This is a genomic window from Stenotrophomonas sp. AG209 (genome assembly GCF_003550055.1).
In the GTDB taxonomy this organism is placed as follows: Bacteria; Pseudomonadota; Gammaproteobacteria; order Xanthomonadales; family Xanthomonadaceae; genus Stenotrophomonas.
In genome coordinates this window covers 2220197-2335286 of record NZ_QXDB01000001.1, presented here as the reverse complement: position 1 = coordinate 2335286, position 115090 = coordinate 2220197, and the positions used below count along the sequence as shown (strand labels likewise).

Here is a 115090-nt window from a genome sequence, read left to right as displayed (position 1 = left end):
AGCGCCGCCACCGGTGCATCCCACTGTGCCTGGCCTTCGCGGGCCAGCGCGGCGATCTGCTTCAGGCGCGCCACGCGCGCATCCCACGGCGAACGATCGAACACGGTCAGCGCGGCCAGCAGCATGCAGGTCAGGCTGCTGGTCATGGCGAAGGCGCGGTCGCAGCTGGCCGACGGCATCAGCAGGGTGCAGGTATCGGCACGGCCTGCGCCACGACGGGCCAGTTCGCCATCGGCATTGCAGGTGATGTCGAGGAAGCGCGCGTCATCCACGTCGCTGCGCACGCGGTCCACTGCCGCCACGCTCTCCGGGCTGGAGCCGCTGCGGCCGAACGAGACCAGCAGGGTCGGGCGGTCGCGCTGCAGGTACAGCGCCGGGTGGGTCAGCAGGCTGGTGGTGTGCACCACGCGCACATCGGCTGGCCACTGCGCGTTGATCGCATCGGCCACCATCTCGGCGATGAAGCCGGAGCTGCCGGCGCCGGTGAACAGCACGCGCTGGTTGGGATCGTTGAGGCTGTCGCCAAGGAAGGCCTGCAGGCGGTCGCGGGCACGCGACAGGTCCTGTGCGAGGGCGTCCCACAGCGCGGGCTGCTGGGCGATTTCGGTAGCGGTATCGGCTCCGCCAAGGCGCTGCCAGGCGGACACATCGGAAAGCAGGGTGACGTCCATTCGGAGGTTCCAGTTGGGCCAGCGCACCATCAGTGTTTTCTTTCGAAATGTCAAACATCGAAAGTAAAAGGAAAGAAAATGGGTGAGTGACTTTCCGCGTCGCGAGGTGTCCGGGAAAACGAAAGGACCGACGAAATGCCGTATCGCACAACGCTTAACAGGCACCTGCAAGCGCTTACACAAAGTATTGCGGCGCAACAACTTTCGTTTCAATGGAATATATCTTCCTTTTTCCTTTCCATTTGTTGACATCTTTCGAATCGCTGCCCTAGAGTCGGCCCAACCGCTTTCGAAACGCCCGGTGAACGGGTTGGGAGTCCGCGTGGAAAACTGCGTTCGTCGCTCGCCGCTGATGCTGGCCCTGTTGCCGGCATTGATGCTGGCGTCCATGCCGGCCCGGGCCGAGCCGGTCGGCAACCTGCGTTCGGTGGCCGCCAGCGACAGCCGCGACGGCGTGCAGGGCTGGGACCTGCAGACCGACAAGGGCGCGCGCATCCGCATCGAGCTGCCGGCCACCGACATCATCCGCGTGCAGGCCGGCCGCAACGGCAAGCTCACCGGTGCAGGCGACAAGGCCGCGCCGATCGTGCTGCCGCAGCCCAAGGCGAACGTGCAGGCGCAGCTGGAAGAAGACGCGCAGGAACTCCGCGTGCGCACCGATGCACTGGTGCTGCATGTACAACGGCAGCCGCTGCGCCTGCGCCTGGAGCGGCTGGACAACGGCCAGCCCACCGCCCTCTGGCAGGAGCTGCAACCACTGGACCTGGATGCCACGCAGAGCGTGCAGGTGCTGTCCTCGCAGGCCGACGAAGGCTATTACGGCGGTGGCCAGCAGAACGGCCGCTACCAGTTCAAGGGCCGCGAGCTGGAAGTGTCCTACTCCGGCGGCTGGGAAGAGGGCGACCGCCCCAGCCCGGCACCGATGCTGCTGAGCAGCCGCGGCTGGGGCATGTTGCGCAATACCTGGAGCGATGGCAGCTACGATCTGCGCGAGCCCGACCAGGCCACGCTGCTGCATCGCGAAGACCGCTTCGATGCCTATTACTTCGTCGGCGCCGATCTGCCGAAGCTGATCGAACGCTACACCCAGCTGACCGGTCGCCCCAACATGGTGGCGCGCTGGGCGCTGTCCTACGGCGATGCCGATTGCTACAACGACGGCGACAACCGCAAGAAGCCCGGCACCGTGCCTGAAGGCTGGAGCGACGGCCCGACCGGCACCACGCCGGATGTGATCGACAGCGTGGCCAAGCAGTACCGCGCCCACGACATGCCCGGTGGCTGGATCCTGCCCAACGATGGGTATGGCTGCGGTTACAAGCAGTTGCCGGAAACGGTGAAGGGCCTGGCCACGTACGGCTTCCGCACCGGTCTGTGGACCGAGAACGGGGTCGACAAGATTGCCTGGGAAGTGGGCAAGGCCGGCAGCCGCGTGCAGAAGCTGGACGTGGCCTGGACCGGCAAGGGCTACCAGTTCGCGATGGATGCCAACCGCCAGGCGTTCAACGGCATCCTCGACAATTCCGATTCGCGCCCGTTCCTGTGGACGGTGATGGGCTGGGCCGGCATCCAGCGTTACGCGGTGGCCTGGACCGGCGACCAGAGCAGCAGCTGGGACTACATCCGCTGGCACGTGCCGACCCTGGTCGGTTCGGGGCTGTCCGGCATGGCCTACGCCAGCGGCGACGTCGATGCGATCTTCGGCGGCAGCGCCGAGACCTTCACCCGCGACCTGCAGTGGAAGGCATTCACCCCGGTGCTGATGGGCATGAGCGGCTGGTCGTCGAATGCGCGCAAGCACCCGTGGTGGTACGACGAGCCCTACCGCAGCATCAACCGCGATTACCTGAAGTTGAAGATGCGCCTGACCCCGTACATGTATGGGCTGGTGCACGAGGCCGCGCAGACCGGTGCACCGCCGGTGCGTGGCCTGATGTGGGACAACCCGCGCGACCCGCACGCGCAGGATGAAACCTACAAGTACCAGTTCCTGCTCGGCCGCGACCTGCTGGTGGCGCCGGTGTACCGCAGCCAGGCCGCCAGCCGTGGCTGGCGCCGCGATATCCATCTGCCGGCCGGCGGCTGGATCGACTACTGGGACGGCCGCCGCGTGCAGGCCGCTGCCGATGGCCGCCAGCTGGATCGTCAGGTCGACCTAGCCACGCTGCCGGTGTTCGTGCGTGCCGGTGCGATCCTGCCGATGTACCCGTCGATGCTGTTCGATGGCGAAAAGCCACTCGATGAGGTGACGTTCGACCTGTACCCGCAGGGCGATTCGCAGTACACGCTGTACGAAGACGACGGCAACACCCGCCGCTACCAGCAGGGCGAATCGAGCACGCAGCAGATCCGCGTGCAGGCGCCGGCACAGGGCAGTGGCCCGGTGCAGGTGCAGATCGACGCCGTGCAAGGCCAGTACAACGGCCAGCTGGCGCAGCGCCGCTATGGCCTGCGCGTGCTCAGCCGCCAGGCGCCGCGCGCGGTGCAGGCCGGTGGTCGCGCGCTGCCGGCGCTGGCCGATGCCGCCGCCTTCAACAGCGCCAACGAAGGCTGGTACTTCGACGCGCAGGAGCGCCGCGGCACGCTGCATGTGCGCACGGCCACACAGGACATCCGCCAGCCGCTGCAGCTGCAGCTGGACTTCGCAGTGGCCGCCGCAGCCGCCGACGATGCCTATCCGGCCGCGCCGGTGCTGGGCCGCGAACTGCCGGCGGACAGCCTGCTGGTGGTCAACCGCCCGGCCGAAGAACCCGGCCATGCGCTGGAAAATGCCTTCGATGATGATCCCGGCACCTGGTTCCGCAGCGTGCGCAACCAGGCCGTGCGCACCGGCGCGCACGAGTGGGTGATCGGCTTCGGCGAGCGGAAGATGATCGATGGCATCGACCTCGCGCCGCGCAACGACAAGAACTGGAAGCACGGCCAGGTACGCGACTACGAGGTGTACCTGGGTGACAGCAATGGCGAGTGGGGCGAGCCGATCGCCCGCGGCCGCCTGCAGCTGAAGGAAGGCGTGCAGCGCATCGACTTCCCGGCCCACGCCGGTCGCCTGCTGCGCTTCCGCGTGCTGAGCGTGCAGAACCCCGAGGGCGACGGCGCCAGCAGCACCGATCCGATGGTGACCGCCGCACAGGGCAGCGCCCGCGCGTTCGATGCATTGCAGCCGCGCGATGTCGGCCCGATCGCACTGTCCACCTTCCACATTCTTGAACACCAGGAACCGGAGCGACCGGCCCGGCAGCGCTATCTCTCCGAGCTGCCGGTGCCGGCCGCGCTGGCCAGCCAGGTGCGCACCGACCAGTCCTTCCGTGGCGACGCCGGCATGCGCATGAACGGGCTGCAGTTCCGCCGTGGCCTGGGCGTCGGCGCCAACAGCCGCATCGACCTGCGCCTGCAGGGCGGCTGGCACCTGCTGCGCGCCGACCTCGGCATCGACGACGCCTGCCGCAACGCCGGTGGCCTGCAGTTCCAGGTCTGGGGTGACAACCGCCTGCTGTACGACAGCGGCCTGGTGAGGGCGCCCGGCGTGGTCAAGCCGGAGCTGGACATCCGAGGCCTTTCCACCCTGAGCCTGCGCACGCTGGGTGCGCAGGGCAGCCAACCCGCCCAGGTCTGCGCCAACTGGGCCAACGCCGTACTGATCGGCCAGGAGGGCGACTCCGCCAGCATCGTCGCCCCATGACTCCCTCGTAACACCGCTCCTCCCCCGCCCATTCCGACTACGGCCCTCAGGGCCGTGGCCCGGGAGCGTTTTGCCCGCCGAACGCCCACGCGCTCACTTTTTGCGCCGCACCCCTGCCAGGAGAGAACCCCGATGTTGCCCGCCCGCCACCACCGCCCCCCCTGTCGCTCGATCGCTCCGCTGTCGCTGGCCATCGCCGGCGTGCTGCTGTCGGTCGCCGTTCCTGCCTTCGCCCAGGAGAGCAAGGACAAGGCCACCGACCTGGCCCGCATCGAGGTCACCGGCTCCAACATCCGCCGCACCGACGTTGAAACCGCATCGCCGGTGCAGGTGATCAGCAAGCAGGACATCCAGAACATGGGTGCGCGCACGCTGCTGCAGGTGCTGGACAACCTGCCGGCCGCACGCCCGGCGCAGCAGGACGCGCGTTCGCTGTTCACCGGCTCCGATGGTGCCTCGCAGGCCAACCTGCGCGGCCTGGGCGCCCAGGGCACGCTGGTGCTGCTGAACGGTCGTCGCCTGTCGTACTACGGTGCGCCGGCCGGCTTCCAGACCCAGTTCGTCAACATCGATGCGATCCCGGCCGCGGCCATCGAGCGCATGGAAGTGCTGACCGACGGTGCCTCGGCGGTGTACGGCACCGACGCGGTGGCCGGCGTGATCAACGTGATCACCAAGCGCAACTTCCAGGGCGCCGAGGTCAGCTTCACCAATGACACCTCGTCGCGCATCGATTCCTACGGCGAGCGCCAGGCCAGCATCACCGCCGGCTTCGGTGACCTGACCGAGAACCGCTTCAACATCTACGGCGCGGTCAACATGTACCGCCGCGACGCGATCCCGCTCAGCGACTTCTACGACAAGCGGCCCGACCAGTACTACGTCAACAAGCCGAACTACCTCAACGACCTGCGCCTGGGCGTGGGCAGCAAGCCGGGCGAGTTCAACCCGGGCAGCTACTTCGCCTTCGATCCGGTCACCGGCCGCCGCGTGCAGGAAGCTGCGCCGGGCTGCAAGAACGTGCTGACCAGTGAAGCGGCTGGTCCGCGTTGCGTCTGGGAAACCTGGATGAACAACGAGATCGATGCAGGCGCCAAGTCCGAGCGCAACACCGCCTACCTCAACGGCACGTTCCTGGTGGGTGACAGCACCGAGATCTTCGCCGAGGCGACCTACACCGACATCGACCTGCGCGCCAACGGCGGCACGCCGCGCACCTACGGCACCACCACCGGCAACCCGACCAGCTGGTTCTCGCGCAACACCGGCAACAACGTCAACCAGTTCCTGTACCCGTTCCTGGGCCCGAACAACGAGTACAACCACGCCAGCCCGCAGATGAAGGCGATGATGGGCGGCGTGGTCGGCCTGAATTACCTGCTGCAGGATGCTGGCCCGAACTACTTCGGCCAGCGCAACACCGACAAGAGCTACCGCGTGCTGGCCGGCGCGCGTGGCAACCGGGGTGACTGGAACTGGGAGACCGCGTTCGCCAGCGCGGGTACGCACTCCACCACGTACCAGACGATCAACGTCAACATCAAGGGCTTCGAGAAGGCCTTCGGCCCGTACTCGATCGATCCGACCACGGGCCGCGTGATCATCTCCGACCACCCGGCGTACAAGTTCGGCGAGATCAGCGAAGCCAACGCTGCGCTGATCCGCGAAGCGTTCCCGACCTTCGACATCCAGTCGTGGACGCGCCTGCACACCCTGGACGGCAAGATCGAAGGCCCGCTGTTCCAGCTGCCGGCCGGCGAGATGCGCGCCGCGTTCGGCTTCAACGCCAGCCGCGAAACCTTCTACACCCCGGGCAACGCCGATGCAGCCAATGGCCTGATTTCCCAGCAGGGCGGCTCGTGGTTCGACGGCAAGCGCAATACCTACGCGCTGTTCGCCGAGACCGTGGCACCGATCACCGACAAGCTGGAACTGGATGCCGCGGTGCGCGTGGACAAGTACCCGAACTTCAGCGCCAACATTGCGCCGAAAATCGGCTTCAAGTACCAGGCGTTCGACCAGCTGATGCTGCGCGGTACCTACTCCACCGGCTTCCGCGCACCGAGCCTGGCCGAGTCCGGTAATGGCGGCGTGTTCGCTCAGCTCGGCGGCTTCCGCGACGAGCTGCGCTGCAACGAGACCAACGCCATCGCCAACCTGCTGCTGAAGTCGCAGCGGCCGGGCGATGTCGATCTCGGCAAGACCCTGCTGAACGTCGACTGCAACCGCACCGTGGCGCGCATGACCCAGCCGAACAAGGACCTGAAGCCGGAGAAGGCGAAGATCGCCACCCTCGGCTTCGTCTACGAGCCGGCGAGTTGGCTGTCGGTGTCGGCCGACTACTGGTTCATCTACCGCAACAATGAAATCGTCGCGCCGGACTATCGCCGCATGGAAGACATCATCTCGATGTCGCGCTCGCCGATCACCGACAGCGACCGTGCCAACCTGGCCCAGCTGGCGGCGATGTGCGCCGACCCCGCCAGCGGCGTGAGCTGCCCGGCGAACCTGCCGGGCTACTCGGCCGGCAACGTGGCCAGCGTGGTGGGCCAGTACAAGAACCGCGGCAAGACCCTGATCGACGGCTTCGACATCGATGCGCGCAGCCGCTTCTCGCTGGGCGACTGGGGCAACCTGAACATCGGCCTGGCCGCCACCATCGCCAACCGCAACCGCTTCTACATGGACGCCGAGAACGGCTGGTACTACGGCGATGTGGTGGGTTACTACAACAACCCGCGCCTGCGTGCCACGCTCAATGCCGACTGGACCTACAAGCAGGTGACCACCAGCATGTTCGTCAACTACGTGGGCGGCACCAAGTGGGCCACCGACCAGGTCGATGAAGTGAGCAACAACAAGGAAACCTGCACCGGCGGCTACCTGGCCCTGCAGAAGAGCAAGTGTGACGGCGCGCCGTCGTGGTGGACCGCCAACATGAGCGTCACCTGGCGCCCGGATGATGCGTGGAACCTGAGCTTCACCGTCAAGAACCTGTTCAACCGCCTGCCGTTCTACGACCCGAACAGCTTCCTGGGTGACTCCAGTGACTACGCAACCATCTTCGGCCGTGGTTACAGTGTGACCATCGGCTACCGGTTCAAGTAATTCCGTTTGCGTGACCTGGCGTGCCGGCTGCGGCCGGCACGCTGCCAAGAGGAGAGATGTTTGCCATGAAGCGTAGGGAATTCATCGCGGCCAGTGCCGCTGTCGCCGCCAGCAGCCTGCTGCCGCAGACCCCGGCCTGGGCACGCGGGCGCAAGGTGCGCCTGGCCATGATCGGCACCGGCATGCGCGGCCTGGTGCTGCTGAAGGAACTGGTGCGTCGCGACGACGTCGAAGTGGTTGCCGTCTGCGATATCGAGCCGATCATGCTCGGCCGCGCCGTGGACATGGTGGCCAAGGCCGGCAAGCCGGCGCCGAAGACCTACGGCCAGGACCGCGACACCAATGCGTGGAAGCGCCTGCTGGAGCAGAAGGGCATCGATGGCGTGATCATCGCCACGCCGTGGGAATACCACGCACCGATGGCGATTGCCGCGATGCAGGCCGGCGTGGCCGTGGGCTGCGAAGTGGTGGCCGGCATCACCCTGCAGGACCACTGGGACGTGCTGAAGACCCAGCTGAGTACCGGCACCCCGTACATGCTGCTGGAGAACGTCTGCTACCGCCGCGACGTAATGGCGGCATTGCAGATGGTGCGCCAGGGCCTGTTCGGCGAACTGGTGCACCTGCAGGCCGGCTACCAGCACGACCTGCGCGGCGTGAAGTTCAATTCCGGCGACCCGAACCAGCCGTACGACAGCGGCGTGGAATTCGGCCCCAAGGGCTGGAGCGAAGCACGCTGGCGCACCGAGCATTCGGTGGAGCGCAACGGCGAGCTGTATCCCAGCCACGGCATCGGCCCCTGCGCGATGTACACCGGCATCAACCGTGGCAACCGCTTCACCCACATCAACGCCTTCGCGACCAAGGCGCGCGGCCTGCACGAATACACCGTGGCCAAGAGTGGCGGCACCACCCATCCCAGCACCAAGGTGAAGTTCAAGCTGGGCGACATCGTCACCACCACGCTGGCCTGCGAAAACGGCGAAACCATCCTGCTGCAGCACGATACCTCGCTGCCGCGCCCGTATTCGATGGGCTTCCGCGTGCAGGGCACCAAGGGCCTGTGGATGGACGTGAACCATTCGATCCACATCGAAGGCCGCAGCCCGCCGCACCAGTGGGAAGAGTTCAAGAAGTACCAGGACGAGTACGAGCACCCGCTGTGGAAGCAGAATGCCGACACCGCCGCCAGCGCCGGCCACGGTGGCATGGACTGGTTCGTCATCCATGCCTTCGTTGAAGCACTGAAGGCCAAGGCACCGATGCCGATCGATATCTACGACGCGGTGACCTGGAGTGCGATCACCCCGCTGAGCGAGCAGTCGATCGCCAACAGTTTCCAGACGCTGGAGTTCCCGGACTTCACCGCTGGCGCGTGGAAGCAGCGCAAGCCGATCTTCGCGTTTGACGGGAAGTACTGAGGTTTACCCCTTCCATGCTGTGACGGAAACGCCGGGCCATGCCCGGCGTTGCTGTTTGTGTGGGCATTGGCCCCTGTAGAGCCGAGCCCATGCTCGGCTGCCCATCTGATCGGACCCCCTGTATCAGAAAACTCTGAAATCCGACCCATTCCACGGTTTCTGACTTGAATGTGTAAACCACATCGGAGATAACGTCCCCCGTGCGGTCAGGCCGCATTCCGGACCAGGGACGATCCGAAGCATGACGTGGTGAGGCAACCGCCCCACGTTCTCGTTCCTGCCGGTGCTGTGTTCGTCCAGGAAGGAGAACAGGGATGTTGGAACGACTGAAGACCATTTCGTGTGCCGCACTGGCGATGATCGCGCTGGGGAGCTTGGCTCCTTGGGCTGCGCAGGCGCAGGAGGTGCAGAAGAAGTGGGAGAGCTACCTGTCGATGGGCCAGCCGCGAGCCACGGAAGCGGCGGTGCAGAAGGACATCAAGTCGCTCTTTTCCCAGTACGAGAAGGACAAACCCTTCGATTGGCATGTCAAACGCCAACGCGTCCTTGGAAAGAAGGTCATCTACGATTACCGGGTGAGACCCGAGAAGATCGTTACTACTGACTGGGTCTACACCCACTCAGGGCAGGAGTACTCATCCGAAGATCAGATTCGTAGCGTGATCCTCGCTACCCGCGTCAGCGACCCGCAGTGCCCGGCGACTTCACTCACGGAGGATCCTTGGGTGGAGCTCCTTGGACTTGGCAGGGGCGACGACGGTAGCGTCACCAACGAGGAGAAAAATTTCCATTACACCTTGAACTTCTATCACCAGAGCACTCAAGAATGCTCGTCGATAGTGGGGTGGGAGCATGTGCGCCGGGCCAGAACGGCGCTTTGTCCGAATCGACCGTCCCTGACGTGGAATGAGGGCCTGCAGATGTGCTCCCTGGTCCAGCAGGACGAGCCGCACATGTCGCCCATGCTCTCCTACACAAGCGCGCCGCTGCCGCCGCAGCAGTGCCCTGTGGGCAACCCGTGTGATCCGACTACTGGCGATAAATCCCAGCCTGAGCCGGATTTCAACCTTGGATGGGTGAGCTTCCAACGCCACTATCACTCCCTGACAAGCACGGCGGGCGGTGCGTTGGGTACGGGCTGGACCCATTCCCACAATCTGCGGCTTACCGCAGGCGTGGATGATTCCACTTTCCCTCCAAGCTCCGAACTGAAGGTCGGGCTGGTCGGTGCCGATGGCGGGCAGACGGCATTCCAGAAGGTGGGAGCAGGCTACGAAGCCATGGACGGAAGCGGCGATCGTGCTGTCCAGCAGGGCGCCAGCTGGCAGCTTTCACGTGCCGGGGAGCGCATTCAGTTCGATGCCACCGGCCTGATGCAGCGCCGCGATTTCGAAGATGGAACCTCGCTGAGATATGCATATGACAGCCGTGGTCGCCTGCTCAGCATCACCCATTCAACCGGCCGGCGTGTGGATGTCCAGTACCTCGTGCCGGGCGACGATTCAGTGATCTCGGCGCTGGTGGTCGCCGGCCAGCCTGTGGTGAGCTACGCCTATTCCGCGACCGGCGAGCTGATCAGAGCGACTTATGCAGATGGCGCCAGCCGCGCCTATCACTATGAGGACACCCGCTTCCCGGGTTACCTGACCGGCGTGACCGCCGAAGACAACCAGCGCTACAGCTGGTACGGCTACGACCCCAAGGGGCGGGTCACCTGCAGCCGCCATTCAGGCGACTGCAGTCAGGCCGACGTGGGCATTGATGGCGTGCGCCTGGAGTACACCCCGGCAGGCACCACCATCGTCACCGACGCGCTGGGCAAGCAGAGTACGTACGCATTGACCGCCAGCGGTACCAGCGGCCTTCCGCGCAAGGTCAATGGCATCACTGAAAGCAACGGCAGCATCACTCGCGCCTATCTGCCCGAAGGCACCGATTTCCGGCGTCGCCTGCAGTCGGTGACCGATCGCCGAGGCGTCGTCACCCAGTATGCCTATGCGGAGGCCAGCGATGCCGCCGCGGGCGCCGTCAGCGTGACCACCACGACGGAAGCGGCGGGTACCCCGGATCAGCGCGTCAGCGAAACGCGCGTGGCCATGGACAGCAATCGGCTGGTGCAGCAGACCGTCGGTAACCGTGAGATCCGCATCGCGCGCAATGCACGCCTCCAGCCGACCACCATCACCGTGCGCGACATGGTGACCGGTGACACCCGCGTCACCACGCAGACCTACTGTGAGGCCGAAGGGCCGGAGTGCCCGCTGGTGGGATCGCTGCGCAGTGTGGATGGCCCGCGAAGCGATGTGGCGGATGTCTCCACCTATGCCTACTACACAGCGGACGACGCGGGATGCGCGGCCAATGGTGCCTGCAGTTATCGCAAGGGCGACCTGCGCAGTGTGACCAATGCGCTGGGCCAGACGGTCGAGACTTTGGCCTACGACGCGTTCGGGCGGCCGTTGTCGGCGAAGGATGCCAACGGCGTGGTCACCGATTACACCTACCATGCGCGCGGCTGGCCGACCTCGATCACCGTGCGCGGTGCCACCACTGCCGAGGATCGGGTCACCCAGATCAGCTACTGGCCGACTGGCCAGGTGCAACAGATCACCGAGCCTGACGGCAGCAGCGTCACCTATGTCTACGACGCTGCCCAGCGGTTGACGGACATCGCGGACAGTGCGGGCAACACCATTCACTATGCGCTGGACAACGCCGGCAACCGCCTCAAGGAGGACACGCTGGATGCTGCTGGCACCCTTCGTCGCACCTTGGCACGGACCTTCAATACGCTTGGTCAGCTGACCGCATTGAAGGACGCAGGCAATCACGCCACCGGCTTTGCCTACGATGCCAATGGCAACCCGCAGACGGTGACCGACGCCCTGCAGCGCGTGACCAGCCAGCAGTACGACCCCCTGAATCGTCTGGCGCAGACCCTGCAGGACGTGGGTGGCGTGGCGGCGGAGATCCGCAGGCAGTACAACGCGCTGGATCAGGTCACCCAGGTCACCGACCCGAAGGGCCTGCACACCACTTATGCCTATAACGGCTTCGGTGACCTGACCGGGCAGGTGAGCCCAGACAGCGGCGCCAGCAGCTTCACCGTGGACGTGGCGGGCAACCGCAAGACGGCCACCGATGCGCGCGGCGTCACCGCCACCTATCACTACGATGCGCTCAATCGCCTGATCGGCATCGCCTACCCGGACCCCAATCTGGACGTGGGCTATAGCTACGACGTGGCGCCAGCGGCCTGTGCCGCCGACGAGCGCTTTGCCAAGGGGCGTCTGGGGCAGGTGCTGCATGCCAATGGCAGCACCCAGTACTGCCATGACCGCTTCGGCCAGGTCACCCGCAAGGTGCAGACGATCAATGGTGTCGCCAGCACGCTGCGCTACGCCTACAGCAAGTCGGGTCGTCTGACGGCGCTGACCTACCCCGACGGGAGCCTGGCCGACTACGTGCGCGATACCCAGGGGCGCATCAGCCAGATCGGTCTGACCCGGCCCGGCCAGGCCCGCCAGATCGTGGTGAACAACGTGACCTATGCGGCCTTCGGCCCGGCCACTGGCTGGACCTATGGCAATGGTCGCCAGCTGCAGCATTCGCTGGACCTGGACTATCGCCCGCAAGCGGTGCACGACCCGGCCGCGGGCGGCCTGTCGCTGGGCTACGGCTATGACCCGGTCGGTTCGATCACCGAACTGAAGAACGGCGCGGGCTCGGCGGTGCTCGCCAAGTACGCCTACGACGCGCTGGGCCGCCTGACCCAGACCCAGGACGGCGCGACCGGCACGCCGATTGAAACCTATGCCTACGACGCCACCGGCAATCGCACCGCGCTGACCACCTCGGCGGGCACTGCCAGCTACACCTATCCCGCAACCAGCCACCGGCTGACCGCCGTGGACGGCGAAGCGCGCAACCATGACGCGGTGGGCAACACCACCAGCATCGGCGGCAAGACGTTCATCTACAACGATGCCAACCGCATGAACGCGGTGAAGCAGGGGGCTGCCGTGCTGGAAAGCTACGGTTACAACCATCGCGGCGAGCGCGTGCTGCGTACCCCGGCCGGTGGAGCTGCCCAGATCACGCTTTACGACGAAGCAGGGCAATGGCTGGGCAACTACTCGGCCACGGGGCAGGCGCAGCAGCAGGCGATCTGGCTGGATAACTACCCGGTGGCGCTGATCAACGTGCCAGGCGCTGGAGTGCCGGAGTTGGCCTACGTCCAGCCGGATCATCTGGGCACGCCGCGCGTGGTGATCGATCCGGTTCGGAATGTCGCGATCTGGGAATGGAGCAGCAAGAGCGAGGTGTTCGGCAACCAGATGCCGAGTGCCGACCCGGATGGGGATGGTGTGGCGTTCGAGCTGGCGCTGCGCTTCCCGGGCCAGCAGGCCACGGATGCGAGTGGGTTGTTCTACAACTACCAGCGCGAGTACGACCCGGCTGTGGGGCGGTATTCGCAGAGTGATCCGATTGGGTTGGATGGGGGTATATCCGCGTACGCTTATGTAAATGGTGCGCCAACCCTGGCCATTGATGCGCTGGGGCTGCGGAAAAGTCTGGCGATTCTGTCCGCTTCCGAGCAAGGTGGTATCCCGCTGTTTGGTGACAATCCGTTCGGTCACATTGCTCTTGCAACCGAGTCGGGCCTATATAGCTACGGAACATCGCATGCTTATGGCTCGTCGGTTGGTGAATATATCCAGTCCCAGTTGAAAAATAGAAGCGTGGAAATTGTGGAGTTCGAAACATCCGCTGCACAGGAAGCACTTATGGAAAGCGTCATGAGGTCGCACAACTCCAAGGATTACAACGTAAAATCACGCAACTGTGCGACTGCCGTGGCTGATTCGTTGATTTCCATCGACGCAATAAAAAATAGATCAATCCTTCCTGGTCGTGTTTTCCAGGATGCATATTTAATGGATGGTGCAAAGTATCACTTCATACCAAAGGGTGGTGTAATTCCATCCGCCATTCTGGGAGATGGTAATGGAAAATAATGGGCGAGAATGGGGCTCTCGTGGGCGTTATATAAGTGTCGACAGTATGCTGGTGCGATGTATTTTTCTCGCATTCGGCTGGGCATTCGCTTTCAGTGGATGCAAGGGTGGCCGTTTAGGGGAACTGCAGCTGAAGCCCATTTATGCGGATCTGAGTAGTTTGTACTACGGCGGGATGTGCGAGGGTGAAGTGGGGCCAGGCACGAGCGCCGAGAGTTTTCGTGGGATGCGCATTAGTACAGTCGCTGGTGAATGTGCAGTGCTCTACTTGGATGGAGTAGATAGGGCTGGTGAACTCGTGATTTATGGGGCGAAGACTGGAAATGCCCCTGAATGTTCCGCCTTGGTACGGAATCTCGAGGTCCGACGAGCAAGTGCGGCCGTTCTCGCTAGAGCGAGAGAAATATGTAAATAGTAATTTTCAGCTGTTTCCCGTTTTACCGTAAGTATGTGGATGCCAACCGCATGAGCGCGGTGAAGTAGGGCGCTGCTGTCTTGGAGGGTTACGTCTACAACCACCGCGGCGAGCGCGTGCCGGCCGGTGGTGCAGCGCAGATCACCCTGTATGACGAAGCAGGGCAGTGGCTGGGCAACTACTCGGCCACAGGCCAGGCGCAGCAGCAGGCCATCTGGCTGGACAACTATCCGATGGCACTGATCAACGTGCCGGGCAGCGGCGTGCCGGAGCTAGCCTACGTGCAGCCGGATCATCTGGGTACGGCGCGCGTGGAGATCGATCCCGTGGAGTAGACAGGTACTCTCGAGCGCTGCGCGATGCGTTGCGCGAGTAGGGTGCCAAGCGGGAGGCAAGGCGCACGAGTTCGGATAGGTGGGTGAATCCCCCAGGTTCCGAATGATGCCTGCCCTCGTCATGGGGAGGTGCCGCGCCCGCTTTGGGAACCTGACGATCTGCTCTTGTCTGACAGTAATACTGTTCACGACTTCCGCAGTCCTCCACAAAAGAACGCGATCAGCCTGCACGCTTTGGGGAGTTACACAATGAAAGGCAGACAGATTCTTCGGTACGGGCTGGCCTACGTTGTGTCGTGTGGAGCACTCTGGCTGTTCCTGCACTTTGCGGGCAGGGCGCTTTACGCCTTCGACTCACATCAAGTTTTCTTCTGGCTGTACGCCGTCAGCCTTCTGTTGCTGGGAATTGGCGCACGGGTTCCCGCCGCTGGCCGCCTGACGATCAGGCGGCTTGCCAAGGGGGCTGGCTTGGGGCTGCTCGCGGGCCTTCTGGCCCAGGTCGTGGTGCTTATACTGGAAGCCTATAGATTCAGCGGGTTCAGGCCATCGCTGCTCTGGCAGGTACCGGTTTCGCTGACGGTGATGAGCGTCGTGCTGCTCACGCCACTCTGGGGCGTAGTGCTGGTTGCCCTCACCGCCGCATGCCGCCGCGACAGCGACCCACATCAGGCTTCAAGCCCATGAAATGCCTGACTGCCTTTTGCCTTGTGGTTGCACTGGCATCCTGTGCGGCGCATCCGAACCGCACCACGAAGTGTCCGCCGGCCCATTTCACCTACGTCGGCACCGAGAGAGTCGACGGACTGACCTACGGGCGCTTCCAGATCACGCACAACGCTGATCAGCCACTTCAGCTGTGGGTGGATGAAAGACGCAGGTTGAACTCAAGGACCGCTCGCGCAGAGATGAGGCGTACAGGCGAGGATGCCTGGCGGCCTTACAACGTGATCCTTGAGGAAATCACGCCGGGAGCGATCGGGCTGTCGATCGGGCAGGGTGAACAGCAGGTGGTTCTGTTCGATGGTGATGGCGTGTTCCTGCCCGGCCAATCCAGCGCGGACACGGAGTACTCCATCGTGGTACGGGATGCAGCCGGTTGCGAGCATCGCTCTGCGTCGTTCATTCCCTGACGTTCCCGCCGGTGTGCGAGATTCCCGGTCACCCTCGTTCAGTGGCACCCGCCGCATGCGCAGCGGGTGCCCCACAGCGGGCAGTGCGAGCTCAATCGGCAGGCCAACGCTCATTCACCTGGTCCGCCAGCACCAGCTCGGTATCCACCTGCCGGCCATCGCGCAGATAACGGATGCCCACGCGCGTCCCAACCGGGCGCTCACGCAGCAGCGCACGCCAGTCCGCCAGTCTCCGCGTGGCAATCGGCTCGCCTGAAATCATGACGATGCGATCATCCCTTCGCAGCCCGGCGCGCGCACCAGCGCTGGTCGGCGCCACATCAGCCACACGCAGTGCACCGTCCTCGGCCTGCAGCCACAGCCCACTGCGGTCGAAGGCATCGGCCTGCGTGCTTTCAGTATTGGGTACCAGATAGAGGCGCTTGGCATCGTAGTCGATGCCCATGGAGAAGCGCCGCAGCACGCCGCCACCGAGAATCGCGCCATAGTCGGCCAGGGCCAGTGCACCCTTGTCGGTGCTGGACAGGTCACCGACCAGGCCGGTGACCTCGATGCTGCCCATGCGCAGCACACCGAGCCGGGCCGGTCGCGCGCGGCCCGGGCCACCGAGGCCCCATCCAAGCACCGCCTCCTCACTGGCGTGGTATTTCTCCAACAGATCATGGGTACGCACGAACGGGCTGCTCAGGCTCAGCGAGTTGCGTGAGCCGGTGTCCAGCCACAGCCGCAGCGGGATGCCGTCCAGTTCGCCATTCAGTACCGGTGCGCGGTCATCCTGCTCGAACGGCAGCACCACCGCGTTGGCGGGTGGCTGGTAGTGGCCTGGCCGGGTGAAGCTGAGCACACGCGCGCCATAGTCGAAGGTGGTGACGAAGCGCAGGAAGGTTTCGTAGCCGATGAAGCCATCGTGTGGCACGCCCATCGAGTTGATCTGCTGGCCGAGGTCGATGATGTGGAACACCGGGTTTGCAAGGTGCGCGCCACCGATGCGCAGGTGGCGGGCCTGCGCCAGGCCCAGGTCGCTGGCGTTGTCGCCGGCACCATGCACGCTCAGGCGGCCCGCTGTGGTCAGCCCCAGGCGTTTGGCGGCGGTCGGTGTCAGCAGGTTGATGGCGCCGGTGTCCACCAGGAAGCGCGCCGGCTGGCCGTCCACCTCGGCCTCGATGTAGACATGGTTGTTGATCAGGTCGAACGGGACGCGGGTGGTGCCGCTGGCATCCTCGATGTAGCTGTCGTCGGCCATCGCTGGTGGTGCATACAACCCATCCGGCACAGGGAGATCCACCCGGTAGCGCTGCACCTGCACGTCGCTGCGCAGCCGCGGATCGGCACGGCCCTGGGCATCGAGCGTATCGGTGATGAGGCGATGGGGCAGCAGCAGGCCATCGACCGCCCGGTAGTCTTCCAGCGTGGTGGCGGTGGGTGTGCGCGCGGAGGCGATGACCACCCGGCCGAGCAGGCCACTGCGGGTGTCGAACCAGAGTTCGATCGGGTCCGCGCCCTCCGGCGTCGTCGCCAGCACGTCATAGCGCTTCCCGTCGTGGCCCTCGGTGCGTGGGCCCGCAAAGCGCGAGGCCGGATAGGCGCTGGACCAGTAGGCGCGGGTGGCCAGCCACGCCTGCGTGCGCGCGGTGCGGCGTGGCACGCTGCCGTCCAGCAGGCCGACCTCGCCGCCATAGTCACGCCGCCAGGACAGCTGGCCGTCGAACCCCTGGGCGACGGTGAAGGCTCCCAGCTGCGCCTGTTCGGCATAGCGACCGGCGCGCAGATCCTGGTTGAGCTGCCAGCGCCCGTGCAAGCCGCCGAGCGACTGCTCGCCCTCAGCCTGGAGGCGCTGTACCGACAGCCATGGCTCGCCGCCACTGGCTGCACGGGCCCGGGCCAGCACACTCGCCGCATCCCCCACCGCAGCCTGCACGGGAACCGCCAGCATCCACAGCAGGCCGAACATCATCCGTTGCCATCGCATCGCATCACCTTCTTCGTCGGGTCGAGCGCTGATGGCAACGCAGCGGCGGGCGTCGTTCGACCGGGCGTGAAGGATTGGACGTTCAGCCGGAGGTGGCGCGGCTGCGGCGGAACTCGCTCGGTGTCTGCCCAGTGGCGCGCTTGAACGCGCTGTTGAAGGTGGACTTGCTGCCGAAGCCGGCGGCCAGGCCGATGTCCAGCACGCTGCGTGGGTCTGCGGGGTCGGAGAGGAAGGACTTCGCGGCCGTGATGCGGAAACCGGTCACGAACTCGGAGAAGCTCTGGCCCAGACCCTGGTTGAGCGCCTGCGAGACCTGGTTGGGGGACCAGCCGCTGTGCTGGCTCAAGCCCTGGAGATCGAGCCCCGGGGCCTCATGCAGGCGTTCGTGCTGCATCAATGCGGTCAGCGCGCTGGCGATGGCCGCGCACTGCGCTGCGTCGATGCCCGAGCGCTCGTAGCGTGCGACGGCGATGTCCTCGATGGGCGCAGGGATGAGATTCCCCGCGCCCGGTGCGGCGGCACTCACAGGCGCGCGCAGCTGCTGCCGCACCACGCGGCAGGCCAGCAGATACATGCCGGCGGTGGTCAGCAGGCTGAGCCCGATGCTGGCCAGCAGCGGAGCGGCGTCCGGCGGCCACCGGTTCATCGCGCTGGCAAGCCAGCAGCCTGTCATCACGATCGCCAGCCCGCGCAGCCCGCTGCGCTGGATGGCGGTTCCGCGCGGGACCGAAGACGTACGCAGCGACAGCCACAGCGTGGCCAGCAGGTAGGGCGCGCCCTGCAGCAGCCAGCCATGGAAGCTGAGCTGGAACAGCGCCTTGCCCAGCGGCGAGACGTCGAAAGGCGCAACAGCGTTCAACAGGGAAATGACGAACGCGAGCATGGCCGGCAGCAGATGCGCGAGCGGCAGCAACGAAGTGTGGCCCGGTGCGGGCAACAGCAGCGCACGCGCATGGCCATACAGCAGCGGACCGAGCAGATAGACCAGCGGCACTTCGATGACCCGCAGCCAGCGCACCGCGTCGGCCGAGAGCCAGGCCTGGCCACCCAACAGCACCAGTCCGAACAGATTGGCGGCGGCGAAACAGGCGAAGAAGGTGGTGAGCAGGTGGCTGCCACGCCGGGCGCGGCCGAAGCTCACTCCGGTGGACAAGGCGGCCAGGCCCAGAGTCGCAGCGCCTGCCGCCAGCTGCAGCAGATCCGGTGGCGTCATGCGTGCAGTGTTGATGAAGCGCGCGGCAACGTCCAGCGCGGGTTGGCGGCATGCAGGGAATCAAGGACGGGAGTTGGCCCGCTCTGCCTATATTGGCCCGCTCTGCCTGTAGATGATGAGGATAGTGAACCCTGACTACAGCGTTCTTATTGTTCGGAACGCGACGGGGTAGATTCCAGTGCTCATCACGTGTTTGGAGCCTGACAAGAGGGTGTTGCCAGGTTTAAAGTCAGGGCCTGCATTGCGGAAAGGATGCCTTCTTGGCCAGGACAAAGATCACCGAAGGCGATATTCGCGACCATATCGCCGCCAATCTCGACCTGGTCGAGCAGGGCTTGACCTTGGTCGATACCGAATTCCATTTGCCAAACCGACAGGGCGCTTCGGGCTTTCTCGACATCTTCGGGCGCGATGCGGTGGGTAAACTGGTGATCATCGAGATTAAACGGACCGACGCGGCGGCACGAGAGGCGATCCAGGAGCTGTATAAGTACGAGTCGCTTCTGCGTGAAAAATTCCTGATCAAGGCCACCGATGTTCGCTTGATTCTCTTGTCGGTGGAGTGGCACGAGCTAGCGATTCCGTATGCCGAATTTGCGGCCGCAGCACCGTTTGAAGTGACCGCCGGAGCCATCGTCCTTGATGGGAGGGGCGTTCCGGTTGCGATCAATCCCATCGTTCCGCCGACGCTTTCGGTTGAGCGCAAGATTGGAGTGCGACATTTTCTTTGGGGATTCCCGGATGAGGCGGCGGCCGCCAACGCGGTCGGTTTGATTGCGCAGCGGGTGCGGCGCTTCGGTCTCGATGACTTCGTGCTCATCCAGAGCCGTGCGACCAAGCCGATCCTGAGGGGACGCCATTTTCTCTATTTCGCACAGCGCGAATTACGCCTCGAGGAATACATGAAACTCATCGAGGTCAATTTCTCGGGCTGCCAACTCGATGAATTTCGTGAGACCATCTCCGATCTCTCCGAGCTCGAAGACCAGGTTGCAGAGGCGTCGGATGCGCTTTGGCATTTCGATGGAGGTGCGCCCTGCCGGGACCTCGGCGCCGATACAGCCGAGATTGCCCACCCCGAGAAGGGCAATGTCTGGTTTGAGAGCGGCGCGCAGGAAGACATCATCGTTCATCGCTTCGGTCGCTTCGACGACCCATGGCTTGAGGACCAGACGATCATCGATGAAATCCGGGGTGAAGGCGGCGAATCCGACTGTCGCCTGCGCTTCTCGGTGCGCACGAATTCTCCACCGCAGATGATGGCGTTGCGCAAGAGAGTCGAGAATGTATTCTTCTACAATGATGCCTGGCTCGGCATCGTCATGCAGCTGATCAGATATGCCGAGCGCAAGGGTGGGTCTGCGCGGATCGATCTCATCGTCTATAGCCCGGATGACATTCTGCGCGCTATCGCCGCATCTGCATGTGGTTTCCCCGGTTATGTCCCGGCCTTCAGTCTCGAGGTTGAATGCAATGGCACGGTCGAGCGCTTCTTTGGCTACCCCGAATGGGATGGCTCGCCGCCGGACTTCGACAGGATTTTCGTCGAGCATTTCTCGGGCGACAGCTCCGGTTACTTCCTTGCTTGCCACTTCGGCGCAAACCGGTCGTTGAACGGCGACATCATGGCCGATCTAGGCTTGAGCTACGGGGTCTTCCGCGAGGGCGCGCCCAGTCCCGAACGAGTTCGCGTCCAAGGAGCATCGATTGTTCCAGTCAAGGGCGCGATCCGTCCGATGAATCAGATGGCCTTGGAGCACCACGAGGAGGTAGGAAAGCTCGTCGAGATCTTCATGACCACCGATCAGGGTTTCGCCAAGACGATACGAACCTTCCTCAATAGCGAACACAGTATGGCCGAACGGCAGCTGGCGGAGATGATCGAGAACGAAGTCTCACCTGCGGTCGATATGTATTGGAGCGGCGATATCACCGTTTGCGATCTCTGCCATCAGCCGTTCTCGCCGATGCGCTACATGATCGATGCCATCCTTCAGGGCGGCGTCGGGGCAAATGTCTGTGCGTTGTGCTTTCTGCAAGTCGGACGAGGAATGGGTACCGGTCGCGGCCAGGTGTATGAGGCCAGCCGTAAAGGCTGGCGCCACGTCGCCGGGTGACCCCAGCGGCCTCTGGCTCCTGGAGAGAAGCGCTGCCGCCATACGCCGAGAGGGCTTTAACCCTGCATCTTCGAGAAGATGGCGCGCCCGGAGGGATTCGAACCCCCGACCAATGGCTTCGGAAGCCACTACTCTATCCGGCTGAGCTACGGGCGCGTTGTAGAACCGCCGCGCCGTCGGCCGGTGCCGGGGCGGGCATCGCAGCGCCATGAAGCGGTGCGGGACCGGCATTCTATCCAGTTTCGCCGAACAAATCTCCCCCCACGGGCAAAGCCCTGCCAGAGGGGCAGGAGTATCCTATCGCCATGGCTGATACCCCCCTCACTTCGCCGCAGTCGCCGGCGACGCCGCGTTGGCGGCATTACTGGAGTCTGATGCGCGCTGATCGCCCGATCGGCACGTTGCTGCTGCTGTGGCCCACCTGGTGGGCATTGTGGCTGGCCGCGGGCGGCCTGCCGCCGCTGTGGACGCTGTTCGTGTTCACCGCCGGCGTGTGGCTGACCCGCTCGGCCGGTTGCGTCATCAACGACTACGCCGACCGCTGGCTCGACCCGCATGTGGAACGCACCAAGGCGCGTCCGCTGGCCACCGGCGCAATCAGCGGCCGTGCCGCGCTGGCACTGTTTGCCGTGCTGATGCTGGTGGCGTTCGGCCTGGTGCTGACCCTGAACGGGCTGACCATCGGCCTCAGTTTCATCGGCGTGTTCCTGGCCGCCAGCTACCCGTACCTGAAGCGCTACACCCATCTGCCGCAGGTCTACCTGGGCATGTCGTTCGGCTGGGGCATCCCGATGGCGTTCGCCGCCGTGCAGGGCGAGGTGCCGATGCTGGGGTGGCTGCTGTATGCCGGCAACATCCTGTGGTCCACCGCCTACGACACCTGGTATGCCATGGTCGACCGCGAGGATGACCTGAAGATGGGCTCGCACTCCACCGCGATCCTGTTCGGTGATCTCGACCTGGTCATCCAGGGCGTGCTGTACGCGCTGTTCCTGGCCACGATGGCGCTGGTCGGCGTGCGCGGCGGGCTGGGCGGGTACTACCTGGCCGGCGTGGCCGTCGCCACAGCGCTGGTGGTGTACGAGTTCTGGATCTGCCGCAACCGCGAACGCGGCCCGTGCTTCAAGGCGTTCCTGCACAACAACTGGGTGGGCGCCGCGCTGTTTGCCGGTATCGCCGTGGACCTGGCGCTGCGTTGATCGCCCGGGGTCGGATCCCTTTCCCGCCGGGAAAAGGCTCTGACCCTTCTGCCGCGCCGATACCCGGCTCGGGGTCAGAGCCCTCTCCTGTGGAGAGGGATCCGACCCCGCCACCTACGACCAATAGGTGGCTGACAGCCCGCACCCCACCGCCCAGAATCGGTCCATCGAACCTGGGAGGGTAGGCGATGGCCTCGACGGCAGCAGTACAGGACGGCTGGATGGCGCGTGCAGCATTGCGCTCGGCCGCCTGGGCGGAAAAGTGGTTCCCCGACGCGTATGTGTTCGCGGTGCTGGGCGTGGTCATTGTCGCGCTGGCCGCGATGGGCTTCGGCTCGACCCCGCAGGCCACCGCCAGCGCCTTCGGTGACGGCTTCTGGAGCCTGATTCCCTTCACCATGCAGATGGCCTTCGTGGTCATCGGTGGCTACGCCGTGGCCACCGCGCCGGTGGTCGCGCGCTTCATCGACTTCCTGGCCCGGGTGCCGCGCACTGGCCGTGGTGCGGTGGTGTACGTGGGCCTGGTCAGCATGCTCGCCTCGCTGCTCAGCTGGGGTTTCTCGCTGGTGTTCGGCGGTCTGCTGGTGCGCGCGCTGGCCCGCCGTACCGAACTGCGCATGGACTACCGCGCGGCCGGTGCGTCGGCGTATCTCGGTCTGGGTGCGGTGTGGGCGATGGGGCTGAGCTCATCGGCCGCACAACTGCAGGCCAACCCGGCCAGCATGCCGCCGGGGCTGGTGGAGATCACCGGCGTGCTGCCGTTCACCGAAACCATCTTCCTGTGGCAGTCGATCGCGCTGACCTCGGTACTGATCCTGGCCTCGCTGCTGATTGCCTGGTTGACCGCACCCGCCGCCGGCAGCGCCCGCACCGCCGAGGAGTTCCCCGGCGCTGCGCAGGCCGAGCCGGAGCCGCTGCAGCGACGCACGCGCCCGGGCGAATGGCTGGAATACAGCCCGTTGCTGACCGTGCTGCTCTCGCTGCTGGCGTTCGGCTGGCTGTTCAACGAGTTCGCCAACAAGCCGGTGATCACGGCGATCGCCAACCTCAATACCTACAACTTCCTGTTCATTTCGCTGGGCCTGCTGCTGCACTGGCGCCCGCGCAGCTTCCTCAACGCGGTGGCCAAGGCGGTGCCGAGCACCACCGGCGTACTGATCCAGTTCCCGCTGTACGGCGGCATCGCGATGATCCTCACCCACGCCGCTGGCGGTGACGGTCAGACCCTGGCACACCGGCTGTCGAGCCTGTTCGTGCACGTGGCCAGCACCGATTCGTTCGCGCTGGTGATGGGCGTCTACTCAGCGGTGCTGGGCTTCTTCGTGCCGTCCGGTGGCGGCAAGTGGATCATCGAGGCGCCGTACGTGATGCAGGCCGCCAACGAACTGAAGGCGCACCTGGGCTGGGCGGTGCAGGTCTACAACGCGGCCGAAGCGCTGCCGAACCTGATCAACCCGTTCTGGATGCTGCCGCTGCTGGGCGTGCTGGGCCTGAAGGCGCGCGACATCGTGGGGTTCACCTTCATCCAGCTGCTGGTGCATATCCCGCTGGTGCTGGGCCTGCTGTGGCTACTGGGCATGACCCTGGCGTATGTGCCGCCGGTGATGCCCTGAATGCAGGGCTGGCGTCCGTGCTCGACCAGGACGCCAGCCTCGTTCAGCGCGTGTTTCCGGCGGAGGACGCCATGAATGGGCATGGCGACAAGGCGGGCATGAGCACATGCCGAACCCGCATGAATCCTTCATCTGCCTGTGCCGCAAGGGGCTCTGCGCGTTCATTCACGCGCGTACACACGAATGTAGCCCGCCCCCCACGCGTGATTAACCAATCGCTGCAGACGATGGCCCCGTCCACCGCATTCCGCGCGTGGCTTTCGGAGAACGGACATGGCACAGCAGAACCAGAACCCGAACCAGAAGCAACCGGGTCAGCAGAATCAGCAGGACCAGCAGCAGGGACGCCGTGACCAGCAGCAGCAACAGCAGCAGGATCAGCAGCGCAAAGAGCGCAACCAGCAGCAGGGCGGCCACGACGAAGAAGAATGACCGCGCCGCGCACGCGGAGTGACTGGCGAAGCCCCGCCCTGTGCGGGGCTTCGCTTATTCCAGCACGCCGATGCGCTGCAGGACCGGCGCCGCCGACATGTCGTTGGGATTGGTCCCGGGCTGGTCCTGTGGCACCTCCATGCCCATGCCGCGGTAAAGATCGACCCAGTGCTGTGCGATCTGCCCGGTCTGCGGGTTGCGGAAGTTCATCGGCTGCAGTGCGAACACGTGGTGCGCACGGAACGCGCGTTCGATGAAGTCCGAGCAGTAGTAGCTGTCTTCGTTCAACACGTATGACGTGTTGTACGGTTTGCCGAGCATCGTGCGCGCGGTGGCGACCGCATCCTTGATCGTTGCCTGCTGCGGTGCGCGCAGGCGATAGATCACGATCTGCCGCTGCTTGGCCCGGGCATCCTGGCGGAACTCGACCAGCGATTGCCGGCGCGATCCCTTCTCGTCCGCATGCAGTACCTCCCAGCCGTTTGACGCCGCGGCGACCAGGGCCACGTGATCGAAGCTGGGTGCGCCCTGCTTGCCGGTGGCATCGTCGATGGCGGCGCTGAGCCCGCTGCGGCCGGCGGTGACGAACAGCAGATCGCCCTCGTGGACATCGACGGCCATCGCCACCGCTGGCCACAGGGCGGGCAGCAGCAGGCCGATCAGAAGCAGGAGGCGACGCATGGGGTATCTCGGACAGGCGGAATGCCGGAATTGTAGGGCGCGCGGTAGCATGGGGCGACCGAACCGGATTCAGGATGAGCCCATGCGTCGAAACCGTTCCGCTGCCGTGCTGGTGCTTGCCTGTGGCGTGGCGCTGGTTGCCTGCACGCCCGAGCCCCAGGCGACGCCCGCGGAAGCCGCACCTGCACATCCCGCGCCGTCGTCCACGACGGCAGCGGTCCAGCACGCACCGGTGCCTGCCAGCGGTGAATGCCCCTATCCGCAGTTCGATGCGTTCCTGAAGCACTTCGGCAACGAGATCACGCTGCAGGAAAAGGCCACTGCCGATCCGCTGCTGGACAGCTACATCGATGCCGAGGCCGAGCCGGAACCGCGCAAGGTGGAAAGCCGACTGGCGCTGGCCGATGTCGAGTGGCCGGTGATGCCCGATCCCGCCGCGTTGGCCGGGCAGGGCCGTGAGATGCAGGTCAGCACGCTGGCCGATGGGCAACGACAGGTTCAGATCCGCACGCCGGACAGCAGCGACCAGCAGACCTACACCTTCGCACAGTCGCCCTGCTGGACGCTGGTCAAGCGTGAGGATGAGTCGATCTGACGCCTGTTCCGGCACAGGCGCGGCCGGGCAGCGCCTGCTAGGCTCGGAGCCTGATCCAGGCAGGGAGACGCCGATGCAGGCTCGCAGGATGCGTACCATCACCGCCACCATGGCCGTCGTGCTGGCGATGGCGCCCTTCACCGGCGCCCAGGCGCAGTCGCTGCGGGCCGACGATCGCGCCTACTTCGCCAGTGCCACCGCCGAACAGGCCGCGCGTGACGAACTTGGCAAGCGTGTCGAGGCCCTGCAGCAGGCATCCACCCTTGCGCCGGCGGAGCGCTTCCATCAGGCCGAAGTGCTGGAGGCGCAGTGCCTGCGCCATCACAGCTATCTGCATCTGCAGGCCGCCCGCAACGCGCGCGATCTTCGCCCGGCGCAGGCGCTGGATCAGGTGATGGGGCTGTGCAGCCGCATCGCCCGCACTGGTCGCGCGGCGCTGCGCGAAGCGCCTGCAGGCGCGGCGTGGGCAGCACCGTATGCCTTCCTGCGCGCGCGTGCGCTGAAGGAAGCTGCAGCCCCGGCCAATACCGCACTGGATGAGGCCGTGGAGGCGCTGGCCGATCCGGCGCTGGACAGTTTCGCGCGGCTGCGTGGGCAGATCCTGCGCAGTGCCGAGTACCCGCAGATCGAGCGTGATGGTCGGCACTGGGACACCGGGCACGACAAGCAGGCACTGGCCCAGCAGCAGGACCGCGCGTTGCGGGAAGCGGGCTGGAAGGGTTACTGGCAGGGCCTTCACTCGCGCCGTGAGCCGATGGCCTCGGTGCTGCTGGGCCTGGTGCAGGTGAACGATGCCGCCGCGCGCCTGCAGGGCGATGGCTCCGCACCGGCGCGGGGCTACCAGCGGATGGGCCTGGATGCATCGGCGGTGGACGCGACGCTGCAGGCGATCGAACGTCATGCAGGGGACCGTCGCGCCTACCAGGACATGCTGCTGCGCCACGCTGCGCGCTCCGGCATCGATGCGCCGCAGCTCTGGGACACCACGCTGCCCGATGCCGGCTACACGCCGCCGGTACTGACGCTGGCGCAGCTGCGCGACAATGCCGCCGATGCCATGCAGCACCTGGGCCCGGCGTATGTCGCCGAGCTGCGCGCGCTGCTCGATCCGGCCAACCAGCGTATGGATCTGGCCACCGAACGCGGTGACCGCAGTCAGGACGCGTTCTCGGTGAGCGCTCCTGGCGCGCCGGCGATGCTGTACGTCGGGGTGCGCAGGGGGGATCTGGAAAGCGATGTTGAAATCGCCCACGAAGCTGGTCATGCCATGCACGGTGAGTGGATGCAGCGCAGCCATGCGTCGCCGCTGCAGCGCAATGGCAGCCAGTGGCTGACCGAGGCGTTCGCGATCTACAACGAGCTGCGCTTCCGCGACCAGCTGTACCAGCAGGCACAGGACCCGCGCGCCAAGGCCTACTACCTGAAATCGCTGCTGGACGACATGGTGCTGCAGCTGTTCACCTCGTCCGAGGAAGCGCAGCTGGAGCAGTCGATCTATCGGGGCGTGGCCGCGGGCACCTTGGGCACCGCCGATGATCTGGACGCGCTGACCGGCCAGGTGCTGGCGCGCTTCGGTCAGGATCCGGAGCGCTATCCGCAACTGCGCAACAGCTGGATCGGCAAGCGCTTGATGTTTGAAGATCCGAACTATCTGGTGAACTACCTCTATGCAGGGCTGCTGGCAGTGCAGCTCTATGTGCAGGACCAGCGCGACCCCGAAGGGTTCCGTGAGCGCTATCTTGCCGTGCTGGGCGAAGGCTTCGACCGCGCGCCGACCGAGCAGGTGACGCAGCTGTTGGGGCACGCGCCCGACTGGCCGGCATTGGTCGATGCCGATCTGCAGGTGTTCAACCAGACGGCGGCGCAGCTGCAGGCGCTGCATGCGCAGGTTGAAGCGGGGCAGGGTGTGCGCACGCAGTAGCGCGCATCAGGTCTGGAACGGCAGGTCAGGTCGAGAAAACCCGCCAGCCCAAGGCATCGTCGCGGAGTTCGCCGGTGCCGGCGACGTCACCCACACGCAGCAACAGCCCCTGCGCATTCGGCAGGTCCTTCTGCTCGGGGAACCAGCGGCGATCGGCGGCGACCACGATCAGCAGGCCTTCGTCGTCGCCCATCGGCGCGAACTGCGGCGACGCCGGGCTGATCGGCTGCAGGCCGAAACGTTGGTTGGACTGCGCGCGCACGGCATCGACATCGTGGCTGGGCAGGCCGACTTCGCTCAGGCAGGTCAGCTCGCTGCCATGGAATACGCCTACGCGCGCGCTGGCCGGCAAACGGCGGCGGCCGATCAGTTCCAGGATCAAGCCGTCAGGGCCAGTGAAGTACACCGACTGCGACTGCCAGCTGCTTTCCAGCGCGAAGTAATCCAGTCCTGCCGGGTTGCGCTGTAGTGGCGTGCGCTCACGCAACCAGGTCATCGCCTCGCTGAAGCGGTTGTCCGGCACGTTGAAGGCCAGGTGCACGCCTCCGACCGGACGCCCAGCCGCAGGCTGCAGTTCGATCGTGCTCCAGCCGATGTGCACATGGTTGCCGACCACGCGCTGTTGCAGCACATCGTGGAAGTACGCGGCGACGGTGGCGACGTCGGATACCGGCAGGGTGAGGTGCAGCAGGCGCATGATCAATCCTCCCTGGACGTGCCCACTGTAGCGCCGGGCCACGCCCGGTCGCCACTAGCGCAGGGAGTGGGCGAAGAACTGCAGCGCTGCGTCCACCGCCAGCGCGTGGGTCTGGGTCTTCGGTACCGACGTGGTGCACAGCTCTGGCAACCGCTGCTGTCCTGCCGGAGTGCACGCGGCCAGGAAATCGTAATGGCCCACATCGGGCAGGCGTTGCAGCTCCGAGCCCGGCATCACCGCATGCATGGCTTGGCCATTGCTCTGTGGAGGCGCAACCGCGTCCGCTTCGCCCAGCATGATCGATACCGGCTGCCGCAACGAGGACAGCTGCTCGGGCGCAAATGCCTGCACGATTGCCGGCGCCAGCAGGAACACGGCGCGCACGCCAGGGATCGCGCGCGATTCGTTGGCGTGGGAGATCCACGGTGACAACGCGGATGAGTTCGCGGCGGCAATACGGGCGTCCATCGTGTGCGTGATGGCCTCCTGCTGGGGCCGGCAGACGCCGTCATCCGGATGCGCTTGGCAGAAGGCCAGAAGCCGCTGCAGGTCGGGGCGTGCACCGGCGGCCAGCAGCGCGGTGTAGCCACCCGCGGAGAACCCGGCCACACCCAGCCGTTCGGGATCGACGTGCGGACCCAGCAACGGATCGGCCTGCACCGCCCCCAGCGCGGCGCGCAGATCATCCGCACGCAGCCAGGTCAGCACGCTGCCGGGCAGTGTCATCGTGTCGGCACCGTTGTTGCCCGGATGATCGACCGCGATCACCAGGTAGCCCGCCCGTGCCAACGCGGTGCCCAGCCAGCCCATCATGCGCGCGCTGCCGCCGTTGCCGTGGGAGAACAGCAGGGTTGGCAGGCGTGCACCCGCGACCGGCGCATCCAGTGCCGCGCGGCCGACGTCGAACAGCGGTGCATCGGGCGGACCGATTGTCAGGGCGGTTTCCCTGCTGCCAGCGGGCGCCGGATACCAGACCGTGTAGCGCAGGGCGTCGCGGTGTTGCGCATCGCGCACCACGGCGCTGGCCACCGTGGTGGTGCCGTGGCGTTCGCCTGCTTTCCAAGGCTCGCCAGCGCTGGCGCCCCCCGCGGAGGCCATCAGCATCATTCCCATCACAGTGGCTTTCATGCGCATCCTCAGCTCCTTGTCAGCGTGGGCGTTCGTCCACCGGCAGCCAGATCTCCACGCCGCCGTTGCCGGTGTGCTCGTCGAAGCGGGTGTCGTAGCGTTCCAGGTCTGGTGCATCGGCCAGGCTGAGGCCGGAGCTGGGCAGGTAATGATCCAGCAGCCAGAACCAGGTCGAGCGGATGGTCGAGATATGTCCGCCGTGCCAGGCCACAAGATAGCGACGCGCCGGCACGTCCACTCGTTGCCAGTGCGCCGGCACGGTCGGCAGCGTGCTGGCGGGCAGTGCGGCGATGTAATCAAAGCCGCCATCGTCGTCGCTGTTGCAGCACACACCGAAACTGATCGGTGCCGGCGTCGGCCATTCGCGGTTGAGCTGCGCCCATTGGCCGGGAATCGCACCGCCACTGTCGCGGGTATGCCGCATACCGATGCCCGCCACCTGGAAAGCGGGCGTGTCGAGCAGTCGCGGCGCCTCACCGCAGGCAGCCGGCGCATCCTCCACGCGGATCGCCTGTACCAGCGCCAGTCCATCGGTGCCCTGTTCGCGTACGCGCTCCGGCGTCTGCCCGAACTGTTCGCTGAAGGCGCGGGTGAACGCCGCATGGGTGGTGTAGCCCGCGCCCAGCGCGACCTGCAGGATGTCACCGGCCCCGTTGGCCAACCGCTGCGCAGCAGCGGTCAGGCGCCGTCCCCGCAGATAGCGCACCACCGAGGTGCCGGTGCGGGCCTGGAACAGGCGTGACAGATGGAACGGCGACAGCCCCGCTACGGCGGCGATATCGGCCAGCGCCAATGGCTGGTCCACATGGGTTTCGATGTACCACAACGCCTTGCCTGCCGCGCTCATCCTGCCGTTCCCCGATTCCGATGCCGGGCACAGTAGCGGATCCTCAGGCAGGGCGTTTAGCAGTTCTTGCGCTGCCGGGGCTTTGCGGCTGCCTGCGTACCGGCAACAATGCGCGCTTCATGGACGTTATGAGGGGCAGGGAAATGCGATCGACGATGTGGGATGCCCGACCAGCGGAGCCAAGCCCATGATGGAACTGGTACTTGTCTACCTGGTGCTGCCCGCGGTGCTGACACTGGCCTTGCTGGTGCTGATGGTGAAGCGCGCGTCGCGCTGGAAGGGCAATCCCTGGCTTTATCGCGCCGGCTTCGCGTTCCTGGCCGGGTTGCTGTCACCCACGTTGCTGATGGGCGGTCACGGTGGGCTTCCCGGCCCGACCATCGGTGGGCTGGTGATGGTGCTGACGCGGTTGGAATGGATCGGTGACCTGCGTGCCAGCTTCATCGGGTTTGGCAGCAAAGACTTCGGGTTCCTGTCCGCTCCCTTCCTGGTGGTGTTCGCCCTCGCGATGTTTGTTCCGCTGCGAACGGCACGGCCGGCCCGCTTCGGTTTCGACGACGACAGCAACGGCTGACGCCGTGTGCGTGGCCATGAGGGACCGGGCGTGGGTCGGCGTTGCCCATCCACGCACGGCGTGGATCTACGGATGGGCTCTGGTAGCGCTCAACCCTGGTTGGCGCATCAAGTTGTCGCACTGACGTCATGGCTCCTTCACAGATCGGGCCGAGACTGCGCGCCTTGTCCAGCCCTGTTGTGTCCGAACAGGTGCTGGCCCAGTCGCGTCCTCCCGGAGCCTTGCCGTGCATCGTTCGAAGCTTTCGCGTTCCATCCTCCTTGCCCTTTCCATGGCCAGCGCAGGAGGCGCGATTGCAGCGGAGGCCGATGCGGTCGATGCCATGGCGGGCAGCCGAGCGGCGCCCACCCAGCTCGATGCGATGCTGGTCACCGGTACCCGCGCCTCCAACCGCACCCAGTTCGAAACGCTGGCGCCGGTGGACGTGTTCACCAAGGAAGACATCACGTCGGTGGAATCCACCGACCTGAAGGACGTGCTGGCGCAACTGGTGCCGTCGTTCGTGGTGCAGCGCCTGCCGATGGCGGACGGCCAGGTGTTCGTGCGCCCGGCCACGCTGCGTGGCCTGTCGCCGGACCAGACCCTGGTACTGGTCAACGGTCGTCGCTTCCATCGCAGCGCGCTGCTCGGCAACCGCGGGGCGCAGGCAGCCGATCTGGCACAGATTCCGACCAGTGCGATCAAGCGCATCGAAGTGCTGCGCGATGGTGCCTCGGCGCAGTACGGCTCGGATGCCATCGCCGGCGTCATCAACATCATTCTCGAGGATGGCCCCGGCACCGAGATCACCGCCGGCTATTCGCAGTACGCACAGGGCGATGGCGCGTCGCGTGATTTCAGCGCACGTACCGGCTGGTCGCTGGGTGACTACGGCAGCCTGGTACTGTTCGCCGAATCGTCGAATTCCGACGCCACCTCGCGCACCCGCCAGCGCCCGGATGCGATCGCCTTCCAGGCCGCGCATCCGGATCTGGACGTGCCCAATCCGGTACAGCGCTGGGGCCAGCCGGAACTGGAAAGCCGCCGCGTCGGCTTCAACGTGAAGGCCAATGCCAGTGACACGCTGGAGCTCTATGCCTTTGGCCTGTACAGCCACAGCGATGGCGTCAGCGATTTCAACTGGCGCAACCCGGACACCACCACCGGTGCCTACCGCACCACGGCGATCTTCCCCGGCTGGAACCTGCGTTCGATCTATCCGGTGGGCTTCAGCCCGCAGTACGGCAACGTCCAGAACGACCTGCAACTGGTCGGTGGCCTGCGTGGCGAGATCACTCCGAAGCTGCGCTGGGATGTCAGCGCGTCGTATGGCCGCAACGCCATCGACTACAGCTTGAAGAACTCGATCAATGCCTCGCTCGGCCCGGCCAGCCCGACCGACTTCGATCTTGGCCGCCTGACCCAGACCGAGAAGAACGCCAACGCCGACTTCAACTACGAGTGGGAGGTGGGCGCGCTGTCCAAGCCGATCAACGTCGCCTTCGGTGGCGAGTTCCGCCAGGAGACCTACCAGGTGCGTGCCGGTGATCCGGCCTCGTACGCGGTGGGCCCGGGCGCGGCCGCGGGCCTGGAGGCCAACTCCAACGGTGCACCGGGCTTCTCGGCCAGCCAGGCCGGGCAGTGGAGCCAGCGCAGCAAGGCGGCCTACGTGGATATGGAAGTGCCGCTGGGCGAGCGCTGGAGCATCGGTGCGGCCAGCCGTTACGAGGACTTCTCCAGCTTCGGCAGCACGCTGGACGGCAAGCTCTCGGCGCGCTTCGCGATCACCCCGGACGTGGCCCTGCGCGGCACCGTGTCCACCGGCTTCCGCGCGCCGACGCCGGCGCAGCTCAACACCACCAGCACCACCCAGGGGTTGGATACGCGCACGCTGCAGATCTTCACCAGTGGCCGCCTGTCGCCGAACGATCCGCTGGCGCAGCTGCTCGGTGCCCGGCCACTGAAGCCGGAAGAATCGCGTACCGCGTCGCTGGGCCTGACCTGGCGCACCGACCTGGGCCTGTCCGGCTCGGTCGATGTCTACCAGATCAAGCTCACCGACCGCTTCAGCCAGTCGGCCAGCTTTGCCATTCCGGCAGGCACGCCGAATCCGCTGGGCTATACCTCGGTGAACTACTTCACCAACGATTTCGATACCACCACCACCGGCGTGGACGTGATCGGCAACTACCTGCGCGATCTCGGCGCCGGCCGCATGACGCTGACCCTGGCCTACAACTACAACCGTACCCGCGTGGACAAGGGCAGCACCTCGGTGGCCACCAATGAGACCCAGCGCGTGCTGTTCGAAGATCGCCTGCCCGAGCACAAGGGCAGCCTCACCGGCAGCTGGGACATCGGTGCCTGGTCGCTGATGGCGCGCATGCGCTACTACGGTGCCTGGACCGACTCCAGCGGCAATGCGGTGGGCGATATCTACCAGCGTTTCGGGGCGATGAGCTTCCTCGACCTGGCCGTCGGCTATCGCATCAACGAACACCACAGCCTGCGCGTGGGCGCGGACAATGTGTTCGACCGCTATCCGGACGAAGCCACCTTCCAGGCCAGCCGCGGCCTGGTCTACTCGCGCAACGCGCCGTACGACACCGACGGTGCCAACCTGTACGCGCAGTACCGGCTGAGCTTCTGATGGACAGCCGCCGCCGTAACCTGTTGCGTGCCGGCACCTTGCTGCCGGCCGCAGCTGCACTGTCTTCACTGCCCGTCATGGCCGCCACGCGTTACGCTGCGCCCATGCAGATTCCCGCAACGACCGTAGCGCCGGACGTGCTGGCCCGCGATGAAGGCTACTGGACCGCCGTGGCCAGCCACTTCGACATCACCGATGAAGTGAACCATCTGGAGAACGGCTACTGGGGGGCGATGGGCCGTGAGACGCTGGCCAGCTATCAGCGGCACACCGCCGAGGTCAACCGTGGCAACGCGTGGTATGGCCGTCGCGAGTTTCCGGCGCAGTACATGGCGGTGCAGCGGCAGGTGGCCGAGTTGCTGGGCGTGGGCGCCGACGAGATCGCACTGACCCGTGGCGCCACCGAGGCGATGCTGGCGCTGATCGGTGGCTACAACCGCCTGCAGCCCGGCGACCAGGTGCTCTACGCCGACATCGACTACGACAGCATGATCGGCGCGATGCGCTGGCTGCAGCAGCGTCGCGGCGTGCAGGTCGAGCGCATCGCGCTGCCGGCCGTGCCCGACCACGCGCAGATCCTGCAGGCCTACGAGGCCGCATTCGAGCGGCTGCCACGCCTGAAACTGGTGCTGCTGACACAGGTCAGCCATCGCCATGGGCTGGTGCTGCCGGTAGCGGAGATCGCCGAGCGTGCGCGTGCGCGCGGCATCGATGTGATCGTTGATGCGGCCCATGGGTTTGGCCAGATCGACTACGTGGTGCCGCAGCTGAAGGCCGATTTCGTCGGCATCAACCTGCACAAGTGGATCGGTGCGCCGGTCGGTGTCGGCGCGATGTTCGTGCGCAAGGGGCGCGTGGCCGACCTGGATCCCTACATGGGCGAAACCGACGATGGCCGGGTGGGCAGCCGTGTGCATACCGGTACGGTCAACTTCGCCGCCTACCTGGCACTGCCGGACGCCATTGCCCTGCATCAGCGCATCGGCGTGGCCAACAAGCAGGCGCGCCTGCGCTACCTGCGTGAGCGCTGGACCGTGCCGGCGCGGCAGATGGCACATATCGAAGTGCTGTCCTCGCCGGACCCGGCGCTGGCCAGTGCGCTGGCCAGCTTCCGCCTGCGCGGGCGCACCAGCGTGGCTGACAACCTCGCGCTGCAGAAGCGCCTGCTGGATGAGCATCGCGTGTTCACCACCCATCGCGATGGCTTGGACTCCGGCGCCTGCGTGCGGGTGACGCCGTCGGTGTTCACCCGGCCGGAGCAGATGGATGCCCTCGTGCAGGCGCTGGCGGCATTGGGGTAGTGCCGGCCGCTGGCCGGCAACCTCATGATCCATGCATGCCGTTGCCGGCCAGCGGCCGGCACTACCTGGCCTACCGCTCGATCGCCGGCAACGCATCCGACAACAACAACCGATCAATCCGCCGCAGCGCACTTTCCAGCTGCCGGCGGTCCGCCGCCAGCCCCAACGACAACCGCACGCCGTTCTGATGCACTACCCCCGGCGGGCAGAACGCCGATGACGGTGCGATCGCCAGGCCCTGCAGCTGTGCGGTACGCACCAGCGTGGCATCGGTCCACGGCGCCGGTACCCGGCACCAGGCATGCAGGCCCTCGGCACGCTGCAGCAGCGACGGCGCCAGCAGATACCGCGCCATGCGCATGCGCTCGCGTGCCTCGGTGCGCACCTGCGCCAGCAGTGACTGTGCCGAACCATCCAGCAGCAGCTGGCTTGCCAGCGCCGCCACCAGCGGATGCCCCATCAACCGGGTGGCGCGCAGGGCCGACACCATCGCCTCGGCATGCGCGGCGCTTGGGCAGCGCACGAAGGCGGTGCGCAGGCCGGGGCTGATCACCTTCGACAGCGTCGCCACGTGGAACACATGACGCGGTGCCAGCGTTGCCAGCGGTATCGGCGTCTCTTCGGCAAGGTGCCAGTACGGATCGTCTTCGATCGCCAGCAGGCCTTCGCATTCCAGCACACGTGCCAGCGCTTCGCGCCGCTGCAACGACAGGGTCAGCGCGGTTGGGTTCTGGCAGGTGGGATTGAGATAGACCAACCGCGCGCCACTCCCGCGAGCCTGCCGCACCAGCGCCTCGGGGCACATGCCGTGCTCATCGCATTCCACCGGTACAAGCCGCCGGCCGAGGGCCCCCGCGGCCTGCAGCAGCCCCGGGTAGACCAGCGTGTCGCACAGGATCGCGTCGCCATCGCGACCCTGGCTGACCAGGATGGCGGCCAACGCCACCTGCGCGCCTTCGGTCAGCAACAGGCTGGCATCGTCCACCGCGCCCAGCATCGGCTGCAGCCAGCGCGCTGCCGCGTGGCGGTCGGTCGGGTTGCCGCCACCCAGATGGTAGGTCATCAGGTTCGGTGCGTTGCTGCGCGCAAGCACGGCGGCGGCACCGCGGCGCAGGGTCTCGGCCAGCGCATCGGCGTCGGGCACCGGCGGCACGTTCATGCTCAGGTCCACCACCTGGTCGAAGCCGGCCTTGGGCGGTGCGATGAAACTGCCCTGCGGACCACGCGCCTCGATCAGGCCGCGCTTGCGTGCTTCATCAAACGCCCGCGTCACCGTGGTCAGATCGACGCCAAGCTGCTGCGCCAACGCGCGCTGCGAGGGCAGGCGTTGCCCCGGTGCAAGACCACCGCGGCGCACCGTGCGTTCCAGCGAATTGACGATGCGCAGATAGATCGGCCCGTTGTGCGCGAGCACGTCCTGCACCCATTCGCGGGCTGCGACATCCGGTCGCGGCATGTACGGAGCATGTCGGGGCGTATCGTTGCTTCCAACGGCGGGAGCCTGTCCATAACCATCGGTCGGTTCGGACAGGTGACCGCCGTTGTTGTTTGCAGCGGCCGCACCGGCCAGCATCAGTGATGTCATTGCGCGTCCTCAGCGCTTGGCCTGCCAGGGGCAGTAGCAGCCCACGGCAAGCAGTCCTTTCGGGCGCACGGTTTCGCCGCGCACCAGTTTGTCCAGCAGTGGTTCGACGAAGCTGTTGGCTGAGTTGCAGACCATGCCGATGCTGTACGGGCCGGCGTAGGCGAGGTGGCCCTGGCGATCCCAGATGGCTACGGCGGGGCTGGCCGGGATGTGTTCGATGCCATCGATGGTCGGCAGGTTGATCACCTTGTTGCGCAGCGGCTCGGGCAGCTCGCCCTGGGTACCCGGGCGGCGGATCGCATAGAAGTCGATGCCGGCGCGGCGGTACATGCTGATCAGGTAGCTCAGGTGCGCACCGGTCTCGCGGTTGCACACGGCGCAGGCCGGGTCCCAGAAATGCACCACGCGGATGCGGCCGGTGTCACCGGCGAGATCGGCCGGCAGGCGCAGCTGCGAGTCGTCGAAGACGATGGCCTGCTCGGTGAAGGTGGACTGCGCGCTGTAGCCGAAGTACTGCCACAGCGCAGCCGCGACGCCGGCCATGAACAGGCAGGCGAGGGCGATCATCGTCCGCAGCAGCCAGCGGCGACGCGGCGCAGCTGCGCCCATCAGGAATCTTCCCGGCCGAACTTGTGCACGTACTGCTTGCGCATCTCACGGCAGGAATCGGCCTGTGCGCGGCGCTGGATCTCGCTACGCGATGGATCCTCGCTGCGCTGCACGCACTGTTCGATGGCGTGGCGCTCGGCGGCCTGCACGTCCACGGTCTGCGGCTGCAGGCAGACCCAGGCCAGCGCAGCCAGCATCAGCACCACAAAGCCGCCACAGCCGGCCATCACCAGGTGGAACTTCAGTTTCTCGGCGCGCATCGGGGCACGTCCCTTCATCCATACATTGCATACAAAATATCATTTTGTATGGATGAAGTGCCATGCACCCGGTTCAGACGATGGCGTTGTGCCGTGCCTCGGGGGCCTCGGACAGGATCTCGTTCAGCTTGGCCAGCGCCCCGGCCAGCGCGCCCTGGTCGACCGCGCCGCCCAGCGACAGGCGGATCGCGTTGCCCGGCGGTGGCTCTTCCACGCTGAAGGCATCGGAGCTGGCGATGCCCAGCCCCTGTTCCTGTGCGGCCTGGATCAGCCGGTACTGGTCCAGCCGCGGCGGCAGTGGCAGCCACACATGCAGGCCGGCCGGATGCGCCTGGGCACGGGCCGGCAGGTAACGGGCGGCAATCGCCTGGCGCTCGCGCAGCTCCTGTTGGAAGCGCCGCACCATGTCCTCGGCCTGGCCGCTGCGGATCCATTGCGAGGCCACCGCCACCATCGACTGCGTCGGCATCAGCGCGATCGCACGCAGCGCGTCCAGCACCGGTTCCATCGGTTCGCCGGCCGGCACCACCAGGTAGGCGGTGCGCAGGCCCGGTGCCAGGCACTTGGACAGGGTGGAGATGTAATAGACCGGGCAGCCCGCATCGCGGTGTGCGGCCAGCGGCGGCGCGGCGTCTCCGGCCAGCAACCAGTAGGGATCGTCTTCGATCACGGTCAGATCGTGGCGCTTCGCGACCGCCAGCAGCGCCTGCCGACGCTGTGCCGACATCGTCGCCGTGGTCGGGTTCTGGATGGTCGGCACCAGGTACAGCAGGCGCGGGCGACGCAGCTGGCAGGCCTCTTCCAGCGCTTCAGGCAGCATGCCTTCGGCGTCCATCGCCACCGGCACCACGCCCCGCTGCAGCACGCGCGCGGCGGCCAGCAGGCCCGGGTAGGTCAGCTGCTCGGCGGCGATCAGCTCGCCCGGCTGGGTGCGGGCCAGGATCAGCGCGCACAGCGCGGTCTGCGCGCCGGGGCAGATCACCACCTGGTCGGCGCCGACCGTGCCCAGCATCGGCGCCAGCCACTGCACGGCGGCGGCGCGGTCCTCGCGGGTGCCGGCACCGACGTGGTAGCTCATCAGTTCGCCCTGGCCCAGCTGCTGGCCGACGTGCTGGAGACCGGCCTCCATGCCCTGCGCGAACGGCGCGCTGCCCAGCAGCGGCGGGATGTTCATGCTCAGGTCGACCGAGGTGCTGCGGTTGCCGGCCGACAGTGCGATGAAGGTACCGCCGGCGCCCTGCGCATCGAGCAGGCCGGCCTGGCGCAGCTCGGCGAAGGCGCGGGTGACCGTGGTCAGGTCCACGCCCACCTGCTGGGCCAGGTCGCGCTGCGGCGGCAGGCGGTCGCCCGGGCGCAGCACCCCATCGTCCACCGCCTCGCGCACCTGCTGGGCAATCTGCAGGTACAGCGGGCCGGCGCCCTCGCGGAACGGGCGAACCCAAGTGCGATTGGGGTGCTTCAGGCGGCGGCCGGCGGCAGGTGGCGTCATCGGTCAGTTTTTTCCATACGTGCAGATGCACAAGTCCATACAATGATGTATCTTGTATGGGCTTGATTGGAGTGGTTCGCTTTTTTGTAGGCGACCTCGTACCCACAGTGTAGCCGCTCCACGCCCGGGCGCTGCGCGCAGGCGAGCCGGTCAAGCGCGCTTCTTCAACAGGGTTGACCTCCAATGAATATCTGCTGGAACCGCATCCGCCTGGCGCTGGTCGCCCTGGCCTGCGTCGGCCTGTCGGGCTGTGACTGGGTGCTGCTGGATTCGAAGGGCATGGTCGGGCTCGCCCAGCGCGACCTGATCCTGATCTGCATCGGCGTGATGCTGATCGTGGTGATACCGGCCATCGTGCTGACCTTCGTGTTCGCCTGGCGCTTCCGTGCCGGCAACACCAAAGCGAAATACACGCCGGACTGGTCGCACTCCACCAAGGTGGAGATCGTGGTCTGGGGCGTGCCGCTGCTGATCATCGCCGGTCTGGCGGTGATCGTGTGGAAGTCGACCCACGAGCTGGACCCGTACAAGCCGCTGGACGTGGCCGGTGAACCGCTGCACGTGGACGTGATCGCCACCGACTGGAAGTGGGTGTTCGTATACCCGGACCTGGGCATCGCCACGGTCAACCAGCTCAACTTCCCGGCCAACCGCCCGCTGGCGTTCAACATCACCTCCAACTCGACGATGAATACCTTCTTCATCCCGCAGCTGGGTGGGCAGATCTACGCGATGGCCGGCATGCGCACGCAGCTGCACCTGATCGCCAACGAGCCCGGCCAGTTCCGTGGCATGTCCGGCAACTACAGCGGGCATGGCTTCTCGAACATGAAGTTCATCGCCACCGCCAGCAGCAACGAAGAGTTCGAGCGCTGGGTGGCCGAGGTGCGCAGCGCACCACAGGCGCTGGATTTCAACCAGTTCAAGGCGCTGGCCGCACCGTCGAAGAACGCACCGGTGCAGCACTTCTCCAGCGTCGAACCGCTGCTGTTCAAGAAGGTCATCGACCAGTTCATCGGCGTCGGTGAGAACACCGCTGCTGCTACCCCGGCGGGTGCTGCCGGCGGTGCCCAGGTTTCCCAGGAGTAACGAACATGTTGGGTAAATTGACGTGGGAGGCCGTGCCGCTGCACGAGCCGATCGTCGTGGTCACACTGGCGGCCATGGTGCTGGGTGGCCTCGCGCTGCTCGGCGCGGTGACGTACTTCAAGCTGTGGGGCCCGCTGTGGCGTGACTGGTTCACCACCGTGGACCACAAGAAGATCGGCATCATGTACGTGGTGGTGGCGCTGGTCATGCTGGTGCGTGGCTTCGCCGACGCGCTGATGATGCGCGCGCAGCTCGCCGCGGCCGGGCCGGGCAGTGACGGCTTCCTGCCGCCGGAGCACTACGACCAGATCTTCACCGCGCATGGCGTGATCATGATCTTCTTCGTGGCCACCCCGTTCGTGGTCGGACTGATGAACATCATCGTGCCGCTGCAGATCGGCGCACGCGACATGGCGTTCCCGTTCCTCAACGCCTTCAGCTTCTGGATCTTCGTGGTCGGCGCCGCGCTGATGATGATCTCGCTGGGCGTTGGCGAATTCGCCATGACCGGCTGGGTGGCCTATCCGCCGCTGTCGGGCATCGAGTTCAGTCCAGGGGTCGGTGTCGATTACTACATCTGGGCGTTGCAGGCTTCGGGCATCGGCACATTGCTGACCGGCGTCAACCTGTTCATCACCATCCTGCGCATGCGTGCGCCGGGCATGACCCTGATGAAGATGCCGGTGTTCACCTGGACCGTGCTGGTCACCAGCGTGATCATCATCGCCGCCTTCCCGATCCTGACCGTGGCGCTGGGTGCGCTCACCCTGGACCGCTACCTGGACTTCAACTTCTACACCAACACATTGGGTGGCAACCCGATGATGTACGTGAACCTGGTGTGGGCCTGGGGCCATCCGGAGGTGTACATCCTGGTGCTGCCGGCGTTCGGCATCTTCTCTGAAGTCACCGCCACGTTCGCGCGCAAGAAGCTGTTCGGCTACAAGTCGATGGTCGGTGCCACGCTGGCGATCGGCATCCTGTCGTTCATCGTCTGGCTGCACCACTTCTTCACCATGGGTTCCGGTGCCAGCGTCAATGCCTTCTTCGGCATCATGACGATGATCATCGCCATTCCCACCGGCGTGAAGATCTTCACCTGGCTGTTCACCATGTACGGCGGCCGCGTCGAGTTCAGCGTGCCGATGCTGTGGACCATCGCATTCCTGGTCACCTTCACCATCGGTGGCATGACCGGCGTGCTGCTGGCCATCCCGGGCGCGGACTTCCTGCTGCACAACAGCCTGTTCCTGGTCGCGCACTTCCACAACACCATCATCGGCGGCGCGCTGTTCGGCTACCTGGCCGGTTTCGCCTACTGGTTCCCGAAGGTGTTCGGCTTCACCCTCAACGAGCGCCTGGGCAAGTGGTCGTTCGCCTGCTGGGTGATCGGCTTCTACCTGGCCTTCATGCCGCTGTACATGCTCGGCTTCATGGGCATGACCCGCCGCATGAACCAGTACGACAACCCGGCGTGGACGCCGTACCTGATCGCCGCCTTCATCGGTGCACTGTTCGTGTTCGCGGGCATCATCCTGATGCTGGTGCAGATCTACGTGAGCGTGCGCGACCGCAAGCGCAACCTGGACCTGACCGGCGACCCGTGGAATGCACGCACGCTGGAATGGGCCACGCCGTCGCCGCCGCCGTTCTACAACTTCGCCGTGGTGCCCAAGGCCGATGAGCTGGATGCCTTCCACGAAGCGAAGAAGCGTGGCCTGCCGCCGCCGCCGAAGAAGTACGCACCGATCCACATGCCGAAGAACACCGGCGTGCCGCTGATCCTCAACATCTGGATCCTGGTGCTGTGCTTCGCCCTGGTCTGGCACATCTGGTGGATGGCCGCGGCCAGCTTCATCGCGATGATCGTCACCCTGATCGTGCGGTCCTACGACGAGGACGTGGACTACTACGTCAGTTCCGAAGAGGTGGCGCGCACCGAAGCGGCCAGCCTGGCCAAGTTGAAGGAGGTACGCGCATGAACCTGTTGACCCGCCCGGAGCTGGCCAGCGACACGCAGGCGCAAGAGGACCACCACGAACACGACCATGGCCACGAACAGGGCGGCATGAAGGTGTTCGGCATGTGGGTCTACCTCATGTCCGACCTGGTGCTGTTCGGTTCGCTGTTCGCCTCGTACGCGGTGCTCAGCACCGCCTACGCCGGCGGCCCCACCGGCAAGGAGCTGTTCTCGCTGCCGTTCGTGATGGCCGAGACCTTCCTGCTGCTGGTCTCCAGCATCACCTACGGCCAGGCCGTGCTGGCGATGCATCGCCACGACACCTCGGCAGTGCTGCGCTGGCTGGGCGTGACCTTCGTGCTCGGTGCCTCGTTCATCGGCATGGAGATCTACGAGTTCTCGCACCTGATCCACGAAGGCGCGGGCCCGAGCACCAGCGCCTACCTGTCGGCGTTCTTCGCGCTGGTCGCCACCCACGGCCTGCACGTGGCCAGCGGCCTGATCTGGATGGCGGTGGTCATGCATCAGGTCTACCGCCGTGGCCTGACCCCGACCAACATCACCCGCGTGTCGTGCCTGAGCCTGTTCTGGCACTTCCTGGACCTGGTGTGGATCTGCGTCTTCACCTTCGTCTACCTGATCGGAGCCTTCTGACATGGCCCACGTCGAAACCTCGCGCGCCGGCAATGCGCACGGCTCCACCAAGTCCTACCTGATCGGCTTCGTGCTGTGCGCGCTGCTGACCGTGGTGCCGTTCGCACTGGTGATGAACCCGGTGCTGTCGCGGCCGCTCACGCTGTTCCTGCTGGTCGGCTTCGCGGTGGCGCAGATCCTGGTGCAGCTGGTCTATTTCCTGCACATGGACCGCAAATCCGAAGGCGGCTGGAACCTGGCCAGCTTCGTGTTCACCCTGGTGATCCTGTTCATCGTCGTCGCGCTGTCGGTCTGGATCATCTGGAGCATGCACTACCACATGATGATCAACTGAGCCTGCGAACCGTGAAAGGCATTGCGTTCCCCCATCGTGGCCTGCGGCTGGCCGCAGGCCTGCTGCTCGGCCTGCTGGCCGGCTGCAGCGCGCAGTCGCGCATGGACTTCTATTCCAAGGACATCGCCTGCGAAGAACTCGGCCAGCACTGGTCGATGCCCGACAGCCACGGCACCGTGCGTGGCCCGAACGACCTGCAGGGGCAGGTGACCTATCTGTTCTTCGGCTTCACCAGCTGCCCGGACGTGTGCCCGACCACGATGGTCGAGCTGAGCCAGGTGAAGCACCTGATGGGCAAGGATGCCGATCAGCTGCAGGTGGTGTTCGTCAGCGTCGACCCGGCCCGCGACACGCCGGAGGTGGCGCGTACCTATGTGGAAGCGTTCGACCCCAAGGCGATCGCGCTGGTCGGCAACGAAGCGCAGCTGGCAGCGATGGCCAGCGACTTCAAGGCGTTCTACGAGAAAGAGCCCGGCCAGGTACCGGATACGTACACCATGAGCCACATCGCCGGTGGCTACGTGTTCGACCGCCAGGGCCGCCTGCGCCTGTTCGCGCCGTACGGCATGCCGGTGGACAAGCTGTTCTCCGACGTGCAGCGCCTGCTGCTCGAGCCCGGCCACCCGGCCGCCGGCAACGGTCCGCTGGCCAGCTGCAGCTCAAGGCACAGCGACACACTCGCCGCCCGCTGACGCCACCTCTGCCGCGGTGGGTGCCGACCGTTGGTCGGCACACCCTGACATCAATCCCCCGGCCGGCCAGGAGAGCCAACCGGCCAGGGGCACCACTCAACGCCTTACTTGGTCTCTTCCCACTGCACCACGTCCGGCTCGGTGGCGCGGATACCGGCGGTGGACAGCAGCTTGGTGCTCGCATCCAGCGCCGCGTTCACCGACGGGTACTCCACGATGGCCTGGCCCGAAGCCTTCGACACCTTCACCACGGTGCCACCGGTGGCGGTGGCCGCGCGCTGGGCCGAGGCCGCATCGGTGAAGAACACCTTGACCCGCGACGTCGCCACCACCGGCGCTCCGTCACGGGAGACCGCCGCCGCGAACTTGCCGGCACCGGCATCAGCAGGCGCGGCCGCTGCGCTATCCAGCGAACGCTTGGTACGCGCGCTGGTGGTCGCCGCCGCCTGCGGGGTGATCGTGAACTGGCCGCCGCTGGCCTGCTTCACCGTGGTCGAGGGAGACAGCTGGAAGCGCGTGCCGCCCACATCGAACGAGCGGCCGGTAGCGGACGCCTTCAGTTCCTGCGCATCCACGGTCGACAGGGTCCTGGCCGGAGGAGTCTGCCCCGAGCTCTGTGCCCAGGCAGGGGAGGTCATCGCCGCGAAGGCGAGCGTGCTCAACAGAATGGTGGTCTTCATCATCAGTGCCCCAGAACGCGGATCTTGAAGAATTCGAGGTTGCCGCGCGATGCTGCGGTCGCGGCCTGCCCCATGTCGGTCACTTCCAGCGTCCAGGTGCCGCTGGCATTCTCATCCAGGAAGGCATTGCTGGACAGCAGGTCCCAGCTGGTGAAGTTGCTCTGCGCGCCACCCGTGCCCGAACCGATCGCGGTGAACGCCGGCTGCACCACGCTGCGGGTGCCGCTGGGCGACACCAGCACGAACTGCAGCTGGCGCGTGTTGCGGTGGTTGACCCGGAAGCCCAGCTGCACGCTTTCGATGTTGCGCGCGCCGTTGGCCAACTGGAAGGTCAGGCGTGCGGCGGCAGCCGAGGTGTTGCCGATGGCCACGGTACGGGTCGTGTTGCGCCAGCCGCTGTCGACCAGCGGTCCCAGCGACTGGAAGTTCTCGGCGACCTGCACTGCACGCGCAGCGTTGACCACACCGAAGCCATACCAGTTGCTGTAGGCACGGTTGGCCGCATTCACCGTCCAGCCCGGCACCAGCGTGCGCCCGTCGGCCAGCGTCACCGCCGGCTGGTTCGGGTGGTTGCGGGTGGCGGTGGTGGCCAGGATGTACTTCACATCGCGATAGGACAGGTTCGGATTGGCTTCCAGCACCAGTGCCGCCACGCCCGAGACCATCGGCGCCGACGCCGAGGTGCCGTTCATCTTGGCGGTGTAGTTGCAGGTGCTGTCGATGGCCGACAGGTTGCTGTCCAGCGTGTTCTGGCGGTTGGTGTTCTTGTTGCTGCCCTGCGCGCACCCGGTCACGTCGGTGGTGACGATGGCCGGATCGTAGGCGCGTGCCACCAGGCCGGGGGCGTACTGCGCCTGCAGGCCGTACTCGCCGCCAAAGGCCGACACCCACAGGGCCGAGCCGGTGGAGGAGTACGACGAGCGCACGCCATCGGCGCGCACCGCGCCTACGGTGATCACGTTGAACAGGTTGTTGCGCGGATCGCGGCCGGCCGGCACGCAGCCGGTGTTGCGGTTCTTGGTGTCGGTGGTGCAGACATCCTGGGTCTGGCTGATCGAGGCATTGTTGAAGTTGTTGCCGGCCGACTTCACGTAGATGCCGCCGCGGCCACCACGCGTGCCCGACAGTGCCTGCTCGTACGAACGAATCGTGTTTTCGCTGTACGCCAGCGGCAGGTTCGGATTGCCCGGGCCGGCGCCCCAGCTGTTGTTGAACACCTGCACGTCGGCCGATTCCGCGCCATCCCACCAGGCGTACTCGATGTTGCTCTGCTGGTTGCCCAGGGCTGAGCGCGAAATCGGATTGAAGCCCTTCAGCGTCGCTGCCGGGGCCACACCGCGCACGCCCAGGTTGTTGGCGCCCACCGCACCGGCGATGCCGCCGACCATGGTGCCGTGGTTGTCGACATCCGGGTTGGTGGGGGTGGGGTTGTTCGAACCGTTGGTGAAGTTCTTGCCGGCCACCGCCGCCACGTTGGCCGCCAGGTCCGGATGCGCGATCTGCAGGCCGTCATCGACGATGGCGATGGTGACGCCCTGGCCGCGGATGCCGTTGCGGAACAGGCCATCCACGTTCAGATCGTTGCCGGCCACCGGCAGCGTGTCGGCCGGTACCGTCTGCCCGGTGTTGAGCAGGTGCCACTGGATGCCCGCCAGTGGATCGGCCTGTTGGGCCTGGGCGGTGGCGGCCAGGCTGCCCAGCACCAGGGCAGTGGCAAGGGCCAGGCGCGCGGAGCGCGGTGGCGCGGAGCGTTGCGTGTGTCGCTTCATACACGAATCCTTCTGTTGTGAATCGGCATGGCAGGACGGCGGGGCGGGACTGCCCCATCGCAACGAGCCAAACGCGACACAACGAACAACCCCCTACCTCTTCACACAGGCAATCTGCAGATGTGCCAATTGCGTCACAAACACTTAGTACGTCTGGTTATGACAGTGCACACAAACATCTTCACGCCATCTTCGCGCGATTGAATTTGTTTCGTGGGAAACAGGGAGAACCACTTGCAGATGACCACACACATGAAGAACGAACGGCTGCGCGGCCGTGCGCGCGCAGATCAGGCCTCGCTCTCGGTCGCCGCCATCCGCAAGGTGGTGCTGGCCGTGCATACGCGCAGCCACGACTATGGCGACGATGCCGATATCGCCGAGTTGCTGCCCGAACTGGCAGCATTCGGCATCACCACGGTGAAACCGCTGCGCCTGTTGATGAAAAAGCACCGTCGCGCGCTGCTGCAGGAGGAGCGGATCGTCATGCGACGCGCAGAGACGCTGCATCTGCGCACCGAGTGGCGGCCCGGTGGCATCGACGTGCATGCCAACACCAGCCGCTACGCCATTGGCGGCCTGGTCCGCACCAGCATGGAACACGAATTCGGCTTCGAGACGATGCTGCCCTTCCACGAGGTGCGCGAGGACGAATCCGCGTAGCGTGGTGCCTGCCCGGTGGGTGTGGCAGCTCCGCCGGGGCGTCATCGCGCGCCCTCACATCGCGCTGTGTTACTACAGCCCGTGCACCCTTCCGCACGGAGCACGATGATGGTCAATCCGCTCGCCCAGGCCCATCGCGGCCTCGGCACCACGCTGTTCAGCCTGTTGAACCCGATACCCTTCGGCTTCTTCGTCGGCGCGCTGATCTTCGACGCGATCTATCTCAACAGCGCCGAGGTGATGTGGGGCAAGGCCGCCGCCTGGCTGATCACCTTCGGCCTGCTGATCGCCATCATTCCGCGCCTGATCAACCTGTTCGCGGTCTGGCGCCGCAACGGCACCGCCACCCGCATCGACCGCATCGACTTCTTCCTCAACCTGGTCGCGGTCGTGCTGGCCATCTGGAACGCCTTCGTGCACAGCCGCGATGCCTATGCCGTCGCGGTGCCGGGCACGATCCTGTCGGCGCTGACCGTGGCCCTGATCGCACTGGGCCTGATCCTGCTGTCCATGCAGCCGCCGGTGCTGCAGGGAGGTCGTCATGGCTAGGCACATCCTGCCCACCGTGGGCGCCCTGGCGCTGGCCGTGATGCTGTCGGCCTGTGCCGGCAAGGCCGAATACCATCCCGCTGACCAGTCCGGTGCACAACCGCCGTTGCCGGCACCGAAGAACTTCCTGATGCCGCCGATGCAGGTGCCCACGGGCGTCGGCTGGGCCGAGGGGCAGTCGCCCACGGTGGCCGAGGGCCTGAAGATCGAGCGCATCACCGCCAACCTGCTGCATCCGCGGCGCCTGCTGACCCTGCCCAATGGCGATGTGCTGGTGGTGGAAGGCAACGGCCCCGGCGAAGAACCGGTCACCACGCCCAAGCAGTGGATCGCCGGCAAAGTGAAGGCGCGCTCGGGCAAGGCCGGCAAGGGCGGCAACCGGGTCACCCTGCTGCGCCGCACACCGGGCACGAACACCTGGACCCAGCATGTCTACATCGAGGGCCTGCATTCGCCGTTCGGCATCCAGCTGATCGGCGACACGCTGTACGTGGCCAACACCGGCAACATCGTGCAGTACCACTACGTACCCGGTGAAACCCGCATGTCCGACAAGGGCCGCGAGTTCACCGACCTGCCCAGCACCATCAACCACCACTGGACCAAGGAACTGCTGGCCAGCCGTGATGGCAGCAAGCTGTATGTGGGCGTGGGTTCCAACAGCAACATCACCGAGAACGGCCTGGCCGTCGAGTACCGCCGTGCGGTGGTGCTGGAAGTGGACGTGGCCACCCGTGGCAGCCGCATCTACGCCTCGGGCATCCGCAACCCCACCGGGCTGGACTGGGAGCCGAGCACAGGCCAGCTGTGGGCAGTCGCGAACGAGCGCGACGAGATCGGTGCCGACCTGGTGCCGGACTACCTCACCTCGGTGAAGGAGGATGGTTTCTACGGCTGGCCCTACAGCTACTACGGCCAGCACGTGGACGAGCGCGTGCAGCCGCAGCGGCCGGACCTGGTGGCCAAGGCCATCACGCCCGACTACGCCATCGGCTCGCACGTGGCACCGCTGGGCCTGCTGTTCTACACCGGCCAGGCACTGCCGGCGCAGTACCACGGTGGCGCCTTCATCGGCGAGCACGGCAGCTGGGACCGCTCGCCGCTGAGCGGCTACGAAGTGGTCTACGTGCCGTTCAAGGACGGCAAGCCGACCGGGCGGCCGCAGACCGTGGTCAGCGGTTTCGCCTCAAAGGACGAGAAGACCCTGATGGGCGCACCGGTGGGCATGGCGATGGACGCCGAAGGCGCGCTGCTGGTGGCCGACGACGTGGGTGATGTGGTGTGGCGGGTGTCTGCCAAGTAGCTCCGTAGCGTCGAGCCACGCTCGACTGCTGTGGATCCGGCCTTTGTAGAGTCGAGCCATGCTCGACTGCTGTGGATCCGGCTTTTGTAGAGTCGAGCCATGCTCGACTGCTTCTGCCAGCAGCAGTCGAGCATGGCTCGACTCTACAAAAGCCGGAAGCAGCCGAGCGTGGGCCCGGCGCTACACTTCCGAAGGCGCCGCGCGCAGCCCGCTGAACACCGACTCGGCAGCAAACCCCACGCCCCCCAGCAGCACGCCGAAATACACCACCGTAGCCACCACGAAGCCGTAACCGGCCGCCACCGCCGCACCATCGCGCTGGATGAAGCCAATCGCAAACGACATCAGCGCCAGCGCCGGCAAGGTATTGCTGAACGGAATCGGCCCGGCCGGCGCCATCAGCAGCAGGGTCGCGAACACCAGCATCAGGTTGTTCAGGCGCATCATCTTCTTCGAGCGCACCATCACTGCCAGCCGCATCGGCCGCGACAACCCCTCCATGCGGTGCACCCACTTCAGCGCACGGCCGAGGTTGGCCTTCAGCTTGTCGGTGGCGATCTCGCGGCGCGCCAGCTTCTGCGGCACCCACAGCGGGCGGTTGCGCACCCGGCTCAGGCCGATCAGCAGGATAGAGGCACCAAACACCGTACTCAGCCCGGGAATCGACACGGGGATGATGAAGATGGCCGAGAGCAGGATCACGATCAGCAGCAGGCCCTCATCGCCCAGCGCGCTGAGCAGGGTGCCGACGCTCACCTGGTCGCCGGGCAGCTCGTCGATCATCTGCTCGATCTGCTGGGCCAGAGGGGCGCTGTCGTTGGTTTCGGGGGCACGGTAGGTCATGCGTCGCAAGATTCTCCAGGGAAGGGCGGTCAATGGGCCGTCCTGCGGTGGGGGACGCACAGGCTCCCGCAGTATCCCGGCCAACGTGGGCAAAGAGGTGAACCGGGCATGAGGGGGTAAACTGGCGTGCCCCGCACGAGTTGAACGCAATGGACATGGGCCGCAGGCAATCGACCATCGAACTGGTCGCCATCGACATGGATGGCACCCTGCTGGACCCCACCCACACGCTCACCGCCCGGGCCAAGCGGGCGATCGCGCAGGCGCGCGCGCTGGGCGTGCACATCGTGCTGACCAGTGGCCGCCCCGTTCCCGGTCTGGCACCGTTCCTGCACGAGCTGGGCATCACCGGCGACGATGATTACTGCATCGCCTGCAATGGCGGCCTGGTGCAGCGCATCGGCACGCGCGAAACCGTGGTCGAGTATCCGCTCAGCTTCGACGACTTCCTGTTCTGCGAGCAGGTGGCCCGCGACCTGGGCGTGCACTTCCAGGCACTGGACAGCCAGCGCATGTATACGCCCAACCAGGACATCAGCTACTACACCGTGGCCGACTCGCATCTTTCGCGGATGCCGCTGTCGTACCGCCGCGTGGCCGACATGGACCCGTCCATGTCCTTCATCAAGCTGATGATGATCGACGCGCCCGACGTGCTGGATGCCGCCATCGCGCGCCTGCCCGCCGAACTGACCGAGCGCTTCGCGGTGCTGAAGAGCGCACCGTTCTTCCTGGAAGTGTTCGATCATCGCGCCGGCAAGGGGCCAAGCCTGCAGAAGCTGGCCGAGCACCTCGGCATCGACCGCACCAACGTGATGGCCATCGGTGACCAGGAGAACGACCTGACCATGCTGCAGTACGCCGGTACCAGTGTGGCGATGGGCAATGCCATCGACGCGGTGAAGGCGGTGGCGCGGTTTGAAACCACCAGCAACGCCGACGAAGGCGTGGCGCGCGCCATTGAGCGTTTCGTCTTGCAGTAACCGCGCGCCCAGCCGCACCGGTAGGTGCCAACCTTGGTTGGCACACGCAAACGGCAAGCGCGGGCCAAGGTTAGCCTCCACCACGCCGGGGCTATACCCGCGTATAGCCCACCCATCCCCATCGCCATCGGCGCTGTACCACGGCGCAATGGCGGATGCGGCAGTGCGATGCAAGAATTTCGCACGTCGAAATCACCCCACCGAATCCCACGGCAGATGATCGCCTTCGTCTGCTGACCGGCGCGTACCGCGCCGTCACTCCTTCAACGCAATCGCATCGCCAGCCAGGGCGCCGATACCGGTGCTGCAACGCGCTGGGCGTGTGCCTGCGCCGCTCTCTCCCTGCACCTGGATCTGCCGATGAACACCCCACCCACGACGCGCCTCGCCCTGGCCATCATCACGGCCATCACCGCACCTGTGTACGCCGCCGAGACTCACGACGCAGCACATGACACCCCCACCACCTTGAATGCGCTGCAGGTCATCGCTACCCCGCGCGGCGCCGCCGTTGCGCCCACCCAGGTGGTCGGCCCCAACCGCTACATCATCAAGGCCGAAGACCTCGACGCGATGGTCACCGGCAACAATGGCCTGGCCATGCTGAAGCAGGTGCCGGGCGCCAGCTACACCGCCACCGACGGGCTTGGCCTGGATATCTCCGCCACCAGCCTGTTCGTGCGCGGCTTCCGCATGAACGAAATGGGCATCACCTTCGAGGGCGTGCCGCTGAACGACAACGGCTTCCTCTCGCTCACCGGCACCAGCGTGGTGAACGTGGGCGTGCCCGATGGCATCGGCGCGATCACGGTCAGCCCCGGCGGCGCACCGGTCAGCGTGTTCTCCAGCAGCGTCAACGGCGGCAGCCTGGAATACCGTCTGCGCGAGCTGCAGGACACGCCCAGCCTGCGCGTGAAGCAGGGCGTGGGCAGCAACAACACGCTGGTCACCACCGTATCCGGGCAGAGCGGCCAGCTCGGTGAGCACGGCCCGAAGGTGCTGGTCGACCTGCAGCGCGTGTCCGCCGACAAGTACCAGGGCGAGGGCACCCAGAACTTCCTGCGCGGCGACCTGAAGCTGCAGCAGGACGTTGCCTGGGGCGACTTCACCGTGTTCCTGTCCGACAGCAAGGCCAAGGTCTGGGGTTACAACAACATTTCCTTCGACATGATCCGCAAGCTGGGCTGGAAGGCCGACATCTTCTATCCCGATTATGCGTGGGCGTGGTACGTGGCCTCGCCGGAGAATGCGGACAAGTCCTGCGGCGCCTACACCTGCGGTGAGCTGTCCGAACTGATCCCGTACGACACCGGCCAGATCACCCGCGATCGCGTGTCCTCGATCAACCATCGCTTCCAGATCACCCCGGCGCTGAGCGGCAACGTGCAGCTGTACAACGCCAACAGCCACACCCAGGCCACGCTCACCGACCCGACCGTGCCGTCGCCCAACGGCGCGCCGTTCTCCGAACAGGTGCAGACGCCGCGTGTGAATCGCCTGGGCGGCATGGTCAACCTCCAGTTCGAGACCGGCGCGCACACCTTCACCGCCGGCTTCTGGCAGGAGAAGAGCAAGGCCGCAGCCAAGACCGAGTGGTACCAGCAGCCGCTGCTGGGCGAGGGCCCGCCGCTGAAGGCCACCGGTCCGTTCGATGTGTACGGTCCCGCGTTCAAGACCGACAACGCATCGAGCTGGGTGACCCGCTCGCGCCAGTTCTACCTGCAGGACGACATCGTGTTGAACGACACGCTGAAGCTGGGCGTCGGTTTCAAGGCCGTGGACTTCCGCACCAGCGGCGGCGGCCTCGGTGACGCCAAGGACCGGCCGGTGAACGGCACGCTGCGCGCGAAGAGCAACTTCCTGCCGCATGTCTCCCTGTTCTGGAGCCCGACCGAATCCACCGATGCCTTCTTCGACCTGGCCAATACCATGAACGGCTATCGCGTGGCCCAGCGCGGCAACATCGGCTACACCGCCTCGGCATGGACCATCACCGACCAGGAAGAGTTCGACCGCGTGGCCGGCACGCTGCGCCCGGAGAAGAACTGGAACCTGACCGTGGGCGCATCGCATCGCTTCGACCGGCTGACGATCACCGGCGACGTGTTCTACAACGACATCCGCAACCGCCTGCTGTCGGCCGCCATCGGCACCCAGTTCGCGCAGATCAACACCGTGCGGCTGATGCCGAAGATGCACGTGATCGGCGCCGACCTCGGCATCACCGCCGACCTGACCGACCACCTGCAGTTCTACCAGGGTGTGGCCTTGGCCCGTTCGTACTACGACAGCGATTTCGTGGTGGGCGACACGGTGTACCCGATCAAGGGCAACGCCCAGCCGGGCTATCCGCAGATCTCGCTGGTCAGCGACCTGTCGGCGCATTTCGGTGATTGGCGCTTCGGTGCCACCAGCACCTCCTACCTGCGCCAGCCTTTCACCTACGAGAATGACATCCGCGTGCCGACCTTCTGGCAGGTCAACACCTATGCCGCCTACCGCTTCGGTGCGGACAGCGTGGTGCCCGGCCTGGAGCTGCGGCTGGACGTGAGCAACCTGTTCAACCGCCACAACATCGGCACCGCCACCATCGCCGGCTCGTCGTTCTCGGGGGATTACCAGACCCTGCAGCGCAGCGCCCCCCGGCAGCTGATGTTCAGCACCTCGATGACCTTTTAAGTAGATCCACGCCATGCGTGGATGCACTTGGCGGTCCCCAAGCAGGTGCTCAGATCCGTCCAGAAGCCCGCCTTGCGCAATCAACAGGGATTTTCCGGCGGCGACGCAAGGTTCCCACAATGTTGCTGGGTCATGCTGTCGGCATGGCACAGCACAACCCGCGAACCCCGCTGTTCGGCATCCGGGGCCCAGGACGGCCCCGGCAGGCGCTGTCCGTGGCGCCTGCCATCGACCTGCGGGCCGAATACCAGTTCTGGCAGGTCTACGAACGCGTGGTCCGCCCGCTGCCCGGTGGTGGGCTGCCGCAGGCGTGGCTGGTCTGCCAGAAGGTCTATCGCGACCGTTGGCAGCACCCGGAGGACAGCGAGGCGGCGGGACTGTCGCGGGTGCTGTTCGGCGACAACATGACGGCTGGCCGGGCGTCGGAGCTGGCGGAGCTCCACGCGTTGGTCAGCCGTCGGGTGGCGTTGCTGGCGAAGCGGGGGCGGGTGGATTCCGCAGCATGATGCCTGCCCTTGGTGGGGTCGACTGTCAGTCGACCGCTCTTCGCGTCCAACTGTAGGTGGAAGGCCGTGCGTGGCAGATGTACCTGCCGCATCCACTGCGGCGGATTGCAATGCTTGTCTCCCGTGCGGTAGCGTGGTCAGGTACACCCCGGTACCGTCTCTGTCCTTCTGGACATGCGGCCGGGGTATTTTTTGATTGTTGCTGCTCGCGTGCAGACGAGGGCTCCCGGCAATCAGGCTCATGCATTTCCCCGATCCAACTGCCGATAGCCAATCGCCTCAGCCAGATGCGCTGTCTGGATCGCTTCACAACCCGCCAGATCAGCAATGGTGCGAGCGACCCGTAGAATCCGGTGCATCGCCCGTGCGGAAAGCTGCAGCCGCTCGATGGCCTGCTCCAGCAGATCCTGATCGGCCTCACTCAATTTCGTGCACGCACGCAGCGCCGCCGGTGGCAGATGGGCATTCAGCCCGCCACGCGCCTGCTGCCGGGCATGGGCGGCTTCCACCCGTGCACGTACCGCAACACTGGGTTCACCCAGCGGCGTACTCTCCCGTAGCTCCACCGCGTCCATGCGTGCCACGCTGATATGCAGGTCGATACGGTCCAGTAATGGGCCGGACACCCGCGCGCGGTAGCGGTTGATACGTTCGTCGCTGCACAGGCAGCGGTTGCTACGGTCCCCGGCCCAGCCACACGGGCAAGGGTTCATCGCCGCCACCAGCTGGAACCGCGCGGGATACTGCACGCTGCGCGCCGCGCGGGCGATGCGGATGTGGCCGGACTCCAGCGGCTCGCGCAGGGTTTCCAACGCGCTGCGGTTCCACTCCGGAAGCTCGTCCAGGAACAGCACGCCGTGATGGGCCAGCGAGATCTCGCCGGGGCAGGGAGGATTGCCGCCACCCACCAGCGCCGCCGCACTGGCACTGTGATGTGGGGATCGGAAAGGCCGTTGCCGCCAGCGCCGTGGGTCCAGCCCTTCACCACTCACCGAGGCAATCGCGGCCAGCTGCAACGCCTCGGCTTCCTCGGTGTCCGGCAGCAGGCTGGGCAGGCGCGAAGCCAACAGCGTCTTGCCGCAACCAGGGCTACCGATCAGTAATAGGTGGTGTCCACCCGCAGCGGCGACCTCCAACGCGCGCCGTGCATGCGCCTGTCCGCGCACGTCGGCCAGATCCGGCAGTGGCAACGGCGTCGTGTCCACGCGCTCTGCTGGCGGCAGCAGGCGTGGGTTCCCCAACCCAGCGCAGCACTCCAGCAACGTACGCGCCACCCGCACATCGGCATGCTCGGCCAACGCAGCCTCGGCGGCATTGCCCGGCGGCACCACCAGGATGCGCCCGGCGTCGGCCGCCGCAATCGCCGCCGGCAGCGCGCCAGCCACCGGGCGCAGTTCTCCGGTCAGGCCCAACTCGCCCAGGAATTCGTACTGCAGCAGCGACTGCGGATCGACCTGGCCGCTGGCCGCCAGAATGCCCAGTGCAATCGCCAGGTCGTAGCGCCCACCTTCCTTGGGCAGGTCGGCGGGCGCGAGGTTCAACGTGATGCGCCGCTGCGGGAAGTCGAAGCGCGCGCAGAGCAGGGCGGCACGCACGCGCTCACGTGATTCGCGCACGCTGGTCTCGGCCAGTCCGACAATCTGGGTGGCAGGCAGGCCACCAGAGAGATGCACTTCCACCCGCACCAGCGGGGCATCGACCCCGGCGCGGGCACGGCTGTGGACCAGCGCCAGACTCATATGTGGTTTCCTGCAGAGGGGTGCTTGATGCTGCGGCATGTGTTCCGCTTGGCGCTATCGGGAATTGCTGGTGAAGCGGCTAGGGGGATTCCGGCACATTTGTTAGACCAGCTGGGCTGGACGGCATTCTTTTATCGGCGGCGGCTATTTGCTCGGCCTGCGTTTGAGTGTGAGGAACTGATTCAGAGGGGTGATTCATTAGGTCAGGCTGCAGGCCGGAGGAAATTCGATCGGTACGAGAAAATGTTTGCTGGTGAGAAGGTGTCTGGCAAGTTGGAGATTGTCTTGGACTCGGTAGAGGAACTGCTCTATGGAACATCGCTAGCTTCAGCGGAGACCCGCTACCAGAGGGTCTCCATGCTGCCGCCAGCACTCGCCAGGAAACGAACGTCGCGGTGGGCAAAGATTGGTGCACGGTCAGTACTGAATGAAGGGAGTCGCAATGGTTCCTTCAATTTTTCCCGGTATTTCCTGATACGCACATCGATCTCGGACGCGAAGCTTTCCCATGAATGCCACGGTACGCGTCTTGCTGACTGGGTGGGCTTAGACTTGTGAATCCGGTCAGGGCGAGCAGCGACAAAGGCGCTGGTCTTAGGACTCTGCTTCGACCTCGGCTCCAGCAGCTACAGTCGGCTCGTACAGACGGCAAGAATATCCGGCGACTCCAATTGGAATGGGCGCAGGCGTCGTAGCCTGGGTAGATAGAGTCAAACGTGGCTTGACGTCCATCAAGCTCGTGGCTTCTGATCCCGGCTTTGCGCCCCGGATGAATTCCGGTTGGCGACAGAATGCCTTCTGCAGAGCCCCATCGGCTTTCTGGAGCGAAGAGCGTCGCACTCCTAAGTGCGATTCACAGCCATTGGCCTTGCGTCTTCTCTGCACATCCGAAGAACAGGGCGCGGCACTTGTGCGAGCGATAGAACTGTAATAAATGTGCCACAGCGGAAGGGGGACTTCCGGCGTCGATCAAAGGAAAGGGGAAGACGTGGCTAATGGATCTCGGCTTGGGATTGGCAGGCTAGTGCCTGCCGTTACCGTATTGGCGCTTCTTGCTTCACCTGCCCGCGCGGTGGACATTCCAATTGTTGCGGACTACGAATCGATGGTTGCTCGACAGAACAGGGTCGAAGCAACATCCGAGTTCGGGGAGAGGCTCAACCTCTATGACGGGTCCGTTGTGTTTTCGGTCACGCCTGTCGACATCCCAGGGAATAGCCGCATCCCTGTGAGCGTGACCTACGTCCTGCGGGTCGCTGACAAACAGTTCAACACGCCATTTGTCTATGAGATAGATGTCCCCTATCTGAGCGGAGTCTACAAGACCGGCGTGGGTTGGACTGTGGAAGGAAGCAATCCAGCCGCACGTTGCACCTTCAACGGAGGCGCACCCCAACCCCCGGAAGTGACCAACTCTTCGGGGAAGCCCGACACGTTCTTCCCCGAAGAATACTGGCATGGGAACTACCTAAATGTGCCCGGTAGCGGCCCCCAACTGATGATGGTGACCAAACCTGAGGACGCTATCCAGCCGTCTGACGGCAAGGCCTACCGCTGGGTCACGCAGAATCGCTGGTACTTCTCATGCATTAATAGCGTCGCAGGTGGAGGGGAAGGCTTTGTTGGCCATTCGCCGGATGGCCTGAAGTATTACTTTGATCAGATAGGTACCACCGGCGCCTGGGATGGGATTAGTAAGCCAGCCCTGCAGGGGAGTACAACGATTCTCTCCAGGCGAGAGATTGCCATTCGGGCGAGTCGAATAGAGGATAACTACGGTAACTGGGTTAACTACGGCTACGTCGACGGAAAGCTGTCCAGCATCTCGTCAAGTGACGGTCGATCGGTTCAAATCTCAGCGGCACAGATTTCCTCTGCAGGGCGTGTTTGGAGCATCGATACTTCTAATGGCCTCGCGATTGGCTATCCGGACGGGACTTCATATCAGGCTCAGATATCTAACGGGATCGAGCGCATTGGGTGGCGTGCCATCGGGTGCGGCTATGGGGATGCTCTGCGCAACTCGCGCGGAGCCATGAGTGTGAGCATTCGTTCACGTTCAGGGGCAACTTCAACTTTTTCATTTGAGCCTGTGCTCAAGGGCCAAACCCAAGTCCCGTTACGCTGCATAGATGGCATGCTCACCGGCCCCAGTGCGCTGGAGAGGACAGTCTCACTTAAAAGCAAGGCCGTCACAGGGCCTGGGATTCATGCGGCACAATGGAATTATAGCTACTCGTCGAATGGTTGCTATAACCGCAGTGGAAACGATATTCCTCAAGCAGGGTACGAGTGCCTCCCAAACACCCCGAGCGTCAGGACTGTTACCGTAAACGGGCCGACCTACACTCGAGTAATGAATTTCTCCAACCGGCACGGCGTCGACGCCGGTCAGCTACTGCTTGACGAGCTTCGAACGCAGGCAGGGGCGACCCTAAGGTCCGATACCTACTCTTACCGGCATGTCGGCGCCGTCGGGGGTACTGGTTTTGCGACAGCGGGTGATCCAAGTGCTTTTGCCGAGAGTTGGCTGGAATTGTCGTCCACCACCCAGCAGGATGGGGACACGTTTCAGAGCCAGGTTCTGCAATTCGATGCTTTCGATAGGCCGTCTGTCGTAAAAGAGAGTAATAGTTTTGGATTCACGCGGACTGAGAAAAGAACATTTTATGATGACCGAGCGCGATGGCATGTTGGTCAACCACAGGCCTTGGTTGACCAGGGGTCTGGTCTCGTCGTCTGGCAGATCGAGTACGGTTCAGATGGATTGCCTTCGCGCGATATTTCCTTCTCGAGGTTAGTTCGCTCCAAGGCCTACAATAGTGATGCAGCCATTGCATCCATCAGCGACGGTAGAGGGAATGCAACTGCGTTCAGTGGCTGGAAACGTGGTATAGCGCAAACGTGGAATTTGCCTGGAGGGAGTTCTCGCTCCGCTGAAGTCGACGACAACGGATGGGTGAAATCTGCTACCGACGAAACCGGGGCGACAACGAAGTTTGGCTATGATCTGATGGGGCTTCTTACAGAGAAGCGCTATCCCGAAGCCGATTCCGTGGCCTGGAATGTCGAAACCAGTAGCCTCGGACAGATCGCAAGCGCCGAGTTCGGGCTCAATGCTGGGCACTGGAAGCACACCAGTGCCGTGGGTAATGCGCGGACGGAGCAATACTTCGATTCGCTATGGCAGCTGGTTCTTTCCAGGTCGTATGACGTTTCAGACGTAGATGGTACCCAGGCGTTTAGACGCTATGTATATGATACGGAGGGAAGGCAAATCTTCTCTTCCTACCCTGGATCTAGTCCTTCATCGACAACGGGCCTGTGGACAGAGTATGACGCACTAGGTCGAGTAACCTCCGAATCTGAGGACAGTGAGAACGGAATTCTTATCACAAGGTACGAGTACCTTTCCGGTGGTCGTGTCAGAAAGACGGATCCTCTTGGTCGTCAAACCATCACTGCGTTTCAGATGTACCGAGACATTGACTATTCCTATCCTGTAGCGGCGACTCGCCCGGAGAATGCGCTTACATCGGTTGTTCGCGATGTATTTGGAAAGCCGATGGAGATTACCAGTCAGAGCACTTCTGGAGCGGAGCGTTTAACTCGAAAGTACATCTACAACCCTCAGCAGCAACTGTGCAAGATTGTTGAGCCTGAGACTGGGGCTACCGCCTTCGGGTACGACAGCGCAGGTAACCTCGCATGGTCGGCCTCTGGATTAGATCTGCCGAGCGCGACAACTTGCGATTCGGACGCGGCGTATGGATCAGGTGTGCGCGTCGATAGCACCTATGATCAAAGGAATCGTTTGCTCACGGTGGCTTATCCCGATGGGGATGGCGACAGAATATGGGCTTACGAGCCAGATGGAAGGCCGTCCCAGCTGACCACACTTAGTGGAGGCGACGTAGTCGTAAATGCGTTCACCTACAACAAGCGCCGACTTCTTACAGGAGAGTCCAGCCAGATTGAGGGGTCTCATCTGTGGAGCGTTGGCTATTCGTACGACGCTAACGGATCCGTCTCTGGTGTTCGATATCCCCGAGGTTCATTTGTCGAGCTGAGTCCCAACGCACTTGGTCAACCCACACGCGCAGGATCCTATGCTACCTCGGTGGCATACCATCCCAATGGATCAGTAAGGAAGTTTACGTATGGAAATGGTGTTGCATATTCCTTGGCGCAGAACGATAGGCAGCTGCCACTGCGCTTGATAGAAGGAGGGGTTCAGGATGTCGGCTACTCGTATGATCGCGCAGGAAATACCACTGAGATCAACGATCATCTTTCATCGGATAGAACGCAGCTGTTGGCCTATGACGGGCTCGATCGCGTGCTCCAGTCTCGCTCGCCTGCCCTGCGAGGTGCAGGGGTAATTGATTATAGCTACGACGCATTAGGCAACTTGCGCAGCGCCAAGCTTGTAGGGAGGAAAGAACACAACTACTGGTATGACGCGCGCAATCGGTTGACAAATGTCCAATCCAACGATGGCGCCACTCAGATCGGTATGGCATACGACAGCAGGGGCAACCTAGCTGTGAAGAATGGTCAGCCGTTCAAGTTCGATCATGGCAACAGGCTGCGTGAGATCGAGGCACTCGAGTCGTACAGATACGATGGATTCGGGAGGCGGGTGCGAAGTGTCGACGCTTCAGGCGCATCAATTATCTCGATGTATACGCGCGATGGTCGCCTAATTCGGCAACAGAATCAGCGAACTCAGCAAGACACTGAATTCGTCTATCTCAATGATCGTTTGATCGCCGAGATTGTGGCCAACGATGATCCCGACCCCCCAACTATTCAGGTCCCCTCTCGTAGCGAGAATGGAACCTTCACAGTTGTATGGTCAACTTCTACGCTAGCCGCCACTTACCAGCTTAACCAGCGGACCGTCGGCGGAACTTGGCAGCAAGTCTATGTGGGCCCGGTGGGGTCCTGGACGGCGTCATCTCTTGCGCCGGGCTTCTATGAGTATCGAGTGCGGGGCTGCAAGGCCTCGGGGAGTTGCGGGGATTGGAGTACGAATGGCGCTATCGCCGTTCGCCAGCCGCCGGATGGGGCGCCGGCAATGACCACCCCAGGTCTATCGACATCGGGCTCGTATGGTGTCTCGTGGTCTGCTGTCGTGGGCAGCAGCACATACTCTCTGGAAGAGAGTTCATCGGACGCCCCATGGTCGGTCGTTCAATCTAGCGACGCCCGCTCTTGGACTGCTAGCGGCAAGCAAGCGGGTAGCTATTCCTATAGAGCCAAGGCCTGCAACGCCGCCGGATGCGGTGCCTATTCCGCAGTGGTGACGACTCGAGTGGTATTCAAGCCGGCGGCTCCAGCCCTCTCTGTTCCAGTGCAGTCATACGTGGACCACTTTGATGTGCATTGGAGTCAAAGTGCCGGTGCTTCAGAGTTTCGCCTTGAAGGAAGCACAAATGGCAGCGCCTGGGTGCTGGTTTCAACGGGGCCGGCGGTCTCGGCCAGTATCGCGGGTCGGGGGGCGGGATCCCATAGCTTCCGCGTCCAAGCTTGCAACGAGGCAGGCTGCGGGGACTATTCGAGTGTAGCGACGATTGTCGTAACTCTACCGCCTGGCTCAGCGCCGGGCATGGATGTGCCGCCTAGCAGCTCAACCGGTAGCTACACTGCATCTTGGAGTAGTGTCGCTGCGGCCACTAGATATGTCCTGGAAGAGAGCGCAAATGGCGCCGGATGGGTAGCAGTTCAGGATGCTACTGCTCTAAGTGCTTCGCTGTATGGGCGAAGCAGTGGTGCCTACGGCTATCGAGTGATTGCCTGCAACGTTGCCGGATGCGGACCGTACAGTGACACACGCACAGTCGCTGTCCTTCTGCCTCCAAGCACGCCAAACCCTAGTGGGAGTGTCGAATATTTCTATGACGACGATCCGAAGCGACCGGCGCGTGAGGATACATTGAACTGGTTCGCGATCCCCTTCGCTTCCCACTACGAAGTAAGGGTTGGTGACGGTGCCACAATCTACAGTGGGTCGAGCAATTTCTACACGCGTCGGCACACCTCAATAAAGACTAGCTATCAATACTCCGTGCGCGCCTGTAACGCATCGGGGTGCTCCGGCTGGTCAAATTCTGTCACTCTGCCTTGAGGACCTTCCAGGATGGTCGCTAGGAGAAGTCTGTTCTTGCTGCTGAGCCTCTTGGGGCTTAGTCAACCTGCCCTGGGGGCCGAGAGAGTAATGTATGTGCATACTGATGTCGCGGGCTCGCCTGTGGCTTGGACCGATAGCACGGGCGTCGTGATTCGGCGTGAGTTCTATAGCCCATATGGCGAGCCAACAATTGGAGCGGTGCGTGATGGTCCGGGCTACGCTGGGCACGCTACAGATTCGGCGTCAGGGTTGAGCTACATGCAACAGCGGTATTACGATCCGGAGCTGGGTGTCTTTCTTTCCGCCGATCCTGTCTCCGCGCTTGTGGATCCCTGGCGTGACTTCTGTCGCTATTGCTATGCGCGGAACAATCCTTTCCTGTTTACAGATCCAGATGGGAGGCAGGTGATGAAGATCACAACCTCCATTCCTGAGAAGGAAATGACGCGGGCGGACCGTGAAACTATGCGTGCATTCAATCGAGCCCAGTTGGCATACGAGCGGGCAATAACGGCGTCTGGGGACAAAGAAGCGATGGCGCGATACCTCACTACGCCCTTTGAGTATAGAAGAGCATTGAGTCCGGAAGCCCAGGTAATCCAATCCGCGTCGGGTCAGTCCGATGCTGGGATCAAGGCGTATCGAGAGCCGGGCAAGGGCGCCGTGACGATTCTCCCGGGCTTCTTGGAGCTCACTGATTCAGGAAAGGCGTTCCCAGGCTATCATGGCATGGAGCTCGGTAGAGGCGGCGATACGGCAGCAGCAAAAGTCGTCTTCCATGAGCACGGCCATGTTGAGGATAAGGATAACAATACTCCTCATGACCGAGAGGCAAAGGCGAGCGAATACTCCAATCGGATGATGGAGTACGCGCCGCGGAATATAAGGATAGGGCCGAGAGGGCGGCGATGATGAAGCTGAGAATACTAGCTGCTGCAGTTGCGTTGGCCAGTATGGTGGTGAGTATCCATTCCAGGGCGGATGATGCCCTATACATAAACTACGCGCCAGATATGCGGTACTCGACAAACGGCGTGGATTCCAGATTGACCATACTTCCCGGGAAGGGCCTTTTTGGTTATGGCAGCGAGTTCGGCAAGCTCGAGCCCTGCCAGGCTGGTGGTTCGTCGGACTGTCTCAAGATTGACTTCATGGCGCTCTACAAGGTGCCCATAGGAGGGAAGGTTGGTGACAGGTACAAAGAGGGCGCGTTTACCTTCGCCGTGGTAGAGGCCCTCTCCATTCCCATGCTGGCCGATGATCGCGAAGTTCTAAAGGTGGATGTGGAAAGGGATGGCGTCCACGCCAACTCCTTCTACTTCGATAGAAAAAGGGGGGTGATCGGCGTTAGAGTCAGGAACTTCGGCAATAGCACTATTCCGGAGTCGGTGTTCTTTCTCGAGAGAGGCAATGGCGTTTTCTCAAGTGAAGAGCGAAAGCCGGATTAAGTTGAGCTGGTCGTGGACACGACAGTGCTGATACGGCGTAGATACCTGGATCCCACTACCCGCTTGGAGGTGCTGATCACCTCCAACCCTGACGTCGCTCCGGAGTTCCGAACCATCGATGAGATCCGCGTTTCATCGATCAGCGCGGGGCAACCTGCTGCAGGCAGAACCGAGAGCTTGCGCGGCGTGAAGCTGAAAGGCGTTGCCATGGGTGACCCGGCGTCCAAGGCCGTCGGCGCAGCAGTCGGGTATGGCCAGAGAGACACAAAGCAGGCAACGCTGGGCGGCATCAAGGTCGAGCGCACCTGTGGCTTCTCGGAAGGTGGATCGAACATTTGCTTCTACGTCCGGGATGGAAAAGTGGTTGCGATGGCACTGGGGTTTGGCCCCTGACCGGTTGCCGTGCCCCTAGCGGTACAGGCGCAGCGCCACTACAAGCGTTAGCCTACGAAGGCACTTCAGCGCGGACATGGTTGGTGGGAACGGCCTGGCGATGGCCTGGGCCCCCAAGCAGACACCGCTGCTCATCAGGCACCAACCCAGTGAAGCGCCCAAACCGCGCCTCAATCCACGAAGGCCCCGCGCTTTCCACAAGCAATCGCCCCTGGCTCTGGTGCAGATCCAGCCAACGCTCGAAGCTGCTGCGCAGGCGTTCGATATCCGGCGCCCGCCACCGTGCATCGGCAGGCATGCGGATCAGCACGCGCGAGGGTGCGTTCTCCACGTCCATCACCAGCACGCCCTTGCACCGGATCTCGAAGGACGTCGCTCCGGCATGGCGCGCATACAGTTCAAAGCCCTCGTATGCCTTCGCGGTAACGAAGCCGAGCGCATCACTGCGCAGCAGGCGGTAATCGGCCGGCCGCAGCTTCTGGTAGGCCCAGACCTGATCGCCCGCTGGCTCGGGCCACTCCACCCACATCGCGCCGATCACCGCGATGCACACCACCGCAGCGGCAAGGCCGTGCATCTTCATTCGTCACCCCGCACACAGGCAGAAAGGTCCGCGCCATAAGCGCGCTCAGTCCTTGGGTCGCATCCGCTCGTGGATGAAGGCAGTCAGCGCGAGATCGGCCATCACCAGCCCCTCCATCACCCGGTCGCCCACGTACTGCTCCGGCTCGCCGTTCTGGCGCGTGCGCTCGGCCGCCAGCAGGATCTCCTGCACGATGCGTTGGCCGGTGAGTGCGCAGTCGGCGTCGGACAACTGCATCTGCCGGCTGCGTAGATGGTGCCGCTCGGGCCAGGGCTGGCCGTCGGCCGCAGCGCCCGCGCCGATGGCGTGCAGGATGGCGATGAGGCTGTTGGGGTCCAAGGCCGGAGCGGCCAAGGGCGCTTCCTGGATGGGGCGCGGGGGTGGGGAGTGCGGTGTGGTCATGGCAGGCTCCGTGCATGCAGGCGGACGCCGCCACCGATAAAGGTGGCGGGCAGAGCGTGGCTCGAAAACCGGATGTTGGGAACCGGCGGGTACAAGACCCCCACGCCCCGCCCGCCATAGCCGGCAGACGGATTGCCAGCCGGCACCACGCGCGATGGTGCCGGCTGGCAAGCGCAAACTACTTCCCAACAAAACGGGCTTTCGAGTCCCGACCACCGATGCACGGTGGCGCAGTAACGATTACCTGCAGTTGTTCGGAATGCCAACGGGTAGGGGTCAATGCCGCCAAAACCCGAGACGCTTTTGGCATTGTCGCATAGCGTGGAAAGGGGCGAGAGCCTTGGTGTGCTAGGCGGAACGGCACTTCTGGAACGGAGTCGACAGAACCTTCCGTCAGAGATGTAAGGCGCGGCAAATGCGACAGCACTCGCCCATCGGGCATGTGTGATCGCTCATGCAACCGAACCGCTGCGACACCCGCTGGATGGTTTAAATGACTTCTTGCCTATTGAACCTACCGAGCACCGCGCGCAATCTGACTACCGCTGTAGTCATGCGGGGCTGCCCTGCCCGCAGCAGGACGGTCTTGTAGCGTTTGAACGGATTCCACCCACTGGGGCAGGCCAAACAAGGACCACTGTACGTGTCACGCCGCAGCCGACTGCTTCTCTGCGCGGGTCTGGTCCCGCTTCCGTGGTTCCTGTTCTGGACCAGCGTTGCCGCCGTATTCGCGCCGGGCTACAACCCGCTTGCACAGCACGCCAGCGAGCTGCTGCAGGCACCGACGCTTGCAAGCATCTGCGCCAGGATTGCCCCCATCGGCTGCGGCGTGGGCTTCGTGGCGTTTGCCATCGGGGTGTGGCGGGAGTCCGGTCGCCGGATTGCCGTAGGCGCGATCTGCTGGATGATCTTTGGCATCTCCATGCTGACCAACGGGCTCTGGCCCATGGGCCATCCGATGCACGGCTTCTACACCATCGGTATCGCAAACATCATTGCACCGGCGATGTCGCACATCGAACTGAGTGCGTGGTCTGCCAACCGAACGGCGTACGCCGTGACCGCTGTGGTGAGCATCGCGGGCATCGTCTATCTCTGGTTGAACGTGGTGGGAGCGGACCCGGAGGGGTTCAGGGGGCTGACCCAGCGCGTGTTTTCATCGATCAACTCGCTGTGGCCGTTCCTGGTTGCGTTGCATCTGCTGCGCCGGGGTTCAAGCGCGCTGAAGGCGCCCCAGGCGCTTTGATGGAAAGGCATGCAGGCACATGGACGACTATTAAGCGTGCGGAGTTGAGAAGAGGATGAGGATTTTTCGTCGCCAACTGATCTACGTTCAGGTGCACCAGGACCATTTTATTGCGCGGTTGGTCGGTGGAGACAGGACCATCCGCCGCCAGTGTCACGCCCTTGGCAATCGCGCCGGTCCGATCAAGGACTTCTCGGCTATCCGGCCCCAGCTCAAGGCGATCTTCTCGGAACTCATGCCTGGGTTCTCATTCCAAAAGCCGTGGGGGCTTCTGCATTTTGATCCGGTTGAGTATCCGATCACGAAGGAAGAACTGGCTGGGTTCCAGAAGGCTGCCATACGAAGTGGTGTGAGCTTTTGTTTTCTCTCCACGTGGGAGCAGCGGCATGAAGACAAGGATCTGTTGGAGATGTTCAAGTAGGGTTCGGCCCGATACTTCGTTCTAGGCCACGCAGATTCTTGGGCTGGTTGAATATCGCGCACCATCGCTGCTTGGGCATGCATCTTGGTCGTTCCAACACCAGGCGCACCCTCACTCCTGGCCAGCTCGTTGGCCCACTTGATCCAGCGCCGCCGGTCTTAGCCGCATGGAGGCTAAAGGGGCCTGGACATTCGGGCCTCGGTGAAGCGTGGGAGGTGACCTGGCGAAGTCAGCTTCTGGCCGCAGGACGCCATGGGACCCGAAGCGGTCGGCCACTGTCACCGGATGTTGAACAAATCCACTGCGATCCATCGCTACCCGCGCTCATGCTGCCCACTTCCTGCCGCGCAGCGCGTACTCAACGGCAAGGTCATAGACGTTGTCGCACTTCTGCTTGAAGGTGGTACGGTCATAGCTTTCCGGCAAGTCCGCATCAAGCACGCGTTCGATTTCCGCGCGCACCTGCTTCTGCGTCTGCGCGCTCTGGTGCCAGTTCTGAATCAGCACCTTGGGCTGCTCCTCCACCAGGCGCTTCAGCAGGTGCTTGGCGGCCAGCTTCACGCGCTGGGTCTCTTCCTGCGTCAGTGACTCCTTATTCAGCAGATCGAACAGCTCCAACTCGTCCTCGGTCAGGCCTTCGCGGATGTGGCGCTCGGCCTCTTCCTTCAGCTCCTCGGCATAGGCGGTCAGCTCGTCGTAGTAGTTCTCGGTGGACGTGGCGCCGGAGTTGTAGGCGTCGATCACATTCTGCAGCCGCTGGATGAAGCCCACCCGCGTGCTGTTCTGCGCCAGCATCTCGGCCAGCTTTCGCTGCAGAAAGGCCTGCAGGTCGGCGATCTGGATGTTCTTGAAAGGCGCCTGCTGGAACTCCTCGCGCAGCTTCTCAACGTTCACCTTGCTGAGGTCCCAGGCCTTGCCGCGCTGCACGATCTTGTACTGCGCCTCGAACTCCTTGGCGGAAAAGGCCTCGGCCTTGTCCACCACCACGCTGGCGTCCAGCAGCGCCTCGATGCGCTGCACCGCGCTGTCAATGTCGACCTGCTCGACGATGCTGTCCATCACCCCGCGCAGATACTGGAAGGCCGACACCACGCGGCTCAGCTTGCGGCCCAGCACCTCAGGCTTGCAGGCCTCGTACAGCGAGGAGATCGTGTTCTCGTAGACGTTGAAGGACTTGCGCTGCTCGTCGCTGGCCAGCAGCGTGTCGGCAAAGCCGTTGAACTGGCCCAGCTTGGTGAACACGTCGTCGCGGTCCAGCGCCTCGTGCAGCGGCACACCTTGGCTTTGGCAGTAGGCCAGGCCCTGCTCCATGGCCTCGTCCAGCAGCGTGAACAGATGACTCTTGTCCCGCACCGGCAGCTCGTCGTCCTCGGGGCCGGCGGCGTAGTCCTTCAGCGCCTTCTTCATGCGGCGGAAGACGTTGTAGTAGTCCACGATCTCGCCGTGACGCTTGGCCACGCCCAGGATCTCGTGGCCGCTCACCCGGTTGGCCCGCGCGATGGTCTGCATCAGCGTGTGGCCCCGCATGGGCTTGTCGAGGTACAGCGTGCTCACCGTCGGCGCGTCGAAGCCTGTCAGCCACATCGCGCAGACGAACACCAGTTGCAGCGGGTGCTCCGGGTCCTTAAAGTTGAACTCGATGTCGTGGCCGTGCTCATCCAGTGCGTTCATTCGCTGGCGGTGCGGCTTGAGGTCCAGTCCCTTCTTCGCGAACTTCTCTTCCTCGCCCGCCTCCTCGCTGACGATCACCGCCATCTGCACCGCGCCCATCCAGGCCTTGAGCTGCTTCAGGCGCTGGCGCTCCACGTCGTTGGTCGTCGCGGTGATGCGGCCGTTCAGCGCCTTGATCTCGGCCTTCCACAGCGACTGCACCTTGTCGAACATCGTCACGGCGGTGAACTTGTCCACTGAGATGACGATGCCCTTGCCCAGGTAGCCGCGGCGGGGGAAGTGGTAGACGATGTCCCGCGCAATCGTGTCCAGTCGGTCCTCGCGCTTGACGACCTCCATCTCCTGCGCGAAGCGCTTCTCCAGCTTCTCCTGCGCCTCGCCGTCGAGGTTCTCGTCTTCCAGGATCGCAGCGAACTCGTCGCTCAGGTCGTCGTTCTGGATCAGCACCTCCGGCACACGCTTCTCGTAGAACAGGGGCACCGTGGCGCCGTCTTCCACGCTCTGCTGGAAGTTGTACTCGGACACGTAGTCGCCGAACCAGGCGTTGGTCTTGCGCTCCTGGCCCAACAGTGGCGTGCCGGTGAAGGCCAGGAAGTTGGCGCGTGGCAGGCCGACGCGCATGTTCTCGGCCAGGCCCGCGTACTGCGTACGGTGCGCCTCGTCCACGATGACGACGATGTCGTCGCGGTCGGACAGCAGCGGGTAGTCCTTGCCCTTCTCGAACCGGAACTTCTGGATCAGCGTGAACACCACGCGCTTGTTCTTGCCCAGCATCTCGCGCAGTTGCGCGCTGCCCTTGGGTCGCACGTCGTCCTTCGGCGCCACCACACCGGTGTGCAGGAAGTTGCGGTAGATCTGTCCGTCCAGGTCGTCCCGGTCCGTCACCACTACGAAGGTGAAGTTGCCGGTGAGCTTGCGGAAGATCTTGCGCGTGTAGAACACCATCGAGAAGCTCTTGCCCGAGCCCTGGGTGTGCCAGAACACACCCAGCTTGCCGCCCAGTTCGCGCCGGTGCCTGAACTGCTCGAAGGCGTTGTTCACGCCGATGAACTGGTGGTTCTGCGCGATCACCTTCTGCGTCTCGCGGTAGAACACGCAGAAGTTCTCCACATAGTCCAGCAGCCGCTCAGGCGTCAGCAGGCCCAGCACCACCCGCTCCACACTCAACCCCTGTGCGGCGATGGCCTGACGGTCCAGCTTTTCCTTCTCGTCATCCACCCGCAGCCAGGTGAAGAAGTGCTCCCACTGCGCCGTGATACTGCCCAGCCGGGTCTCGATGCCATTGCTCAGCAGGGATAGCGCGTTGGCGGTGAAGAGCTGCGGGATCTCGGCCTTGTAGGTGGTGAGGTTGTCGTCGAAGGCCGCGCGCAGCTTGACGTTGCTGTTCTTCAGCTCGATGAACACCAGCGGCAGGCCGTTCACGTATAGCAGCACATCGGGTCGGCGGTAGCCATGCTCGCCGCGCACCCAGAGCTGGCTCACCGCCAGGTAGTGGTTGCGGCCGGCGCGCGGGTCATGCGCGTCGAAGTCGATCACCTTGAGCCGCTCGGTCACGGTCTGCCCGGCCTGCGGCCCGGCTTCGGGCTTGTAGGTCACCGGCACGCCGTCGCGGATTAACCCATCCATCTCGCGGTTGGCCGCCACCAGGCTCATCGCCGTGCGTGGCTGCACCAGTTGCGCCAGGGCCTGCTCCACAGCATGAGCCGGGGCCTGCGGGTTCAGCCGCTCCAGCGCGGCGCGCAACCGATCGACCAGGATCACCTCGCGTTTGTCGGCGCGGCCGGAGCCGTCATTCAGGTCGTCGGGCTGTGCCGTGAAGCAGTTCAGCGCATCGAAGCCGCAAAGATGCTGCAGCCGCTGCAGCAAGGCCTGCTCGATGTCGTCTTCGCTGATGAAATTCTTCGCGGCGGCCACGGTACCCCCTGGTGTTGCCGGTTGTGGAGAAGAAAACCTGCTAACGAGCCATCACCTCATGCTACGCAGCCTCTGACGGCGGCTGCATGCTGGGCGGGAACTGGATGTCTAACGCATCGACGCGGAGCTTGCCGGAGATCAGGCGGGGGAGCAGGGCATCGCGCTGCTTTGCCAGCGTTTCGTTCAAGTGAATCAAGCTGGCAATCTCGTCCAGCATAGGTTTCACCATGGTGTTGAAGCGCGCCAACAGGGGATCGCTCGGCACAGAGACTCTTAGCTGCTTCAGGAAATGCCAATCAGCACGGGGCATCTTCGTTCCCTTCGATGCCGTGTTGGCGATCTCTATGAACGTCTCGCTGAAGACGGTTAACAAAGCGAACTCCCTAAAGTCCTGGCGCTTAGGGCTGAGCACCAATGTGTCTGTTGAGCAGATGCCGTCGAAATGTGCCAGCGCCACTTTGTGCAGGTAAGGGCGGATCTTCGAGAACAGGATGTCTCCGGCGAAGAAGGCCAGCTTGTCGCTTTCCACCGATTCGGGTGCGCCGTGCATAGTCAAAGCGACCGACTTGCGCGATATGTGCTCCAGCCCCACGTAGCGCGTGTGGCCAGCAAGATCACTCTTCTTGACTGGACGCTTCGTTTCGCCGATGAGCTGGCCCAGCGGAGTGCTGCTCCAACCCTTCGGCAACCCCTTGTCGAAAGAGCTGACGGTATAGCCCGGAAACCGAAGCCGCACAAACCACTCGCGGTAGATCTCCTCGGCCATGGACTCCAGCAAGGCGATGCGGCGCTGGTTGATAGCGATCAAGTCGTCGTAGCTCTTGAGCGCCGCCGCGATCTTGGGCTGAGCTGCGCTCTCGTGGAGCGTGAGCCGCGTCTTCGTTCTGAAGGCGGTGAACTGAAACCGAGCGACACCTGTGTGCTGAAGATTGAAGACACCCATGTACCCAGAGGCGTAAAGCGCCTGGAGCACGTAATAGAGATAGACGGGGTGGACTTTGTTTCGATCAACGCGCAAATGCCGAGCGAAGCTCGAACACAAGACAGGGCGCCCCCCCCGGGAGGCTAAAAACTCCTTGCTGACGAGCGCCGTTCTGCCAGTTGATTGCTTGGCGGTACCGCCCGCCGTTTCGATGAGGATGTCATCGGCCTCCAGAGCCTTACGCGCGACCAAGTGCTCGGGAATCCAGCGTTGAGGCAACTCGATGCTCGGAGCGTTCAGGCCGGCGAAGTCAGTCCCGCGAATAACGTCACAGAGCACATGCCCTGGCGCCTCTTGGCCTTCCCCCCATTCGCCATCTTTGGTCTCGACAATGAGGTCAGAAAACAGGATTGGCGCTTGCATCACGTTGGCTGTTCCTCACCCAACACGGCCGACACGTTGACGGCAATGGTGCGCTGAAGCGCGCCAGCGGCATCACTCAGCTCCTGAAGCTGATCCCGCGCGACGGTGAGGTCCGCCAGGAAGTCCTCCTCCGTCTTCCCATCCTCCTCAATCACCACGCCCACGTACCGCCCCGGGTTCAGCGACCAATCCTGCTCGGCAATCTCCTCGCGGCTGGCAAGCTTGCACAGGCCGGTGACGTCTTCGTAGGCCGCCTTGGGGAAGCGTTCCTGCAGCCAGCTCACATGCTGGTAGTACAGCTCGGCAGCCTTCAGTTCGTCATGCAGCGCCTGCACCGCCGCCTTCACGTCCTTGGTCTGGCGGTTGGCAGTGGCGCGCTTGCCCTCAAGCTTGGCGGCCTCGGCCTTGCGCTTGTCCATCTCGCGGATGGCCTTGTCCAGCGCCTTCACCGCCGCGTGCAGGCCGCTGAAGAAGGGCGTGAACTGGGCGCGCAGCAGGTGCTGGGCTTTGTTGCGCTCGTCCACGCTGTGCTTCTGGCCTCGGGTGCGTTCGTGCTGGTCCTGGGCCTGCGCCAGCGCGGCGAGCTGACCCCACTGGGCCTGCAGCGCCGCAATGGCGTCACGCGCCACCTGGCTGGTCGCCGCATCGGCAGCTTCTTCCGCCAGCACGGCCAGCAGGCGTTCGCTCAAGGCGGGCAGGTGCTCAGCGGCGTCCTTGAGCTGGGCCATGCCCTGGTGCAGGTAGCGGTCCACCTGGTCCACGAACTCGTGGCGGCGGCCCTTGTGCAGCCGGGGGATAAGGGCAATGTTCTGGATCTGCGCGTCGCTCAGCTCGCGGTGGGCGCGGTCCACCTGGGTGAAGATGTTGCGGGTGTCGATGAACAACACCTTCTCATCGGTCTTGCCCTTGTCGAAGAACCACAGTGTGGCCGGCAGCGTGACGGTGTAGAACAGGTTGGACGGCAGCGTGAGCATGCCGTAGATGAGGTTCTGCTCGATGAGCGTGCGGCGGATGTCGGCCTCGGAATGGCGAGCATCGCTGGCCGAGTTGGCCATCACCAGTGCGGCGCGGCCGCCGGGTTTGAGCGAGGTAGCGAAGAGGTTGATCCAGAGATAATTTCCGTTCGGTACGGTCTCGACGGCTTTCTCCTTGCCGTCTTTCCCGCCCGCCGCCTTTGCCTTGGTCTTGTTGCGGGGCACGCCGTAGGTGTTGAAGCGGCGGTCTTTCTCCACGGCGTCCAGCGTCACGTCGTCCACGTTGAACGGCGGGTTGGCCATCACGTAGTCGAAGGCGCCGAAGGCGTTGAAGGGGTCTTCGTAGTAGGTGTTGGCCTGCTTGATGTCGCCGCGCAGGTTGTTCACGGCAAGGTTCATCTTGGCGAGCTTGACGGTCTCCAGCGTCTTCTCGGTGCCGCAGACGAACACGTCCAGATCTGCCGCCTTGTCGGCCTGGTGCTGGAGGATGAAATCCGCCGACTGCACAAACATGCCGCCGGAGCCGCAGGCGGGGTCGAACACCTTGCCTCCATGGGGCTCGATGATCTCGGTCATCAGCTTGACGACGGAGCGCGGCGTGAAGAACTCGCCGCCGCCCTGGCCCTCGCTGAGCGCAAAGTTCGCGAGGAAGTACTCGTAGATCTGGCCGAACACGTCGCCGGTAGCGTCCACCGGGATGTCGGAGAACAGCTTGAGCAAGTCCTTGGGAATGTGCTGGTTCTTGGGGCTGCGGGTGAAGCGGTCGTACTCCTCCTGCGGCAACACGCCCAGCAGCTCGGGCTTGGTGTTCTCGATGCTGGCCATCGCGGCGCGGATGGCCTTGGCGATGTTTTCCTTCTCGGGCAGGTTCAGCAGGTAGTCGTAGCGGGCCTTCGCATCGAGGTAGAAGCCACACTTCTCGATGGCAATCTCTTCCAAGGTACGCTCACGGCGCGTGCCCTGGAGCTTCTTGAATTCCTGCTCGATTGCCGCTTGGTGCTGCCGGTACTTGTTGTCCGCGAATTTCAGGAAGATCAGACCGAGCACTGGGGTGCTGTACTCGCTGGCCTTGAGATCGGAGTTGGCGCGGAGCTTGTCGGCTGCTGACCACAGGTCATTTTCGAGTTTTTTGAGCTGGTCGCGATTCATTCTATTGATCGTAAAGGGGTTTGACCTGTTCCTGTCTTGCCGCCAATTAATATGTTCTGACGCGCAGACTCAGTCATGGCGCCCCATGGAGTTTCGATAGGCGACTTGACGTTCGTAAACAAATCTTGAGTTGACAATCAAAGATGATACTAGCCGGAAGGCTGCTTGTGGCCGTCGGGCGTCCTACGACCCAGGGCGGCCATTGGTGCGGCCGCTGATCCTGCCACTGGGTCCATTTGTACGCTGCCCTGTTAGCCGGACCCTGCCGCCCTGAGATCGAGTTGTATCAAGGCGAAGCGCGCAGATCGGTGCTTTGTGGGCGAGTCGCATAACCGGACCCACGGGTCCGTCTACTTGGTAGTTGGGCGCCACTACAGCTATGACTGATCTTTGGGGTCCCATTTCGGCAACCGATTGGCATGCCTCACCCTGCATGGTCGGCCGCGCAGCGACCAAGGCTGATGTTGCGGCCGGCTCGGCCATCTTCTATGTACAGGTTGGTTCCACTCCAGCTCCAATGAGCCTTCCATGCTGCGCAGTTCAGATACTGGACGATGGCTCTGAGCAGCCTATCGTCATTGTCCAGGCAGAGCTCGCGCAGCAGGGCACCATCTTGGGTGTACGGCCATTTTCCGGGGGTAATGGCATTTGCATGTCTAAGGACGTTCGGTTGCTTCCTGCCGGCTTCGGGTCGCAGGTTGGCGCCTAACAGTTCAGTCAAGCCGAGCTTGCTTCGCGAGTCGGACTAATTCCAGAGTTGAACGTCCGCTTCTGTCCGAAAGCGGACATCGTTCGACGACATTGATCTTCCGTGAGCCAAGGCATGGGTCTCTCCTTCCATCAATTGATGATCTCCCCACTCCCCGAAGCAACAAACGCCCTCAATTGCCGAACGAACTCCGCGTCATAGGCTTCCCACTCCGTAACCTCCCCAACCACCCGCAAGGGCTGCGCACTCCGATACGACCGCGTCGGGTTCCCGGGAAACTTCTTGTTGGTCACATTCGGATCGTCTTCAAACGGCCCGGTCGGCGCCACCACATACACACGCGGTCGCCCTTCACCCTTGGCCATCTCCGCAGCCAACCCAGCGCCCTTGGCAATCGTGGTGAAGTAGATGTGGTTCATCACCACGCTGTCGCGATAGTTGGAGCGAAAGCCCGCGCTCAGCAGTTCGCTCACCGCGAGGTCAGCGCGGGTGCCGTGATAGAACGGCCCGGCGACCTGGTGGCAGGTGTCATGCGAAACGGGTGTCCATTCGGTGTCCTGCGCCATCGGCACTGCCCCTGCGTGTCCTGTCGGATCGACAGGCCGGCGAGTCTAGGGCGCCCGGTGGGCCTTGCTGCAAGGCCCCATCCGGGAAATACTCTGTAGTGGGAGGCGCGGTGCGCCTCCTCTTTCATTCTGCGGCGCCGCGCCCTTCCAGCTCGCGCACGGCGGTTTCCAGCGTGTCCAGCTTCTGGCGCGTCTTCAGCAGCACGGCGCGCTGCACTTCGAACTCCTCGCGGGTGACCAGGTCGAGTTTGGCCAGGCCCGCCTGCAGCGCGCTCTTGAAGGTGGCCTGCAGTTCCTCGCGCGATTCGCGCAGGCCCGGCGGCACCAGGTCGCTGAGGCGACGGGCGAGGTCATCGATTTGGTTCAGGTCGATCATGGGGTGCTCCGTGGGGGTGGGCCCGTGCATCCGGCGCGGGCAGGCCATTCGGGCACAAGGATACTGCCGGCACCCATCGCCCGGACAGGCGGCAGCGGCTTCGCACGGGCCGCGTTCAGGCGCTATCCTCCACGCCGGAAGACAGGAGATAGACGATGAAGATGGTCATGGCGGTGATCAAGCCGTTCAAGCTCGACGACGTGCGCGAAGCGCTGGCCGAGCGTGGGGTCACCGGGATCACGGTGACGGAAGTGAAGGGCTTTGGTCGCCAGAAGGGCCATACCGAGCTGTACCGCGGCGCGGAGTATGTGGTCGATTTCCTGCCGAAGGTGAAGCTGGAAGTGGCGGTGACCGATGACCAGGTGGAGGCGGTGGTTGAGGCCATCGTGAAGGCCGCCGGCACTGGCAAGATTGGCGACGGCAAGGTGTTCGTGTACGACCTGGGCAGCGTGGTGCGTATTCGTACCGGGGAACTGGACGCGGACGCGTTGTAATCTGGTTTTTGTAGAGTCGAGCCATGCTCGACTGCGTTTCGCGCGATGCTGGAAGAGCAGTCGAGCATGGCTCGACTCTACAAAAGCAGTTACCGGCGCTTCGCCCACTTATAGAACCGCTTCCAGCCCTGGCGCACGGCGGCGACCCAACCCGGGTCGGCCACCAGTGCAGCTTGCGCGGCACTCGGCGCCTGACCGGTCACGCGCTGGCGGATCTTCAGCAGGTTCTTCATGTCGCTGCGGCGCATCTGCCGGCTCAGCGGGCTGCGGCGTAGCCAGCGCGGGGCGCGCCAGGCGGAGGTGAAGTCCAGCAGTACCGGCACGCCGCCACTGACCACCACGTTGGTGCCATGCAGGTCGTTGTGGGTGATGCCGGCCGCATGCAAACGGCTGAGCGCGTGCTGCAGCTGCTCGAATACTTCATTGCCCACGGCCTGCGCGGTGCTGAGGGTCTGGCCGGGAATGAACTCCATGCCCAGTGCCAGGCCGCCCAGGGTGCCGAGCAGCGCAGGGGCATGCTTCCAGCCGCCGAGGCGCTGCAGCATGCGGGCCTCGCGGCGCACCATAAGCCGCGCGATCAGCGAAACGGGGGTGCCGCGGTAGCGGGAGTAGTCCTTGATGACGGCCTCGCGCCCATCCAGGCAGGTGCGGTAGACGTCGGGGGCCAGGAAACGCTCGCCGCGCTTGAGCAGCAGCGGGGAGGCGGCGTCATTGCCGCAGGAGGAGGGGGGGAGAGCAGGAAGATACATGTCGGGGTCTCGGACGACCCGGTGGGTGGCGCAAAGCGTCAAGCGAACCGGTGTTACAGGGAGTTACTAAGTTTTCGTTAATTTTAGTACTCGCCAGTTCGCTATTCCACGATTTGTCGGAGAAATGTCGGGGTCGTGGCTGGAACAGTTCGTCACGCAGAATCGGACAATTCTGTCTCACTTATGAGGCTCACCCTGCTGGATCAAGGAGTTGGGCGCGCTCCCAGCCCATTCATCGGCGCCGCGCTGAACGCGACGCACGTCCGGCTTGACCCCGGCGCACGCCCTGCCGACCATAAGCTGTTAACCCGCGACATCGGCGGCCGCCCCCCTCCGGCACGTCCCCGTCCCCTGCCGCGTTCCCAACCGGTGCTGGCCGCCTGGCCGTGCATCGCCCCGTTTCCCGTTCCGGCTGCGGCTGGAGGAAAGTGCTTTGATCATCAAAATCGTCATTGCAGCGCTGTTCGTGGCCTGCGTGCTGTACATCCACTTCCGTGGCAAGGTGCGCGCGCGCTGGTCGCGCCAGCTGCTGGACCACTCCAGTTTCATGGCCCCGATCAACGTGGTCATGTACATGTTCTCGAAGGTGCCGACCACGCCGTTCCTGGACCCGGCCAAGGAGTTCCCGCAGCTGGAGCCGCTGCGCCAGAACTGGCAGATGATCCGCGACGAGGCGCTGGCGCTGCGCGATGCACAGAAGATCGCTGCGTCCAGCACGTTCAACGACGCCGGCTTCAACTCGTTCTTCCGCCGTGGCTGGAAGCGCTTCTACCTGAAGTGGTACGGCCCGTCGCACCCGTCGGCGAAGGCGATGTGCCCGAAGACCACGGCGCTGCTGGAGTCGCTGCCGGATGTGCGCGCGGCGATGTTCGCGCAGCTGCCGTCGGGCAGCGAACTGCGCCCGCACCGCGACCCGTTCGCCGGTTCGCTGCGCCTGCACCTGGGCCTGGCCACGCCCAACAATGACGGCTGCTACATCGAAGTGGACGGCATCAAGAAGAGCTGGCGCGACGGCGAGTGGATGATGTTCGACGAGACCTACATCCACCATGCGCACAACGAGACGCCCGATGACCGGGTGATCCTGTTCTGCGACATCGCCCGCCCGCTGCGCTTCGGCCTGCCGGGGCTGTTCAACCGCGCGGTGGCGGCCACGCTGCTGGCCGGTGGTGCCTCGCCGAACCTGCCGGGTGACCCGACCGGTGGCGTCAACAAGGCGTTCGGCAGCGTCTACAAGGTGCGCCTGAAGGCCAAGGCACTGCGCGAGCGCAGCGTGGTGGCCTACCAGCTGATCAAGTGGGGCCTGGTGGTGGCGGTGATCGCCGGTATCTGGGCGCTTTGATCGTTACATGCGGTTGCCGGCCAGCGGCCGGCACTACCGGAACATGAAAAAACCCGCGCTGTCGCCAGCGCGGGTTTTTTGTTGGATCAGCCCTTCAGTGCCGCCTGTACGAACGGCGGGGTCACCAGCACGCCGGTGTGCAGCGCGGCGGTGTAGTACAGGGTGTTGAAGGTCTTGGCGGCCGAGTCGGCCTGGCGGAAGTCGAAGCTGCTGTCGCCCTTGCGCGCCATGGTCACGCTCCACCAGCCGGTGGGGTAGCACGGCTGCGGGAACGGCAGGGTCTTGAACGAGCCGAAGCCGGCCTTGCCCATCTCGGTGCGCATTTCGTTGATCAGGTCCAGCTGCATCAGCGGCGATTCGGACTGCTGCACCAGGATGCCGTCGTCCTTCAGGGCCTTGAAGCAGCTCTCGTAGAAGGCCTTGTTGAACAGGCCTTCGCCCGGGCCGACCGGGTCGGTCGAATCGACGATCACCACGTCCACGCTGCCGGCCGGGCAGTTGGCCATGTAGGCCACACCGTCGTCGAACAGCAGCTCGGCGCGGGCGTCGTCGTTGGAGTCGCACAGTTCCGGGAAGTGCTTGCGCGCCATCACCGTGACCTGCTCGTCGATATCGCACTGGGTCACGCTCTCCACGCCCTTGTGCTTGAGCACTTCGCGCAGGGTGCCGCAGTCGCCGCCACCGATGATCACCACGCGCTTGGGTGCGGCGTGGGTGAACAGCACCGGGTGGCTGATCATCTCGTGGTAGAAGAAGTTGTCCTTGCTGGTCAGCATGATGGCCCCGTCGATGGTCATCAGGTTGCCCCAGTCGGTGGTCTGGAAGATCTCGATCTTCTGGAACGGCGACTGCACCTCGTCCAGCTTGCCGGTGATGCGGTAGCCGATGGCCGAGCCGGTGCGCTCGAAGTGTTCGATGTACCAGTTGTTGCTGTCAGTCATTGGAAAACAGTCCTGTTCGGAGGGGTGGAGCCGGGCTGGCGGGCGGGGCCGCGTGGCACAGATGCCACATCCGGACGGATCGGCCCGTTCAGGTTGAAACCTGTCACGGGCGCGGGCGCGCATGATAACGAACCTGTGGGCATATAGGCGTTATCATGCCCCCCCTTTTATTGCCAACAAGGCCGACTGAAATGACCGATTGGTCCCTCGACCAAGCCCGCAAGACCTACTCGATCCCGCATTGGGCGGACGGTTACTTCGACGTGGATCAGGCCGGGCACATGGTGGTGAGACCGACCGGGGCGGACGGCCCGGTGGTGTCGCTGCCCAAGGTGGTGGACGCGGCCCGTGCGGCCGGCGCCAAGCTGCCGCTGCTGGTGCGCTTCCCGGACATCCTCGGCCAGCGCCTGGGCAAGCTGCAGGCGGCCTTCGGCCAGGCCCAGCAGGACTGGGAATACAGCGGCGGCTACACCGCCGTGTACCCGATCAAGGTCAACCAGACCCGCGGCGTGGCCGGCACCCTGGCCAGCCACCACGGCGAAGGCTTCGGCCTGGAAGCGGGCAGCAAGCCCGAGCTGATGGCCGTGCTGGCGCTGTCGCGCCCGGGTGGCCTGATCGTCTGCAACGGCTACAAGGACCGCGAGTACATCCGCCTGGCCCTGATCGGCCGCAAGCTGGGCCTGCAGACCTTCATCGTCATCGAGAAGCCGTCCGAGCTGAAGCTGGTGCTGGAAGAGTCCAAGGCGCTGGACGTGAAGCCGGGCTTGGGCGTGCGCATGCGCCTGGCCTCGCTGGGCGCCGGCAAGTGGCAGAACAGCGGTGGCGACAAGGCCAAGTTCGGCCTGTCGCCGCGCCAGCTGCTGGACCTGTGGAAGTCGCTGCGTGACACCGAGTACGCCGACTGCCTGAACCTGCTGCACTTCCACATGGGTTCGCAGATCTCCAACGTGCGCGACATCGCCAACGGCATGCGCGAAGCCACCCGCTACTTCGTGGAGCTGTCGCGCCTGGGCGCGAAGATCACCCACGTCGATGTGGGCGGTGGCCTGGGCGTGGATTACGAAGGCACCCGTTCGCGCAGCTTCTGCTCGATCAACTACGGCCTGCATTCCTATGCCAGCAACATCGTGCAGCCGCTGGCCAATGCCTGCGAAGAGTTCGGCCTGACCCCGCCGCGCATCGTCACCGAGTGCGGCCGCGCGATGACCGCGCACCACGCGGTGCTGATCGCCAACGTCTCGGAAGTGGAAGAAGCGCAGGAAGGCCGCGTGCCGGACCAGCACGACGACGAGCCGGCGGCGATCCGCCACCTGCGCGAGATCCACGACGAGCTGGACGTGCGCCCGGCGGTGGAGCTGTTCCAGGAGGCACAGCACTTCCACGCCGAAGGTCTGGCCAGCTATGCGCTGGGCCAGATCGACCTGCCGCAGCGTGCGCGCATCGACGATCTGTTCTACGCCATCGCCCACGGCGTGCGTGCGCGCCTGAGCTATGACGAGAAGAGCCATCGCCCGGTGCTGGACGAACTGAACGAGCGCCTGGTCGACAAGTATTTCGTCAACTTCAGCGTGTTCGAATCGATCCCGGACGTGTGGGCGATCGACCAGGTGTTCCCGATCGTGCCGATCGAGCGCCTGGACGAAACCCCGGACCGCCGCGGCATCATCGCCGACATGACCTGCGACTCGGACGGCATGGTGGAAACCTATGTCGAGAACGAGAGCCTGGACAGCTCGCTGCCGCTGCACAAGATGAAGCCGGGCGAGAGCTACCGCATCGGCTTCTTCATGGTCGGCGCCTACCAGGAGATCCTGGGCGACATCCACAACCTGTTCGGCGATACCGACGCGGTGGAAGTGCTGGCCGATGCCGATGGCTATGCCATTACCCAGCAGCGCCGTGGCGACACCACCGATGTGATGCTGGATTACGTGGGTTACCGCCTGGACGAACTGCGTGCGACCTATGCGCAGCGCGTGGCCGAGGCGCAGCTGTCGCCGGAACGCGCGCAGGAGCTGTCGGAGGCGCTGGAAGCCGGCCTGACCGGTTACACCTACCTGTCCGACGAACCGCTGGTCTGATGGACGGTGCCGGGCCTGCCCGGCGCCACCGTTGCCGATGAGCGCGCGCGCGATCTTCCACCTGTTCCTGCATGCCGCCGTGCCAGCGCTGCTGGCATGGCTGTTCTGGCGCAAGCGCTTCGCCTCGGCGTGGCTGCTGATGCTGCTGGGCTGGATCATTGATCTGGACCACCTGTTGGCGGATCCGATCTACGCACCGAACCGCTGCAGCATCGGTTTTCATCCGCTGCACACCGCACCGGCCATCGCGGTCTATGCCGGGCTGTGCGTGCCGAAGAAAACGCGGTTGTTCGGCATCGGTTTGATGATCCACATCGTGCTGGACGCGATTGATTGCTGGTGGATGCATCACCGTTGATGCTGGGTGCGTGTCGACCAAGGTCGACACCTACCGGGGGCACGGCGACCGGTCGGATTGGCGCTTGGTAGAGCCGGCCGCTGGCCGGCTTCCGCAGGGTGTTCCCGATGACCGCGTGGTTGCCGGCCAGCGGCCGGCACTACCCACCGTCAGGTTGGTCGCTTCACGCCACCGGCAACCACAACGTTGCGCGCAGGCCGGGCTGCGCATTCTCCAACGCCACGTGCCCGCCATAACTGGCGGCGATATCGCCCACGATGGCCAACCCCAGCCCACTGCTGCCCTCGCGCTCATCCAGCCGCACGCCGCGCTGGGTGACCCGTTCCAGCGCATCTGCAGCCAGGCCGGGACCGTCGTCGCGCACTTCGATGCGCAGCTGCCCTTCGCTGCTTTCCGCTTCGACAGTGACCTGCCGTTTCGCCCAGCGCCCGGCGTTGTCCAGCAGGTTGCCCAGCATTTCTTCCAGATCCGCACTGGCACCGGCGAACTGCAACGCCGGATCGATGCCTTCCGCCGTGAATGTGATGCCACGTTCGCCATGCACGCGTGCCATCAGCCGGCACATCGCCTGCGCGACGGCCGCCACGTCGGTGCGCTGGCGATGGTCGGCAGCCAGTCCTGCAGCCAGGTAACGGTCGACACTGGCCTGCATGCGCGCACTCTGTTCGCGCACGGCGGCACGCCAGTGCGTGCCGTCGCCGTCCGCTTCGGTGGCCAATACGCTCAGCGGGGTCTTCAGTGCATGCGCCAGATCCTGTGCACTGGTGCGTGCGCGCGCAACCATGCGTTGCTGGTGGTCCAGCAGCGCGTTGAGTTCTTCCCCCAGCGGTGCGACTTCCGCGCCCAGTTCCTGCGTGTCGATGCGTTGCGCGTCGCCGCGGCGTACCCGTTCCAGCTGCTCGCCGAGGCGATGCAGTGGGCGCAGGCCGAAGTGCACCTGGCTGGCCAGCACCGCCAGCCACGCCGCAACCAGTACGCCCAGGGCGATGGCGGTGCGTTTGCGGAACGCGGCAACATCCGCATCCAGTGCGCTGCGATCGGTGGCGACCACCGCCACGAACGGTTCGCTCGCGCGCGGCAGGCGCACCTGCTGCACGCGTGCGCGCAGGGATTGCTGCAGCGGTCCGGGCAGATTGCGCGTGGCCGGCCCGGCAGCCGGCGCCGGCAGGGTTTCATCCCACAGCGAGCGCGACTGCAGCAGCACGCGGCCATCGGCACCGGCGATCTGCCAGTAGGCACCGGAGAACACACGCTGGAAGCGCGCGTCATTGGGTTCCTGGCGCAGCCGCAGCTGTCCTTCCGGGTCCACTTCGGCCTGTGCCAGCAGGGTCAGCATGTCCTGCTGTAGTTCGTGGTCGAGGCGGTCGCGCGCGCTGCGCTTGAACAGCTCGCCCAGCAGTGCGCTGGCCAGCAGCGAGACCAGCAGCAGGCCGACGCCACCGGCCAGCAGCAGGCGCCGCCGCAGCGACGGTTGCCGGTTCATGGCGCGGCCAGCCGCCAACCCTGGCCGCGCACGGTCTGGATCAGGTCGATGCCGAGCTTGCGGCGCACCCGTCCGAGCAGCACATCCAGTGCGTTGGAGTCCGGGTCATGGCCGCCGTCGAACACCTGTTCACCCAGCCGGTCGCGGCCGATCACCTGACCGCTGTGGTGGATGAAGTAACTGAGCAGGCGGAATTCCTGCGGACTGAGGGGCAGCGCCTGCCCATCCAGCTCGAAGCGGCCTGCATTGACGTCCAGTTGCAGCGGGCCGCAGTGCAGGCGAGGGCTGGCGTGGCCGTGGCTGCGGCGGATCAACGCGCGCAGGCGCAGCACCAGTTCGTCGGCCTGGAACGGTTTGGTGAGGTAATCGTCGGCACCGGCATCGAAGCCTGCCAGCTTGTCGTGCCAGCGCCCGCGCGCGGTCAGTACCAGCACCGGGAAGTCGCGGCCGTTGCCGCGCCAGCGCTCGATCACGCTCAGTCCGTCCAGCCCGGGCAGGCCGAGGTCGACGATGGCGGCCTGCAGGTCCTCGATCTGGCCGATCTCTTCGGCCTCGCGGCCATCGGCGACCACGTGCACCACATAGCCGGCCTGTTCCAGCAGGGGCACCAGGCGCTGTGCCAGTGCGGCATCGTCTTCGGCCAACAGGATGCGCATCAGTCGTCGAGCTCCGTCTTCAGCAGCTTTCCGCTGCGCGCATCATAGTCCAGCTCCACCACTACGCCGTCGCCGCGCAGGATCTCCACCTCGTAGACGCCGTCGTCCAGCTCCACTTCCAGCAACTGGCCCGGGTAGCGCTTGAGTGCATCGCGCACCACGCTTTCCAGCGGCACGTAGCGGCCCTGCTGCACGGCGCGGCGCGCGACCTGCTGCGCCGGGTCCTGTGCGGGCGCGGCGGCGGTCGGGGCGCTGGCCAGGGCCAGCAGCAGGGGCAGGGTGGCGAGCATGCGGGCACGGAAGGAGGGGAACAGGCGCGAGTGTGGCGGGGATGACTAACAGCCGGCTAACAGCCACGGCTAAGGCGCTGTTAACCGGGGCATGCATCGTGGCGTTGCCGGGATGGTCCGGCCACGAACACGAACAGGAGAACCCCCATGTTGAAGTCGCTTGCCCTCGCCACCGTTACCCTGCTGGCCATCGCACCGGCCGCACAGGCCGCGCCGCTGGGCATGGCCCAGGTCGAACAGACCCTGCGCAAGGCCGGCTATACCCAGATCCACGAGATCGAACGCGATGATGGCCTGTGGGAAGCCGACGTGAGCCGCGCCGATGGCCGCTTCAGCGAGGTCTACGTGGACCCGAAGACCGGCGAGATCTTCGATGAGCACAGCGGCCGCGCGCTGCTGACCACCGAGCAGGTGCTGGCACGTGCACAGGCGCATGGCCTGCGCGAGATCCATTCGCTGGAACGCGATGGCGCGACCTGGTCGCTGGAAGCCCGCAATGCCCGCAACCAGAAGGTGGACGTGCGCCTGAGCGGTTATGACGGCCGCATCTTGCACAGCGAGCGCGATGGCTGGCTGGATTGACCTGCTGGTAGTGCCGGCCGCTGGCCGGCAACCCATGATCGCTTCCAGCCCCGCGAGTCGCCGGCCAGCGGCCGGCGCTACCGCGCGGTTACCAACCGGGCATGGACTCGGCTCTACAGGGGTGGCTTACCAGCCGTACGGCGGCGGGTAATCCCAGCCCGGGCCACGCCCGTAGTAGCCGCCATACGGGCCGAAGAAGCCCGGGCCCTTGCCTTCACTCACGTGGATGTTGAGGTTGACCCCGTGGGTCTTGCCTTCATCGGTGGTGTAGTTCTTGCTGAGGTTCAGCGTGGCCGCGTTGTAGTGGCTGTTGCCGCCGTTCTTCGAATAGCCGATGCCGGTGGTGAAGCTGCCGGACACCTTGACCTTGTCGTCGGTCACGTCGGCGATCTTGGCGTCGTCGTGCACGCGCGGGCCGCTCTTGTCACCGTAATAGGTGCCGGGCGGGTCCTGCTGCAGGGCCGGGTCGTTGAGGTAGCGCATCGGCGCCTGCGGCAGCGTCAGGTCCAGGCCGGCAGCCTGCGGCGCGGTGGCGCCAGCGGCGGACTGGGCCAGCACGGTTCCCGGCAGGGCCAGGCACAGCAGCAGGGTCAGGGGGCGGATCATGACGGCGCTCCAGCGGACAGGTGGCCACGCAACACGCGGCGGTACAGGCCGACGCTAGCAGGGGTTGCTTGAATGATGCCTGTCGGCGCCGGATTGGGGTAGAGCCGGACGCTGCCGGGCTGCGCGCTACAGCCGCCCGAACCCGAACAGCCCTTCCAGCGCATGCCTGCGCCGCTCGATCCGGGCCCGCAGCAGCTGGGCGCCGATCATCGAATAGGTGATGCCGTTGCCGCCGTAGGCCATGGCGAAATGCACCCGCGGGCCCCACTGCGCGTGGGGGCCGAAGAACGGCAGGCCGTCCGCCGTCTCGGCGAAGGTCCCGGCCCAGGAGAAGGCCGGCACCGGGTCCAGCCGCGGGAACCAATGCAGCAGCTGTTTCATCAGCTTGTCGGCCTTGCGCTGTACGCGCCGGTCGCGCCGGGCCGGGATATCGATGGCGTCGTCCAGCCCGCCCACCAGCAGGCGGCGGTCGCCGGTGGCGCGCAGGTACAGGTAGGGGCGTGCGCTCTCCCACACCATCGTGTTGCGCAGCCTGCCCAGCACGTCCGCATCGATGGGATCGGTGATGAAGGCATAGCTGCTGCGGTTGCGCGCGACCCGCTGCTGCAGCCATGTCTGGTTGGCATAGCCCATTGCCAGCACCACGTGGCGGGCGTGGATGGTGGCGCCGCCCTCGGTGAGGGCGCTCACGCCGCGCGCGGTGGGTGTCAGCGTATGCAGCACCGTGCGGTCATGCACATTGCTGCCGCGCCGGCACACGCGTTGCAGCAGCGCATAGGTCAGGCGGTAGGGATCGACCCGCGCGGCCTGCCGGGTCAGCAGGGCCCCGCCAGCGTCCACGTTGAAGCGTTCCCGTAGTGCCTCCGGGCCCAGCCAACGGGCATCCAGGCCGATGCCGCGCCGCGCCTCGCCCTCGGCCATCAGGCGCGGCACGTCGCGAAGGCGGCTGGCCAGGTACAGGCTGTCCATGCGCTGGAAATCCACGTCCTTCACCCCGCGCGCCACCTCGGCCAGTGCCGGGATTGCCTCCGCGCAGGCCCGGTACGCCAGTGCAGCGGCGTCCTGCCCGTAGCGCTCGGCCAGTTCCAGCAGATGGGTATCGATCTCGTACTGCAGCAGGGCGGTGCTGGCGGCGGTGCTGCCCCAGCCGATGTCGCGCTGTTCGATCACTGCAACGTCGTGGCCATGCTGGGACAGCTCGTCGGCGATCAGCGCACCGGTGATGCCGCCGCCGACCACCAGCACGTCGCAGCGCAGGTTCTGCTGCAGCGGCGGGAAGGCGTGGATCAGGCCGTTGCGCACCGCCCACCACGGGTAACCGCTCTTCAGGTCCATGGCCGTGCGTGGCTCAGGCCGTGGGCTGGCCGGTATGCGGCGTCTGGATCAGTTCGGACAGATCGAAGCCCTGCAGGCGGGCCGCCGCCAGATAATGGTCCTGCACGGTCGCGTCCAAGCGCGGCTCGCGCGCCAGCAGCCACAGGTACTTGCGGTCCGGGCTGCCCACCAGCGACACGCTGTAGTCCGGGGCAACCTGGATCACCCAGTAGTCGCCCTTGGCGAACGGCAACCAGCGCAGGCCCTTGGGCAGGAAACTCACCTCCAGGCGCGCGCTGTCGTTGTCGACGGCGCAGGCCTCGCCGGTGGCTTCCTCGATCTCGCCGTCCATGCGGCAGCGGTTGGTGACGCCGACGTTGCCGTTGTCGAGCAGGGTGTAGTGCGCAGACACGTCGGTGCAGCCCTCCGGCTCGTGGCGCATCGGCAGGCGCGCGATCTCGTACCAGGTGCCCAGGTAGCGGGGCAGCTTGAGGTCAGCGACGGTCTTCAGCGGCGGGTGGTCGGTCATCGGCGGTCGTGGCAGGGGTGGGCCTCCACGATGCCGATGGCCTTGCCATGGGCGGGTGAAGCCGGGGCGATGGCCGTGTCCAGAACGTTCCGTCGCCCCGGCGGAGCGCCCGTTGTCACCGGCGTGGCGGTATCCTGCCGCCAGCGCCGTGTTTTCCTGATCCAACCGAGGTGGAGGTGCCGATGTACCAGGTGATCCTGTTGAAGAGTGAATCCGCGTTCGCGCGCGAACAGTGGCCGCAGGTCGACGACCTGGTCGACTACGAGGGCGTGGCCTACAGCCTGCGTGCCGGCCCGCGGCAGCCGCTGCCGACCGACCACGACTGGCACCCGGTGGCGGTGTACGCGCCCGATGAGATCACCGAGGAAGAGTTCCAGGACTGGTACGCGCTGCAGCAGCCGACGGTGGAAGAGCTGCGCCTGAAGTACTGATGCGCGACGCTGGCGGGGGCGCCCATCCGGCCTTGACCGCCTCTGCCGTATAGTCGCGCGCAGGCGCGGTGGTCCGCGCGAACCGGTGTGGCTGCGTGTCTTCTTTCCTGCGATCGATCCGTGCACGGGGGGCCTGGTGGGTCCTGCTGCTGTGCACCGCCTTCCTGCTGTCCGCGCCGGTGCTTGCGCAGGATGAGGACCCCACGCCGAAGCAGCAGCTGGCGGATATCGATTCCAGCCTGAAGGATGTGGAGCGCAAGCGTGGCGATGCAGAAGCCACCGAGACGCTGGCGATGCTGTCCGAGAATGCCTCGCAGGCACGGCGTGACGCCGAGGCGCTGGAAAAGGCGCTGCAGCCACAGTTGGATCGACTCAACGAACAGCTGGCGCAGCTGGGAACGCCGGCAGAAGGCGCCACTGAGCCGCCGGAGCTGGCGGCGCAACGGCGCACCCTCACCAAGCAGCGCGACGGCCTGGCCGCTTCGGTGGTGCAGGCCAAGGCCAGTGCCGTGCGTGCGCAGCAGCTGGCGGCGGACATCGAGCAGCAGCGCACCGCACAACGCACGGAAGAACTGGGCCAGAAGGTCGCCTCGCCGCTGTCGCCTGCGCTGTGGAGCAAGGTGGCCGAGCGCCTGCCGATCGATATCGCGCGCGTTGCGCCGTTGGCCGAGCAGGGGCGCGACGCGCTGGTCGCCGGCATCCGCACCCATGGCTGGGGCACGCCGTTGCTGGGCCTGCTGGCCGCGCTGGTGATGATGTTCCCGCTGCGGCTGTGGCTGCGCGCGCTGGGACGCAGGTTCGCCGCGTCCGAGCGCGCGCCTGACGGTCGCCTGCGCCGGTCTGGCCTGGCCATGTGGCTGCTGCTGGTGGGTACGCTGCTGCCTGGTTATGCCGTGGTGGTACTGATGGCGGCGCTGGATGCCATCGATGCGATCGCGCCGCGCCTGCAGGTGGTGGCCGACGGCCTGGAGACCGCCACCTTCCGTGCGGCCTTCATTGCAGCGCTCAGCGCCTGCCTGCTGGTGCCCAAGCGCCCGTCATGGCGGCTGTTGAACCTGGACGATACCGCCGCGCTGAAGGTGCGCAAGTACGCGTGGGGCGCGGCGGCGCTGGCCTGGCTGAGCACGGTGCTGGTGGCCCTCGACCAGGCCACGCGCACCAGCGATGTCACCACGGTGGCGTTGGACGGCTTGATTGCGCTGACCTACCTCGGCCTGATCATGGCCATGTTGGTGACCCTGGCGCGCCTGCATCGGCGGCAGACCGCCGAGGCCGAGGCTAAGCTGGAAGCACAGGCCGATGGCCTTGGCGTGAGTACGCCAGTGCGCCGCAGCAGCTGGCTGGTACTGGCCCGGGTAGCGGGCAATATCGCCGTGGTGGCCGCCATCATTGCCACGTTGCTGGGCTACCTGAATTTTGCCAAGTTCGTGAACCAGCAGCTGATCGGCGGCAGCATCGTAGTGCTGGCCGCGACCCTGCTGTTCAAGTTCGTCGACGACCTGAGCACGTGGATGCTCAACGCCGACAGCAAGGTCGGCCAGACCATCCTGCTCAGCACCGGCCTGAGCGTGTCGCGGCTGGAACAGGCGGGCGTGCTGCTGTCGGCGGCGTTGCGCACGATTGTCGTGCTGCTTGCACTGCTGGCGCTGGTGGCGCCGTTCGGCAACATCGGCGCGGTGGTGGAGCGCTTTTCTTCGCTGTTCACCTCTGGATTCGATATTGGCGGAACCAAGCTGGAGCCGGTGCGCATCGTGCTGGCGGTGTTGGTTCTGCTGGCTGGCCTGGCCGTTACCCAGCTGGTACAGCGCTGGCTGACCGACACCTACCTGCCCAAGACCGAGCTGGACCTGGGTGCGCGCAATTCGGTGAGTACCGTTGCCCGTTACGTGGGCATCATCATCGCGGTGATCTGGGCGCTGAGCGCGATGGGCCTGCAGCTGAGCAAGCTGGCGTTGCTGGTCAGCGCGCTGTCGGTGGGTATTGGTTTCGGCCTGCAGGTGATCACCCAGAACTTCGTGTCCGGCCTGATCCTGCTGGCCGAGCGCCCGGTGAAAATCGGCGACTGGGTGAAGCTGGGCGACCAGGAAGGCGACATCCGCCGCATCAGCCTGCGTTCGACCGAGATCCAGGTGGGCGACAAGTCGACGCTGATCGTGCCCAACTCCGAGCTGGTCACCAAGACCGTGCGCAACATGACGATGGGCAACAACCAGGGCCGCATCCAGATCCAGTTCGCGGTGCCCCCCAGCACCGATGTCGGCAACCTGCGGCAGGCGCTGCTGGATGCGTATACCGCGCACACCAACGTGCTGAAGCAGCCGGCACCGACGGTCTACATCGACAGCATTGCCGGTGGCCAGATCACCATCAACAGCTTCGCGTACGTGGCCAGCCCGCGGCAGGTGTATGCCACCCGCAGCGATCTGTACTTCAGCCTGCTGCAGATCCTGGCCGAGCGGAACATTCCGCTGTCGACCCCGACCGACATCCACATCACCCGCGATCCGCAGGAGTAGGGGGTTCTTTGCAGGGCTGCGCCCTGCACCTGCTACGAGCCGGAGCAAAGGCAACAGCAACCGCAACCGCAACCGCAACCGCAACCGCAACCGCAACGGCAAAAGCTGGTTTCCTGTGGGATGGCGGGGTGGGGCCGGTTGCGGGAGGCGCCGTAAACCCATCCCTGGGGGCTTGGCCGCGGCATCCATGCCGCGGACACTCCCGCAACCGGACCCACCCCGCCTTTGACAATTTGCCGCGATCTGTCGGAATGGCATGGCGTGCTCTTGGTGGGTGTTGACCTTGGTCGACACGTAGATCCACGCCATGCGTGGATGTTCTTCGATCAATTGTCGAAATATTCGATTTCGATGGAGATTCATCCACGCATGGCGTGGATCTACCAGATGCTAGGAATCTGTCAGAGGTGAGGCGGTGTGGGGTGGCAGGACCGTTGGCGCCACGGATGGCGCCATCGAGCCCCCATGGACGGGTTTACGGCGTGTCCTGCCACCCCACACCGCCCCGCCATCCCACGGAATGCCCGCTGTTGCTGTTGCTTCTAAGGTTGCCGGCCAGCGGCCGGCACTACCACGGGCGCAGGGCGCAGCCCTGCAAAGAAACCCCTATCCTCGTGGTCGGCTGCGCGAGGGCACCAGTGCGAACGTGTCCACCGCCAGCTTCTCGGCGTGGTTCAACCACGCGCGGATCTCCAGATCATCCACTTCGTGGTCCAGACCGAACGACACGTTGATCTTGCCGTTGGCATCGGGCTGCACCCACTGCTGCGCCAGTACCACCTTGCGCTGCGAGGACACCGCCTCGATCCAGAAACCACGATCCGGGCGCGTGCTTGCCACCAGCTGCAGCATGTACTGGCCGGCACGGGTACGGCGGCCCTTCTGGGTGATCATGTGTGCCTGGCGCACGCTCGGGCGCGGGCCCTGGAACGCATCCAGCGGTGCATCCACGGCAATGCCGCCACGCAGGTCGTTGTCGCGGTACAGCTTGATGCCATTGTCACGGTTGACCAGCAGGGCGCACCAGTCACCGTCGGCCGAGCCATCCTCGAACGCGGTGCAACGGTCGACGTAGGCCAGGGTGTTGTCCGGACTGGCATCATCGAACTGGCGCGAGGTGTTTTCCAGGTACACGGACTTCAGACTCCAGTCCTTGTCGTACTCCAGCAGCACCGGCGGCTGCACGTGCTGCAGGCCGACCACCACCTGGTCATCGCCGTCGATCTTCAGTTCGCGGGTCGGTTCGCCCAGCCACAGCGAACGGGCGAACGCCAGGTACTGCGGGTAATCGCGGCCGCCATCGCGCTGGGTGGCCACGCTGGCGCTGGGTGCGCGCTGGGTATCGATCAGCGAACGGCCGAAGCCCATCGTCTTCAGGTTCGGGTCCAGCAGGCTGAGCAGGGTCGCACCCGAATCCAGGGTGGTGCCGGCCTCGGTGCTGAGCTGCTGCGGGGCAATGCCATCCCCCAGGAACAGCAGCAGGTTCTCGCGCTTCTGCCGGGTCAGGATGTGGGTCAGATCGTTGGGCATCGCCAGGTGGTCGGAGGCGATCACGATCAGCGTGTCCTTGCCGTACGGGCTGGCCTGGATGCGCTGCACCAGCTGCGAGATCAGCCGGTCGCTGCACTTGAGCGCGTTGAGCATGTTGATGTTGCCGTACTGGCTCTGGTAGCGCTCGCCCTTGCACGACACCGGCAGGTGACCGGCCGGGTGGTGGGTGTCCATGGTCAGCGTGGTGAGCATGAACGGTGAGCCCGCACGCGAGAGCTGTTCGAAGCGCTGGTAGGCGGTGTCCAGCAGCACGTCGTCGTGCACGCCCCAGGCCGAGTAGTGGATGCGGCCGATCTTCTTCTGCTGCTTGAACCACGCCAGGTCATGCACTTCATCGAAACCGTGGCTGGCCAGGAACTGGCCCTTGCCGGCGAACTGGCCGTTGGCACCGCCCAGATAGTGGTTGGTGTAGCCCTGCTGCTTCAGGTAGTCGCCCAGGCACACCGCCTTGGGCAGGAAGCTGCCCATCCGGTCCATGCTGTTCTCATCGCCCTGCGAGGTGGTCAGCGGCACGCCGCACATCGACGAGACCAGACCGGCGATGGTCCAGCCGCTGCCCTCGGCCGAGGCCAGCCCACGCACGTCCAGCGACTGGCTGGCGAGGCGATTGAGGTTGGGCATCAGGCCCGGGAACACGTTCTCGTCCAGGTAGGTGCGTTCCAGGCTTTCGCCGTAGATCCAGACGATGTTGCGCGGGCGTTGCAGCGGCTGCGTCGGTACCTGGTACTCGGGGGCGATGCGGGCGAAGTCGACCGGGCGCAGCTGCTGGTACAGGCGCTGGCCGTCGCGGGCCAGCGGGCTGATCATGATCGTGGCCACCCACACGGCCGCGAAACCGGCGAACAACGCGCCACCGTGACCGGGCCGGCGCCAGCGTTTGACCCGCGTGGCGAACAGCGGCAGCAGCGAGACCAGCGCCAGCACGATGAAGCCGGCGATATAGCCCTTGAAATCGGAGACACCGGCGCCTTCCATGTCGGCGCCCAGGTGGTACAGGGTGGCGGCATTGAGCCCATCACCGGACAGCTTGTCGATCAGCCACCACGCGCTGAGCGTGAGCAGCAACAGCGAGAACGCACCGGCCTTCCACCTCACCCATTTGCCGGACGCGAGGAACAACCAGCACAACAGCAACAACGACAGCAGCAGTATCCAGAGCATAGGCAGCTTCGGCAGTGACGGGGTGGTGGTGATGGACGTCGTACCGACGCGTGTCCATCCGACCGGCGCTGCCACAAGCACATGCACATGACAGGCCGATGACCCGATAGTGCATGCACGAACCTGACTGAAATGTTTGTTGAAATAACGCGCGCGCAATCGCGCTCAGAAGGTAAAACGAGCGTGAAAGGGTTCGTTGGATTGCATTAAAAACCGCATGAATACGGGAGTTTTCGTCGATGCGCTAGCGATGCCCACGTTCTTCCCGTGCCCGCGCACGACGGTCGAACAGCAATGCGCTGGTTACGATGCCCAAGCCGAGCACCACGCCGATGAACAACAGGATCAGGGCGATGAGCGGGTAACCGAACAGGTGCCAGCCGGTGTCGATCTTCATCATCATCGCGGCGGCCATGATCAATGCGGCGCTGATGATGCCGGCCGCCACGCGGTTGGCGATCTTCTGCAGGTTTTCCATCAACCGCGATTCTTCCAGGCCGGTGACCTTCATCTGCAGGCGGTTTTCGGCCAGCAGCGCCATGATGTCCGACAGCTTGCGCGGTCCATCGCGCAGCAGCTGCTGCAGCTCCATCGCCTCGCTGGCGATGTTGGCGGCCGACAGCGATTTCTTCAGGCGTGCGCGCATCACGTGCTGCAGCTGGCGCTCGACGATGCGGCGGGTTTCCAGCTCGGGTGCAAGCAGCCGGCACACGGTTTCCAGGTTGAGCAGGGCCTTGCCCAGCAGGCTCAGTTCCGGCGGCGTGCGCAGGCCGCAGGCGGTGGCGATGCGCACCATGTCCAGCACCACGCGGCCTTCGGAGAAGCTGCCGCTGGCGGCGTAGCGCGCGATCAGCTGGCCGGTCTCGCGCAGGTAGCGTTCTTCATCGAACGCCTCCAGCCGCGTGCTGATGCTGATCAGGTCGTCGGCCACTTCTTCGCCGCGGCCATCGACGGCAGCGAACAGGATCTTCAGCAGCCGCTCGCGCAGGCGCGGCGGCATGTGCGCGACCATGCCCAGGTCGAAGATCGCCAGCCGTCCATCGGGCATCACCCGCAGGTTGCCCGGGTGCGGATCGGCATGGATTTCGCCGTGCACGAAGATCTGGTCCAGGTAGCCGCGGATCAGCGCCGCCGCCAGCGGGTCCATCGATTGCTCGGTGCGGCGCACATCGGGAATCGCATCCACGCGCACGCCGGTGGCCAGTTCCATGGTCAGCACGCGCTGGCTGCTGTAATCCCACAGCGGCTGCGGAATCCACAGGCGGCGGAACGGCTTCAGGTGTCGGCCGAACCGGGCCAGGTTCTCGGCCTCGGCGTGGTAGTCCAGCTCCTGCATCAGGGTCTTGGCGAACTCGTTGAGCCAGTCGCGCAGGCGCACGCGGCGGCCGACCTGGGTCAGGTGGTCGGCGGCCAGCGCGAAGCTGCGCAGCGCCTCCAGGTCCGAACGCAGCTGTGCGGCCACCTCGGGCTTCTGCACTTTCACCGCCACCTGGCGGCCATCGTGCAGCACCGCGCGATGCACCTGCGCGATCGAGGCACAGCCCAGCGGCTCCGGATCGAACGCGGCGAACAGCTTGTTCACCGGCGCGCCCAGTTCCTGCTCGACGATGGTGTGGATGCGCTCGACCGGGATCTCGGCCACCTTTTCCTGCATGCGCTCCAGCGCGGTGGCGAGCTCCACCGGCACCATGTCCGGGCGGGTGGACAGCATCTGGCCCAGCTTGACGAAGGTCGGCCCCAGCGCTTCCAGGTCGCTGACGAACTGTTCCGGGTTGCCATCGGCGGGCACGTCGGCCTGGTTACTGGCCGCGTCCAGGTTCATGCCCGAGAACACGCCCGAATGGCGGTAGCGCATCAGCAGGCGCAGGATCTGGCTGCGCCGGTTCATGCCTTTGACCAGCGGAGGGTTGCCATTGGCGGTGGGCGGATTGCTCAAGCGACACTCCCATGCGACGAATACAGGTAGTGCCGGCCGCTGGCCGGCAATGTCCGGATTCCGCAGTGTCGCCGGGGGGCGGTAGGCACGCGGTGAATCCGGCCGCTTCCGCAGCTGCCCCGGTATCGGTCAGAATCCGCTCATTCCCTTTCTTGGACGCCCCATGGCCGGTGCCAGCCTGTTTGCCCTGCTCGACGATATCGCCTCCCTGCTCGACGATGTCTCGGTGCTGACCAAGGTCGCGGCAAAGAAGACCGCAGGCGTGCTGGGCGACGATCTGGCGCTGAACGCGCAGCAGGTGACCGGGGTGAACGCCAACCGCGAACTGCCGGTGGTGTGGGCGGTGGCCAAGGGCTCGCTGGTCAACAAGGTGATCCTGGTGCCGGCGGCCCTGGCGATCAGTGCGCTGGAAGCCTGGCTGCACAGCCGCGGCTGGAACGTGCCGCTGATCGTGCCGCTGATGATGATCGGTGGTGCCTTCCTCTGCTTCGAGGGCGTGGAGAAGCTGGCGCACCGCTTCCTGCATTCGGCTGACGACGATGCCGAGCGTCTGGCCGAGCGCCGCAAGGCGCTGGCCGATGCCGAGGTGGACATGGTGGCGTGGGAGAAGGACAAGGTGAAGGGCGCGATCCGCACCGACTTCATCCTTTCGGCCGAGATCATCGTGCTGACCCTGGGCGTGGTCGCCACCGCGCCGTTCACCAACCAGCTGATCACTCTGGCGGTGGTGGCGCTGGCGATGACGATCTTCGTTTACGGACTGGTGGCGGGCATCGTCAAGCTCGATGACGTTGGCCTGTATCTGTCGCGCAAGGGCGGCGCCATTGCCGCCTTCGGTCGCGGCCTGGTGGCGTCGGCGCCGTGGCTGATGAAGTTCCTGTCGGTGGCCGGCACCATCGCCATGTTCCTGGTCGGCGGCGGCATCCTGGTGCACAACGTGCCGGCGCTGCACCACGCGGTGCAGGCGCTGGGCGGCGAGGGGCAGTGGGGCTGGCTGATCGGTGCGGTGGGCAACATGGTGGTCGGCATCATCGCCGGTGCCATCGTGCTGGCAGCGGTGACCGGGTTCCAGAAGCTGCGCGGGAAGTAAGCGGCGGCCCATTGCCCGGTAGAGGCCGACCTTGGTCGGCGCTTTGTTTCCACGCGTGCCAACCAAGGTTGGCACCTACCGAAGCGTTTTCGGTGTACCGGAGAACTACCCCGCCTGCACCCGGTTCTTGCCCTGCCGCTTGGCCGCATACAGCGCATCATCCGCGCGGCGCAGCAGGGTCTCGGTATCGTCGCCGGGTTGCCACTGCGCCAGCCCGGCACTGAAATGCACCGGCACACGCCGGTCCTGCACGGTCAGCACGCGATGCGCCAGTGAACGCTGCAGGCGCTGCACGGTGGCCATGCTGTCGGCGCCCTGGGTCTCCGGCAGCACCAGCACGAACTCGTCGCCACCCAGCCGCGCGATGCCATCGGTGGCGCGCAGCAGCAGCTTGCAGACGGCCACCAGGTGCTGCAGCAGTGCATCGCCACCGGCATGGCCATGTGCATCGTTGGTCTGGTGGAAATCATCCAGGTCGATCACCGCCACGCCCAGCGGGGAGTTGTTGCGTGCGGCACGGGCCAGCTCGCGTTGCAGCAGTTCGTCCAGACCACGGCGGTTCAGTGCCTGGGTCAGCGGATCGATGCGCGCCAGGTCACCAGCGGCGCGCAGTTCCTGCTCCAGCTCGGCGATGCGCTGCTCTGCTCGCTCCACTTCCTGGCGCGCGTTGGCCAGGTGATCGCGCGCCTGTGCGGCCTGCTGCTGCACCTTGCCGGTGTCGCGCATCACGTCCTGCAGCAGCTGGTTGAGGTCGGCGATGCTGCGTGCCTCGCGCAGCTGCAGCGCGTAGCTGCCGATGCGGTCGTGGTACTCACCTGTGCTGGTGGCCATGCCATCCATGCGCTCGATGAACTCGCCCATCAGCCCGCGCATCGCCGCCTTCGAATCGTCGATGCCCTGGCGCAGCAGGCCCTGCTTATAGATCACTTCGCGCAGCTCGGCGCGGGTGCGCTCCACCGCTTCGGCTTCCAGCGGCCCATCCAGCAGCTGGCGCACTGCGGCGATCTGGCCCTGCAGCCAGCTGCGGTCGTCCAGCAGTTCGCTCACGTTCTCCAGCAGCAGCGCGAACAGTTCCAGCAGCAACGCCTGCTGCTCCTGCCAGCTCTCGGCACGCACGCCGACCTGGTGGCCGAGTTCGCGTACGCCCTGTTCGATCGGTTCCAGCGCCGTACCCGGTTGCCACTGGCGCAGGTGCATGGCCAATGCCTGCGCCTGTTCGCGCAGATCGGGGTCGTGTTGCAGCAGGGCCACCACCGCGCCGCCCAGCAGCAGCCGCAGCTGCTCGGACAGGCGCAGGCTTTCGGGTTGCCCGTCCGGCGAATGCTGCTCGATGGTGCGGATGTACTTGTCGATCAGCTGCCGCATCGCGCGCCCGTAGCGCGGCCAATCGGCGCTGGCCTGTGCCGACTGCAGGCGATCGCCCATGTCGCCCAGTTCGCCGGGCAGGGTGGCCATGCCGTTGGCGAACGCGGCCAGCAGCGGCTCCGGTGCGTCTGCCCCGGCGAACAGCTGCTGCAGGGCCACGCCACCGCCACCCTGCAACACCACGCGGTCGCCCAGCCCGTCATCCACCACCGCGCGGACGCGTGCCGGCGGCCCAAGGGCGGTACCGGGGGCAGGGCGGTGGTCGGGCTGGTCCGTCATCGAGCAAATCCTGGGGCTGGCAGGGACTGGTTCCAGCATATCGGCGCGGCCGCCGACGGCTTGAACGGCTAGGATGGGCGACAGGATGCCGCAGTGGAGGTGGTGATGCGCGTGATGTTGCTGGGGGCGACCGGGCTGGTCGGCGGGCTGGCCCTGCCGATGCTGCTGGACGACCCGCGCTGCCGTGCCGTGGTGGCCCCGACCCGACGGGCGCTGACCCTGGCCCACCCGAAGCTGTACGCCCCGCTGCTGCAGTTCGACGCCCTGCCGGAGGCGCCCGACTGGGCGCAGGTCGATACGGTGATCTGCGCGCTGGGCAGCACGATGGCCCAGGCGGGGAGCCGTGAGGCCTTCCATCGCATCGACCATGACTACCCGCTCGCATTTGCGCGGCTGGCACGCGGCCAGGGTGCGCGCGCCTTCGTACTGAATTCGGCAGCAGGGGCCAATGCAGGCTCCGCGATCTTCTACAACCGGGTGAAGGGTGAACTGGAGCGCGATCTGCGCGCGCTCGAGTTTGCTTCGCTCACTCTGGTGCGGCCCGGCCTGATTGGCGGGCAGCGGCAGCAGGTGCGCCGTGGCGAACACTTCGCCCTGCGGGTGCTGGGCGTGTTGGGGCCGGTGTTGCCGCGGGCGTGGCGGATCAATCCGGCCGAACGGATTGCCAGGGCACTGGTGGATGCCGCGCTGGCTCCGCCGCCGGGCGAGCACGTGGTGACTTCCAGCGCACTGGTCGGCTGATGTCGCGTGCGCTGCGCCTGACCCAGCTTCAACAGTTGTTGCGCCGCCATCGGCGGCCGGTCGCGGGGCAGGTGCTGGCCGAAGCGCTGGGCATCAGCCTGCGGACGCTGTACCGCGATATCGAGACCCTGCGCGAGCAGGGCGCCGACCTGCGTGGTGAGGCCGGCGTCGGCTACCAGCTGGCACCGAGCGATACCCTGCCGCCGATGACCCTGCCACCCGCCGAGATCGATGCACTGGTGCTGGGCCTGCGCTGGGTTGCGGCGCGCACCGAGCCTGCGCTGGCCGAGGCCGCGCGTGATGCCCTGGCGCGCATCGCGCATGTACTGCCTGCAGCACGGCGCGAAGCGCTGCGTGACAGTGGCCTGCGCGTGGGACCTTCGCGAACGGCGGCCAAGGTGCCGGCGGCGCGCCTGCAGGCTGTGCGCGAAGCGGTGAGCGCGCAACAACGACTGCAGTTTGGCTACCAGGATGCGCAGGGCCAACGTACCGAGCGCATCGTCTGGCCGTTCGCGCTGGGCTATTTCGATGAAGTGCCGATGCTGGCGGCGTGGTGCGAGAGCCGCGAGGATTTCCGTCATTTCCGCCTGGATCGCATCCGCCAGGTGCGTGTGCTGGAGGATCACTACCTCGTGCCACGCGCCACCCTCCTGCGGCGCTGGCAGAAGGCACAGGGCATCGCTCCGGACTGGTTGGACCGTTCGTAGCATCGAGCTTGCTCGACTGCTTCTGTGCTTCGCTTCCTGCTTCTGGGGGAGCGCGGCCTTCGTTCTTCGTTCCTGGTAGGGGTCGAGCTTGCTCGACCGCCTTTGATCTTCGCGAACAGCAGTCGAGCAAGCTCGACCTCTACCAGGGCAAGGGCAACAGCAGTCGAGCAAGCTCGACCTCTACCAAGGCGGGGGGGTAACAGCAGTCGATCATGCTCGACGCTACTGACAGAATCTGTCAGCAGGGCCGTACCACCATGAACGCTCCCAACAACGGAGGTTCCCCATGTTCACGCCCAGCACCCTGCTGCAGTACGTGCGCGACGTCGCCACCAGCGCCACTTTCTACAGTGGCATTCTCGGCAAGCCACCGGTCGAGCAGTCGCCCGGCTTTGCCTTGTTCCTGCTCGGCGATGGCGCTGCGCTGGGTCTGTGGCAACGCGACGACGTGCAGCCGCCGGTGTCCGCACAGGCCGGTGCCGCCGAACTGGCGATGGTGGTCGCCAACCCGGAGACCGTGCAGCGGATGCACGATGCGTGGCGCGGGCTCGGCGTGCAGATTCTGCAGGCACCGGTGACACTGGAATTCGGCCACACCTTCGTCGGTGCCGACCCTGATGGTCACCGCCTGCGCGTGTACAGCCGCGCCGAGGGCATGGTGGCGCGCGATTGATCGCCCACATTGTGTAGATCCACGCCATGCGTGGATGGGTGCATAAAAAAACGCCGGGCATTGCCCGGCGTTTCTTTCAATTCATGTGCCAACCATGGTTGGCACCCACCTGATCAGCTGGCCAGCGCCAGGTCGTCCATCATCGCGCGCAGGAAGCGGGCCGCTTCACCACCGGTGGCCGCGCGGTGGTCGAAGGTGACCGACAGCGGGATTACCTTGTGCGCTTCCACGCCGCCCATCACCGGGGTCATCTGGTGGCGGGCACGGCCGGCACCGACGATGGCCACGCACGGCGGCACCACGACCGGGGTCGCGTAGCGGCCGGCGAACATGCCGAAGTTGGACAGCGAGATCGTGTAGCCGCTCAGTTCCGAGGCGGCGATCGAACGCGATTCCACTTGTTCGCGCAGGCGGTTGACGCCTTCGCGGATGCCACGTGCATCGAGCATGTCGGCATTGCGCAACGCCGGCACGAACAGGCCATCGTCGGTGTCCACGGCGATGCCGATGTCCACCTGCGCGTGCAGGGTGCGGGTCAGCGCTTCGCCGTCGAACCAGGCGTTCATCGCCGGCACCTTCTGCGCGGCGACCACGATCGAGCGCACCAGGCGTGCGGTGACGTCGTTGCCCGGCAGCCAGGCGTGGATGTCGGCGTCGTCGTTCAGCGTGGTCGGCACGACCTTGCTGTGCGCATCGGCCATCACGCGGGCCATGTTGCGGCGCACGCCCTTCAGCGGTTCCGGCTGGCCCTTGGCGACCACGCCCGGCGGCTGGGTGCGCATCGGCTTGCCGGCGGCAGACAGCGGGGTGCGTGCTTCGCTCTGCACCGGGGCAGACACCTGCGCCGGGGCCGGCGCGGCATAAGCGGCGGCAGCGACCGGCGCCGGAGCAGCGCCGAGCTTGGCGGTGCCGTTGGCGGCGGCCTGCTTGACGTCGGCCATGGTGACCGCGCCATCGGTGCCGGTAGCGGCCACGCGGCTCAGGTCCACGCCCAGCTTGCGCGCCATCGCACGCACGGCCGGCACGGCCTTGACGCCACCGACGGCCAGCGCCTGTTCGGCGTGCACGGCATTGGAGCTCTGCATCGCACCGACCACGGTACCGGCGTCATCACGCTCGGCGGCGGCGGGCTTGGCGGCTTCGGCGGCCACCGGTGCAGCGGCGGCCGGCAGCGGCCGCGGGGTCGGTGCGGCAGCCGGTGCGGCATGGCCGTGGCTGTGGCCAGTGTCCTGGCCATCGGCACGCTGCGGCAGGTTCGGGTCCAGCTCGAAGCTGGCCAGCACCGAACCGGTCGGGATGATGTCGCCGGCGGTACCGGACAGCTTCAGCACCTTGCCGGAGAACGGCGACGGCACTTCGACGACGGCCTTGGCGGTCTCCATCGAGACCAGCGGCTCGTCCAGCCTGATCACATCGCCTTCCTTGACGAACCACTCGACGATGGTCGCGTCCGGCAGGCCTTCGCCCAGGTCGGGCAGGTTGAAGTTCTTGGTCTGGCTCATTTGCAGTTCTCTTCCAGCAGTTCCAGTTCGCGGGCCGGCAGCCAACCCGTCGCGCCATTGGCGCGCTCGGACCACCACCACCCGCCGTGTTCGTGATGAAGCTTCACCATCTCGCCGCTTTCCACATCCAGCTCGCGGGCGTCGTAGTCGCACAGCGCTTCGGCGCGACCCTCGTCCAGCAGCTGCAACCAGGCAATGGGCGCCCATCCAGCGCGCCCATCGTTGGTGCGTACCCAGGCAAACGCCGGCCATTCCTCGTCACGGACACCTACTTCGACGATCTGGCCGGTGTGGAACCGGAGCGGGTTGGGATACTGGCTGCGGTAAGCCCCCAGAAGGCGGGCCCGCATGTCAGCCGGCCGCCACCGCGCGCTTGGCCGCAGCCACGATCCGCTCAACGCTCGGCAGGTACTTCATTTCCAGGCGGAACAGCGGAATGTGGGTGTCGTAGCCAGTGACGCGCTCGACCGGGGCCAGCAGGTCGTAGATCGATTCCTCGGCCAGGCGCGCGGCGATCTCGGCGCCGAAGCCCGCGGTCTTCGGGGCCTCCTGCACGATCACGCAGCGGCCGGTCTTGGCTACCGATTCGGCGATGGTGGCGAAGTCCAGCGGACGCAGCGTGGCCACGTCGATGACTTCGGCGCTGATGCCTTCACCGGCCAGCTTGTCGGCCGCTTCCAGCGCTTCCTTCACCTGCGCGCCCCAGGTCACCAGGGTCACGTCGGTGCCATCGCGCAGCACGAAGCAGACGTCCAGCGGCAAGGCTTCGCCGTCGTTGACGACCACTTCCTTGTACTGGCGGTAGATGCGCTTGGGCTCCATGTAGATCACCGGATCCGGTTCGCGGATCGCGGCCAGCAGCAGGCCATAGGCACGCTGCGGCGACGACGGCAGCACCACGCGCAGGCCCGGCACGTTGGTGAAGATCGCCTCGTTGGCTTCGCTGTGGTGTTCCGGCGCGCGGATGCCACCGCCCCACGGCACGCGCAGCACCATCGGGCAGTGCAGGCGGCCACGCGTGCGGTAACGCAGGCGGGCGGCGTGGCAGACGATATGGTCGACCATCGGGTACATGAAACCGTCGAACTGGGCCTCGGCCACCGGCTTCATGCCCTGCGCCGCCAGACCGATGGTCAGGCCGGCGATGGTGGTTTCATCCAGCGGGGTGTCGAGGATGCGGTCCGAGCCGAAGCGCTGCTGCAGACCGGCGGTGGCGCGGAACACGCCACCGTTGACGCCCACGTCTTCGCCCAGCACCAGCACCGACGGGTCGTGTTCCAGCTCCCAGGCCAGCGCCTGGGTGATGGCTTCGATGAGGGTGATCGGGTTGGTGGTCATGCTGTCATCTCCGCGCGCGACAGCAGCGCTGTCGGCGGCGTTGGTGTGCGCGCCGGGCGCGCCGTTCTTGATCTCATCCATGGCGCTTCTCCAGGGCGATCGCCTGGGCACGCTGGGCCAGCAGGTCCGGCGGCGGATCGGCATACAGGAAGTCGAACATCGCCTCGACCGGCTGCACCGGCGTGTTGAGGTACAGGTTCACTTCCTCGTCCACGCGCGCGCCGCACTCGGCGGTCCAGGCGGCTTCTTCTTCCTCGCTCCACACGCCGGCGTTGATCAGGTACTTGCGCAGGCGCAGCATCGGCTCGCGCTGCCAGGCATCCTTCACTTCGGCGTCGTCGCGGTAGCGGCGTGCGTCATCGGCGGTGGTGTGGTCGGACAGGCGGTAGGTCATCAGTTCCAGCACGGTGCCGCCGGCGCCGGCCAGCGCACGTTCGCGCGCCTGCTCCATGGCGGCCAGCACCGCGATCAGGTCGTTGCCGTCCACCTGCAGGCAATGCAGGCCGCCGGCCAGGCCCTTCTGCGCCAGCGTCTCGGCGCCGGTCTGGGCCGAACGCGGGACCGAGATGGCCCAGCCGTTGTTGACGATGCACAGGATCAGCGGCAGCTTGTAGGCGCCGGCCGAATTCAGTGCCGCGTAGAAGTCGGTCTTGGAGCTGCCGCCGTCGCCGCACACCGCCACGGCGATCTGCGGCTCCTTGTTGAGCTTGAACTTCAGCGCGGCGCCTGCGGCATGCAGGCACTGGGTGGAGATCGGCACGCAGAACGGGAAGTCCTTGGCCGCGTTGCCGCCGTAATCGTTGCCGCGCTCGTCGCCGCCCCAGTACATCAGCACGTCGTGCGGGCGCACGCCACGCATGAACATCGCGCCATACTCGCGGTACGAAGGCGCGAACACGTCGTCCTTCTGCATCGCAGCGCCGATACCCACGTGCGCGGCTTCATGGCCCAGGCAGGCGGCATAGGTGCCCAGCTTGCCGGTGCGCTGCAGCGCAATGGATTTGCTGTCGAACGTACGTACGAACAGCATCTGCTTGAACAGCGGTACCAGGACCTTGGGGTCGCGCAGCGACGCGGGCAGGTCATCGCGGACGAGCTTGCCGTCCGCGTCCAGGTACTGCAGGTATTCGATCTTGAATTCAGCGGCAACCGTCATTGCGTACTGCACCTTCGACAGAGAAGTTACAAATGATATGAATCGCCATGTTAAGGAACGCGTACGGAATAGCCTTCCTGCGCCGCAACACGGCGATTCCCCGTTTTACCCCTGCCGGCGGGTGGGGGGCCAATAACAACAACGTATTCAGTCGTTGCTGCAAAGCATCAGAATACGCCTCTGGCTGACCGCCAGTACAACGGCCTGGACGGTTCCACGCGCAGGCCCGGCATCGGCCGATGCTCCACGACCAACCGCACGCCCCGGTATGGACCCGGCGGCTGCCAGCGCGGCGGCAACGCGCTACCCTTGCCGCCCCCGATCTGGTCCCGCCCATGTCCGTCGACAACAACCAACGCGATCTCGAAGCCGGCATCCACACCGACCTGCAGGGACGCCTGACCTACGGCGGCTACCTGCGGCTGGACCAGCTGCTCAGCGCGCAGCAGCCGCTGTCCAGCCCGCCGCACCACGACGAGATGCTCTTCATCATCCAGCACCAGACCTCGGAGCTGTGGCTGAAGCTGCTCGGCCACGAACTGCGCGCGGCGATCGGCTTCCTGCAGCGCGATGAAGTCTGGCAGTGCCGCAAGGTGCTGGCGCGCAGCAAGCAGGTGCTGCGCCAGCTCACCGAGCAGTGGTCGGTGCTGGAAACGCTGACCCCGTCCGAATACATGGGTTTCCGCGACGTGCTGGGCCCGTCTTCGGGCTTCCAGTCGCTGCAGTACCGCTACATCGAGTTCCTGCTGGGCAACAAGAACGCGCAGATGCTGCAGGTGTTCGAGCACGACCCGGCCGGGCAGGCGCAGCTGCGCATCGTGCTGGAAGCGCCCAGCCTGTACGAGGAGTTCCTGAAGTACCTGGCCCGCTTCGGCCATGCCGTGCCGGCGGTGTACGAATCCCACGACTGGACCCAGCCGCATGTGGCCGACGACGCACTGCAGCCGGTCTTCGAGCGCATCTACCAGGACACCGACCGCTATTGGCGCGAGTACTCGCTGTGCGAGGACCTGGTGGACCTGGAGACCGCGTTCCAGCTGTGGCGATTCCGACACATGCGCACCGTGATGCGGGTGATCGGCTTCAAGCGCGGCACGGGCGGCTCGTCCGGCGTGGGCTTCCTGGCCAAGGCGCTGGAACTGACCTTCTTCCCCGAACTGTTCCAGGTGCGCACCAGCCTGCAGGCCGGGCCCCCGGCAGAACAGGCCTGATCCGTATTCAGCTTGGATCCCGGCCGGCGGCTGGATCGTTTCAGATGCAAGTTCAGGGAGCAGGCTGGCACCTGCCTCAAACGGCGTGTATTTGACGTGAACGCCAGAAGTCGGTGATCCTCGCGCGTTGCTCCAACTGCACATCGGACGTGCTCGTCATCCACCGAACCAGGAAATCCGCATGAGCGTAAACGCCACTGCGAACACCCCAGAGCCGGCGCTGCCGGACTTCAAGACCACGCTGGGCCACCCGCGCCCGTTGTGGATGCTGTTCATGACCGAGTTCTGGGAGCGCTTTGCGTTCTATGGCATCCGCTGGGCCTTGGTGCTGTACATCGTCGCCCAGTTCTACAACGGCAGCGCTGCCGGTGAAGGCGACGCCAGCCGCATCTACGGCGCCTACCTGGCCCTGGTGTATGCCGCAGCGATCTTCGGTGGCTACGTGGCCGACCGGGTACTGGGTTACCAGCGATCGATCCTGACCGGCGCGATCATCATGGCCACCGGCCTGTTCATGATCTCGCTGCCGCAGGAGCACATCTTCAAGCTCGGCCTGGCCACGATCATCGTCGGCAACGGCCTGTTCAAGCCCAACATCTCGACCATGGTCGGCAAGCTGTACGGGCTGAAGGACGAGCGCCGCGATTCGGGCTTCACCATCTTCTACATGGGCATCAACATCGGCGCGATGATCGCCCCGGTGCTGACCGAGTACCTGGCCCGCAAGGTGTTCGGTACCGACGCGATGCCGTCCTACAAGGTCGTGTTCATCGCCTCGGGCGTGGGCATGCTGATCTCGCTGGTGTGGTTCTACATCGGTCGTGCCGGCCTGAAGGGCATCGGTGCACCGCCGGCCGGCGCTGAAGGTTTCGGCCGCATCATCATGGTGCTGGCCGGTGCCGTGGTCGCCATCCCGGTCGCGTACTTCCTGCTGGCCACCGGCGCCACCGCGCTGGCCTGGATCCTGGGTGCGATGTTCACCGCGCTGGCCGTCCTGCTGCTGGTCGAGGGCATCCGCGAAGGCAAGGTGCAGCGCGACCGCGTGATCGCCATGCTGATCATCTTCGCCTTCAACGTGATGTTCTGGATGTTCTTCGAACAGGCTGGCAGCTCGTTCACCTTCCTGGCCGAGAACATCGTCAACCGCCAGTTCGGTGACTGGACCTTCCCGACCGCGTGGTTCCAGTCGGTCAACTCGGTGGCCATCATCACCCTGGCGCCGATCATCGCCTGGATCTGGGTGGCCATGGGCCGCGCCAATCCGTCCATTCCGCGCAAGTTCGGCCTGGGCCTGCTGTTCAACGGCGCTGCCTTCGCGCTGCTGATGTTCGCCCTGTCGCAGATGGTGGTGGACGGCAAGATCCCGTTCTGGACCCTGTTCATGGTCTACGTCATCCAGTCCGTGGGTGAGCTGTGCCTGTCGCCGATCGGCCTGTCGATGGTGACCAAGCTGGCCCCGGTGCGCCTGGTCGGTTTCGGCATGGGTGGCTGGTTCCTGTCCACCGGCATCGGCAACAACCTGTCGGGCATCTTCGCTGGCGTGGTCAGTGGTGAAGGCGGCATGACGGTCGAGTCGGCCCTGAAGGGGTATACCTTCGGGTTCTGGGCCCTGATCGGCTCCGGCGTGGTGCTGTTCCTGGTTGCCCCGCTGATCAACAAGCTGATGCACGGCGTCAAATGATGATGAGAGGGTAGAAGGCATGCGTAGCAAGCTCGGTACTGCGGTAGTGGTGGTCTGTGCGGCGCTGATCGGCGCCTGTTCCCAGCCGCAACCGCCTGCCGCTGCCGAGCCTACGCAACCCCTGGATACCCGACCCACCGAGCCACCGGTCGCTGACCCCAGCGAACCGGTGGCCTCGGGCAACACCCCGGTGGCGGCGGACATCGCCGCCATCGCCGGGCTCGGCGCGCAGTTCGACCCGGCCCGCGACCCCGCCGACGATCTGGCCACCGCCAAGGTGGAAGCCCAGCGCGGCAAGAAGCGCATCCTGCTGGAGGTCGGCAACGCCGCCTGCGATCGCTGCCAGGCGCTGGACGAGATGGTGGAAGGCAACGGCGACCTGCGCCGCTTCCGCGATGCCCACTACGTGTGGGTGAAGGTCAACGCCAGCGACGAACAGCCCAACGCTGCCTTCTTCGCCCAGTACCCGGTGATGGAACGTGACTACCCGTACCTGCTGGTGCTCGACGCCGATGGTGGCCTGCTGGTGTCGCAGGCGACCGGTGAGCTGCGCAAGGGCGAAGCTTTCCAGCCCGCACGGGTGACCGCCTTCCTCAAGCAGTGGGCGCCTGACAAACCGGAATAGGGTAGTGCCGGCCGCTGGCCGGCAGCTTCGGTGGGTGCCGAGCGTTGGTCGGCACTGATGTTGGGTCGCATCCACGCATGGCGTGGATCTACTGTGGTTGCGGTCACATTCCCGGAATCGGCATCTCAATATCGCACCGCGCTCGCCGTTACCGGCAAGGACCTCAGTCGACGCCCCGTCGACGCAACCTACCGGAACGCCCATGCACAGCGACCACGCCGAACGATTGCCCGAACCTGCCAGCGACCTGGCCGAGGGTGGGGCAGGCGAGGGCGTGACCCTGCCGCCGCAGGAGGCATTGCTGGATGACGCCGGTACCGGCGAGGACACCGTTGAACTGGCACCGCCGCGTCACCGGCTGCCGCAGATCGCGCTGCCCGACAACGTGGTGCTGAAGGGCGCGGTGCAGAAGCTGGTCGAGCAGAAATCGAGGCTCGATGCATTGGCTGCCGAAGGCCAGCTGGCCGGGTTGCTGCCGCCGGAATGGCAGGGTCATGGCGTACGCGCGATCGAACTGTCCACCTTCATCCAGGGCGTGTTGCCGTTCCTGCAGCCGGGCGAGCGGGGTGAGACCGCACCGGCGCGGCTGCCGGTACGCCACGTGCTCGGTGACGACAGCCGCTGGGGCCTGGAGGATGTCGCCGAACCGAAATCGCTGGCGTGGTACCTGGCCAGTGACGAACGCGCCACTGCCGGCAGCAAGGACGTCGCAGAAGCCTACCTGGTGGGTGCACTTGGCCTGGCGTGGATGCAGGAAGGGCGCAGCCGCCCCGGCTTCCTGCGTGCGATGGGCCAGGACAGCCTGGCCGCGCGGGTGACCATGCTCGGCTATCCGCCGGCCAACGAACTGGCGCTGTACAGCGTCACTGCGCACGGCCAGCCGCAGATCTGGTGCGTGCACGGTCGCCGCCGCATGCGCCCGCTGGTGGCGCCGTGGCTGAGCGTACCGCTGCTGACCGCCTACGGCGTGCCGGCTCCCGTCGCGTGGCCGTCCAGTTTCCCGCCGGTGGAGGCGGTTGCGGAGCTGCTGGCGACTGCTCGCCTCGGCCGCGCGCTGCCGGAAGTGGACCTGGGCAAGGTCGTGGCGAAGATCGCCGAAGATGCCGCGTCGGATGCCTGGCAACCGGTCAGCCTGCTGCAGCTCAACACCTGGTCACCCCGCTGGCACTTCTTCCTGGGCACCTTCGTCGGCCTGCCGTCGCTGCTGCTGGTGGCCGCGGCGCTGGCGCTGCCGGGGGCAGTCGAAGCCGCTACGGTTGCCGCCTCGCTGGGCTTCGCCGGCGGTGCCATCGCAGCGCTGGCCGTGCCGTGGATCCATGCACGGCGCAAGCACCTGAGCTGAAAAAAGGGGACGGAGGGGATTAAGTCGTATCACGCACACATGTGCTGATTACGACTTAATCCCCTCCGTCCCCTTTTTCTTTCAGACCCCTTCGCCCATCCGCTCCAGGCCTTCGCCGGCCAGGCGCAGGATCAGCTTCTCCAGCACCTGCTCTTCCTCGTCGCTCAGCACCGACATCAGCTTGCGGGTGATCTCGATCACCATCGGCGCGATGGTCTCGTACACCTCGAAACCCGCCGCCGACAGCGCCAGCACCGAGCGGCGGCGGTCGTCGCCGTGGGTCTCGCGCTTGATGAAGCCGCGCTCCAGCAGGCGGGCCACGGCACGGCTGACCGCCACCTTGTCCATCGCCGTGCGGTCGGAGACCTCGCTGGCCGACGAGCCCGGGTACAGCGCCAGGATGGTGATCACCCGCCACTCGGGGATCGCCAGACCGTAGCGATCACCGTAGAGCTTGGCGATGTTGCCGCTGACCCGGTTGGACAGCACGCTCAGCCGGTACGGCAGGAACTGTTCCAGGTCGAGCAGGACGTGCGAGGCACGCAGGCGGGTCGAAACGGGATCGGCGGGGCTCATGTTGCGGTGCACCTTGCTGGTGGTTTCAAGTGTAACTATAAGGGGTGGGTCCAGACCCTGCATTCTCGCCGGGTCCCTACCTGCCCGCACCTGGTTTGTACCGATGCGGTACCGATTCGGAGCCACGCCATGAATACCGCAGTCCCGACCGCCTCGCATCCCAACCCCGGCATGCAGGTCACCACCTTCGAGAACCCGATGGGCATCGACGGCTTCGAGTTCGTCGAATTCGCCGCCCCGGCCGGCCGTGGCCAGGAGCTGCACGAGTACTTCCGGAAGATGGGCTTCAGCGCGGTGCTCAAGCACAAGCAGCGTCCGATTACCGTCTATCGCCAGGGCGACGTCAACTTCCTGGTCAATGAAGACCCGGATTCGTTCGCCTCGGACTTCGCCGAAAAGCACGGCCCGTGCGCCTGCGGCTTCGCCATCCGCTTCAAGAAGCCGGGCGCGGAGGTCTACCAGACCGCGCTGGGCAACGGCGCCGAAGCCATCGCCTTCAAGCCGGACAGCAAGGCGGTCAGCGCGCCGGTCATCAAGGGCATCGGCGATTGCATGCTGTACCTGGTCGACCGCTACGGCAGCGCCGGCAGCATCTTCGACGGCGACTACGAGCCGATCGCCGGCGCCGACCTGCACCCGGTGGGCTTCGGCCTGACCTTCATCGACCACCTGACCCACAACCTGTACTTCGGCAACATGCAGCAGTGGTCGGACTACTACGAGCGTCTGTTCAACTTCCGCGAGATCCGCTACTTCGACATCAAGGGCCTGAAGACCGGCCTGGTGTCCAAGGCGATGACCGCGCCGGACGGCATCGTGCGCATCCCGCTGAACGAATCGTCCGACCCGAAGAGCCAGATCAACGAGTACCTGGACGCGTACAAGGGCGAGGGCATCCAGCACATCGCCTGCTTCACCGAGAACATCTACGAGACCGTCGAAGCGATGCGCGCGCAGGGCGTGGACTTCCTCGACACGCCGGAGACCTACTTCGACGTGATCGACCAGCGCGTGCCGAACCACGGTGAAGACGTGGCGCGCCTGGCGAAGAACAAGATCCTGATCGATGCCGATCCGGAAACCCACCAGCGCAAGCTGCTGCAGATCTTCACCCAGAACTGCATCGGCCCGATCTTCTTCGAGATCATCCAGCGCAAGGGCAACGAAGGCTTCGGCGAAGGCAACTTCACCGCGCTGTTCGAAAGCATCGAGCGCGACCAGATCCGCCGCGGCGTGCTGTAACGTTCAACGGTAGCGCCGGGTCAAGCCCGGCGCCTGCTCATCTGTAGAGCCGAGCCATGCTCGGCTGCTTTCCGTTCCGGTCCCGCCGTACCCAGGAGCCCTCATGTCCACCGCCCTCACCGCCCGCGGCTACCAGTCCGGTTTCGGCAACGAATTCGCCACCGAGGCCGTGGCCGGTGCACTGCCGGTCGGGCAGAACTCGCCGCAGAAGGTGGCCCACGGCCTGTACGCCGAACAGTTGACCGGCACCGCCTTCACCGCGCCGCGTGGCAGCAATCGCCGCAGTTGGTTGTACCGGATCCGCCCGGCGGTCACCCACGGCGAGTTCACCCCGTTCGCGCAGTCGCAGCTGCAGTGTGATTTCGGCGCACAGCCGGCCTCGCCGAACCAGCTGCGCTGGAGCCCGCTGCCGTTGCCGGAGCTGCCGACCGACTTCGTCGAAGGCCTGTACACCATGGGTGGCAACGGCTCGCCCGATGCGCATGCCGGCGTGGGCATCCACCTGTACGCGGCCAACCGCGACATGGTCGGCCGCTATTTCTACAACGCCGATGGCGAGCTGCTGATCGTGCCGCAACTGGGCGCGCTGCGCCTGCTGACCGAGCTGGGCGTGATCGAGATCGAGCCGCAACAGATCGCGGTGATCCCGCGCGGCGTGCGCTTCCGCGTCGAGTTGCCCGACGGCCCGAGCCGCGGTTACATCTGCGAGAACTACGGCGCGCTGCTGAAGCTGCCCGACCTCGGCCCGATCGGTTCCAACGGCCTGGCCAATCCGCGCGACTTCGAGACCCCGCATGCGGCGTTCGAGGATGTCGACGGTGATTTTGAACTGATCGCCAAGTTCGAGGGCCGCCTGTGGCGTGCGCCGATCGACCATTCGCCGCTGGACGTGGTGGCCTGGCACGGCAATTACGCGCCGTACCGCTACGACCTGCGCCGCTTCAACACCATCGGTTCGATCAGCTACGACCATCCGGACCCGTCGATCTTCCTGGTGCTGCATTCGCCCAGCGACACGCCCGGCACCAGCAACATGGACTTCGCGATCTTCCCGCCGCGCTGGCTGGTGGCGCAGAACACGTTCCGCCCGCCGTGGTTCCACCGCAACATTGCCAGCGAGTTCATGGGCCTGGTGCATGGTGCGTATGACGCCAAGGCAGAGGGCTTCGTGCCGGGCGGCGCGTCGCTGCACAACTGCATGAGCGGTCACGGCCCGGACGCGCCCACCTTCGACAAGGCGTCCAATGCGGACCTGTCCAAGGCGGACGTGATCAAGGACACGATGGCCTTCATGTTCGAAACCCGCGCGGTGATCCGTCCGACCGCGCAGGCCTTGGCGGCCGGCCATCGCCAGGGCGATTACCAGCAGTGCTGGAACGGCCTGCGCAACAACTACCGGTCGTCGCGCTAGCGTGGTGGGTGCCGACCTTGGTCGGCACGGATCCTGATCGCATCCACGCATGGCGTGGATCTACCGAAAGGCGGTCGTGAGGCAGTAGATCCACGCCATGCGTGGATGATTACCGCCGGAACCTGCGCTTACGCCGCTTCCGCGAACGCGTCGCAATGCTCCAGCGGCAGCGCTTCCAGCAGGCGTTGGCGCACGCGCTGGCAATAGCCCTCCGAGGTCAGCCCGGGCAGCATCTGCATGGCCGAGTGCAGCACCTGCAGTACTTCACTTTCGGCGCGCGCCTGCTGCAGGTCGCGGAACAGCGCCGCCGCCTGCGGATGGCGCTGCATTTCCAGGATGCCCAGCACGTAGATGCGCGCAGCTACCAGCGAGCGGCGGCGCTCCACTGCGGTGGCCGGAGTTGCCGCAGGTGCTGCGGCTGGTGGTGTGGGCGGAACCGGCGCTGCCGCGGGTGCCGGCGACGGCGGTGGGGCTGCGGCGGCGGTACCGGTGCTCAGGTAGCCGGCCTGCACCAGCTGGATGACCATGGCCGGCGCGTCCTGGCCGAGCAGGCCGGTCAGGTCGGCAATGCTGCGCTGGCCGTCGCACAGGATCAGCAACCGGCGCTGGCGCATGTCCAGCGGCGCGCGGTGGGCCTGCAGCGCGGTTCGGGCGAGATCGGTCTTGCGCGGTTGCATGGAAGGGACAGCCAAGTCGGTGCACGCCGAGCCTGAACGAGGGCGATGAAACGGCGATGACAATGCAGCATCTGCACGTGTGCTGCGCTAGCGTGCAGCTACCTTCGTGCCAGGGAACCGCACCGATGAAGCACCTTCCGATTGCCGGCCTTCTGCTGCTGTCACTCACCGCCTGCAACCGCAGTGCCGAGGCCCCGTCGCCGACCACCGCTGCCTCCAGTACGGGCGCCGCAGCCACGCCTGCACCGATGGCCCCGGCCGCCGAGCAGGGCCCGGCGCGCCTGGACGGATTCGCCGGCGCATCGCTGGGCGCCGGCATCGCCGAGGTCCGCAGTGGTTTTGGGACGCCGCTGCAGGGCCTGGGCACCGACGCCAGTGGCAAGCCGTTGCCGGCTGACGACGGTAACGACGGCTGTTATTTCCTGCGCCCGCAGGATGCCGAAGACCCCCGCCTGATGATCGAAGGCCGCAAGCTGGTGCGCTACGACGTGCGCAGCGCCGCCATCGCCGCACCGGGCGGCGGCAAGGTCGGCATGACCCTGGGCGAGCTGCAGGTGCTGTACCCCGAGCGCGGTGACGTCGGCCCTGACAAGTACGACGAGAAGGCCCAGCACCTGCGCGTGCGTCCGGTGCAGGAGGGTGGGGCGGTGATCGACTTCGCGCTCGGTGCCGATGGCCGGGTGGGTGCCTGGCGCGTCGGGCAGACCCCGCAGGTCGATTATGTGGAAGGCTGTGGCTGATCCTTGATCCACGGCCCAGCCATGCGCGCGGGGCCAGCGTAGAATCGCGCCACGACCGCTGGGGGAGTGCTCGATGATCGCCATTGCCATTGCCTGGTTCCTGCTCGGCCTGCTGTTGCTGGCGCTGGGCGGGGACTCCATCGTCAAGGCCGTGTCCGGCCTGGCCCAGCGCTTCGGGGCCAGCCCGTTCACGGCCGGACTGCTGCTGCTCGGGGTGACCACCTCGTTGCCGGAACTGGCGGTCAACGCGCGCGCGCTGGCGGTGGGCCAACCCGAGCTGGCGCTGGGCAATGCCGTCGGCAGCAGCATCGTCAACCTGGGCTTGACCCTGGCGCTGGCGGCGATTGCCGCGCCGCTGCTGCTGCGCGCGCGCCTGCAGACGGTGCTGTGGTGGTCGCTGCTGGCGGCTGGCGTGCTGCTGATCCTGTTCGGGCTGGATGGTCGCCTGGCGCGCTGGGAAGGCGGCGTGCTGGTGGCAGGCTTCATCGTCGTGCAGGTGCTGCTGCTGCGCCGTGGCCGTAGCGAGAGCGCCGAGGTGCAGGCGGCCATCGCCGAATCCGCGCTGAGCCGCACCAGCCTGCCGTTGAACGTGCTGCGGGTGCTGATTGCTGCGCTGACGCTGTACTGGGGCGCGCGCCTGGTGGTGGGTGCGGCAGCGGACTTCGGTGCCGCGTTGGGCTGGACGCCGCTGCTGGTCGGCCTGCTGCCGGTGGCGATCGGCACCGCATTGCCCGAGGTCGCGACGGCCATCGCCGCCGCGCGTCGCGGTCACGGCGACATGGTGCTGGGCCACGTGCTGGGCTCCAGCGTGGTCAACCTGCTGCTGGTGATCGGTGCGATGGCGATGCTGCAGCCGTTGGCGCTGCCGGCCTCGTTCGTGCGCCTGGAACTGCCGGCGCTGCTGGCGTTCGCGCTGGTGCTGTACCCGATGCTGCGCGGCGACCTGAAGATCAGCCGCAGCGAAGGCGGAATCCTGCTGGTCGCCTTCGTCGGCTGGTTCGTGCTGGAACTGCTGCTGGTGGGCGCACCGGCGTTGTAGATCCACGCCATGCGTGTGGATGCGGTCGATTTCGTGCCGACCAACGGTCGGCACCCACCGGGCGTCACCCTGCCGGCCAGCGGCCGGCACTACCGATTCTGCGTGGTCTCTTCTTCCCGCACCGGTTCCGGCGGCGGCAGCTGCTCTTCGGCGGCCGGTTCGTTGCCCGGCAGGCTGGGGCGGGTTTCCATCAGCAGTGACAGCGCGGCCTTCGCCATCATGTGGGCGCTGATCGGCGCGGTGATGAACAGGAACACGGTGATCAGCAGCTCGCGCGGCTGCGGGTCCTGGCCGAGGAAGATGTGGTAGCACACCGAACACACCAGCACGCAGCCCACGCCCAGCGTGCTGGCCTTGGTCGGTGCATGCAGGCGCTTGAAGAAGGTGGACAGCTTCACCAGCCCCAGCGCGCCGACCAGGATGAAGAAGCAGCCGAACAGCAGCAGGATCGACAGGCCGATCTGGATCGCGGTGATCATTCGACGATATCCCGGCGCAGCACGAACTTGCTCAGCACCACGGTGCTGCCGAAGCCGAGCATGGCGATGACCAGTGCGGCTTCGAAGTAGATCGCGGAGTTGAGGTACATGCCGAACAGCATCAGCTCGGCGATGGCGGTCACCGACAGGGTGTCCAGTGCGAGGATGCGGTCGGGTACGGTCGGCCCGCGCAGCAGGCGCCAGGTGGCCAGCAGCATGGCCAGGCCGACCACGTGCATGCATACCACCAGCGTGGTCTGGATGATCTGGAATCCAGTCATGGGAAGATCTCCATCAACGGCGCCTCGTAGCGGCGCTTGATCGTATCGATCAGGTCCTGTGGGTCCTCCAGGTGCAGCACGTGCACCAGCAGGAACTTGCGGTCGTCGCTGAGCGCGGCCGAGACCGTGCCCGGGGTCAGGGTGATCATGCTGGTCAGCGCGGCGATGCCGTGGATGTTGGCGATGTCCAGCGGCAACCAGATGAAACCCGGGTGGATGTTCTTCTCCGGGCCCAGTACCTGGATCGCCACGCGGATGTTGGACATCAGGATGTCCCACAGGGTCACGCACAGCAGTTTCGGCAACGGGCGCAGCGTGCCGATGCGGGCGAACTCGCGGTCCAGGCGTGCGGCGAACAGCGGCACCACCACGCCCAGCAGCAGGCCCAGCACGATCTGGCCGAGGGTGAAGCTGTCGGACATCAGCAGCCAGAACGCCACCACCATGATGCTGAGCATCGGCGAGGGAATCAGGCGACGGAACAGGGAGCGCTGGGCGGTCATGGCTGGCGGATCTCCGGTGCGGTCGCGCGCAGCTGCTGCACGTACTCGCTGGGTTGCAGCAGCTGTGCAGCGGTGGCGTCGGTGTAGCGCATCAGCGGCGCGGCGGCCAGGGTCATGCCGATGCCGTAGGCCAGCAGGATGCAGGCGGCGTACAGCTCGACCCTTCGCAGGCGCGCCTTGCGCGGCTTCGGTGCATCGGCCTCGACCGGCGGCACACGCCAGAACAGGCGGATGCCACCACGGGTCAGGCCCATGATCACCAGCAGGCTGCTGACCAGCACCGCGGTCCACACCGGTCCGGTGTACTGCGCCGGCATGCCGGCCAGCAGCGCGGTCTTGGCCAGGAAGCCGGACAGCGGCGGCAGGCCAGCCACCGACACCGCGCCGATCAGGAACAGCACCGCCGGCGTTTCCTTGCCCGGCATCGGTGCCACCACTTCCTTGCGGTCGCTGGCGCCACCGCGGCGGCGGCGGATCAGGTCGGCAATCAGGAACAGCGCGGCGGCGACGAAGCTGCTGTGCGGCAGGTAGTACAGGCCGGCCGAGAGCACCTTTGGCGTGCCCACCGAGAAGGCGATGAACAGCGTGGCCGCCGACACGATCACCAGGTACGAGATCAGCACGCGCAGGCGGGTCGCGGCCAGGGCGCCGAGGCCACCCAGCACCAGCGTGGCCACACCGGCCCACAGCAGCCAGTCGCGGCCGTAGCCGGCCATCGCGCCGGCGTCGTCGCCGAACCACAGCATCTGGATGCGCAGCACCGAATACAGGCCGACCTTGGTCATGATCGCGAACAGCGCGGCCACGGCCGCCGGTGCACGCGAATAGGCTTCCGGCAGCCACAGGTACAGCGGCATCAGCGCGGCCTTTGCGCAGAACACCAGCAGCAACAGGCCCATCGTCGCCTTCACCAGGGTCAGCTGCGCCGGCGGCACCTCGGCGATGCGCTGCGAGAGCTCGGCCATGTTCAGCGAACCCAGCGAGGCGTACAGCAGGCCCA

94 protein-coding genes, 1 tRNA gene and 1 pseudogene (2 of these 96 cut by a window edge) are annotated in these 115090 nt (G+C 65.3%); 52 read left to right on the top strand and 44 right to left on the bottom strand.

The window, feature by feature from the left end:
• Positions 1-671, bottom strand: partial view of an SIS domain-containing protein gene (locus DFO63_RS10810; RefSeq protein ID WP_119006890.1) — the 5' portion only. Its footprint begins 484 nt before the window's first position; 671 of the gene's 1155 nt are visible here — the first part of the coding sequence; its start codon is at positions 669-671; the stop codon falls past the left edge of the window.
• 322 nt (positions 672-993) lie between these two features.
• Here DFO63_RS10810 and DFO63_RS10805 point away from each other — a divergent pair, with 322 nt between their 5' ends.
• From DFO63_RS10805 to DFO63_RS10775, 7 genes are all read left to right on the top strand, one after another.
• Positions 994-4353, top strand: a complete 3360-nt coding sequence (locus DFO63_RS10805) for a TIM-barrel domain-containing protein (protein WP_119006889.1) — start codon at positions 994-996, stop codon at positions 4351-4353.
• A 132-nt stretch (positions 4354-4485) separates the two neighbouring features.
• Positions 4486-7461: a TonB-dependent receptor gene (locus tag DFO63_RS10800; RefSeq protein ID WP_119006888.1), complete on the top strand. Its 2976-nt coding sequence runs from the start codon at positions 4486-4488 to the stop codon at positions 7459-7461.
• 65 nt (positions 7462-7526) lie between these two features.
• Complete coding sequence (locus DFO63_RS10795) at positions 7527-8882, top strand: Gfo/Idh/MocA family oxidoreductase (protein ID WP_087924246.1); 1356 nt, start codon at positions 7527-7529, stop codon at positions 8880-8882.
• Positions 8883-9196: 314 nt separating this feature from the next.
• Positions 9197-13900, top strand: a complete 4704-nt coding sequence (locus DFO63_RS10790) for an RHS repeat-associated core domain-containing protein (protein ID WP_259337418.1) — start codon at positions 9197-9199, stop codon at positions 13898-13900.
• A 495-nt stretch (positions 13901-14395) separates the two neighbouring features.
• A complete protein-coding gene (locus DFO63_RS10785) occupies positions 14396-14650 on the top strand; it encodes a hypothetical protein (RefSeq protein ID WP_119006887.1) in 255 nt (84 codons plus the stop codon).
• Positions 14651-14899: 249 nt separating this feature from the next.
• The gene (locus tag DFO63_RS10780) at positions 14900-15334 is read left to right on the top strand and encodes a hypothetical protein (RefSeq protein ID WP_119006886.1); all 435 of its coding nucleotides are present in this window, start codon (positions 14900-14902) and stop codon (positions 15332-15334) included.
• Positions 15331-15780: an adhesin gene (locus tag DFO63_RS10775; protein WP_119006885.1), complete on the top strand. Its 450-nt coding sequence runs from the start codon at positions 15331-15333 to the stop codon at positions 15778-15780. The genes DFO63_RS10780 and DFO63_RS10775 overlap by 4 nt, the downstream gene beginning before the upstream one ends.
• A 91-nt stretch (positions 15781-15871) precedes the next feature.
• Here the strand turns inward: DFO63_RS10775 and DFO63_RS10770 are convergent, their stop codons facing one another.
• Positions 15872-17749: an aspartyl protease family protein gene (locus DFO63_RS10770; RefSeq protein ID WP_119006884.1), complete on the bottom strand. Its 1878-nt coding sequence runs from the start codon at positions 17747-17749 to the stop codon at positions 15872-15874.
• Positions 17750-17831: 82 nt separating this feature from the next.
• The gene (locus tag DFO63_RS10765; protein ID WP_119006883.1) at positions 17832-18962 is read right to left on the bottom strand and encodes a helix-turn-helix transcriptional regulator; all 1131 of its coding nucleotides are present in this window, start codon (positions 18960-18962) and stop codon (positions 17832-17834) included.
• 260 nt (positions 18963-19222) lie between these two features.
• On the opposite strand from DFO63_RS10765, the gene DFO63_RS10760 reads away from it, so the two are divergent.
• Positions 19223-21079, top strand: coding sequence for an endonuclease NucS domain-containing protein (locus tag DFO63_RS10760; RefSeq protein ID WP_119006882.1), 1857 nt, complete (start codon positions 19223-19225; stop codon positions 21077-21079).
• 79 nt (positions 21080-21158) lie between these two features.
• On the opposite strand, the gene DFO63_RS10755 is transcribed toward DFO63_RS10760, so the two are convergent.
• Positions 21159-21235, bottom strand: a tRNA-Arg gene (locus DFO63_RS10755).
• Positions 21236-21384: 149 nt separating this feature from the next.
• Here DFO63_RS10755 and ubiA point away from each other — a divergent pair.
• From ubiA to DFO63_RS22120, 3 genes are all read left to right on the top strand, one after another.
• Positions 21385-22278 carry a 4-hydroxybenzoate octaprenyltransferase gene (gene ubiA, locus DFO63_RS10750; protein ID WP_005411493.1) on the top strand — a complete coding sequence of 298 codons (894 nt, stop codon included), beginning with the start codon at positions 21385-21387 and terminating at the stop codon, positions 22276-22278.
• Between the two features lie 188 nt (positions 22279-22466).
• Positions 22467-23891 carry a TIGR00366 family protein gene (locus tag DFO63_RS10745; RefSeq protein WP_080347488.1) on the top strand — a complete coding sequence of 475 codons (1425 nt, stop codon included), beginning with the start codon at positions 22467-22469 and terminating at the stop codon, positions 23889-23891.
• Positions 23892-24164: 273 nt separating this feature from the next.
• Entirely contained in the window at positions 24165-24323 is a 159-nt protein-coding gene (locus DFO63_RS22120; protein WP_014038817.1) for a hypothetical protein, read from the top strand.
• 54 nt (positions 24324-24377) lie between these two features.
• On the opposite strand, the gene DFO63_RS10740 is transcribed toward DFO63_RS22120, so the two are convergent.
• On the bottom strand, positions 24378-25004 hold the full coding sequence (locus tag DFO63_RS10740) for a YiiX/YebB-like N1pC/P60 family cysteine hydrolase (protein ID WP_049444131.1): 627 nt from the start codon (positions 25002-25004) through the stop codon (positions 24378-24380).
• 82 nt (positions 25005-25086) lie between these two features.
• Here DFO63_RS10740 and DFO63_RS10735 point away from each other — a divergent pair, with 82 nt between their 5' ends.
• Both DFO63_RS10735 and DFO63_RS10730 read left to right on the top strand, forming a co-directional pair.
• The gene (locus DFO63_RS10735; protein ID WP_049444130.1) at positions 25087-25599 is read left to right on the top strand and encodes a hypothetical protein; all 513 of its coding nucleotides are present in this window, start codon (positions 25087-25089) and stop codon (positions 25597-25599) included.
• Positions 25600-25687: 88 nt separating this feature from the next.
• A complete protein-coding gene (locus DFO63_RS10730) occupies positions 25688-27520 on the top strand; it encodes a M3 family metallopeptidase (protein WP_259337417.1) in 1833 nt (610 codons plus the stop codon).
• A gap of 25 nt (positions 27521-27545) precedes the next feature.
• On the opposite strand, the gene DFO63_RS10725 is transcribed toward DFO63_RS10730, so the two are convergent.
• Genes DFO63_RS10725 through DFO63_RS10715 form a run of 3 tightly spaced genes read right to left on the bottom strand, consistent with a single transcriptional unit; the run spans position 27546 to position 30192 of the window.
• Positions 27546-28217: a VOC family protein gene (locus DFO63_RS10725; protein WP_119006880.1), complete on the bottom strand. Its 672-nt coding sequence runs from the start codon at positions 28215-28217 to the stop codon at positions 27546-27548.
• Positions 28218-28271: 54 nt separating this feature from the next.
• Positions 28272-29351: an alpha/beta fold hydrolase gene (locus DFO63_RS10720; RefSeq protein ID WP_119006879.1), complete on the bottom strand. Its 1080-nt coding sequence runs from the start codon at positions 29349-29351 to the stop codon at positions 28272-28274.
• 13 nt (positions 29352-29364) lie between these two features.
• Positions 29365-30192, bottom strand: a complete 828-nt coding sequence (locus tag DFO63_RS10715; RefSeq protein WP_101766242.1) for an AraC family transcriptional regulator — start codon at positions 30190-30192, stop codon at positions 29365-29367.
• Here DFO63_RS10715 and DFO63_RS22350 point away from each other — a divergent pair.
• The 3 genes from DFO63_RS22350 to DFO63_RS10700 all read left to right on the top strand — a co-directional run bounded on the left by DFO63_RS22350 (position 30161) and on the right by DFO63_RS10700 (position 34696).
• Positions 30161-30766 (top strand): hypothetical protein, encoded by a 606-nt coding sequence (locus tag DFO63_RS22350; RefSeq protein WP_259337416.1) that lies wholly within the window; start codon positions 30161-30163, stop codon positions 30764-30766. The two genes, DFO63_RS10715 and DFO63_RS22350, sit on opposite strands and share 32 nt — an antisense overlap.
• Before the next feature lie 226 nt (positions 30767-30992).
• The gene (locus tag DFO63_RS10705; RefSeq protein ID WP_119006878.1) at positions 30993-33395 is read left to right on the top strand and encodes a TonB-dependent receptor; all 2403 of its coding nucleotides are present in this window, start codon (positions 30993-30995) and stop codon (positions 33393-33395) included.
• Positions 33395-34696 carry an aminotransferase class V-fold PLP-dependent enzyme gene (locus DFO63_RS10700; protein ID WP_119006877.1) on the top strand — a complete coding sequence of 434 codons (1302 nt, stop codon included), beginning with the start codon at positions 33395-33397 and terminating at the stop codon, positions 34694-34696. Before DFO63_RS10705 ends, DFO63_RS10700 begins: the two co-directional genes overlap by 1 nt.
• A 70-nt stretch (positions 34697-34766) precedes the next feature.
• Here the strand turns inward: DFO63_RS10700 and DFO63_RS10695 are convergent, their stop codons facing one another.
• The 4 genes from DFO63_RS10695 to DFO63_RS10680 are packed head-to-tail and all read right to left on the bottom strand — an operon-like array spanning position 34767 to position 38639.
• A complete protein-coding gene (locus DFO63_RS10695; RefSeq protein WP_049444114.1) occupies positions 34767-36281 on the bottom strand; it encodes a PLP-dependent aminotransferase family protein in 1515 nt (504 codons plus the stop codon).
• 9 nt (positions 36282-36290) lie between these two features.
• Entirely contained in the window at positions 36291-36890 is a 600-nt protein-coding gene (locus DFO63_RS10690; RefSeq protein WP_119006876.1) for a DUF6436 domain-containing protein, read from the bottom strand.
• Positions 36890-37168, bottom strand: a complete 279-nt coding sequence (locus DFO63_RS10685; RefSeq protein ID WP_235434874.1) for a hypothetical protein — start codon at positions 37166-37168, stop codon at positions 36890-36892. The genes DFO63_RS10690 and DFO63_RS10685 overlap by 1 nt, the downstream gene beginning before the upstream one ends.
• 55 nt (positions 37169-37223) lie before the next feature.
• A complete protein-coding gene (locus tag DFO63_RS10680; RefSeq protein ID WP_049444112.1) occupies positions 37224-38639 on the bottom strand; it encodes a PLP-dependent aminotransferase family protein in 1416 nt (471 codons plus the stop codon).
• A gap of 183 nt (positions 38640-38822) precedes the next feature.
• Between DFO63_RS10680 and cyoA the strand changes: the two genes are divergently transcribed.
• The 5 genes from cyoA to DFO63_RS10655 are packed head-to-tail and all read left to right on the top strand — an operon-like array spanning position 38823 to position 43368.
• Complete coding sequence (gene cyoA / locus DFO63_RS10675; protein ID WP_049444111.1) at positions 38823-39728, top strand: ubiquinol oxidase subunit II; 906 nt, start codon at positions 38823-38825, stop codon at positions 39726-39728.
• 5 nt (positions 39729-39733) lie between these two features.
• Positions 39734-41710, top strand: coding sequence for a cytochrome o ubiquinol oxidase subunit I (gene cyoB / locus DFO63_RS10670; RefSeq protein WP_014038802.1), 1977 nt, complete (start codon positions 39734-39736; stop codon positions 41708-41710).
• Positions 41707-42342 (top strand): cytochrome o ubiquinol oxidase subunit III, encoded by a 636-nt coding sequence (cyoC, locus tag DFO63_RS10665; protein WP_080347486.1) that lies wholly within the window; start codon positions 41707-41709, stop codon positions 42340-42342. The genes cyoB and cyoC overlap by 4 nt, the downstream gene beginning before the upstream one ends.
• 1 nt (position 42343) lies before the next feature.
• Entirely contained in the window at positions 42344-42676 is a 333-nt protein-coding gene (cyoD, locus tag DFO63_RS10660; RefSeq protein ID WP_006399830.1) for a cytochrome o ubiquinol oxidase subunit IV, read from the top strand.
• A gap of 11 nt (positions 42677-42687) precedes the next feature.
• Positions 42688-43368, top strand: coding sequence for an SCO family protein (locus DFO63_RS10655; protein ID WP_119006875.1), 681 nt, complete (start codon positions 42688-42690; stop codon positions 43366-43368).
• 104 nt (positions 43369-43472) lie between these two features.
• Here DFO63_RS10655 and DFO63_RS10650 read toward each other — a convergent pair whose 3' ends face one another.
• Together DFO63_RS10650 and DFO63_RS10645 are read right to left on the bottom strand one after the other, a co-directional pair.
• Entirely contained in the window at positions 43473-44051 is a 579-nt protein-coding gene (locus DFO63_RS10650) for a DNA breaking-rejoining protein (protein ID WP_119006874.1), read from the bottom strand.
• Positions 44051-45817 carry a S8 family serine peptidase gene (locus tag DFO63_RS10645; protein WP_014038799.1) on the bottom strand — a complete coding sequence of 589 codons (1767 nt, stop codon included), beginning with the start codon at positions 45815-45817 and terminating at the stop codon, positions 44051-44053. The genes DFO63_RS10650 and DFO63_RS10645 overlap by 1 nt, the downstream gene beginning before the upstream one ends.
• A gap of 252 nt (positions 45818-46069) precedes the next feature.
• Between DFO63_RS10645 and DFO63_RS10640 the strand changes: the two genes are divergently transcribed.
• The 3 genes from DFO63_RS10640 to DFO63_RS10630 all read left to right on the top strand — a co-directional run bounded on the left by DFO63_RS10640 (position 46070) and on the right by DFO63_RS10630 (position 48332).
• Positions 46070-46480: a hypothetical protein gene (locus DFO63_RS10640; protein WP_259337414.1), complete on the top strand. Its 411-nt coding sequence runs from the start codon at positions 46070-46072 to the stop codon at positions 46478-46480.
• Positions 46481-46588: 108 nt separating this feature from the next.
• Positions 46589-47029, top strand: coding sequence for a DUF2231 domain-containing protein (locus DFO63_RS10635; RefSeq protein ID WP_014038797.1), 441 nt, complete (start codon positions 46589-46591; stop codon positions 47027-47029).
• Positions 47022-48332, top strand: a complete 1311-nt coding sequence (locus tag DFO63_RS10630; protein WP_119006873.1) for a sorbosone dehydrogenase family protein — start codon at positions 47022-47024, stop codon at positions 48330-48332. Before DFO63_RS10635 ends, DFO63_RS10630 begins: the two co-directional genes overlap by 8 nt.
• A gap of 180 nt (positions 48333-48512) precedes the next feature.
• Here the strand turns inward: DFO63_RS10630 and DFO63_RS10625 are convergent, their stop codons facing one another.
• The gene (locus tag DFO63_RS10625) at positions 48513-49175 is read right to left on the bottom strand and encodes an exopolysaccharide biosynthesis protein (protein WP_119006872.1); all 663 of its coding nucleotides are present in this window, start codon (positions 49173-49175) and stop codon (positions 48513-48515) included.
• 149 nt (positions 49176-49324) lie between these two features.
• On the opposite strand from DFO63_RS10625, the gene yidA reads away from it, so the two are divergent.
• The 3 genes from yidA (at position 49325) to DFO63_RS10610 (ending at position 53343) form a co-directional block, all read left to right on the top strand.
• Positions 49325-50158: a sugar-phosphatase gene (yidA, locus tag DFO63_RS10620; protein WP_119006871.1), complete on the top strand. Its 834-nt coding sequence runs from the start codon at positions 49325-49327 to the stop codon at positions 50156-50158.
• Between the two features lie 360 nt (positions 50159-50518).
• Entirely contained in the window at positions 50519-52837 is a 2319-nt protein-coding gene (locus DFO63_RS10615) for a TonB-dependent receptor (protein ID WP_119006870.1), read from the top strand.
• A 119-nt stretch (positions 52838-52956) separates the two neighbouring features.
• Entirely contained in the window at positions 52957-53343 is a 387-nt protein-coding gene (locus DFO63_RS10610) for a hypothetical protein (protein ID WP_049444080.1), read from the top strand.
• A 239-nt stretch (positions 53344-53582) separates the two neighbouring features.
• Here the strand turns inward: DFO63_RS10610 and DFO63_RS10605 are convergent, their stop codons facing one another.
• Positions 53583-55082, bottom strand: coding sequence for a YifB family Mg chelatase-like AAA ATPase (locus DFO63_RS10605; protein ID WP_119006869.1), 1500 nt, complete (start codon positions 55080-55082; stop codon positions 53583-53585).
• 1405 nt (positions 55083-56487) lie between these two features.
• Here DFO63_RS10605 and DFO63_RS10600 point away from each other — a divergent pair.
• From DFO63_RS10600 to DFO63_RS10585, 4 genes are all read left to right on the top strand, one after another.
• Entirely contained in the window at positions 56488-61212 is a 4725-nt protein-coding gene (locus DFO63_RS10600) for an RHS repeat domain-containing protein (RefSeq protein WP_182474404.1), read from the top strand.
• Positions 61213-61623: 411 nt separating this feature from the next.
• On the top strand, positions 61624-62127 hold the full coding sequence (locus DFO63_RS22345) for a hypothetical protein (protein ID WP_235650939.1): 504 nt from the start codon (positions 61624-61626) through the stop codon (positions 62125-62127).
• Positions 62124-62663 (top strand): hypothetical protein, encoded by a 540-nt coding sequence (locus DFO63_RS10590; RefSeq protein ID WP_119006867.1) that lies wholly within the window; start codon positions 62124-62126, stop codon positions 62661-62663. The genes DFO63_RS22345 and DFO63_RS10590 overlap by 4 nt, the downstream gene beginning before the upstream one ends.
• A 63-nt stretch (positions 62664-62726) precedes the next feature.
• Entirely contained in the window at positions 62727-63056 is a 330-nt protein-coding gene (locus DFO63_RS10585; RefSeq protein ID WP_119006866.1) for a hypothetical protein, read from the top strand.
• A 52-nt stretch (positions 63057-63108) separates the two neighbouring features.
• Here DFO63_RS10585 and DFO63_RS10580 read toward each other — a convergent pair whose 3' ends face one another.
• Complete coding sequence (locus tag DFO63_RS10580) at positions 63109-63639, bottom strand: hypothetical protein (RefSeq protein WP_049444004.1); 531 nt, start codon at positions 63637-63639, stop codon at positions 63109-63111.
• A gap of 45 nt (positions 63640-63684) precedes the next feature.
• Positions 63685-64041: a hypothetical protein gene (locus DFO63_RS10575; RefSeq protein ID WP_046984191.1), complete on the bottom strand. Its 357-nt coding sequence runs from the start codon at positions 64039-64041 to the stop codon at positions 63685-63687.
• A gap of 643 nt (positions 64042-64684) precedes the next feature.
• On the opposite strand from DFO63_RS10575, the gene DFO63_RS10570 reads away from it, so the two are divergent.
• On the top strand, positions 64685-65287 hold the full coding sequence (locus DFO63_RS10570) for a DUF998 domain-containing protein (protein WP_119006865.1): 603 nt from the start codon (positions 64685-64687) through the stop codon (positions 65285-65287).
• 55 nt (positions 65288-65342) lie between these two features.
• Positions 65343-65708 carry a hypothetical protein gene (locus tag DFO63_RS10565; protein WP_119006864.1) on the top strand — a complete coding sequence of 122 codons (366 nt, stop codon included), beginning with the start codon at positions 65343-65345 and terminating at the stop codon, positions 65706-65708.
• A 324-nt stretch (positions 65709-66032) separates the two neighbouring features.
• Here the strand turns inward: DFO63_RS10565 and DFO63_RS10560 are convergent, their stop codons facing one another.
• The 5 genes from DFO63_RS10560 to DFO63_RS10540 all read right to left on the bottom strand — a co-directional run bounded on the left by DFO63_RS10560 (position 66033) and on the right by DFO63_RS10540 (position 74412).
• Positions 66033-69293, bottom strand: coding sequence for a type I restriction endonuclease subunit R (locus tag DFO63_RS10560; protein WP_119006863.1), 3261 nt, complete (start codon positions 69291-69293; stop codon positions 66033-66035).
• 61 nt (positions 69294-69354) lie between these two features.
• Positions 69355-70638, bottom strand: a complete 1284-nt coding sequence (locus DFO63_RS10555; RefSeq protein WP_119006862.1) for a restriction endonuclease subunit S — start codon at positions 70636-70638, stop codon at positions 69355-69357.
• Positions 70638-72761 carry an N-6 DNA methylase gene (locus tag DFO63_RS10550; RefSeq protein WP_119006861.1) on the bottom strand — a complete coding sequence of 708 codons (2124 nt, stop codon included), beginning with the start codon at positions 72759-72761 and terminating at the stop codon, positions 70638-70640. Before DFO63_RS10550 ends, DFO63_RS10555 begins: the two co-directional genes overlap by 1 nt.
• A gap of 840 nt (positions 72762-73601) precedes the next feature.
• Entirely contained in the window at positions 73602-74036 is a 435-nt protein-coding gene (gene arr, locus DFO63_RS10545) for an NAD(+)--rifampin ADP-ribosyltransferase (RefSeq protein WP_119006860.1), read from the bottom strand.
• 124 nt (positions 74037-74160) lie between these two features.
• Positions 74161-74412 (bottom strand): accessory factor UbiK family protein, encoded by a 252-nt coding sequence (locus tag DFO63_RS10540; RefSeq protein WP_119006859.1) that lies wholly within the window; start codon positions 74410-74412, stop codon positions 74161-74163.
• Between the two features lie 155 nt (positions 74413-74567).
• Here DFO63_RS10540 and DFO63_RS10535 point away from each other — a divergent pair, with 155 nt between their 5' ends.
• Positions 74568-74906, top strand: a complete 339-nt coding sequence (locus tag DFO63_RS10535; protein ID WP_005411374.1) for a P-II family nitrogen regulator — start codon at positions 74568-74570, stop codon at positions 74904-74906.
• 89 nt (positions 74907-74995) lie between these two features.
• On the opposite strand, the gene DFO63_RS10530 is transcribed toward DFO63_RS10535, so the two are convergent.
• Entirely contained in the window at positions 74996-75655 is a 660-nt protein-coding gene (locus DFO63_RS10530; RefSeq protein ID WP_119006858.1) for an RIO1 family regulatory kinase/ATPase, read from the bottom strand.
• 436 nt (positions 75656-76091) lie between these two features.
• Here DFO63_RS10530 and DFO63_RS10525 point away from each other — a divergent pair, with 436 nt between their 5' ends.
• Entirely contained in the window at positions 76092-76997 is a 906-nt protein-coding gene (locus DFO63_RS10525) for an aspartyl/asparaginyl beta-hydroxylase domain-containing protein (RefSeq protein WP_024957655.1), read from the top strand.
• A gap of 86 nt (positions 76998-77083) precedes the next feature.
• Here the strand turns inward: DFO63_RS10525 and speE are convergent, their stop codons facing one another.
• The gene (gene speE / locus DFO63_RS10520) at positions 77084-77938 is read right to left on the bottom strand and encodes a polyamine aminopropyltransferase (protein WP_008268330.1); all 855 of its coding nucleotides are present in this window, start codon (positions 77936-77938) and stop codon (positions 77084-77086) included.
• A 191-nt stretch (positions 77939-78129) separates the two neighbouring features.
• On the opposite strand from speE, the gene speA reads away from it, so the two are divergent.
• Both speA and DFO63_RS10510 read left to right on the top strand, forming a co-directional pair.
• Positions 78130-80019, top strand: a complete 1890-nt coding sequence (speA, locus tag DFO63_RS10515; RefSeq protein WP_012512349.1) for an arginine decarboxylase — start codon at positions 78130-78132, stop codon at positions 80017-80019.
• Positions 80020-80056: 37 nt separating this feature from the next.
• Positions 80057-80377 carry a DUF6122 family protein gene (locus tag DFO63_RS10510; RefSeq protein ID WP_006474656.1) on the top strand — a complete coding sequence of 107 codons (321 nt, stop codon included), beginning with the start codon at positions 80057-80059 and terminating at the stop codon, positions 80375-80377.
• A gap of 163 nt (positions 80378-80540) precedes the next feature.
• Here DFO63_RS10510 and DFO63_RS10505 read toward each other — a convergent pair whose 3' ends face one another.
• From DFO63_RS10505 to DFO63_RS10495, 3 genes are read right to left on the bottom strand one after another with little or no spacing between them, the layout of a single operon-like run.
• On the bottom strand, positions 80541-81860 hold the full coding sequence (locus DFO63_RS10505) for a HAMP domain-containing sensor histidine kinase (protein ID WP_119007007.1): 1320 nt from the start codon (positions 81858-81860) through the stop codon (positions 80541-80543).
• Positions 81857-82516, bottom strand: coding sequence for a response regulator transcription factor (locus DFO63_RS10500; RefSeq protein ID WP_119006857.1), 660 nt, complete (start codon positions 82514-82516; stop codon positions 81857-81859). Before DFO63_RS10500 ends, DFO63_RS10505 begins: the two co-directional genes overlap by 4 nt.
• On the bottom strand, positions 82516-82806 hold the full coding sequence (locus DFO63_RS10495) for a PepSY domain-containing protein (RefSeq protein ID WP_099589012.1): 291 nt from the start codon (positions 82804-82806) through the stop codon (positions 82516-82518). The genes DFO63_RS10500 and DFO63_RS10495 overlap by 1 nt, the downstream gene beginning before the upstream one ends.
• A gap of 147 nt (positions 82807-82953) precedes the next feature.
• Between DFO63_RS10495 and DFO63_RS10490 the strand changes: the two genes are divergently transcribed.
• On the top strand, positions 82954-83388 hold the full coding sequence (locus DFO63_RS10490) for a PepSY domain-containing protein (protein ID WP_119006856.1): 435 nt from the start codon (positions 82954-82956) through the stop codon (positions 83386-83388).
• A gap of 126 nt (positions 83389-83514) precedes the next feature.
• Here the strand turns inward: DFO63_RS10490 and DFO63_RS10485 are convergent, their stop codons facing one another.
• The 3 genes from DFO63_RS10485 to DFO63_RS10475 form a co-directional block, all read right to left on the bottom strand.
• The gene (locus DFO63_RS10485; RefSeq protein ID WP_014038776.1) at positions 83515-83994 is read right to left on the bottom strand and encodes a hypothetical protein; all 480 of its coding nucleotides are present in this window, start codon (positions 83992-83994) and stop codon (positions 83515-83517) included.
• Positions 83995-84120: 126 nt separating this feature from the next.
• Positions 84121-85329, bottom strand: coding sequence for an FAD-dependent oxidoreductase (locus tag DFO63_RS10480; protein WP_101766210.1), 1209 nt, complete (start codon positions 85327-85329; stop codon positions 84121-84123).
• A 13-nt stretch (positions 85330-85342) separates the two neighbouring features.
• Positions 85343-85837 carry a lipocalin family protein gene (locus DFO63_RS10475; protein WP_049443962.1) on the bottom strand — a complete coding sequence of 165 codons (495 nt, stop codon included), beginning with the start codon at positions 85835-85837 and terminating at the stop codon, positions 85343-85345.
• A gap of 182 nt (positions 85838-86019) precedes the next feature.
• Between DFO63_RS10475 and DFO63_RS10470 the strand changes: the two genes are divergently transcribed.
• Together DFO63_RS10470 and DFO63_RS10465 are read left to right on the top strand one after the other, a co-directional pair.
• Positions 86020-86268, top strand: coding sequence for a hypothetical protein (locus tag DFO63_RS10470; protein ID WP_006399378.1), 249 nt, complete (start codon positions 86020-86022; stop codon positions 86266-86268).
• Positions 86269-86363: 95 nt separating this feature from the next.
• A complete protein-coding gene (locus DFO63_RS10465; protein WP_049443959.1) occupies positions 86364-88784 on the top strand; it encodes a DUF3772 domain-containing protein in 2421 nt (806 codons plus the stop codon).
• 606 nt (positions 88785-89390) lie between these two features.
• Here DFO63_RS10465 and DFO63_RS10460 read toward each other — a convergent pair.
• Entirely contained in the window at positions 89391-91496 is a 2106-nt protein-coding gene (locus DFO63_RS10460; protein WP_049443956.1) for a phosphoglycerol transferase I, read from the bottom strand.
• A gap of 244 nt (positions 91497-91740) precedes the next feature.
• Positions 91741-93396: pseudogene (locus tag DFO63_RS10455) on the bottom strand (AarF/UbiB family protein); the annotation flags it as partial.
• A gap of 199 nt (positions 93397-93595) precedes the next feature.
• Here DFO63_RS10455 and DFO63_RS10450 point away from each other — a divergent pair.
• Complete coding sequence (locus DFO63_RS10450) at positions 93596-94522, top strand: DUF808 domain-containing protein (protein WP_049443955.1); 927 nt, start codon at positions 93596-93598, stop codon at positions 94520-94522.
• A gap of 105 nt (positions 94523-94627) precedes the next feature.
• Here DFO63_RS10450 and DFO63_RS10445 read toward each other — a convergent pair whose 3' ends face one another.
• Positions 94628-96166: a GGDEF domain-containing protein gene (locus tag DFO63_RS10445; RefSeq protein WP_014648695.1), complete on the bottom strand. Its 1539-nt coding sequence runs from the start codon at positions 96164-96166 to the stop codon at positions 94628-94630.
• A gap of 105 nt (positions 96167-96271) precedes the next feature.
• Here DFO63_RS10445 and DFO63_RS10440 point away from each other — a divergent pair, with 105 nt between their 5' ends.
• The 3 genes from DFO63_RS10440 to DFO63_RS10430 all read left to right on the top strand — a co-directional run bounded on the left by DFO63_RS10440 (position 96272) and on the right by DFO63_RS10430 (position 98287).
• The gene (locus tag DFO63_RS10440; protein WP_049444066.1) at positions 96272-96907 is read left to right on the top strand and encodes an NAD-dependent dehydratase; all 636 of its coding nucleotides are present in this window, start codon (positions 96272-96274) and stop codon (positions 96905-96907) included.
• Entirely contained in the window at positions 96907-97614 is a 708-nt protein-coding gene (locus DFO63_RS10435) for a YafY family protein (RefSeq protein ID WP_049443952.1), read from the top strand. Before DFO63_RS10440 ends, DFO63_RS10435 begins: the two co-directional genes overlap by 1 nt.
• 286 nt (positions 97615-97900) lie before the next feature.
• Positions 97901-98287, top strand: coding sequence for a VOC family protein (locus tag DFO63_RS10430; RefSeq protein WP_049443950.1), 387 nt, complete (start codon positions 97901-97903; stop codon positions 98285-98287).
• A gap of 113 nt (positions 98288-98400) precedes the next feature.
• Here DFO63_RS10430 and DFO63_RS10425 read toward each other — a convergent pair whose 3' ends face one another.
• From DFO63_RS10425 to pdhA, 4 genes are read right to left on the bottom strand one after another with little or no spacing between them, the layout of a single operon-like run.
• Positions 98401-99789: a dihydrolipoamide acetyltransferase family protein gene (locus tag DFO63_RS10425; protein WP_119006854.1), complete on the bottom strand. Its 1389-nt coding sequence runs from the start codon at positions 99787-99789 to the stop codon at positions 98401-98403.
• The gene (locus tag DFO63_RS10420) at positions 99786-100139 is read right to left on the bottom strand and encodes an SH3 domain-containing protein (RefSeq protein ID WP_005411349.1); all 354 of its coding nucleotides are present in this window, start codon (positions 100137-100139) and stop codon (positions 99786-99788) included. Before DFO63_RS10420 ends, DFO63_RS10425 begins: the two co-directional genes overlap by 4 nt.
• A gap of 1 nt (position 100140) precedes the next feature.
• Positions 100141-101208: an alpha-ketoacid dehydrogenase subunit beta gene (locus DFO63_RS10415; RefSeq protein ID WP_182474402.1), complete on the bottom strand. Its 1068-nt coding sequence runs from the start codon at positions 101206-101208 to the stop codon at positions 100141-100143.
• Positions 101201-102283, bottom strand: a complete 1083-nt coding sequence (gene pdhA, locus DFO63_RS10410; protein WP_119006853.1) for a pyruvate dehydrogenase (acetyl-transferring) E1 component subunit alpha — start codon at positions 102281-102283, stop codon at positions 101201-101203. The genes DFO63_RS10415 and pdhA overlap by 8 nt, the downstream gene beginning before the upstream one ends.
• Before the next feature lie 335 nt (positions 102284-102618).
• On the opposite strand from pdhA, the gene DFO63_RS10405 reads away from it, so the two are divergent.
• The 4 genes from DFO63_RS10405 to DFO63_RS10390 all read left to right on the top strand — a co-directional run bounded on the left by DFO63_RS10405 (position 102619) and on the right by DFO63_RS10390 (position 107142).
• Positions 102619-103494, top strand: a complete 876-nt coding sequence (locus tag DFO63_RS10405) for a tryptophan 2,3-dioxygenase family protein (protein WP_119006852.1) — start codon at positions 102619-102621, stop codon at positions 103492-103494.
• A 181-nt stretch (positions 103495-103675) separates the two neighbouring features.
• Positions 103676-105175 (top strand): oligopeptide:H+ symporter, encoded by a 1500-nt coding sequence (locus DFO63_RS10400; protein WP_119006851.1) that lies wholly within the window; start codon positions 103676-103678, stop codon positions 105173-105175.
• Between the two features lie 19 nt (positions 105176-105194).
• On the top strand, positions 105195-105800 hold the full coding sequence (locus DFO63_RS10395; protein ID WP_119006850.1) for a thioredoxin family protein: 606 nt from the start codon (positions 105195-105197) through the stop codon (positions 105798-105800).
• Positions 105801-106002: 202 nt separating this feature from the next.
• Positions 106003-107142, top strand: coding sequence for a hypothetical protein (locus DFO63_RS10390; RefSeq protein ID WP_119006849.1), 1140 nt, complete (start codon positions 106003-106005; stop codon positions 107140-107142).
• Between the two features lie 81 nt (positions 107143-107223).
• Here the strand turns inward: DFO63_RS10390 and DFO63_RS10385 are convergent, their stop codons facing one another.
• Positions 107224-107718, bottom strand: coding sequence for a MarR family winged helix-turn-helix transcriptional regulator (locus DFO63_RS10385; RefSeq protein WP_042359011.1), 495 nt, complete (start codon positions 107716-107718; stop codon positions 107224-107226).
• Positions 107719-107847: 129 nt separating this feature from the next.
• Between DFO63_RS10385 and hppD the strand changes: the two genes are divergently transcribed.
• Together hppD and hmgA are read left to right on the top strand one after the other, a co-directional pair.
• Positions 107848-108960 (top strand): 4-hydroxyphenylpyruvate dioxygenase, encoded by a 1113-nt coding sequence (gene hppD / locus DFO63_RS10380; protein ID WP_014038757.1) that lies wholly within the window; start codon positions 107848-107850, stop codon positions 108958-108960.
• 103 nt (positions 108961-109063) lie between these two features.
• Positions 109064-110371 carry a homogentisate 1,2-dioxygenase gene (gene hmgA, locus DFO63_RS10375; protein ID WP_119006848.1) on the top strand — a complete coding sequence of 436 codons (1308 nt, stop codon included), beginning with the start codon at positions 109064-109066 and terminating at the stop codon, positions 110369-110371.
• Positions 110372-110499: 128 nt separating this feature from the next.
• On the opposite strand, the gene DFO63_RS10370 is transcribed toward hmgA, so the two are convergent.
• Positions 110500-111048, bottom strand: coding sequence for a hypothetical protein (locus DFO63_RS10370; protein WP_119006847.1), 549 nt, complete (start codon positions 111046-111048; stop codon positions 110500-110502).
• Between the two features lie 125 nt (positions 111049-111173).
• On the opposite strand from DFO63_RS10370, the gene DFO63_RS10365 reads away from it, so the two are divergent.
• Together DFO63_RS10365 and DFO63_RS10360 are read left to right on the top strand one after the other, a co-directional pair.
• Positions 111174-111788, top strand: coding sequence for a hypothetical protein (locus tag DFO63_RS10365; protein ID WP_119006846.1), 615 nt, complete (start codon positions 111174-111176; stop codon positions 111786-111788).
• A 73-nt stretch (positions 111789-111861) separates the two neighbouring features.
• Positions 111862-112827: a sodium:calcium antiporter gene (locus tag DFO63_RS10360; RefSeq protein ID WP_119006845.1), complete on the top strand. Its 966-nt coding sequence runs from the start codon at positions 111862-111864 to the stop codon at positions 112825-112827.
• A gap of 89 nt (positions 112828-112916) precedes the next feature.
• On the opposite strand, the gene DFO63_RS10355 is transcribed toward DFO63_RS10360, so the two are convergent.
• The 4 genes in view from DFO63_RS10355 to DFO63_RS10340 are tightly spaced (each overlapping or abutting the next) and all read right to left on the bottom strand, a layout consistent with a single transcriptional unit that may run on beyond the window.
• A complete protein-coding gene (locus DFO63_RS10355) occupies positions 112917-113306 on the bottom strand; it encodes a Na+/H+ antiporter subunit G (protein WP_049401677.1) in 390 nt (129 codons plus the stop codon).
• The gene (locus DFO63_RS10350; RefSeq protein ID WP_006399171.1) at positions 113303-113587 is read right to left on the bottom strand and encodes a K+/H+ antiporter subunit F; all 285 of its coding nucleotides are present in this window, start codon (positions 113585-113587) and stop codon (positions 113303-113305) included. The genes DFO63_RS10355 and DFO63_RS10350 overlap by 4 nt, the downstream gene beginning before the upstream one ends.
• A complete protein-coding gene (locus DFO63_RS10345) occupies positions 113584-114090 on the bottom strand; it encodes a Na+/H+ antiporter subunit E (protein WP_014038751.1) in 507 nt (168 codons plus the stop codon). Before DFO63_RS10345 ends, DFO63_RS10350 begins: the two co-directional genes overlap by 4 nt.
• Positions 114087-115090 carry the 3' portion of a monovalent cation/H+ antiporter subunit D gene (locus tag DFO63_RS10340; protein ID WP_119006844.1) on the bottom strand. The gene runs 532 nt beyond the window's last position, so 1004 of the gene's 1536 nt are visible here — the last part of the coding sequence; the start codon falls outside the window, past its right edge; the stop codon is at positions 114087-114089. Before DFO63_RS10340 ends, DFO63_RS10345 begins: the two co-directional genes overlap by 4 nt.

Bases quoted from the DNA above. Each gene is read 5' to 3' on its own strand.
- DFO63_RS10800 (WP_119006888.1), top strand. From the start codon at position 4,486: ATGTTGCCCGCCCGCCACCACCGCCCCCCCTGTCGCTCGATCGCTCCG.
- DFO63_RS10795 (WP_087924246.1), top strand. From the start codon at position 7,527: ATGAAGCGTAGGGAATTCATCGCGGCCAGTGCCGCTGTCGCCGCCAGC.
- DFO63_RS10790 (WP_259337418.1), top strand. From the start codon at position 9,197: ATGTTGGAACGACTGAAGACCATTTCGTGTGCCGCACTGGCGATGATC.
- DFO63_RS10780 (WP_119006886.1), top strand. From the start codon at position 14,900: ATGAAAGGCAGACAGATTCTTCGGTACGGGCTGGCCTACGTTGTGTCG.
- DFO63_RS10775 (WP_119006885.1), top strand. From the start codon at position 15,331: ATGAAATGCCTGACTGCCTTTTGCCTTGTGGTTGCACTGGCATCCTGT.
- DFO63_RS10770 (WP_119006884.1), bottom strand. From the start codon at position 17,749: ATGCGATGGCAACGGATGATGTTCGGCCTGCTGTGGATGCTGGCGGTT.
- DFO63_RS10765 (WP_119006883.1), bottom strand. From the start codon at position 18,962: ATGACGCCACCGGATCTGCTGCAGCTGGCGGCAGGCGCTGCGACTCTG.
- ubiA (WP_005411493.1), top strand. From the start codon at position 21,385: ATGGCTGATACCCCCCTCACTTCGCCGCAGTCGCCGGCGACGCCGCGT.
- DFO63_RS10745 (WP_080347488.1), top strand. From the start codon at position 22,467: ATGGCCTCGACGGCAGCAGTACAGGACGGCTGGATGGCGCGTGCAGCA.
- DFO63_RS22120 (WP_014038817.1), top strand. From the start codon at position 24,165: ATGGCACAGCAGAACCAGAACCCGAACCAGAAGCAACCGGGTCAGCAG.
- DFO63_RS10740 (WP_049444131.1), bottom strand. From the start codon at position 25,004: ATGCGTCGCCTCCTGCTTCTGATCGGCCTGCTGCTGCCCGCCCTGTGG.
- DFO63_RS10735 (WP_049444130.1), top strand. From the start codon at position 25,087: ATGCGTCGAAACCGTTCCGCTGCCGTGCTGGTGCTTGCCTGTGGCGTG.
- DFO63_RS10730 (WP_259337417.1), top strand. From the start codon at position 25,688: ATGCGTACCATCACCGCCACCATGGCCGTCGTGCTGGCGATGGCGCCC.
- DFO63_RS10725 (WP_119006880.1), bottom strand. From the start codon at position 28,217: ATGCGCCTGCTGCACCTCACCCTGCCGGTATCCGACGTCGCCACCGTC.
- DFO63_RS10720 (WP_119006879.1), bottom strand. From the start codon at position 29,351: ATGCGCATGAAAGCCACTGTGATGGGAATGATGCTGATGGCCTCCGCG.
- DFO63_RS22350 (WP_259337416.1), top strand. From the start codon at position 30,161: ATGTACCACAACGCCTTGCCTGCCGCGCTCATCCTGCCGTTCCCCGAT.
- DFO63_RS10715 (WP_101766242.1), bottom strand. From the start codon at position 30,192: ATGAGCGCGGCAGGCAAGGCGTTGTGGTACATCGAAACCCATGTGGAC.
- DFO63_RS10700 (WP_119006877.1), top strand. From the start codon at position 33,395: ATGGACAGCCGCCGCCGTAACCTGTTGCGTGCCGGCACCTTGCTGCCG.
- DFO63_RS10695 (WP_049444114.1), bottom strand. From the start codon at position 36,281: ATGACATCACTGATGCTGGCCGGTGCGGCCGCTGCAAACAACAACGGC.
- DFO63_RS10690 (WP_119006876.1), bottom strand. From the start codon at position 36,890: ATGGGCGCAGCTGCGCCGCGTCGCCGCTGGCTGCTGCGGACGATGATC.
- DFO63_RS10685 (WP_235434874.1), bottom strand. From the start codon at position 37,168: ATGAAGGGACGTGCCCCGATGCGCGCCGAGAAACTGAAGTTCCACCTG.
- DFO63_RS10680 (WP_049444112.1), bottom strand. From the start codon at position 38,639: ATGACGCCACCTGCCGCCGGCCGCCGCCTGAAGCACCCCAATCGCACT.
- cyoA (WP_049444111.1), top strand. From the start codon at position 38,823: ATGAATATCTGCTGGAACCGCATCCGCCTGGCGCTGGTCGCCCTGGCC.
- cyoB (WP_014038802.1), top strand. From the start codon at position 39,734: ATGTTGGGTAAATTGACGTGGGAGGCCGTGCCGCTGCACGAGCCGATC.
- cyoC (WP_080347486.1), top strand. From the start codon at position 41,707: ATGAACCTGTTGACCCGCCCGGAGCTGGCCAGCGACACGCAGGCGCAA.
- cyoD (WP_006399830.1), top strand. From the start codon at position 42,344: ATGGCCCACGTCGAAACCTCGCGCGCCGGCAATGCGCACGGCTCCACC.
- DFO63_RS10650 (WP_119006874.1), bottom strand. From the start codon at position 44,051: ATGATGAAGACCACCATTCTGTTGAGCACGCTCGCCTTCGCGGCGATG.
- DFO63_RS10645 (WP_014038799.1), bottom strand. From the start codon at position 45,817: ATGAAGCGACACACGCAACGCTCCGCGCCACCGCGCTCCGCGCGCCTG.
- DFO63_RS10640 (WP_259337414.1), top strand. From the start codon at position 46,070: ATGAAGAACGAACGGCTGCGCGGCCGTGCGCGCGCAGATCAGGCCTCG.
- DFO63_RS10635 (WP_014038797.1), top strand. From the start codon at position 46,589: ATGGTCAATCCGCTCGCCCAGGCCCATCGCGGCCTCGGCACCACGCTG.
- DFO63_RS10630 (WP_119006873.1), top strand. From the start codon at position 47,022: ATGGCTAGGCACATCCTGCCCACCGTGGGCGCCCTGGCGCTGGCCGTG.
- DFO63_RS10625 (WP_119006872.1), bottom strand. From the start codon at position 49,175: ATGACCTACCGTGCCCCCGAAACCAACGACAGCGCCCCTCTGGCCCAG.
- yidA (WP_119006871.1), top strand. From the start codon at position 49,325: ATGGACATGGGCCGCAGGCAATCGACCATCGAACTGGTCGCCATCGAC.
- DFO63_RS10615 (WP_119006870.1), top strand. From the start codon at position 50,519: ATGAACACCCCACCCACGACGCGCCTCGCCCTGGCCATCATCACGGCC.
- DFO63_RS10610 (WP_049444080.1), top strand. From the start codon at position 52,957: ATGTTGCTGGGTCATGCTGTCGGCATGGCACAGCACAACCCGCGAACC.
- DFO63_RS10605 (WP_119006869.1), bottom strand. From the start codon at position 55,082: ATGAGTCTGGCGCTGGTCCACAGCCGTGCCCGCGCCGGGGTCGATGCC.
- DFO63_RS22345 (WP_235650939.1), top strand. From the start codon at position 61,624: ATGAAGATCACAACCTCCATTCCTGAGAAGGAAATGACGCGGGCGGAC.
- DFO63_RS10590 (WP_119006867.1), top strand. From the start codon at position 62,124: ATGATGAAGCTGAGAATACTAGCTGCTGCAGTTGCGTTGGCCAGTATG.
- DFO63_RS10580 (WP_049444004.1), bottom strand. From the start codon at position 63,639: ATGAAGATGCACGGCCTTGCCGCTGCGGTGGTGTGCATCGCGGTGATC.
- DFO63_RS10575 (WP_046984191.1), bottom strand. From the start codon at position 64,041: ATGACCACACCGCACTCCCCACCCCCGCGCCCCATCCAGGAAGCGCCC.
- DFO63_RS10565 (WP_119006864.1), top strand. From the start codon at position 65,343: ATGAGGATTTTTCGTCGCCAACTGATCTACGTTCAGGTGCACCAGGAC.
- DFO63_RS10555 (WP_119006862.1), bottom strand. From the start codon at position 70,638: ATGCAAGCGCCAATCCTGTTTTCTGACCTCATTGTCGAGACCAAAGAT.
- DFO63_RS10550 (WP_119006861.1), bottom strand. From the start codon at position 72,761: ATGAATCGCGACCAGCTCAAAAAACTCGAAAATGACCTGTGGTCAGCA.
- arr (WP_119006860.1), bottom strand. From the start codon at position 74,036: ATGGCGCAGGACACCGAATGGACACCCGTTTCGCATGACACCTGCCAC.
- DFO63_RS10540 (WP_119006859.1), bottom strand. From the start codon at position 74,412: ATGATCGACCTGAACCAAATCGATGACCTCGCCCGTCGCCTCAGCGAC.
- DFO63_RS10535 (WP_005411374.1), top strand. From the start codon at position 74,568: ATGAAGATGGTCATGGCGGTGATCAAGCCGTTCAAGCTCGACGACGTG.
- DFO63_RS10530 (WP_119006858.1), bottom strand. From the start codon at position 75,655: ATGTATCTTCCTGCTCTCCCCCCCTCCTCCTGCGGCAATGACGCCGCC.
- speE (WP_008268330.1), bottom strand. From the start codon at position 77,938: ATGACTGACAGCAACAACTGGTACATCGAACACTTCGAGCGCACCGGC.
- speA (WP_012512349.1), top strand. From the start codon at position 78,130: ATGACCGATTGGTCCCTCGACCAAGCCCGCAAGACCTACTCGATCCCG.
- DFO63_RS10510 (WP_006474656.1), top strand. From the start codon at position 80,057: ATGAGCGCGCGCGCGATCTTCCACCTGTTCCTGCATGCCGCCGTGCCA.
- DFO63_RS10505 (WP_119007007.1), bottom strand. From the start codon at position 81,860: ATGAACCGGCAACCGTCGCTGCGGCGGCGCCTGCTGCTGGCCGGTGGC.
- DFO63_RS10500 (WP_119006857.1), bottom strand. From the start codon at position 82,516: ATGCGCATCCTGTTGGCCGAAGACGATGCCGCACTGGCACAGCGCCTG.
- DFO63_RS10495 (WP_099589012.1), bottom strand. From the start codon at position 82,806: ATGCTCGCCACCCTGCCCCTGCTGCTGGCCCTGGCCAGCGCCCCGACC.
- DFO63_RS10490 (WP_119006856.1), top strand. From the start codon at position 82,954: ATGTTGAAGTCGCTTGCCCTCGCCACCGTTACCCTGCTGGCCATCGCA.
- DFO63_RS10485 (WP_014038776.1), bottom strand. From the start codon at position 83,994: ATGATCCGCCCCCTGACCCTGCTGCTGTGCCTGGCCCTGCCGGGAACC.
- DFO63_RS10480 (WP_101766210.1), bottom strand. From the start codon at position 85,329: ATGGACCTGAAGAGCGGTTACCCGTGGTGGGCGGTGCGCAACGGCCTG.
- DFO63_RS10475 (WP_049443962.1), bottom strand. From the start codon at position 85,837: ATGACCGACCACCCGCCGCTGAAGACCGTCGCTGACCTCAAGCTGCCC.
- DFO63_RS10470 (WP_006399378.1), top strand. From the start codon at position 86,020: ATGTACCAGGTGATCCTGTTGAAGAGTGAATCCGCGTTCGCGCGCGAA.
- DFO63_RS10460 (WP_049443956.1), bottom strand. From the start codon at position 91,496: ATGCTCTGGATACTGCTGCTGTCGTTGTTGCTGTTGTGCTGGTTGTTC.
- DFO63_RS10450 (WP_049443955.1), top strand. From the start codon at position 93,596: ATGGCCGGTGCCAGCCTGTTTGCCCTGCTCGACGATATCGCCTCCCTG.
- DFO63_RS10445 (WP_014648695.1), bottom strand. From the start codon at position 96,166: ATGACGGACCAGCCCGACCACCGCCCTGCCCCCGGTACCGCCCTTGGG.
- DFO63_RS10440 (WP_049444066.1), top strand. From the start codon at position 96,272: ATGCGCGTGATGTTGCTGGGGGCGACCGGGCTGGTCGGCGGGCTGGCC.
- DFO63_RS10435 (WP_049443952.1), top strand. From the start codon at position 96,907: ATGTCGCGTGCGCTGCGCCTGACCCAGCTTCAACAGTTGTTGCGCCGC.
- DFO63_RS10430 (WP_049443950.1), top strand. From the start codon at position 97,901: ATGTTCACGCCCAGCACCCTGCTGCAGTACGTGCGCGACGTCGCCACC.
- DFO63_RS10425 (WP_119006854.1), bottom strand. From the start codon at position 99,789: ATGAGCCAGACCAAGAACTTCAACCTGCCCGACCTGGGCGAAGGCCTG.
- DFO63_RS10420 (WP_005411349.1), bottom strand. From the start codon at position 100,139: ATGCGGGCCCGCCTTCTGGGGGCTTACCGCAGCCAGTATCCCAACCCG.
- DFO63_RS10415 (WP_182474402.1), bottom strand. From the start codon at position 101,208: ATGGATGAGATCAAGAACGGCGCGCCCGGCGCGCACACCAACGCCGCC.
- pdhA (WP_119006853.1), bottom strand. From the start codon at position 102,283: ATGACGGTTGCCGCTGAATTCAAGATCGAATACCTGCAGTACCTGGAC.
- DFO63_RS10405 (WP_119006852.1), top strand. From the start codon at position 102,619: ATGTCCGTCGACAACAACCAACGCGATCTCGAAGCCGGCATCCACACC.
- DFO63_RS10400 (WP_119006851.1), top strand. From the start codon at position 103,676: ATGAGCGTAAACGCCACTGCGAACACCCCAGAGCCGGCGCTGCCGGAC.
- DFO63_RS10395 (WP_119006850.1), top strand. From the start codon at position 105,195: ATGCGTAGCAAGCTCGGTACTGCGGTAGTGGTGGTCTGTGCGGCGCTG.
- DFO63_RS10390 (WP_119006849.1), top strand. From the start codon at position 106,003: ATGCACAGCGACCACGCCGAACGATTGCCCGAACCTGCCAGCGACCTG.
- DFO63_RS10385 (WP_042359011.1), bottom strand. From the start codon at position 107,718: ATGAGCCCCGCCGATCCCGTTTCGACCCGCCTGCGTGCCTCGCACGTC.
- hppD (WP_014038757.1), top strand. From the start codon at position 107,848: ATGAATACCGCAGTCCCGACCGCCTCGCATCCCAACCCCGGCATGCAG.
- hmgA (WP_119006848.1), top strand. From the start codon at position 109,064: ATGTCCACCGCCCTCACCGCCCGCGGCTACCAGTCCGGTTTCGGCAAC.
- DFO63_RS10370 (WP_119006847.1), bottom strand. From the start codon at position 111,048: ATGCAACCGCGCAAGACCGATCTCGCCCGAACCGCGCTGCAGGCCCAC.
- DFO63_RS10365 (WP_119006846.1), top strand. From the start codon at position 111,174: ATGAAGCACCTTCCGATTGCCGGCCTTCTGCTGCTGTCACTCACCGCC.
- DFO63_RS10360 (WP_119006845.1), top strand. From the start codon at position 111,862: ATGATCGCCATTGCCATTGCCTGGTTCCTGCTCGGCCTGCTGTTGCTG.
- DFO63_RS10355 (WP_049401677.1), bottom strand. From the start codon at position 113,306: ATGATCACCGCGATCCAGATCGGCCTGTCGATCCTGCTGCTGTTCGGC.
- DFO63_RS10350 (WP_006399171.1), bottom strand. From the start codon at position 113,587: ATGACTGGATTCCAGATCATCCAGACCACGCTGGTGGTATGCATGCAC.
- DFO63_RS10345 (WP_014038751.1), bottom strand. From the start codon at position 114,090: ATGACCGCCCAGCGCTCCCTGTTCCGTCGCCTGATTCCCTCGCCGATG.